93 protein-coding genes and 3 pseudogenes (2 of these 96 cut by a window edge) are annotated in these 115,343 nt (G+C 67.8%); 49 read left to right on the top strand and 47 right to left on the bottom strand.

The genetic code is table 11. The features are described from left to right. Together N803_RS10760 and N803_RS10755 are read left to right on the top strand one after the other, a co-directional pair. On the top strand, nt 1-1,023 hold the 3' portion of the coding sequence (locus N803_RS10760) for an ATP-dependent DNA ligase (RefSeq protein ID WP_035905179.1). It extends 531 nt beyond the left edge of the window; 1,023 of the gene's 1,554 nt are visible here — the last part of the coding sequence; its start codon lies beyond the left edge, outside the window; it ends in the stop codon at nt 1,021-1,023. A gap of 64 nt (nt 1,024-1,087) precedes the next feature. Next, nucleotides 1,088-1,723: an alpha/beta hydrolase gene (locus tag N803_RS10755; protein ID WP_245617174.1), complete on the top strand. Its 636-nt coding sequence runs from the start codon at nt 1,088-1,090 to the stop codon at nt 1,721-1,723. Nucleotides 1,724-1,730: 7 nt separating this feature from the next. Here N803_RS10755 and N803_RS10750 read toward each other — a convergent pair whose 3' ends face one another. Genes N803_RS10750 through N803_RS10740 form a run of 3 tightly spaced genes read right to left on the bottom strand, consistent with a single transcriptional unit; the run spans nt 1,731 to nt 3,948 of the window. After that, the gene (locus N803_RS10750) at nt 1,731-1,991 is read right to left on the bottom strand and encodes a hypothetical protein (protein WP_156969744.1); all 261 of its coding nucleotides are present in this window, start codon (nt 1,989-1,991) and stop codon (nt 1,731-1,733) included. A gap of 26 nt (nt 1,992-2,017) precedes the next feature. After that, complete coding sequence (locus N803_RS10745) at nt 2,018-2,860, bottom strand: ABC transporter permease (RefSeq protein ID WP_035904958.1); 843 nt, start codon at nt 2,858-2,860, stop codon at nt 2,018-2,020. After that, nucleotides 2,857-3,948 carry an ATP-binding cassette domain-containing protein gene (locus N803_RS10740; RefSeq protein WP_084764383.1) on the bottom strand — a complete coding sequence of 364 codons (1,092 nt, stop codon included), beginning with the start codon at nt 3,946-3,948 and terminating at the stop codon, nt 2,857-2,859. The genes N803_RS10745 and N803_RS10740 overlap by 4 nt, the downstream gene beginning before the upstream one ends. A 102-nt stretch (nt 3,949-4,050) precedes the next feature. Between N803_RS10740 and N803_RS10735 the strand changes: the two genes are divergently transcribed. Continuing rightward, on the top strand, nt 4,051-4,791 hold the full coding sequence (locus N803_RS10735; protein WP_035904957.1) for a TetR/AcrR family transcriptional regulator: 741 nt from the start codon (nt 4,051-4,053) through the stop codon (nt 4,789-4,791). A 12-nt stretch (nt 4,792-4,803) separates the two neighbouring features. On the opposite strand, the gene N803_RS10730 is transcribed toward N803_RS10735, so the two are convergent. From N803_RS10730 to ngcE, 4 genes are all read right to left on the bottom strand, one after another. After that, on the bottom strand, nt 4,804-5,730 hold the full coding sequence (locus tag N803_RS10730; protein ID WP_245617172.1) for an N-acetylglucosamine-6-phosphate deacetylase: 927 nt from the start codon (nt 5,728-5,730) through the stop codon (nt 4,804-4,806). A gap of 76 nt (nt 5,731-5,806) precedes the next feature. Beyond that, on the bottom strand, nt 5,807-6,709 hold the full coding sequence (locus N803_RS10725; RefSeq protein WP_035904954.1) for a carbohydrate ABC transporter permease: 903 nt from the start codon (nt 6,707-6,709) through the stop codon (nt 5,807-5,809). Beyond that, the gene (locus N803_RS10720; RefSeq protein WP_035904952.1) at nt 6,706-7,689 is read right to left on the bottom strand and encodes a carbohydrate ABC transporter permease; all 984 of its coding nucleotides are present in this window, start codon (nt 7,687-7,689) and stop codon (nt 6,706-6,708) included. Before N803_RS10720 ends, N803_RS10725 begins: the two co-directional genes overlap by 4 nt. Nucleotides 7,690-7,811: 122 nt before the next feature. After that, nucleotides 7,812-9,233, bottom strand: coding sequence for an N-acetylglucosamine/diacetylchitobiose ABC transporter substrate-binding protein (gene ngcE / locus N803_RS10715; protein ID WP_035904950.1), 1,422 nt, complete (start codon nt 9,231-9,233; stop codon nt 7,812-7,814). Nucleotides 9,234-9,520: 287 nt separating this feature from the next. Between ngcE and N803_RS10710 the strand changes: the two genes are divergently transcribed. Continuing rightward, nucleotides 9,521-11,344, top strand: a complete 1,824-nt coding sequence (locus N803_RS10710) for a DUF5107 domain-containing protein (RefSeq protein ID WP_052112161.1) — start codon at nt 9,521-9,523, stop codon at nt 11,342-11,344. Here N803_RS10710 and N803_RS10705 read toward each other — a convergent pair. Further along, the gene (locus N803_RS10705) at nt 11,335-11,838 is read right to left on the bottom strand and encodes a glutathione peroxidase (protein ID WP_035904948.1); all 504 of its coding nucleotides are present in this window, start codon (nt 11,836-11,838) and stop codon (nt 11,335-11,337) included. The genes N803_RS10710 and N803_RS10705 overlap by 10 nt on opposite strands. Nucleotides 11,839-11,932: 94 nt before the next feature. Further along, complete coding sequence (locus N803_RS10700) at nt 11,933-12,742, bottom strand: DeoR/GlpR family DNA-binding transcription regulator (protein ID WP_035904946.1); 810 nt, start codon at nt 12,740-12,742, stop codon at nt 11,933-11,935. Nucleotides 12,743-12,859: 117 nt separating this feature from the next. Between N803_RS10700 and N803_RS10695 the strand changes: the two genes are divergently transcribed. After that, complete coding sequence (locus N803_RS10695; RefSeq protein ID WP_035904945.1) at nt 12,860-13,759, top strand: SIS domain-containing protein; 900 nt, start codon at nt 12,860-12,862, stop codon at nt 13,757-13,759. Continuing rightward, nucleotides 13,759-14,598, top strand: a complete 840-nt coding sequence (locus tag N803_RS10690; RefSeq protein WP_035904942.1) for a class II fructose-bisphosphate aldolase — start codon at nt 13,759-13,761, stop codon at nt 14,596-14,598. The genes N803_RS10695 and N803_RS10690 overlap by 1 nt, the downstream gene beginning before the upstream one ends. 248 nt (nt 14,599-14,846) lie before the next feature. Here N803_RS10690 and N803_RS10685 read toward each other — a convergent pair whose 3' ends face one another. Both N803_RS10685 and N803_RS10680 read right to left on the bottom strand, forming a co-directional pair. After that, on the bottom strand, nt 14,847-15,776 hold the full coding sequence (locus N803_RS10685; protein WP_052112160.1) for a 1-phosphofructokinase family hexose kinase: 930 nt from the start codon (nt 15,774-15,776) through the stop codon (nt 14,847-14,849). Next, nucleotides 15,773-16,675 (bottom strand): ROK family protein, encoded by a 903-nt coding sequence (locus N803_RS10680; RefSeq protein ID WP_035904940.1) that lies wholly within the window; start codon nt 16,673-16,675, stop codon nt 15,773-15,775. Before N803_RS10680 ends, N803_RS10685 begins: the two co-directional genes overlap by 4 nt. Nucleotides 16,676-16,944: 269 nt before the next feature. Between N803_RS10680 and N803_RS10675 the strand changes: the two genes are divergently transcribed. Together N803_RS10675 and N803_RS10670 are read left to right on the top strand one after the other, a co-directional pair. Next, nucleotides 16,945-18,495 carry a DEAD/DEAH box helicase gene (locus N803_RS10675; protein WP_052112159.1) on the top strand — a complete coding sequence of 517 codons (1,551 nt, stop codon included), beginning with the start codon at nt 16,945-16,947 and terminating at the stop codon, nt 18,493-18,495. Between the two features lie 121 nt (nt 18,496-18,616). Then, complete coding sequence (locus N803_RS10670) at nt 18,617-20,107, top strand: glycosyltransferase family 39 protein (protein ID WP_035904937.1); 1,491 nt, start codon at nt 18,617-18,619, stop codon at nt 20,105-20,107. Between the two features lie 6 nt (nt 20,108-20,113). Here N803_RS10670 and N803_RS10665 read toward each other — a convergent pair whose 3' ends face one another. Next, nucleotides 20,114-20,656, bottom strand: a complete 543-nt coding sequence (locus N803_RS10665) for a TetR family transcriptional regulator (protein WP_035904936.1) — start codon at nt 20,654-20,656, stop codon at nt 20,114-20,116. Nucleotides 20,657-20,724: 68 nt separating this feature from the next. On the opposite strand from N803_RS10665, the gene bioB reads away from it, so the two are divergent. From bioB to N803_RS17525, 7 genes are all read left to right on the top strand, one after another. After that, nucleotides 20,725-21,792 carry a biotin synthase BioB gene (gene bioB, locus N803_RS10660; protein WP_035905164.1) on the top strand — a complete coding sequence of 356 codons (1,068 nt, stop codon included), beginning with the start codon at nt 20,725-20,727 and terminating at the stop codon, nt 21,790-21,792. Then, nucleotides 21,785-23,137: an adenosylmethionine--8-amino-7-oxononanoate transaminase gene (gene bioA / locus N803_RS10655; RefSeq protein ID WP_035904935.1), complete on the top strand. Its 1,353-nt coding sequence runs from the start codon at nt 21,785-21,787 to the stop codon at nt 23,135-23,137. The genes bioB and bioA overlap by 8 nt, the downstream gene beginning before the upstream one ends. Further along, entirely contained in the window at nt 23,137-24,339 is a 1,203-nt protein-coding gene (locus tag N803_RS10650; RefSeq protein ID WP_084764380.1) for an 8-amino-7-oxononanoate synthase, read from the top strand. Before bioA ends, N803_RS10650 begins: the two co-directional genes overlap by 1 nt. Next, nucleotides 24,336-25,457 (top strand): cytochrome P450, encoded by a 1,122-nt coding sequence (locus N803_RS10645; RefSeq protein WP_245617170.1) that lies wholly within the window; start codon nt 24,336-24,338, stop codon nt 25,455-25,457. The genes N803_RS10650 and N803_RS10645 overlap by 4 nt, the downstream gene beginning before the upstream one ends. Next, nucleotides 25,454-26,221, top strand: coding sequence for a dethiobiotin synthase (bioD, locus tag N803_RS10640; RefSeq protein ID WP_052112158.1), 768 nt, complete (start codon nt 25,454-25,456; stop codon nt 26,219-26,221). The genes N803_RS10645 and bioD overlap by 4 nt, the downstream gene beginning before the upstream one ends. Before the next feature lie 40 nt (nt 26,222-26,261). Beyond that, nucleotides 26,262-27,194, top strand: coding sequence for an alpha/beta hydrolase (locus N803_RS10635; RefSeq protein ID WP_035904934.1), 933 nt, complete (start codon nt 26,262-26,264; stop codon nt 27,192-27,194). 146 nt (nt 27,195-27,340) lie between these two features. Next, complete coding sequence (locus N803_RS17525) at nt 27,341-27,841, top strand: hypothetical protein (protein WP_052112157.1); 501 nt, start codon at nt 27,341-27,343, stop codon at nt 27,839-27,841. A gap of 38 nt (nt 27,842-27,879) precedes the next feature. On the opposite strand, the gene N803_RS10625 is transcribed toward N803_RS17525, so the two are convergent. The 4 genes from N803_RS10625 to N803_RS10610 all read right to left on the bottom strand — a co-directional run bounded on the left by N803_RS10625 (nt 27,880) and on the right by N803_RS10610 (nt 31,567). Then, nucleotides 27,880-28,632 (bottom strand): dienelactone hydrolase family protein, encoded by a 753-nt coding sequence (locus N803_RS10625; protein WP_035904933.1) that lies wholly within the window; start codon nt 28,630-28,632, stop codon nt 27,880-27,882. 307 nt (nt 28,633-28,939) lie between these two features. Further along, the gene (locus N803_RS10620; protein WP_156969742.1) at nt 28,940-29,572 is read right to left on the bottom strand and encodes a DUF6318 family protein; all 633 of its coding nucleotides are present in this window, start codon (nt 29,570-29,572) and stop codon (nt 28,940-28,942) included. Nucleotides 29,573-29,673: 101 nt separating this feature from the next. Continuing rightward, nucleotides 29,674-30,906, bottom strand: a complete 1,233-nt coding sequence (locus N803_RS10615; protein ID WP_245617168.1) for an MFS transporter — start codon at nt 30,904-30,906, stop codon at nt 29,674-29,676. 202 nt (nt 30,907-31,108) lie between these two features. After that, nucleotides 31,109-31,567: a MarR family winged helix-turn-helix transcriptional regulator gene (locus N803_RS10610; RefSeq protein ID WP_245617166.1), complete on the bottom strand. Its 459-nt coding sequence runs from the start codon at nt 31,565-31,567 to the stop codon at nt 31,109-31,111. A 25-nt stretch (nt 31,568-31,592) separates the two neighbouring features. Between N803_RS10610 and N803_RS19100 the strand changes: the two are divergent. Further along, nucleotides 31,593-32,204 (top strand): annotated as a pseudogene (locus tag N803_RS19100) (flavin-containing monooxygenase); the annotation flags it as partial. A 518-nt stretch (nt 32,205-32,722) separates the two neighbouring features. Here the strand turns inward: N803_RS19100 and N803_RS18550 are convergent. The 10 genes from N803_RS18550 to N803_RS10555 all read right to left on the bottom strand — a co-directional run bounded on the left by N803_RS18550 (nt 32,723) and on the right by N803_RS10555 (nt 43,195). Further along, nucleotides 32,723-33,469, bottom strand: coding sequence for an MOSC N-terminal beta barrel domain-containing protein (locus N803_RS18550; protein WP_035904931.1), 747 nt, complete (start codon nt 33,467-33,469; stop codon nt 32,723-32,725). Continuing rightward, nucleotides 33,466-33,897, bottom strand: a complete 432-nt coding sequence (locus tag N803_RS10595; RefSeq protein ID WP_035904930.1) for an OsmC family protein — start codon at nt 33,895-33,897, stop codon at nt 33,466-33,468. The genes N803_RS18550 and N803_RS10595 overlap by 4 nt, the downstream gene beginning before the upstream one ends. Before the next feature lie 198 nt (nt 33,898-34,095). Then, nucleotides 34,096-34,674 carry a PIN domain-containing protein gene (locus N803_RS10590; protein ID WP_035904929.1) on the bottom strand — a complete coding sequence of 193 codons (579 nt, stop codon included), beginning with the start codon at nt 34,672-34,674 and terminating at the stop codon, nt 34,096-34,098. A gap of 12 nt (nt 34,675-34,686) precedes the next feature. Next, nucleotides 34,687-35,211: a helix-turn-helix domain-containing protein gene (locus tag N803_RS10585; protein ID WP_035904928.1), complete on the bottom strand. Its 525-nt coding sequence runs from the start codon at nt 35,209-35,211 to the stop codon at nt 34,687-34,689. A 151-nt stretch (nt 35,212-35,362) separates the two neighbouring features. Next, nucleotides 35,363-36,124, bottom strand: coding sequence for a class I SAM-dependent methyltransferase (locus tag N803_RS10580; RefSeq protein ID WP_035904927.1), 762 nt, complete (start codon nt 36,122-36,124; stop codon nt 35,363-35,365). 159 nt (nt 36,125-36,283) lie between these two features. Continuing rightward, nucleotides 36,284-36,925, bottom strand: coding sequence for a DNA-3-methyladenine glycosylase family protein (locus tag N803_RS10575; RefSeq protein ID WP_035904926.1), 642 nt, complete (start codon nt 36,923-36,925; stop codon nt 36,284-36,286). Between the two features lie 5 nt (nt 36,926-36,930). Continuing rightward, nucleotides 36,931-37,887 (bottom strand): SDR family NAD(P)-dependent oxidoreductase, encoded by a 957-nt coding sequence (locus N803_RS10570; RefSeq protein ID WP_035904925.1) that lies wholly within the window; start codon nt 37,885-37,887, stop codon nt 36,931-36,933. Nucleotides 37,888-38,167: 280 nt separating this feature from the next. Further along, nucleotides 38,168-38,656, bottom strand: a complete 489-nt coding sequence (locus N803_RS10565) for a hypothetical protein (RefSeq protein WP_035904924.1) — start codon at nt 38,654-38,656, stop codon at nt 38,168-38,170. 365 nt (nt 38,657-39,021) lie between these two features. Beyond that, entirely contained in the window at nt 39,022-40,533 is a 1,512-nt protein-coding gene (locus N803_RS10560; RefSeq protein WP_035904923.1) for a DEAD/DEAH box helicase family protein, read from the bottom strand. Between the two features lie 4 nt (nt 40,534-40,537). Continuing rightward, nucleotides 40,538-43,195, bottom strand: a complete 2,658-nt coding sequence (locus tag N803_RS10555) for a hypothetical protein (protein ID WP_211253497.1) — start codon at nt 43,193-43,195, stop codon at nt 40,538-40,540. Nucleotides 43,196-43,400: 205 nt separating this feature from the next. On the opposite strand from N803_RS10555, the gene N803_RS10550 reads away from it, so the two are divergent. The 6 genes and pseudogenes from N803_RS10550 to N803_RS10525 all read left to right on the top strand — a co-directional run bounded on the left by N803_RS10550 (nt 43,401) and on the right by N803_RS10525 (nt 57,359). After that, nucleotides 43,401-48,332 (top strand): DEAD/DEAH box helicase, encoded by a 4,932-nt coding sequence (locus N803_RS10550; protein WP_245617165.1) that lies wholly within the window; start codon nt 43,401-43,403, stop codon nt 48,330-48,332. Then, a complete protein-coding gene (locus N803_RS10545; RefSeq protein WP_035904921.1) occupies nt 48,332-49,096 on the top strand; it encodes a hypothetical protein in 765 nt (254 codons plus the stop codon). The genes N803_RS10550 and N803_RS10545 overlap by 1 nt, the downstream gene beginning before the upstream one ends. Nucleotides 49,097-49,104: 8 nt before the next feature. Then, nucleotides 49,105-49,761: pseudogene (locus N803_RS19195) on the top strand (sigma factor-like helix-turn-helix DNA-binding protein); the annotation flags it as partial. A gap of 276 nt (nt 49,762-50,037) precedes the next feature. Then, complete coding sequence (locus N803_RS18905) at nt 50,038-51,114, top strand: hypothetical protein (RefSeq protein WP_245617164.1); 1,077 nt, start codon at nt 50,038-50,040, stop codon at nt 51,112-51,114. A gap of 17 nt (nt 51,115-51,131) precedes the next feature. Beyond that, nucleotides 51,132-52,337, top strand: coding sequence for a DUF6361 family protein (locus N803_RS18900; RefSeq protein WP_035904919.1), 1,206 nt, complete (start codon nt 51,132-51,134; stop codon nt 52,335-52,337). 1,842 nt (nt 52,338-54,179) lie between these two features. Beyond that, nucleotides 54,180-57,359 (top strand): DEAD/DEAH box helicase, encoded by a 3,180-nt coding sequence (locus tag N803_RS10525; protein WP_035904917.1) that lies wholly within the window; start codon nt 54,180-54,182, stop codon nt 57,357-57,359. Between the two features lie 88 nt (nt 57,360-57,447). On the opposite strand, the gene N803_RS10520 is transcribed toward N803_RS10525, so the two are convergent. Further along, entirely contained in the window at nt 57,448-58,749 is a 1,302-nt protein-coding gene (locus N803_RS10520; protein WP_211253496.1) for a DUF6884 domain-containing protein, read from the bottom strand. Nucleotides 58,750-59,014: 265 nt separating this feature from the next. Here N803_RS10520 and N803_RS10515 point away from each other — a divergent pair, with 265 nt between their 5' ends. The 8 genes from N803_RS10515 (at nt 59,015) to N803_RS10480 (ending at nt 70,355) form a co-directional block, all read left to right on the top strand. Next, a complete protein-coding gene (locus tag N803_RS10515) occupies nt 59,015-59,839 on the top strand; it encodes a hypothetical protein (protein ID WP_156969739.1) in 825 nt (274 codons plus the stop codon). Nucleotides 59,840-60,115: 276 nt separating this feature from the next. Then, complete coding sequence (locus tag N803_RS10510; RefSeq protein ID WP_084764377.1) at nt 60,116-65,566, top strand: DUF3320 domain-containing protein; 5,451 nt, start codon at nt 60,116-60,118, stop codon at nt 65,564-65,566. Nucleotides 65,567-65,645: 79 nt separating this feature from the next. Beyond that, entirely contained in the window at nt 65,646-66,437 is a 792-nt protein-coding gene (locus N803_RS10505) for an aminoglycoside phosphotransferase (RefSeq protein ID WP_245617163.1), read from the top strand. Between the two features lie 251 nt (nt 66,438-66,688). After that, nucleotides 66,689-67,153, top strand: a complete 465-nt coding sequence (locus N803_RS17965; protein ID WP_084764375.1) for an MGMT family protein — start codon at nt 66,689-66,691, stop codon at nt 67,151-67,153. Between the two features lie 501 nt (nt 67,154-67,654). Continuing rightward, on the top strand, nt 67,655-68,281 hold the full coding sequence (locus N803_RS10495; protein WP_052112155.1) for a pyridoxamine 5'-phosphate oxidase family protein: 627 nt from the start codon (nt 67,655-67,657) through the stop codon (nt 68,279-68,281). 240 nt (nt 68,282-68,521) lie between these two features. Continuing rightward, on the top strand, nt 68,522-68,842 hold the full coding sequence (locus N803_RS10490) for a hypothetical protein (RefSeq protein WP_245617195.1): 321 nt from the start codon (nt 68,522-68,524) through the stop codon (nt 68,840-68,842). Continuing rightward, nucleotides 68,839-69,600 (top strand): SDR family NAD(P)-dependent oxidoreductase, encoded by a 762-nt coding sequence (locus tag N803_RS10485; RefSeq protein WP_035904913.1) that lies wholly within the window; start codon nt 68,839-68,841, stop codon nt 69,598-69,600. The genes N803_RS10490 and N803_RS10485 overlap by 4 nt, the downstream gene beginning before the upstream one ends. Before the next feature lie 47 nt (nt 69,601-69,647). Further along, nucleotides 69,648-70,355, top strand: a complete 708-nt coding sequence (locus N803_RS10480) for a M50 family metallopeptidase (protein WP_035904912.1) — start codon at nt 69,648-69,650, stop codon at nt 70,353-70,355. A gap of 39 nt (nt 70,356-70,394) precedes the next feature. On the opposite strand, the gene N803_RS10475 is transcribed toward N803_RS10480, so the two are convergent. From N803_RS10475 to N803_RS10460, 5 genes are all read right to left on the bottom strand, one after another. Further along, complete coding sequence (locus N803_RS10475; RefSeq protein WP_245617162.1) at nt 70,395-71,231, bottom strand: DNA topoisomerase IB; 837 nt, start codon at nt 71,229-71,231, stop codon at nt 70,395-70,397. Continuing rightward, nucleotides 71,123-71,389, bottom strand: coding sequence for a hypothetical protein (locus N803_RS18895; RefSeq protein WP_245617197.1), 267 nt, complete (start codon nt 71,387-71,389; stop codon nt 71,123-71,125). Before N803_RS18895 ends, N803_RS10475 begins: the two co-directional genes overlap by 109 nt. 129 nt (nt 71,390-71,518) lie before the next feature. Next, nucleotides 71,519-73,732, bottom strand: a complete 2,214-nt coding sequence (gene katG, locus N803_RS10470) for a catalase/peroxidase HPI (RefSeq protein ID WP_035904910.1) — start codon at nt 73,730-73,732, stop codon at nt 71,519-71,521. An 8-nt stretch (nt 73,733-73,740) separates the two neighbouring features. Beyond that, nucleotides 73,741-74,217, bottom strand: a complete 477-nt coding sequence (locus N803_RS10465; RefSeq protein WP_035904909.1) for a Fur family transcriptional regulator — start codon at nt 74,215-74,217, stop codon at nt 73,741-73,743. A gap of 764 nt (nt 74,218-74,981) precedes the next feature. Further along, the gene (locus N803_RS10460; protein ID WP_052112154.1) at nt 74,982-79,421 is read right to left on the bottom strand and encodes a S8 family serine peptidase; all 4,440 of its coding nucleotides are present in this window, start codon (nt 79,419-79,421) and stop codon (nt 74,982-74,984) included. 348 nt (nt 79,422-79,769) lie between these two features. On the opposite strand from N803_RS10460, the gene N803_RS17520 reads away from it, so the two are divergent. Next, nucleotides 79,770-80,339 (top strand): winged helix-turn-helix domain-containing protein, encoded by a 570-nt coding sequence (locus N803_RS17520; protein ID WP_052112153.1) that lies wholly within the window; start codon nt 79,770-79,772, stop codon nt 80,337-80,339. A 494-nt stretch (nt 80,340-80,833) separates the two neighbouring features. On the opposite strand, the gene N803_RS10450 is transcribed toward N803_RS17520, so the two are convergent. Continuing rightward, the gene (locus N803_RS10450) at nt 80,834-81,376 is read right to left on the bottom strand and encodes a pyridoxamine 5'-phosphate oxidase family protein (protein ID WP_052112152.1); all 543 of its coding nucleotides are present in this window, start codon (nt 81,374-81,376) and stop codon (nt 80,834-80,836) included. Nucleotides 81,377-81,504: 128 nt separating this feature from the next. Between N803_RS10450 and N803_RS10445 the strand changes: the two genes are divergently transcribed. Further along, on the top strand, nt 81,505-81,900 hold the full coding sequence (locus tag N803_RS10445) for a type II toxin-antitoxin system VapC family toxin (protein ID WP_035904906.1): 396 nt from the start codon (nt 81,505-81,507) through the stop codon (nt 81,898-81,900). Between the two features lie 37 nt (nt 81,901-81,937). Here the strand turns inward: N803_RS10445 and N803_RS10440 are convergent, their stop codons facing one another. Continuing rightward, nucleotides 81,938-82,366, bottom strand: coding sequence for a hypothetical protein (locus tag N803_RS10440; RefSeq protein ID WP_035904904.1), 429 nt, complete (start codon nt 82,364-82,366; stop codon nt 81,938-81,940). Nucleotides 82,367-82,529: 163 nt separating this feature from the next. Between N803_RS10440 and N803_RS10435 the strand changes: the two genes are divergently transcribed. Beyond that, entirely contained in the window at nt 82,530-82,997 is a 468-nt protein-coding gene (locus N803_RS10435) for an SRPBCC family protein (RefSeq protein WP_035904903.1), read from the top strand. Nucleotides 82,998-83,000: 3 nt separating this feature from the next. Here the strand turns inward: N803_RS10435 and N803_RS10430 are convergent, their stop codons facing one another. Beyond that, the gene (locus N803_RS10430; protein ID WP_035904901.1) at nt 83,001-83,249 is read right to left on the bottom strand and encodes a WhiB family transcriptional regulator; all 249 of its coding nucleotides are present in this window, start codon (nt 83,247-83,249) and stop codon (nt 83,001-83,003) included. 1,037 nt (nt 83,250-84,286) lie between these two features. Between N803_RS10430 and N803_RS10420 the strand changes: the two genes are divergently transcribed. From N803_RS10420 to N803_RS10410, 4 genes are all read left to right on the top strand, one after another. Beyond that, a complete protein-coding gene (locus tag N803_RS10420) occupies nt 84,287-84,520 on the top strand; it encodes a hypothetical protein (protein WP_035904897.1) in 234 nt (77 codons plus the stop codon). Between the two features lie 236 nt (nt 84,521-84,756). Further along, nucleotides 84,757-84,909: a hypothetical protein gene (locus N803_RS18890; RefSeq protein ID WP_169743076.1), complete on the top strand. Its 153-nt coding sequence runs from the start codon at nt 84,757-84,759 to the stop codon at nt 84,907-84,909. 15 nt (nt 84,910-84,924) lie between these two features. Next, nucleotides 84,925-86,136, top strand: coding sequence for an FAD-dependent oxidoreductase (locus N803_RS10415; protein WP_035904896.1), 1,212 nt, complete (start codon nt 84,925-84,927; stop codon nt 86,134-86,136). 91 nt (nt 86,137-86,227) lie between these two features. Then, nucleotides 86,228-87,205: an AraC-like ligand-binding domain-containing protein gene (locus N803_RS10410; protein ID WP_156969738.1), complete on the top strand. Its 978-nt coding sequence runs from the start codon at nt 86,228-86,230 to the stop codon at nt 87,203-87,205. A gap of 82 nt (nt 87,206-87,287) precedes the next feature. On the opposite strand, the gene N803_RS10405 is transcribed toward N803_RS10410, so the two are convergent. Beyond that, nucleotides 87,288-87,710, bottom strand: coding sequence for a hypothetical protein (locus N803_RS10405; protein ID WP_035904893.1), 423 nt, complete (start codon nt 87,708-87,710; stop codon nt 87,288-87,290). Between the two features lie 341 nt (nt 87,711-88,051). On the opposite strand from N803_RS10405, the gene N803_RS10400 reads away from it, so the two are divergent. Both N803_RS10400 and N803_RS10395 read left to right on the top strand, forming a co-directional pair. Next, nucleotides 88,052-92,161, top strand: a complete 4,110-nt coding sequence (locus tag N803_RS10400) for a hypothetical protein (protein WP_035904892.1) — start codon at nt 88,052-88,054, stop codon at nt 92,159-92,161. A gap of 12 nt (nt 92,162-92,173) precedes the next feature. Then, nucleotides 92,174-96,481: a hypothetical protein gene (locus tag N803_RS10395; RefSeq protein ID WP_035904890.1), complete on the top strand. Its 4,308-nt coding sequence runs from the start codon at nt 92,174-92,176 to the stop codon at nt 96,479-96,481. A 34-nt stretch (nt 96,482-96,515) separates the two neighbouring features. On the opposite strand, the gene N803_RS10390 is transcribed toward N803_RS10395, so the two are convergent. Next, nucleotides 96,516-97,364 carry a siderophore-interacting protein gene (locus N803_RS10390; protein WP_035904888.1) on the bottom strand — a complete coding sequence of 283 codons (849 nt, stop codon included), beginning with the start codon at nt 97,362-97,364 and terminating at the stop codon, nt 96,516-96,518. 95 nt (nt 97,365-97,459) lie between these two features. Further along, nucleotides 97,460-98,440: an NAD(+)--rifampin ADP-ribosyltransferase gene (gene arr / locus N803_RS19095; RefSeq protein WP_035904886.1), complete on the bottom strand. Its 981-nt coding sequence runs from the start codon at nt 98,438-98,440 to the stop codon at nt 97,460-97,462. Nucleotides 98,441-98,514: 74 nt separating this feature from the next. On the opposite strand from arr, the gene N803_RS10380 reads away from it, so the two are divergent. Then, a complete protein-coding gene (locus tag N803_RS10380; RefSeq protein ID WP_035904885.1) occupies nt 98,515-99,138 on the top strand; it encodes a hypothetical protein in 624 nt (207 codons plus the stop codon). Here the strand turns inward: N803_RS10380 and N803_RS10375 are convergent. Continuing rightward, nucleotides 99,068-100,474, bottom strand: a complete 1,407-nt coding sequence (locus N803_RS10375; protein WP_035904883.1) for an nSTAND1 domain-containing NTPase — start codon at nt 100,472-100,474, stop codon at nt 99,068-99,070. The genes N803_RS10380 and N803_RS10375 overlap by 71 nt on opposite strands. A gap of 135 nt (nt 100,475-100,609) precedes the next feature. On the opposite strand from N803_RS10375, the gene N803_RS10370 reads away from it, so the two are divergent. The 3 genes from N803_RS10370 (at nt 100,610) to N803_RS10360 (ending at nt 102,799) form a co-directional block, all read left to right on the top strand. Next, complete coding sequence (locus tag N803_RS10370) at nt 100,610-101,260, top strand: transcriptional regulator (RefSeq protein ID WP_035904882.1); 651 nt, start codon at nt 100,610-100,612, stop codon at nt 101,258-101,260. A 51-nt stretch (nt 101,261-101,311) separates the two neighbouring features. Then, a complete protein-coding gene (locus tag N803_RS10365) occupies nt 101,312-101,668 on the top strand; it encodes an MmcQ/YjbR family DNA-binding protein (RefSeq protein WP_035904881.1) in 357 nt (118 codons plus the stop codon). 87 nt (nt 101,669-101,755) lie between these two features. Continuing rightward, entirely contained in the window at nt 101,756-102,799 is a 1,044-nt protein-coding gene (locus N803_RS10360; protein WP_156969736.1) for a hypothetical protein, read from the top strand. Nucleotides 102,800-103,401: 602 nt separating this feature from the next. On the opposite strand, the gene N803_RS10355 is transcribed toward N803_RS10360, so the two are convergent. Further along, a complete protein-coding gene (locus N803_RS10355) occupies nt 103,402-104,343 on the bottom strand; it encodes a GlxA family transcriptional regulator (RefSeq protein ID WP_035904878.1) in 942 nt (313 codons plus the stop codon). A 108-nt stretch (nt 104,344-104,451) separates the two neighbouring features. On the opposite strand from N803_RS10355, the gene N803_RS10350 reads away from it, so the two are divergent. After that, the gene (locus tag N803_RS10350) at nt 104,452-104,763 is read left to right on the top strand and encodes a putative quinol monooxygenase (protein WP_035904877.1); all 312 of its coding nucleotides are present in this window, start codon (nt 104,452-104,454) and stop codon (nt 104,761-104,763) included. A 1,264-nt stretch (nt 104,764-106,027) separates the two neighbouring features. On the opposite strand, the gene N803_RS10345 is transcribed toward N803_RS10350, so the two are convergent. The 6 genes from N803_RS10345 to N803_RS10320 form a co-directional block, all read right to left on the bottom strand. Next, nucleotides 106,028-106,900 (bottom strand): F510_1955 family glycosylhydrolase, encoded by an 873-nt coding sequence (locus tag N803_RS10345; RefSeq protein WP_342666691.1) that lies wholly within the window; start codon nt 106,898-106,900, stop codon nt 106,028-106,030. A gap of 43 nt (nt 106,901-106,943) precedes the next feature. Then, on the bottom strand, nt 106,944-107,543 hold the full coding sequence (locus N803_RS10340) for a DUF305 domain-containing protein (protein ID WP_052112151.1): 600 nt from the start codon (nt 107,541-107,543) through the stop codon (nt 106,944-106,946). A 170-nt stretch (nt 107,544-107,713) separates the two neighbouring features. Further along, nucleotides 107,714-110,182, bottom strand: coding sequence for a heavy metal translocating P-type ATPase (locus N803_RS10335; RefSeq protein WP_035904875.1), 2,469 nt, complete (start codon nt 110,180-110,182; stop codon nt 107,714-107,716). A 74-nt stretch (nt 110,183-110,256) separates the two neighbouring features. Continuing rightward, on the bottom strand, nt 110,257-110,544 hold the full coding sequence (locus tag N803_RS10330; protein ID WP_035904874.1) for a hypothetical protein: 288 nt from the start codon (nt 110,542-110,544) through the stop codon (nt 110,257-110,259). After that, the gene (locus N803_RS17955; protein ID WP_084764369.1) at nt 110,528-110,788 is read right to left on the bottom strand and encodes a YgaP family membrane protein; all 261 of its coding nucleotides are present in this window, start codon (nt 110,786-110,788) and stop codon (nt 110,528-110,530) included. Before N803_RS17955 ends, N803_RS10330 begins: the two co-directional genes overlap by 17 nt. 485 nt (nt 110,789-111,273) lie before the next feature. Further along, entirely contained in the window at nt 111,274-111,516 is a 243-nt protein-coding gene (locus tag N803_RS10320; RefSeq protein ID WP_035904870.1) for an SHOCT domain-containing protein, read from the bottom strand. Nucleotides 111,517-111,662: 146 nt separating this feature from the next. Here N803_RS10320 and N803_RS10315 point away from each other — a divergent pair, with 146 nt between their 5' ends. The 5 genes and pseudogenes from N803_RS10315 to N803_RS10295 form a co-directional block, all read left to right on the top strand. Beyond that, nucleotides 111,663-112,424 (top strand): response regulator transcription factor, encoded by a 762-nt coding sequence (locus N803_RS10315; RefSeq protein WP_084764367.1) that lies wholly within the window; start codon nt 111,663-111,665, stop codon nt 112,422-112,424. 191 nt (nt 112,425-112,615) lie between these two features. Further along, nucleotides 112,616-113,548 (top strand): sensor histidine kinase, encoded by a 933-nt coding sequence (locus tag N803_RS10310; protein ID WP_245617159.1) that lies wholly within the window; start codon nt 112,616-112,618, stop codon nt 113,546-113,548. 198 nt (nt 113,549-113,746) lie between these two features. Then, the gene (locus N803_RS10305; RefSeq protein ID WP_035904868.1) at nt 113,747-114,055 is read left to right on the top strand and encodes a metal-sensitive transcriptional regulator; all 309 of its coding nucleotides are present in this window, start codon (nt 113,747-113,749) and stop codon (nt 114,053-114,055) included. Between the two features lie 135 nt (nt 114,056-114,190). Further along, the gene (locus N803_RS10300) at nt 114,191-114,412 is read left to right on the top strand and encodes a heavy-metal-associated domain-containing protein (RefSeq protein WP_035904866.1); all 222 of its coding nucleotides are present in this window, start codon (nt 114,191-114,193) and stop codon (nt 114,410-114,412) included. Nucleotides 114,413-114,449: 37 nt separating this feature from the next. After that, nucleotides 114,450-115,211, top strand: a pseudogene (locus tag N803_RS10295) (cation transporter); the annotation flags it as partial. Here the strand turns inward: N803_RS10295 and N803_RS19190 are convergent. Then, a protein-coding gene (locus N803_RS19190) for a helix-turn-helix domain-containing protein (protein ID WP_425402409.1) crosses the window boundary here: on the bottom strand, nt 115,120-115,343 show its 3' portion. It continues 16 nt past the right edge of the window; the window shows 224 of its 240 coding nt (coding positions 17-240); its start codon lies beyond the right edge, outside the window; it ends in the stop codon at nt 115,120-115,122. The pseudogene N803_RS10295 and the gene N803_RS19190 sit on opposite strands and share 92 nt — an antisense overlap.

Below are 115,343 nucleotides of genomic sequence, written 5' to 3'. Positions count from 1 at the left end.
GTGGGCCTGGCAGTCCTCACACCCGTCCAACCGATGCTCGCCTCGACCGCGCCGGACGTGGCTGCGGCCCTCGCCGTCACCGGTGAGGCGTCGGTGGAGCACAAGCTCGATGGCGCGCGAATCCAAGTGCACCGCAACGGTTCCGAGGTTCGAGTCTTCACCCGGTCCCTCGCCGACATCACCTCCCGCGTTCCGGAGATCGTCGAGGTCGCTCTGTCGCTTCCGGTCGAGTCGGTCATTCTCGACGGCGAGACCCTCATGCTCGACGACGACGGGTCGCCGCGTGCCTTCCAGGACACCATGAGCCGATTCGGCAGCACCGAAGGCGCCAACCCTGCCGAAGCAGAGCGGCAACGTGTGCTTGCGCCGCGCTTCTTCGACGTCCTCCACGTCGACGGTGAGGACCTCATTGACCGGCCCCTCCGCGAACGGCTCGCGACCCTCGAACGGATCGCACCGGCATACCGGATCGCAGGTGAGGTGACCACCGATCCCGCTGTCGCGCAGCGGATCTCGACCGAAGCGCTCGCCGCGGGCCACGAGGGCGTCATGATCAAGGCGGTCGACTCGACCTATACCGCCGGGCGACGCGGCAAGAACTGGGTCAAGGTCAAGCCGGTGCACACCTACGACCTCGTCGTGCTCGGCGTCGAGCGTGGTTCGGGCCGGCGCAAGGGCTGGCTCTCGAACCTCCATCTTGGTGCCCGCGACCCCGAGGGTGAGTTCGGTCCGGCCGGCGGGTTCGTCATGGTCGGCAAGACGTTCAAAGGGCTCACCGACGAACTGCTCAAGTGGCAGACCGAGACGTTCCCCGACCTCGCCGTCGACGACAACGGCTGGGCCCTCACCCTCCGCCCAGAGATCGTCGTCGAGATTGCCATCGACGGAGTGCAGCGCAGCTCCCGCTACCCGGGCGGCGTGGCGCTGCGGTTCGCCCGGGTCAAGCGCTACCGCGTCGGCGTGGAAGCCAAGCCCGCCGACGAGGCCGACACGATCCAGGCGCTCCGGTCGTTGCTGAGGTGAGAGTCGGCGTCGCGCACCTCCAGCCGCGACCCATCGCCGCAGCGTCCCACTCCGAAGAGGCATCGTGAACGCCCCCACACCCTCGCTGACCCGACACGACACGTCGAGCGGGCCGTCGGCCGTCATCCTGATGCTGCACGGCGGCAAGCCGCGGTCCCACGACGTCGTCGACGGCCGCAGTGCCTCGTGGCAGCGCAGCGCGTGGATGGCGCGCGCGATCACGGGCCGCGCAGCCGAGGCCGGCGCGGCCGTGTGGCTGTTGCGCTATCGCGAGCGTGGGTGGAACGGCGGCCGTGACCGATTCGCCGACGCGCGATGGGCGCTCGACGAGGTGCGCGCGACCCACGGCGGCGCGCCCGTCATCCTCCTCGGGCACTCGATGGGTGCACGCGTGGCCGTCCACGTCGCCGACGACGCGTCGGTCACGGGCGTCGTGGGCCTGGCCCCGTGGTGGTCGAACGAGGACCCCGTACGCACTTTGCAAGGCCGCGGGCTCATCGCCGCTCATGGACGGCGTGACCGGATCACGTCGTTCGCGCACACCCGTCGGTTCGTCGAGCGGGCACGCGCAGATGGCGCCCGCGCGGAACTGGTCGACATGGGCCTCCTCGGTCACTACATGCTCGGCCGACCCGACCGGTGGAACGACGTCGCGATCGAGTCCTGCCTGCGGATGCTCGCCCTGGCGACCAACGACTAGCGTCCGGTCAGTCGGGTGCCGCCACGTCCCGGCGCTCTCCCGATGACTGGTCGATGACGACGCGCTCGCCCAGCGGTCGCCGGAGCTCGACCCGCGCACTGTCGGCACAGTCGTCCTCACTGCCCATGGGCCCGACCCGGTCGATGGTCGCCGTGAGCCTGACCTCCGTGTCCGACTCCTCGACGCTCACCACCGGAGACGAGCACGACGTGAGGGCAAGGGCGAGCACCGCCCCGGCCACCCACGACGCACGCCGAAGACACCGCATACAGGCATTGTCCCGGCCAACCTGCCTCAGCGGGAGAGCCGCTGGTACTTCCGCACCGCCAGCGGCAGGAACACGAGCGTGATGAGGATCGGCCAGACGAGCGCCATCTCCATCGCGTGCTGCTCGATCCAGCTGTTGCCCGTCGCGACGGGGTTGCCGAACAGCTCGCGGATCGCGTTCGCCGTCGACGACACCGGGTTCCACATCGCGATGAACCCGAGCCAGTCCGGCATGAGCGACGGCGGCGTGAAGACGCTCGACAGCATCCCGAACGGGAACGCCACCGCGAAGAGGTTCCCCGCCTGCTCCTGCCCCTTGACGAACATCGCGAGATAGATCCCGATCCAGATGAGCGCGAACCGCAGCAGGAGCAACAGGACGAACGCATAGGCCGTCTGCAGCCAGCCACCGTCGGACCGCCATCCGACCGCGAGCGCGATGAGGGCCAGGACGCCGAGGTCGATCGCGGCACCGATGAGGTCGCTCACCCCGCGCCCGCTCACGACCGCCGACCGCGCCATCGGCATCGACCGGAACCGGTCCATGACGCCCTTCTCCTTGTCGACGACCATCGCGTAGGCCGTGTTCATAAACCCGAACGCCATCGTCATCGCGAACATCCCGGGCATCGCGAACGCCTTGTAGTCGGCGCCGCCACCGACGTCCATCGCGGACCCGAAGACGTAGACGAAGAGGAGCACCGACACGATCGGGAAGCCGAGCTGCCACGCGATCATCGACGGCTCGCGCTTGTAGTAGAGCAGCCCGCGCCACACCATCGCCGCGCAGTCGGACACCGCCCACCAGAGTGCGGAATGGCGGGCCGGGGTGAGGTCGGCGGCTGGCGCCGCGGTGGTCTCGGTGGTCATCGCAGGGCACCTTCCGCTTCGGTCGATTCGCGTTCGTCGGGTATGCCGTCCGCTCCCGTCCGCGCGTCGGCGCCGGTCTCGTACGTGGCCGGTTGGGCGAGGGGGCCGTCAGATCCGGCCTCCGGTGATGACGCCTCCTCCTCGGCCCGGTGGCCGGTGAGGCGGAGGAACACGTCGTCGAGCGTCGGCCGACGCAGGGTGATGTCCTCGATGGACGCGCCCGATGCCTGGAGTCGACTCGCGACCGTGCTCAGCGCGGCGACGCGGTCAGCGACGGGGGCGCTCACCGTGCGGTGCTCGGTCGACACCGTGGGTTCGCCCGTCGACACACCGTCGAAGGCTGCCGCCACCGCCGCCAGGTCGGCCCCCTCGGCCGCGACGACCTCGATCTGGTCTCCGCCCACTCGGTTCTTGAGCTCGGAAGGCGTGCCGGTGGCGACGTTGCGCCCCCGGTCGATGACCGTGACCTCGTCGGCAAGCTGGTCGGCTTCTTCGAGGTACTGCGTCGTGAGGAGCACCGTCGTTCCCCCGGCGACGAGGTCACGGATGGCCGTCCACACTTCGCCGCGGCCACGTGGGTCGAGGCCCGTGGTCGGCTCGTCGAGGAAGAGCACCTGCGGCGCGAGGATCATGCTCGCGGCGAGGTCGAGTCGGCGGCGCATGCCTCCGCTGTAGGCCTTGACTCCCTTGTCTCCGGCGTCGGCGAGGTCAAAGCGTTCGAGCAGTTCGCTCGCGCGCGCCTTCGCCCGGCGACCGCCGAGGTGGAAGAGCTTCCCGAAGAGCTCGAGATTCTGCCGACCCGTGAGGATCTCGTCGACTGCGGCGTACTGCCCCGTCAGGCCGATGCGTCGCCGCACCTCCTGGGGGTCGCGGGCCACGTCGACTCCGCCGACGAGCGCCGATCCCTCGTCCGAGTCGAGCAGCGTGGCGAGCACCCGGACCGCCGTCGTCTTGCCCGCTCCATTCGGGCCGAGCAGCCCGTGGACCGTGCCGCTCGGGACGGCCAGGTCGAAGCCGTCGAGCGCGGTCACCTCCCCAAACCGCTTGCCCAAGCCTCGGGCCTCAATGGCCCAATCCCGCTCTCCCATCACGCTTCTCCTCCGATTCACCCGGTTCTGTCGCGGCACGTCACCGCACTGAGTACACCGTACTCCATTTGAGCGTACACCCTACGCAGTACACTCGCCAGCATGACTCAGCAACACAGCGGCAGTGGCGACATCAGCCGCAGCCTGGCGATCATGTGGGCGTTCGACCTCGGCCGGAGTACGCGCGGTCCGAAGCCGAAGCTGAGCGTCGACGCGATCGTCGATGTCGCCGTCGACCTCGCTGACACCGAGGGCCTCGACGCCGTCTCGATGCGACGCATCGGTCAGGAGCTCGGGGTCGGCACGATGTCGCTCTATCGCCACGTCCCCGGCAAGGAGGAGTTGCTGGACCTCATGCTCGAGCGGGTCAACGCGCCCTCCAGCGATGAGACCCTCGGGGACGACTGGCGCACCTCGATGCAGACCCTCGGCCGCGGACTCTGGACGCTCTACACGACCCACCCGTGGCTGCCGCTCGTCGACCAGACCCGCCCCCTCCTCGGCCCCAACGCCCTGCGCGGACTGGACATCGCTCTCGAGACACTGAAGAGCACGGGCCTCTCGGGGCAGCAGCAGATCGCCGTCATCGGGGCCATCGACGCGTTCGTCATGAACGCCGCCCGCCAGCACAACGGCGCAGCACTGGCCGAGCAGGCGACGGGAGTCAGCAACGAGGAGTTCTGGACCGCGCAGGAGCCGGTGCTGACCAAGGCGATGGCGTCAGGCGACTACCCGCACGTCGCCGCCCTGGACATGGACGCCTACGCCATGGCAGGTGAGGACTTCATGGAGTTCGGTCTCACCCTGCTCCTCGACGGCATCGCCAACCTCATCCGCCGCTGACCACACTCACGATCAGCCGGAGAGAACCGTCCGCGGAGTCGTCGAGGCGGCGGTGAGAACGTCGGCCTCGGGCAGCCCGACGACGTCGATGCACCACCGCACGCAGTCGCCGAGGGTCGACGTCGAGCCGGCGATCGAACCCCTCCCCGACCCACCATCGGCAAGCCGGGCCACGCCCGACGCGACCTCCACGTCGAGCGTGCCGATCGTGTACGCCCCATCGCCCAGCCCCGTCGCCGCCATGGCATCGGAGACGAGCGCAATGCGTTCTGCCCCAACGGTTTCGAAGACCATCCGCACGACCTCGGGCCCCAGGTGCACCCCATCGGCGATGAGCTCGACAATGCAGTCGCCGCGCCCTGCAGCGGCGAGCGCAGCGGCAGCCGGACCGCCCGCGCGGTGGTGGAAGGCCGGCATCCCGTTGAAGAGGTGCGTCACGAGTGGCGGGCGACCGCACGCGTCGGCGATCGACGCGAGCGTCGCGGTGACGACGTCCGCTGACGCATCCGTGTGACCCACCGCGGGGAGTATGCCGTGGCGCGCCAGCGCCTCCACGAGGGCTTCCGAACCGGCTCGCTCGGGCGCAAAGGTCCACTGCACCAGCGCATTCGGCACGCCGGCCTCAGTGCACGTCTCGACGAGGGTCTCGATGAGTGCGAGGTCAGGGTCCGTGAGGACCGACGGATCGTGGGCACCTCGTCGTTCCTGCGAGAGGAACGGACCTTCGAGATGTATGCCGGCCAGCTCACCTGACGCGACCAGCGGCGCGAGCGTCGCGACCTGGGAGACGAGCGCGTCGGGCGTACCCGACACGAGCGACCCGACGAGCGAGCCGACACCAGCAGCGCGGTGGTGGGCCGCAGCGGCCCGCGACCCCTCACCATCCGAGCCGAACTCGTGCCCGAGGGCGCCATGGCAGTGCAGATCGACGAGATCCATGCTTCCCATCCTGCCTTGTGTGTATGAGCCCACGCCGGAGCGTGGTCTCATACACACACGGCGGGTTGACGTGGGGTTATTTGAGGGTGCCCTGGGAGAGGGAGCCCTGGAGCTGGCGCTGGCTGAATATGTAGACGGCGAGCACCGGCACGATCGTGATGACGACGGCCGCGAAGAGCTGACCGAAGTCGACGGCATAGCCCGCCTGCGAGGCGAAGCGCGCCATGCCCTGCGAGAGGACGTAGTTGTCCTCGTTGGTGTTGAGGGCGACCGGCAGGAGGAACTGGTTCCACAGACCGAGGAAGTTGAAGATCGCGATCGCGACGATGCCGGGGCGCGCCATCGGCAGCATGACCTGAGCGAACGTGCGCCACTCACCCGCACCGTCGAGTTCGGCCGCCTCGGCGATCTCCTGCGGCAGTCCCCGGAAGAACGGGTAGAGGAAGAACACCGTGAACGGGAACGCGAACGCGACATAGGTGGCGATGAGGCCGGGCAGGGTGTTGAGGAGTCCGGTGTTCTTGAGGACGAAGAACAGGGGGACGATCGCGAGGAAGACGGGGAAGGTCAGCCCGGCGAGGATGAGGTAGTAGATGACCCCGCTGCCGCGGAAGGGATAGCGGGCCAGGGAGTAGGCCGCCGCCGAGCCGAGGATCATCACGAGCACGAGCGAGCACGTGACGACGATGACCGAGTTGAGCATGTAGCGCCCGATGTTGGAGTCGCGCCATGCCCCGATGTAGTTGTCGAAGCTCCAGTTCTGCGGCAGTGCCAGGGGCGAGGAGAAGATCTCGCCCGTCGTCTTCCACGACGAGAGGAAGACCCACACGAGCGGCAGGATGACGATGATCGACCACAGGGTCAGCACGATGTGCGAGACGACGGTGACGGTGCGGTCGGACGACGTCTTCTCGGGGGCACGCGCCCCGTCGGCGCGGCGTTCGGCGGAATCGGTTGTGTCGGCGGTGGCGGTGCTCATCGGTTGTCCTTCCCACCGGTGTAGCGATTGACGGCGAAGACGATCGCGGCGAAGAGCAGCGTCAGGAGTGCCAGGACGACACCCATCGCGCTCGCCATGCCGAACTGACCCTTCTTGAATGCCGTGTTGAAGAGGTCCTGCGTCATCGTCAGCGTCGAGTTCTGCGGGCCGCCGCTGGCGTTGAGGGCGGCCATGTAGACGAAGGCGTCGAGGGCGAGGATGCCGAGATAGATGTATGCCGTCTGGATCGTGTCGCGGACCATCGGCAGCGTGACCATGAAGGTCATCCGGACCCGCCCGGCACCGTCGACGCGGGCCGCGTCGTAGAGCTCGGCCGGAATGCCCTTGATCGCCGCGATGAAGAGCACCATGTAGAAGCCGACGAAGCCCCAGATGATGACGAACATCGTCACGGGCATGGCCGTCGAGACCTCACCCAGCCAGGCGAACGACTCGAACTTGTCGAGGCCGAGACCGGTGAGGACTGCATTGACGAGGCCCGCCGACGGGTCGAACATCTGCGACCAGATGAGGCCGATGACGATGGCGGGGATCGTGTAGGGGAAGAACGAGACGATCCGATAGAACGACGACCGCGACAGTCCACGGACCGCGCCCGTGCTCGACCCACCGACGGTGACCATCGTCGCGAGCGCCAGCGCGAGCACGATCGTCACGAAGGGCACGACGAGAGCGAGCAACAGGTTGTTGCGCACCGCCTTGAGGAAGATGTCGTCCTTGAGCAGGGCGGTGTAGTTCGACAGGCCGACGAACTCGAACTGGTCGCTGAACCCGCTCCAGTTCGTCAACGAATAGACGAAGGCCTGGACGAACGGCCACAACACGAACACGGCGTAGAACGCGAACGGGAGACCCAGTGTGATGAGGATGAAGATCACTCGGGACAACGGCATACGTCGTCGTCCGGACTTCGGTGGCGCTCCGGCCTCCGAAGGAGCAGTGGGCACGACTGCACTCATGGATGGAACCTACGTTCGTGTGGGGCAGTGGGGCGGCAGGACAGGAGAAGTCGTCGGACGCGTCGACGGCTGGACAAGACCGTGCCCGGCCCGGCTGTGGCAGCCGGACCGGGCACGAGGGGTCACTTGACTTCGACCTTCTTGACCTGCGGGTCGTTGGCGACCTTGTCGGTGATCTTCTGCAGCTCGGCGGTGAGCTTCGCGGCGTCGATCTGCCCCGAGAGGAACGCGTTCCACGGGACGAGCATGTCCTGGTTCATGCCGTAGTTGTCCACGAAGTTCCAGGTGAAGACACCGTCGCCGGCGTCCTTGAGCATCTTGCCCTGCGACTGGAGCGCCGTGGACCCGAAGCCGTCCTCGGGGACGGTGTCCTTGACGATCGTCGGGGCGAGCTTGGTCTTGGCGAAGTTCGTCGCGGCCTCCTTGGAGAGCATGGTGCGGAGGAGCTCCTTGCCACCGGCGACGTTCTTGGCCTTGCTCGGGACGATGAAGGGCTCACCGGCCGCGGAGTGCAGTGCCTCGTAGGGCATCTTCGGGCTGGCGCTGACCGTCATCTCGGGGACACCGGTCATCTTGAAGTCGGCCTTGGTCTGGTCCTTCATCTCGTTCTCGATCCACGAGCCCGAGGGGTAGAGGAGGGCCTCCTGGCCGTTGCTCCACTGGGCCTGGGCGGCGGTGAACTGCGTGCCACCACCACCGGGCTTCATGTAGCCGTTCTTGATGATCGTCTCGAGGGCCTTGAAGACGCCCTGGACGGCGGCGTGCGACCAGCAGTCCGGCTTGAGGTTCTCGAGGGCGAGACGGACCTCGTCGCCACCCTCCTTGATCGCCGAACCGATGGCGAGCGTCTGGTAGTAGGTCGCGGCTTCCTTGCCCCAGAGCATGAGGAACTTGCCCTTGGCCTTGGCGTCAGCACCGAGCTTGATGGCCTCGTCCCAGGTCTTGGGCGGGGTCCAGCCGTTGGCCTCGAAGAGCGACGCGGAGTACCAGATCGCGTAGATCGTCTGGACGTAGTTGATGGCGACGAGCTTGCCGTTGATCGTGCCCGGGGCCTCGACGCCGGCGTAGAGGGTGTCCTTGATCGTCGTGCCCTCGAGGTTCTTGGCCTCGAACACGTCGCTCAGGTCCTCGAGCTGGTCGGCGATGGTGTTGAGGCCGATTGAGTTGGCGCCCGAGTTGTCGATGAGGTCCGGCGGGTTGCCACCGACGAAGCGCGGCTGGAGCTCCTGCGCAATCTGGGTGGACGGCTTCACGCCGAAGGTGACGCCGGAGTGGTTCTTCTTGGCGACGTCGGCCGCGAAGGTGACGTAGTCGAACCCGTAGCCACCGTTGAAGATGACGGCCTCGACGGCGCCGCTGTCGGCCAGGCCGAAGGGGTTGGTGTCGGACTTGGTGCCGCCCCCGGTGGACGTGCTCGAGTCGTCACTCGAGTCCCCGCCGCCCGTCGCACAGCCCGCGAGGGTCAGTGCCGGAATCGCGACACCGCCCGCCATCGCGATGCGAAGGATCGATCGCCGATCCACCTGATTGCCTCGAACTGTCATGCGCTTCCTGCTTCCAGTCGCGGGCGGCCAACCACCCGTCATTGGGTAACACGGTGATGTGTCGTGGTCGCCACATCGTGCTGCGGCTGATCGAATGTGTCAAGGTTCTTGCCCAAACCGTCACAATCGAGCAGTCTGCGGGTGTGGCTCATCAACGTTCCGCATTCGCGCGGCCCCGGTCGCTGTCCCTTCTCGGCACGCTACCCGCGCAGGGCGGCCCAGTGGCGGCTCTGCGACCTGTTCGTGAAAATATCACGACAAACGTCAGCAGTAGGGCATCTTCTGACATGGTCGAGCGGATCCACCGCGGCCGACTCGATTCGCCCCTCCCCTACGGCGTCGTGAGCGACTACGACCGGGCCGAGCAGCCGCTTTCACTCCCGGCCATCGAACTCGCCAACGACCACGTCAGCGCCACGATCCTGCCGACGCTCGGCGGCCGCGTCTGGTCGCTGACCCTGACCGACGGCGACAAGGACGGGGACAGCGATGGCCAGCGCGACCTGCTCCACCGCAACCCCCGACTGCGCTGGGCGAACTTCGGCCTCACCGACGCGTGGTTCGCCGGCGGCATCGAGTGGAACCTCGGCTCGACCGGCCACACCACGCTGTCCAACCGCCCCATGCACGCCGCGATCCTCGACACCGACCTCGGTCCGGTCGTCCGCCTCTGGGAGTGGGAGCGCACCCGCGACCTCGTCCTCCAGGTCGACCTCTGGCTCGACGGCGCACACCTCATGGCGTCCACACGTGTCACCAACCCCGACCCGGAACCGAAGCCGCTCTACTACTGGACCAACATCGCGGTCCCCGAGACGGCGGGCACGCGAGTCCTCGTGCCCGCCACCGACGCGTGGCGCACCGACTACTCGGGAATGCTCGACCTCGTCTCCGTGCCCCACCCCGACGGACCGATCGATGTCAGCGTGCCGACGAACAGCCGGTATGCCGCGGACTACTTTTTTGACGTCGCTCACCACCGTGGACGGCTGGTGAGCGCAGTCGAGCCCGACGGTCGTGGGTTCGCCCAGACCTCGACCGGAGCGCTGCGCGGGCGCAAGCTCTTCCTCTGGGGCAACGGACCCGGCGGGCAGCGGTGGCAGGACTGGCTTGGCGTGCCGGGCAGTCGCTACCTCGAGATCCAGGCCGGGGTGTGCACGACCCAGCTCGAACACGACGTGCTCGACGGGCACGACTCGCTCTCGTGGACCGAGGCCTTCCTGCCGCTCGACCTCGACCCCGAGAGCGTCGCCGGGGACTACGAGTCCGCATCGGCCGCGGTCGCCGATGCCGTGCACCGCGACGTCCCACCGGACCGACTCGAGGCGCAGCACGCCCAGTGGCTCGCGGAGGTCGCGGACCGGATGCCGGCCGCCGACGAGGTCATGCACGTTGGATCCGGTTGGGGCAGAGCGGAATTGGCGTTGAGGGGCGCTGAGGACCTGCCCGGCACGCCCTTCCCCGAGCTCGACGACGAGAGCCAGCCGCTGCGTCGGTTCGCAGAGTCCGGCGACCCCAACGCCCTCGATGCGATCGAGGCCGACCGCCCCACCTTGCCCGTCATCTCACCCCGGTGGACGGCGCTGCTCGAGCAGCACGAGCCCAACTCCACCGGCTGGTGGTTGCCCTACGCCCTCGGCACCGGACGCCACCTGGCGGGCGATCGCGAAGGTGCGCGGACGGCATACGGGAGAAGTATCGGTGCGACGCCCACGGCCGTCGCGTTGCGCGGTCTCGCACTCCTCGCCGACGACCCGTCCGAGCGCATCGCGCTGCACCGGCAGGCGCTCGACCTCGCCCCGACGGAGCGGCGCCTGACCGTCGAACTCCTCACTGCCCTACGTGATTCCGGGCGCGCGAGCGAGGTCCCCGGCATCGTCGCCGCCCTGCCGCTGAGCGTGCGGGATCACGGGCGCACCCAACTGCTCCTCGCGCAGGCGCTCGCCGACGAGGACCGGCGCGACGAGGCGCTGGTGATCCTCACAGACCTCGAGGTGCCCGACCTCGCCGAAGGCGACCCGTCACTGTCGGACATGTGGCTGCGCCTGTGCCCCGGCGAGGACGTCCCGCCGCGGCTGGACTTCCGGATGAGCTCGGCGACTCAGCCCTGAGCGAGGGCCTTCTCGATGTCGCCGGCGAGCGACTCGGGCTTGGCGGTGGGCGCGTAGCGCTTGATGACCTGGCCGTCGCGACCGACGAGGAACTTGGTGAAGTTCCACTTGATGCTGTCGCCGAGCAGGCCGCCCTTCTCCTTGCGGAGCCACACGAAGAGCGGGTGGGCGTCGTCGCCGTTGACGTCGATCTTGTCGAACATCGGGAACGTCACGCCGTAGTTGCGCTGGCAGAACGCGCCGATCTCCTCGGCGGTGCCGGGCTCCTGACCACCGAACTGGTTGCACGGGAAGCCGAGGACGACGAGGCCCTGATCGCGGTGGTCCTGCCACAGCTTCTCGAGTCCCTCGAACTGCGGGGTGAAGCCGCACTCGGAGGCGGTGTTGACGACGAGGACGACCTGACCGGCATACGCCGAAAGGTCCTGAGGGGCGCCCTCGAGAGTCGTCGCGGAGAAGTCGGACAGGGTCTGCTCGCGGGTCTGTTCGGTCATGGGGCGACCCTAACGGCTCGCCCTGTGTGTATGAGACCACGCTCGGGCGTGGTGCCATGCACACAAGGCAGGAGGGGGGCGGGACCGGCGAGGGTCAGACGCAGTGCACCGTCACACCGAGGTCGCGGATGGCGGCGACCTGGTCGTGCCCCTCGGGGGCGGTCGTCACGAGCTGGGTCACTTCGGCGGCGCCGCAGATCTCGGTGAAGGCCCGGGCGCCGAGCTTGCCCTCGGCCGCGACGACGATGACGTCACGGGCGCGTTCGACCATGAGCCGCGACACGGCCGCCTCGTCCTCGTGGGCACAGGTCGCGCCCTCGACCGCCGAGAGTCCGTTGACGCCGAGGATGACGACGTCGAGCCACAGCTGGCTCAGGCCGGCGATCGCGAGCGGGCCGGTGACCTCGTAGGACTCCGGGCGCGGGATGCCACCGAGGCTGACGCAGCGGACGTGCGGGCGGAGGACCGCCTCGACCGCGATGTTGAGGGCGCTCGTCACGAGGGTGATGCCGCTCTCGACGAGGTCCTCGCGGGCGGTCAGGGCACGGGCGGTCGTGGTCGTCGTCGTGCCGCCGTTCATGCCGACGACGGCGCCCGGCGCGACGAGGGCCGAGGCCGCCTGGGCGATGCGCTCGAGGTCGGAGTCACGTTGGCTCACGCGGTAGCGGTAGGGGAGTTCGTAGGCCACGGACGTCGCGACGACTCCGCCGTGGTTGCGGGTCACGAGCTGCCGCCGGGCGAGCTCGGAGAAGTCGCGCCGGATCGTCGCCTCGGAGACCTCGAGCTTCTCCGCGGCCGCGGCGACGCCGAGGCGGCCCTCGGTGGCGAGCAGGTCGAGGATCGCCGAGAGCCGGGACGCTCGATGGCGGGGAGCGTCGGCGGCGAGGTCGGCGCGTTCAGTCATGCGGGTGACTGTATCGCTCACGTTTGCGCCGTAAACACCTCTTGCCTTGCATGAGCGTGCTCATTTAGGCTTTGTCTCGATCACATTCACGCAGACTTCGCGCAGTCAGGACACTTCATGACGTTCCTTGCCCAAGAGATTGCCACGCAGGCCGACGATTGGGCCGCCGTGGTCGAACGTCTCCCGGATATCGCCGACCTCCTCCCCAGGCCGGGGGAGCGCGTCGCGACGATCGGTTGCGGCACGTCGTGGTTCATGGGTCAGGTGTATGCCGGTCTGCGCGAGTCTCTGGGGCAGGGCGTCACTGACGCGTTCGCCGCGAGCGAGCACCAGCTCGCGCGGGGCTACGACCGTGTCGTCGTCATCACCCGCTCCGGCACCACCACCGAGGTCATCGAGGTCGTCGAGCAACTGCGCGCAGCCGGCACGCCGCACGTTGCCCTCGTCGCGACCGCGGGCACACCCGTCGCCGAGAAGGCCGAATCACTCATCCTGCTGCCCGAAGTCGACGAACAGTCCGTCGTCCAGACCCGTTTCGCCACAACGGTTCTCGCGCTTCTGCGTGCCTCACTCGGGGAGTCGCTCGACGCGGCGATCGCCGACGCACGCGAGGTGCTCGCCGAAGGTGACGACACGGCATACGCCGGCTTGTTGGACGCCGAGCAGATCACGTTCCTCGGGCGCGGCTGGACCATCGGGCTCGCCCACGAAGCCGCTCTCAAGCTGCGTGAGTCGAACCAGTTCTGGGCCGAGAGCTACCCGGCGATGGACTACCGCCACGGACCGATCAGCATCGCCGCACCCGGCCGTGTCACGTGGGCGTTCGGTGAGGTGCCCGAGGGGCTGCGGGAGCAGGTCGAGGCGACGGGTGCGCGCTTCGAGCACCGCGACATCGACCCCATGGCCGACCTCGTGCGGCTCCAGCGCTACTGCCTGGCGCGGGCGGTGGCCGCCGGCATCAACCCCGACGAGCCGCGCAACCTGAGCCGCTCGATCATCCTCGACGACGTCAGCTGATGGGCCTCTCGCCCCTGGCGCCAGTGCTGGCCGAAGCGCGTCGTGACGGACGCGCGGTGGCGGCGTTCAATGTCATCCAGATCGAACATGCCGAGGCGTATGCCGTTGCAGCAGAGCGCTGTTCGCTGCCGGTCGTCATGCAGATCAGTGAGAACTGCGTGCGCTATCACGGGTCGCTGCGACCCCTTGCTCTGGCGACGATGGCGATTGCGCAGGCCTGCACGCAGCCGGTCGTCGTGCATCTCGACCATGCCGAGTCGTTGGACCTCGTGAGCGAGGCGGTGGAGCTGGGGCTGACGTCGGTGATGTTCGACGGGTCGAAGCTGCCGGACGACGAGAACCGTGCTCTGACGCGGCGCGTCGTCGAGCAGTGCCACGCCGCGGGGGTGTCGGTCGAGGCCGAACTCGGCGAGATCGGCGGCAAGGACGGCGTGCACGCACCGGGCGTCCGGACGGATCCGGGCGATGCGGCGCGTTTCGTGGCGGACACGGGAGTGGATGCGCTTGCCGTTGCGGTCGGGTCGTCGCACGCCATGACCGAGCGGAGTGCGGTGCTGGACACGGATCTCATTGCGGCACTTGCGGACTCGGTGCCGGTGCCACTGGTTCTGCACGGGTCGAGTGGAGTGCCGGACGACGGACTGGTCGCTGCGGTGCGGGCCGGGATGACCAAGGTCAACATCGCCACCCACCTGAACCAGGTGTGGACCGACGCGATGATCGGGCGGCTCGAGGAGGGGCGAACCGTGGACACGCGCACGTATCTCGGGGCGGCTCGCGATGCCGTCGCGGACGAGGCCGAGCGGCTGATGCGCCTCCTCGCCTTCACCACCACCTGAGGCGCCCTCTCTCGGGTGGTGGTGCGTACCTCCGGACATGCAGTGCTGCCAGGACAGGCTCGCCGGGACATGCAGTGCGAACACTCGAGCACGTGAAGGCCGTGTGATCTCGGGACATTCCGCGGGCGAACAGGTGCCACTGCATGTCCGCCGGCACGGGCCGCCGGACCACTGCATGTCCGGAGGTACATCCAGCCCGGGCCGGTGAGGTCAGGCGTGCGCTGTGAGGTCGGGCGTGCGCTGTGAGGTCAGGCGTGTTCGGTGATGTCGACGTCGTCGAGGAGGGCTTCGACATCAGCCGTGTCGACGACACCAGCCACGGTCTGACGCACCGCCGCGGCTGACCAGGCGACACCGACGCGCAGCACCTCGGGCCAGTCGACCTCGTCGCGCTTGAGTCCGTCGAGGCCCGCAGAGATCGCAGCCGTCAGGGCATCACCGGCACCGGTCGCGTTGCCGACGCCGGGAGTGCGCGGTTTGGCCTCGATGACGCGTCCGGTGGCCGTGACGAGGACGAGCCCCTCGGCGCCGCGGGAGATCAGCGCGGCCCAGGCGCCCTGGGCCACCAGCGCCCGGGCGGCTTCGAGCGGGTCCTCGATGCCGGTCATCGCGGCGGCCTCGGACTCGTTGGGCTTGACGAATGCGGGCGTGCGCGCAAGCACCTCGGTCACCCAGTGACCCCGGCCGTCGACGACGAGCTCGGCACCGGCTTCGGCAGCCGCGACGCACAGGGTGACGACGTCGGCGTCGGCCGTGTTGGGCGGGAGGCTTCCCGAGATCGTGAAGACGTCACCCGGGCGGCAGCTGCTGCGCACCATGTCGATGAGCTGCTCCCACACCTGCGACGGCTGCGGCGCGCCCTGTTCGTTGAGGACCGTCGCGAGACCGTCCGCACTGAAGACCGCGACCGAGCGGCGGGTCGTGACGGGGGAGTCGATGACGCGCAAGCGGATGCCACGCTGCGCCGAGTCGTCCTCGAAGAAGCCGCGGTGCTGCTCACCGACGGGAGCAATGGCGACATGGTCGAGACCCATGCACGACAGGACGCCGGCGACGTTGAGGCCCTTGCCGCCGGCGTGGGTGCCGGTGACCGAGACGCGATGAGACTCGCCGACGAGAAGTCTCGGGACGGCATACGTGATGTCGACCGCCGGATTGGGGGTGAGGGTGAAGATCACGCGATGGCCTCCATGGCGAGAAGGGTGGCTCCGAGGGCGCCGGCACGGTCGCCGAGAGCCGCCTGAGTGACGGTGATGCGGTCGTGGCCGAGCGCGCGAACAAGCCTGTCGCGCAAGGGATCCAGCAAGGTGGCGCCGGCGAGGGCCAGACCGCCACCGACGAGAACGAGGCGCGTACCGGCAGCAGCACACACGGGAGCCATCACGCGCACGAGGGCGTCGATCGCGCCCTCCCAGAGACGGATGGCTTCGTGGTCACCGTCCTCGACAGCCCGGCTCAGGGTCTCGGCATCGCCGTCGCGACCAAGGGCGTTCCAGGCGCGACCCAGGGCTGCGGCACTGGCGACCGCCTCGAGACAGCCGAGGCGCCCACAGCCACACGGAGGACCGTCGGGTTCGACGACGACGTGGCCGATCTCGCCGGTCCACTCCGAACCGGCGACGACCTGGCCCCCGGCGAGCAGAGCACTGGCGATGCCGGTCCCCAGCGGGACGAAGAGGGCATCGGGGGACCCCTGAGCGGCACCGAGGCGGAACTCCGCGAGCAGCCCGGCACGCACGTCGTGGCCGATGGCGACCGGAACGTCGAACCGCTCCTGGAGCCGGTCACGCAGGGGCAGGTCACGCCAGCCCAGGTTGGCCGACCAAGCGGCCATACCGTTGACCTCGTCGACAAGGCCCGGCACGACGGCGCCCACCGCTGCGAGGGGGGCCGTGATGCCGTCGGCACGCGCTCGCTGGACGAGCGTGGCGACCGTCTCGGCGATGACCTCGACGATGCTGTCGCCGGGCCGCGGCGGCGTGGAAGCGGTGTGGGACAACACCACTGAGCCGTCGAGGTCGGAGAGCATCGACTTGATTCGTGTCCCCCCGACGTCGACTCCCGCCACGAGCATCATTGCCACGGATTCATCCTACGGTTTGTCCGCGAACGTCTCGATTCACGGAATGTGAGGCAGACGCAGTAGTGTTGACCTCAGCGGTCCGCACTGTTCTGCCTCGGACCTGCTTCTCTTCTCACTGTCGATGCCGATGCGCCGCGACCGAGAGACCCCGACGGGACGACACCGATGTCGAGAGCCCCGTCGTGACTCGGAAATTTCGCGCCGGGCAGAACCGACTGCATCAGAACTCTCTGGAGTACTCCTTCGTGTCCACTGACACCCGCATGACCCCTGCCCAGAACGCCTCCGGCGCTACCTCTGGGACCACCACGGGCTTCGCCGACCTCGGCGTCCCCACTTCACTCGTCCGCGTCCTCGCCGACCGCGGCATCACCGAGCCGACGCCGATCCAGGCCGCGACGCTGCCCGACAGCCTCGCCGGTCGCGACGTCCTCGGCCGTGGCCGCACCGGCTCGGGCAAGACCTACGCCTTCCTCCTGCCCGTCCTGGCCCGCCTCGCCGCGGGCGCAGCGAACGGCCGCCGCCGTCAGGCCAAGCGCCCCCGCGCCCTCATCCTCGCGCCGACCCGCGAGCTCGCCACCCAGATCGACGAGGCGCTGACGCCGCTGGCCCAGCCGTTGGGCCTGACCTCGAAGACCGTCTTCGGTGGCGTCGGCCAGAACCCGCAGGTCCAGGCCATCGCCCGTGGCGTCGACGTCGTCGTCGCCTGCCCGGGTCGCCTCGAGGACCTCATCGGCCAGGGCCACGTGAGCCTCGACGCCGTCGAGATCACCGTCCTCGACGAGGCCGACCACATGGCCGACCTCGGCTTCCTCCCGGTCGTGAAGCGCCTGCTCGACCGCACCCCCCGTGACGGCCAGCGCATGCTCTTCTCCGCGACGCTCGACGCCGGGATCAACACGCTCGTCAAGCGCTACCTCAGCTCGCCGGTCACCCACGAGGCCGACTCGGCGCAGTCGCCGGTCGCGACGATGAGCCACCACGTCCTGCACGTCGCGCCCGAGTCGCACCTGCCCGTCCTGCGCGACCTCACCGCCGCGCCGGGCCGCAAGGTCGTCTTCACGCGCACGAAGCACCGCGCCAAGAAGCTCGCCCGCCAGCTCAACGCCGAGGGCATCCCCGCCGTCGAGCTGCACGGCAACCTCAGCCAGAACGCTCGCACCCGCACGATGGACGCGTTCCACTCGGGCACGGCGCACACCCTCGTCGCGACCGACATCGCCGCCCGCGGCATCCACGTCGACGACGTCAGCCTCGTCATCCACGCCGACCCGCCGGTCGAGCACAAGGCCTACCTCCACCGCTCCGGCCGCACCGCTCGCGCCGGCAACTCGGGCACCGTCGTCACGCTGATGATGGACGACCAGATCCGCGACGTCCGCGACCTCACCCGCAAGGCCGGCATCGCGCCGACGACGACCAAGGTCAACGCCTCGCACCCGCTCCTCACCGAGCTCGCGCCGGGCGAGCGCTCCTTCCCGGGACCGTTCGTCATCCCGGGTGCCGCGCCGCAGGGTGGTGGGCAGCGCCCCACCGGTGGTCGCAACGGTGGCGGTCAGCGTTCGGGTGGCCAGCGTTCGGGTGGCCAGGGTGGTCAGCGTTCCGGCGGTCCGCGCGGTCAGCGCAGCGCCGGCGGCCGCACCACCGGCGGTCGCAACGCGCAGGGCGGACAGTCGAGCCAGGGCGGACAGCGCTCCGGCGGACAGCGTTCCGGCAGCAGCCAGCGCTCGGGCGGCCCGCGTCGCTCCGGCGGCAACGGGAGCGGCGGCGGCATCGCGGCCTTCTCGTCGCAGTCGCGCGGCTACCGCGGCTGACGCAACCACACGATCCGGTATGCCGGCCGCGCACCTTGCGCGGCCGGCATACCGTTTTCTGTTAGTCCCGAACGCTTGAATTGGTGAGTTCGGGACGGGTGGGGTCTGCGAGCATGGGCGGGTGAGAGTCCCACGGGGTGCGCTCCTCACGGCCGGGGTCCTCGGACTGGTGCTCGTGCTCGTCGGCAACCGCTACGGCTACCACCGGGACGAGCTGTACTTCATCGAGGCCGGCCACCACCCCGCCCCCGGGCAACCCGACCAGCCGATGCTCGTCCCCCTCCTGGCCGCCGCCTGGCACGCGATCACCGGCGGGCACCTGTGGGCGTTCCGCATCCTGCCCGCCGTCGCCGCCGCACTCACCGCTCTGGTTGCGGCGCTGACCTGCCGCGTCCTCGGCGGCACGACCCGCCACCAGACCGCCGCCGCCATCCTCACCGCCGTCACATCGATCGTCCCCGGCACGGGCCACCTCTTCTCGACGACGGCGTTCGACCTGCTCGGCACGGCCACGACGGTCTGGCTGCTGCTGCGCGCCCTCCAGCACCCGTCCGTCGCCCGCTGGTTGCTCGTCGGAGTCGCCGCCGGCATCACGTCCGAGGTCAAGGTCCTCGTGCTCACGGTGCTCGCCTGCTGCGCGGTCGGACTCGTCGTCGCCGGTCCGCGCCGCCCGCTGCTGACTGCCGGGCCGTGGCTCGCCGCAACGGTCACCGCACTGCTCGCCGCGCCTTTCCTGATCTGGCAGGCGCGCCACGGCTGGCCGATGCGCGAGATCACCGCGAACATCGCCGCCGGCGGGTCGACGTCGTCGGCCGACCGCGCGGCCGTCGTGCCGCTCTCGTTCCTCATGGTCGGCCCGCTGCTGTCCATTCCGTTCGTGGCAGGGCTGATTCACCTCTGGCGGAGGCCGCAGCTTCGGTGGCTGACGATCGCGTATGCCGTGTTCCTCGCGTTCGTCGTCGTCACCGGTGGCAAGGCGTACTACCCGGCGGGGTTCTTCCCTGCGGCCCTCGCTGCCGGCACCATGCCAACGCTGGACTGGCTCGACGCCCGGCACCGAACCCGGCTCGCCGCAGCGGTGCTCGCGATCTCGTCGATCCCGACGGCTGCCTTCTCGCTTCCGCTCGCCCCGCCGGGGTCACCCGTGTTCGAGATGGCGACCGCAGTCAATCCGGACACGGCCGAGACGGTGGGGTGGCCGGCATACGTCGAGACGATCCGCGAGGTGAGTCGAGCGCTCCCGGACCGGGACAACGCCATCGTGCTCACGCGCAACTACGGAGAGGCGGGGATGATCAGCCTCGCGCGACGCGAGAGTGACGCGGACCGCGAACTGTTGCCGCCGGCATACAGCGTCCACAACGGTTACGGGGAGTGGGGTCCGCCCCCGGCCGACTCGACGACCGTGATGCTCATCGGGACGTTCGGGCGGATCTATCCGGATCCGCTGACGACGGAGCTGCAGACGATGTTCGACCGATGCGATCTCGTGGCGCGGCTCGAGACACCCGACGGCGTCGACAACGACGAGGACGGCGCCCCGGTGCACGTGTGCCGTGGGCTCGTGCAGCCGTGGGACGAGGCTTGGCCGGGGATGCGGCGGCTGGGCTGACGGGCGTCAGCGGGTGGCGCCGACGAGGAGCGCATCGAGGCCGAAGAGGAATGCCTCGGGTTCGTCGGCGGCCGGGTCGTTCGTGAGGACGCCGGCACGGGTGAAGTCGGCGCGGCTCTGCAGCTCGCTCGTCGCGCCGAGGACATAGTGCGTCACGGCGCGCGCGGTCCAGGCGGCCCGGGTCGGGTCGAGGGTCTCCTCCAGGCTGCGGCGCATGTCGCGGTGCACGGCGAGGGGTTCGTCGGCGAGAGCCTGCGCGAGGGTGACGATCTCGGCGCCGTTGCGGTGGGCGAGCAGGGCGTCGCGGAAAGCGATCGCAACGTCGCGGACGGCGGTGGGTGACGCGTCGGGCGGCGAGATGGGGACGCTGGCGAGGATGCGGTCAGCGATGGCAGCGAGCAGGTCCTGCTTGCTCTTGACGTGCCAATAGAGCGCCCCCGGCTGGACGTCGAGCGCGGTGGCGAGGCGGCGCATGGAGAGGGACTCCAGGCCGTACTCGTCGAGGATGCCCATCGCCGCGTCGATCACGTCGGCTCGGGTCAGCGCCATGGGGATCCTCGGTCGGTGCGGGTGGGCAGGGCTCGATCGTATTTCTTGAACAGTGTTCAATGCTCCCCATGACCACCTTCTACGACGAGCTCGCCGAGGCCCAGCTGGCCGGCGGCACCCTGAGCCGCGACGACGCCCTCGCCATCCTCCGCAGCCCCGACGAGGACCTGCTCGCCCTCGTCGCCGCCGGAGCCCGCCTGCGCCGTGCCGCGTTCGGCAACGACGTCAAGGTCAACTACCTCGTCAACCTCAAGTCGGGCCTGTGCCCGGAGGACTGCGGCTACTGCTCGCAGCGGCTCGGGTCCAAGAGCGACATCCTCAAGTACTCCTGGCTCAGCGAGCAGGAGACGACCAAGCAGGCCGGCATCGGCATCGCCGCCGGCGCCTCGCGCATCTGCCTCGTCGCGAGCGGCCGCGGCCCGAGCAACCGCGACATCGACCGCGTCACCGGCATGGTCGACCGGCTCAAGACCGACCACCCGCAGGTCGAGGTGTGCGTGTGCCTCGGGCTGCTCAAGGAGGGTCAGGCCGAACGGCTGCGCGACGCCGGCGCGGACGCCTACAACCACAACCTCAACACGAGCGAGTCGCGTTATGACGACATCTGCTCCACCCACGGCTTCGACGACCGCGTGCAGACCGTCGGTATGGCCCAGGAGGCCGGCCTGTCGGCGTGCTCCGGGCTCATCGTCGGCATGGGTGAGAGCGATGAGGAGCTCGTCGACGCGATGTTCGCCCTGCGCGACCTCGGCGGCGACTCGATCCCGGTGAACTTCCTCATGCCCTTCGACGGCACGCCGCTCGAGGACACGTGGCTGCTCACGCCGGCGCACTGCATCCGCATCCTTGCGCTGGCCCGATTCGCCTGTCCCACAACGGAAGTGCGCATGGCCGGTGGTCGTGAGATGCACCTCCGTTCGCTCCAGCCGCTCGGTCTGCACCTCGCGAACTCGCTCTTCCTCGGCGACTACCTCACGAGCGAAGGGCAGGAGGCCAAGGCCGACCTCGACCTGATCCGCGACAACGGGTTCCGCGTCCTCGGGGCGGAGGATGAGGGCGCCGACACCGGCCACGGGGACAAGGCGCTCGCCCTGCGGCAGCGCGGCGCCGGGACGACCATCGCCCCCAATGCCTGACACGCTCCTCGCCACGACCTCCTCGCTCCTCACCCGGGAGCGAGGGCTCGTGTGGCACCCGTACTCGGCGCTGCGCGCGCAGACCCTGTATGCCGTCCGCGCCGCCGAGGGCGTTCGGCTGCGCCTTGCCGACGCCGAGGGTGCAGAGCACGAGGTCATCGACGCGATGAGCTCGTGGTGGAGCACGATCCACGGCTACCGCCACCCAGTGCTGGACGACGCGGTGCGCGAGCAGACCGAGCGGTTCAGCCATGTGATGTTCGGCGGACTGACGCACGAGCCCGCGGTCGAGCTCGCCGAACGCCTCGTCGCCATGACGCCGGAGTCGATGCGCCACGTCTTCTTCGCCGACTCGGGGTCGGTGTCGGTCGAGGTCGCACTCAAGCTCGCGGTGCAGGTCCAGGCGGCCCAAGATCGGCCAGAGCGGCGGCGTTTCATCGCACTTCGCGGCGGATATCACGGCGACACCGCGGGGGCGATGAGCGTGTGCGACCCGGTCGATGGGATGCATGCGGCGTTCGCGGGGCACGTCGCAGAGCAGGTGTTCCTGCCGCGACCGCCCGCGGCTCGACTGGTCGGCGGTGAGCTGCGCGCGCTCGACGAGGTCGCTGTCGCGCAGTGGTGCGTCGAAGCCGAGCGGGCCATTGCCGACCACGCGCACGAGGTCGCCGGGGTCATCGTCGAGCCGATCCTCCAGGGAGCAGGGGGCATGCACATCTGGGCTCCCGACTGCCTTCGTCATCTGCGTGAACTCACCACGGCCCACGGCATCCTCCTCATCCACGACGAGATCGCGACGGGATTCGGGCGGACGGGGCGGATGTGGGCGGGCGAGTGGGCCGGGGTCGAGCCCGACATCCTCTGTGTGGGCAAGGCCCTCACCGGTGGCTACCTCACGCTGGCCGCGATGCTCTGCTCGTCCGCCGTCGCCGATGCGCTCGAGGGCAGCGACACCGCAGCCCTGCTGCACGGGCCCACGTTCATGGCGAACCCGTTGGCGTGCGCCGTCGCCAGCGCCTCGCTCGACCTCGTGCGGACCCACGCGCTCGATCAGGTGCATCAGGTCGGCGCAGCGCTGAGCTCGGCGCTGGCATCGCCGTCGCACGTCACCTCGGGGCTCCCGCGTTCAGTCCGCGACCTCCGCACCCTGGGCGCTGTCGGAGTCATCGAACTCGACCCGCCCGTCGACGTCACCGCCGTGACCCGGGCCGCGGTGCGGCGTGGGGTCTGGGTGCGGCCGTTCCGCAACCTCGTCTACACGATGCCGCCCTACACCAGCACGCCCGAGGACGTCGCCATGATCGGCGCGGCCCTCCTCGACGCCGTCGCCGAGGTGCACGGCTGATGCCCGGGCCGACAGCACCCGTGCCGGTCGCACCCGCCACGACGTCGACCCTCCCGGGATGGCTCGCCGACGCGGCCCGGATCCGGGAGCGGCGGGGGACCACCCGGCATACCCGCGTCGTTGAGACAGGGGTCGTCGACTTCGCCGGGAACGACTACCTCGACCTCTCCCGCCACCCCGACGTCATCGCAGCGGCCGTCGCGGCAACCGAGCGGCACGGCGCGGGTGCGCGGGCGTCGCGCGTCGTCACCGGCACCCTCGACGTCCACGCGAACCTCGAGGCCGCGCTGCGCCAACTCACCGGGCAGGAGTCGGCGCTGGCGTTCTCGAGCGGCTACACGGCGAACCTCGGCGTGCTCTCCGCGCTCAGCGGCCCCGACACCCTCATCGTGCTCGACGCCCACATGCACGCGTCCGCGATCGACGGGGCGCGTGCCTCGCGGTCACCCGTCACGACCTATCCCCACCGCGACCTCGAAGCGCTGAACTCCGTTCTGGCGCAACGCACTCAGCGCCGCGCTGTCGTCGCTGTCGAGTCCGTCTACTCCGTCCTCGGCGACGCGACCGATCTCGTGGCGACCGCGGAAGTGTGCCGCCGTCACGGGGCCGTCCTCGTCGTCGACGAGGCGCACGGCATCGGCGTGCTCGGGGGCGGTCGGGGTGCGGTGCACGCCGCCGGCCTGCACGACGACCCCGACGTCATCGTCACCGCGACGCTGTCCAAGGCGCTCGGAGCGATGGGCGGCGCTGTGCTCGGGACCGCAGCCCTGCGCGACCACCTGCTCAACTCGGCGCGCAGCTTCCTCTTCGACACCGGCCTTGCGCCCGCACCCGCGGCCGCGGCCACCGCGGCGTGCGCAGTCGTCCAGGCCGAGCCGGAGCGGGTCGCCCGCCTCCACGATGTCGCCGCGCGGCTCGCCGCCGAACTCGGGGTGGAGCAGTCCGCCGGAGCGGTGCAGTCGGTGCCGATGCCGAGTGCCGAGATCGCCTATGACATCTCACAACGGTTGCGGCACAGCGGAGTTCACGTCGGCTGCTTCCGACCGCCGAGCGTGCCGGACGGGGTCTCGCGGCTCCGCTTCACGGCGCACAGCGACGCGACCGAGTCCGAGGTCGCCCTTGCGGGGCGGCTCCTGCGCGAGGCGCTCCACGAAACCGCCGCGTATGCCGTCCGCCCAGCGACCGCAGGGACCGTCGCGTGAGTGGGCTGCTCGCCGTCACCGACCCCGCCGACGTGCGTGAGGTACTCCGTCGGGCAGACGACTTCGAGCCGCACAACGCCCTCGTCAGCGTCACGCCGATCGGCCCCGAAGCTTTGCGGATCCTGTCGAGGGCGCGATTCGCCCTGCCCTCGGTGCTTGCGTCGGCGACCGGGGAGCGACACCTGCAGGTGCGCCGGGTCGTGGCGAAGCACTTCACGCCGGCGACCGTGGCGGGGCTCGCGCCCCGGATCCGCGAGCTGACCCTGGAGCGCTGCCGTGAGGTCGATGCGGCCCTGGACGGAGGGGCCAGGAGCGCGCGCGCGTCCGGCCACGGTCCGGGCGAGGGCGCTGTCGTCGACCTCGTCCACGAGCTCAGCCGACACATTCCTCCCGTCGTCATGAGCGAACTCATCGGGAGCAGGTGCCCCGATCTCGACACCCTCAACCGATGGAGTCGGGACTCGCTCGAGCTCTTCTGGGGATGGCCCGACCCCGACCGACAGCTCGTGCTCGCCGCGAGTGCCGCGGAGTTCTATGCCTGGCTGCGCGACGAGGTCGAGGCCCACCGCAACGGCGACAGCCTCTACGCCGCGCTGCACCGGGCCGGACTGACCGTGCCCGAGATCTGCTCGCTCGGCTACTTCCTCGTCATCGCCGGGCAGGAGACGACGACCCAACTCATCAACATCGCCCTCTTCCGGGCGCTCGAGTCCGCCGACGAGCGGGGCACCTGGGGCGACCTGGCCCGCGAAGGTGCGGGGCCGGCATACGTGCGTCGCGTCCTGGCGGCCGAGTCCTCCGTCCCGACGTGGCGGCGGGTTGCGGCCCGTGACACGGTCCTCGGCGAGCGGCACATTCCCGCCGGCGCGGAGATCCTGCTGACCCTCACGGGCGAGCATGGAATGGATGCCGGGCGGACGGCATACACGCTGGCTTTTGGGTATGGACTCCATCGTTGTCTGGGAGCCGGGTTGGCCGAGCTCGAGACTTCCCTCGTGCTCGAAGAGACCGCCCGCTGCCTTCCGAACATCGTTCTGGCAGAAACGAATCCGTCGTGGACGCGCCTGCTGTCGTTCCAGACGCCCGACCGGGTGCTTGTCACGAGGAGGGCGTCGTGAACCGGTTCGTGGTCGTCACGGGTACGGACACGGACGTCGGCAAGACCGTCGCGACCGCTGCCCTCGCCGCATGGCTCCGGTCGCGAGGGCGCACCGTCACCGTCGACAAGCCCACCCAGACCGGCGTGCTGCCCGGCGAACGCGGCGATATCGACGAGGTGCGGCGCTTGGCCGGTGTCGACGGGTCCGAGGGAGTGCGCCTGCCCGACCCGATGGCACCCGTCGAGGCGGCCACCAGGGTCGGCGCGGGCCTGCCCACACTGGCCGACCACGTGGCGCGGTTGCGTGGGGCAGCCCAGTCGCACGACCACGTCGTCGTGGAGGGCGCGGGAGGTCTGCTCGTCCCGCTCACGGTCGAGGGCGAGACGATCGCCGATCTCGCGAGCGCCCTCGCGCAGGACGGAGGCGAGGGTGCCGTCGATGTCGTCGTCGTGGCGCGCGCCGGCCTCGGCACGATGAACCACACGCTGCTCACCCTCGAGGCGCTGGAACGTCGTGGCCTGGGGGCGAGTGGCGTGATCATCGGCTCCTGGCCCGCATCGGCACCGGAGGCCAGCGACCCCGTCCTCCTGGGCAACCTCTCCTTCTTCGAGAACCTGCCCGTGCCGCTCCTCGCGTGTCTGCCCGAGGGGGCCGGGCGGCTCGAACCCAGTGAGTTCCAGGTGCAGGCGCTCGAGTGGTTTGCCGAGGAGTCGTCCGGTAGCGCATCCCGCCATTCGGCGGCCTTGGCGCAACGCCTTCTGGGGCCGGGAACCAACAGGTAACGTCGGGCGCGCTGCACCCACCCCTTCTGAGGAGCCGTCCATGGAGTCGAGCACCGTTGCGATCAGCGCGGCCGATGGCACGCCGTTGCACACCTACCGCTGGCTGCCCGACGGGCCGCCGCGCGGGATCGTGCAGATCGCGCACGGGATGGCCGAGCACGCCGCTCGCTACGAGCGGTTCGCGCACGCACTGACGGGGGCGGGTTATGCCGTCTACGCCAACGACCACCGGGGTCACGGGCAGACAGCGTCGAGCGCCGACCACGGCTACTTCGCCGACCGGGACGGCTTCGCGACCGTCGTCGCCGACATGGGATCGGTCAGCGAGTTCGCGCAGGCAGAGCACCCGGGCGTGCCGCTCGTGCTGTTCGGGCACAGCATGGGGTCCTTCCTCAGCCGCGCGTATGCCGCACAACACGGCGCGCGTCTCGCCGGACTCGTGCTCAGCGGCACCGCCGGCGACCCCGGCCCGCTGGCTGCGGTCGGCAAGCGGGTCGCCGGTCTTCAGGCACGGGTGCGTGGGCGCCATCACCCGTCAGGACTCATGGACAAGCTGACGTTCGGGCAGTTCAACGGCGCGTTCAAGCCCAATCGGACCGCCTTCGACTGGCTGTCGCGGGACGAGGACGAGGTCGACAAGTACATCGCGGATCCGTTGTGCGGCAACGTCTTCACGTCGGCGTTCTTCGTCGACCTGCTCGGCGGTCTGCAGCAGATCAACAGTGCGGGCGCGTTCGCCGCGGTGCCGCGCGACCTGCCAATTCTCGTCATGTCGGGCGAACTCGACCCCGTCGGTGAGGACACCAAGGGGCCGATCGGCGTCGCCGACAAGTTCCGCAAGGCCGGGGTCTCCGACGTCACGACGACGATCTATCCGCAGGCGCGGCACGAGATCCTCAACGAGACGAACCGGGACGAGGTCACTGCGGACGTGCTCGGGTGGCTCGAGGAGCGGATTCCGACGCGCGACTGACGCGCGGCGCGACTGACGCGCGGCGCGGCTGACGCGCGGCACGACTGACCGCGGCACGACTGACCGCGGGCGTATCAGGCGGTCACGCTCCGCCTCCTTGATCAGTGACGGCCACTCCGGCCGGACCCGACCAAGGAGATCGACACATGCCCACTGCATCGGACCTCGTCCACGCCATCGCTCGCGGTCGACTCGTGACGTCCAGCTCGGACCGTCTCGAGTTCCTCGCGAACTTCAACGACAAGATCTGGGAGCTGGTCGGCGGTGGCCCTCAGGGGCTGCGCCACCGTCACGACCACGTCGCCCTCAACCCACAGCCGCTCCCGCCGGTCGAGACCGGGCGCCTGCTGCTGCAGGTCATGGCCCACGGCATCATCGTCGTCGGTGGCCGTGACGAGCACGCGCAGGCCGCGTTCTTCGAGGACATCGACGACTGGTGCGGCACCGGCTGGCCGAAGCGCTGGCCCCGCCCGCCCCAGCCGTGGCCGTGGCAGGTCGTCGACCCGCGTCAGCGCGGCGTCACCCCGTCGACGCTGCTCGGGGGAGCAATGGCGGCGGCGGAATTGGCGGCGAGCTACCCCGAGGGTGAGCTCCAGGATCTCTTCGCCAAGGCGGCCGACCAGTTGACCGAGGCCGCCCTCGCCTGACGCGGCCGAATCTGTTGTTGCGGCTCGCCTGACGTTGGTCAGGCGAGCCGCAGCGTGCGGTTCAGGAGGTCGCGCAGTTCCGCGAAGTGACGCTCCGTCGCGGCCTCGTCGAAGACGGACGTGTCCGACATCGTGTAGCCGTGGGCCGCGCCCGAATAAACCTCGTTGCGCGCCGTGAGCCCCGCCTCGGCGAGGGCCGCGCCGAGTCGTGCGACTGCCTCCGGGTCCATCGAGCGGTCGCCGTCGGCGTGGCCGAGTACGAACTCGGCCCGGGCCTGCCGCAACCCCCGATGCGGGCTGTCGTCGGCCTCACTCGCGAGACCACCACCGTGGAAGCCGCCCACTGCGACGACATCGGGGTCCAGACACGCCGCGCGCACTGCGAGGCGCGCGCCCATGCAGTAGCCCGTCACGCCCACGGCCCTCCCGTCCACACCGGGCACCGCGCGCAGGGCGGCGAGATAGGCCGGGAGGTCGCTCTCGAGGGCCTCGACGGTGAGGGCGCCGAGCCTCGGCCGGACGCCCTTGAAGAACGCCTCCCGCACTCCCGGCTGGGTCAGGTCCTCGGTCGGCGCCAGCTCCGCGACGCTGCCGTTGCGATGGAACGCGTTGGGCGCCATCACGACGTAGCCCCAGTCCGCGATCCGCTGCGCCATCTCGGCGATCCGCGGCCTCAGCCCGAACGCGTCCATGAAGAACAGGACTCCGGGTCGCGGCGCGTCATCATTCGGGCGCGTCACCCACGCTTCGGCGACACCACCCGCTGGCATCGGGATCTCGATCGTGTCCACGTCGCCATTGTGCTCCGCGCGCTTTCACCGATCCCGTATGCCGTCCGGACCACCTCCATGGCCCAGCCGAGACCTGGGTCGGGTCGGGGACCCCGTCCGCCCGCGCTCCAGCTTGCATCGTGCGTTGGGACACCCCGCTCTGTCTCAAACCACGACGCAAGCTGGAGCGCCGGGGCCGGACCGACGCCCGGGCCCCGATCACCGTCGATGGTCCAGTCGAGTGGAGAGAAGGCGCCGCGTGAGCCCGGCCCCGACGGCGCGTTCTCCCCTTTCGACTGCTGGGTTTTGGGTATGCCGTCCGCCCGCCTCAGCGGATGTCGGTCACCTGCCAGCCCAATCCCGTCCAGTCGAGGACGTAGGACACCTTCGTGTCCGAGGCGGCGAGCTGTCCGACGGTCGCGCCGGCGGGGTCGAGGACGGCCGTGGCGTCCTGGACGAGGGTCGCCGGTACGACGTAGGGGTTCGTCGCCGCGTTGGCCGGGGCCGCGATCCCGTCGAGGCGGTAGCGGTTCGCCGCCGTATGCTGCTTCTTGCCGGCCCGGTCGGTGATGTCCTTGGCCTGGGCCTGGCACTTCTCGCAGTCGGGCCCCTCGAACGCGGAGAGGCGGCCGGCGTTCCCGGCCTGGTTCGACCAGTTGAGCAGGGCGACGTAGTGCGCGAGGAAGATCGTCGCGCCCTCCGGCGACTGGGACTGGGCCGACATCGGCTGCGACGGAGGGTTGCTCGGCACTGACGTGGCGTCGGGGGTGGCCGGAGCCTCAGAGGCCACGGGCGCCGCTTGGCCCGGAGAACTCGGGTCCGACGCCTGCGTGGCGTCCTGCGAGGGAGTGGACGCACTCGTGAGCGAACCGGACACGTCCGGCTCGTCCCCGCCGCACGCGGAGAGGGCCAGACAACAGGCGATGGCAGCGGCGGCCGGCATGAGCCGTGCACGAATCACTGTCTGTGCACCTCCATTGGCAACGTGTTCCTTGCGGACAGTAACCACAGAATGGCGACTCCACAACGTCCGGTCCGCCTTTCGATGCCCGGCGTCGGGGGTCAGTCGGTGAGGGAGAGGGCCATGGCCTCGTCGAGCAGCTCTTCGTCGGGGGACTCCGCGGGCTCCTTGTCGTCGAGGTGTGCGAGAGCCGAGCGGCCGGCATACAGGACGGTCATGGCGAGCACGACAGCACCGGCGCCGACCCAGAAAGGGACGTGCACGGAGATCTCCTCGCCGAGCTTGCCGGCGAGCCACGGCGCGACCGCGCCGCCGGCGAACCGGACGAAGCTGTAGGCCGCTGACGCGACGCCGCGCTCGACGGGCGCCGCCTTCATGACGGATTCGGTGATGAGCGTGTTGTTGATGCCGAGGGCGAAGCCGGCGAGGACGACGCCGACGACGAGTACCGGCTTGGTCATCGTGAAGACCGCCATCGCCGCGAGGATCAGGCCGAACAGCGTCATCGCGCCGAAGATCGAGGGCAGCGTGCCGAAGCGGTGCTGCAGCCACGGCGCGACGACGACCGACGAGAACGCGAGCAGCACGCCCCAGCCGAAGAAGATCAGGCCGATCTGGATCGCACCCATCTCGAGGGCGAACGGCGTGAACGCCAGCAGCGTGAAGAACCCGAAGTTGTAGAGCATCGCCGTGATCGCCACGACGAGCAGTCCGCGGTGCTTGAGCGCGCGGAACGGGTCGGCGAGGCTCGTCGGGTGCGCCGCCGCCGGCGTCGCCGGGAGCATGATCGAGGTCAGGACGAGCGCGAGCACCATGAGGACGGCGACGCCGAAGAACGGTCCGCGCCAGGAGAGTTCGCCGAGGAGGCCGCCGATGAGCGGGCCGGTCGCGATCCCGACGCCGAGTGCGGCTTCGTAGAGGATGATCGCCTGCGCCGTCGACCCGCGCGCCGACCGCACGATGGTCGCGAGCGCCGTGGCGACGAAGAGCGCGTTGCCCAGACCCCACACCGCGCGGAACATGACGATGCCGGTCACGCCGTCCTGCAGACCCGCGAGCGCCGAGCCGACGACGATGATCGCGAGGCCGGTGAGGAGGGTGCGCTTCGCGCCGATGCGGCTCGAGACGGCGCCGGTGATGAGCATCGCGACGCCCATGACGGCCATGTAGCTCGTGAAGAGCAGGGACACCTGCGACGGCGTCGCGCCGAGGTCGTCGGCGATGGGCTTGAGGATCGGGTCGACGAGGCCGATGCCCATGAAGGCGATGACGGACGCGAACGCGACGGCCCACACGGGCCGCGGCTGGCGCCACATCGAGGTTTCCGTGGTCATGCTGTGGTGACCTTCTTCCATATTGATTCCCTATATATCTGGGCTGAGTGAACTGCTTTCCGGTATGCCGTGGGGCTGGCTCCCGCTCTGAGCTGCGGCTGGGTGTCGGCCCGGTCTGGTCCGACTTGTTGCGATTTCGGGCCCTGTCGGCGGTCCGGCGGCGGCCCGCGGTCCGGCCCGAAATCGCAAGGTCGCTGGGTGGTCAGTCGGGGCTGGGGTTGGTGAGGAGGCGGTCGACGATGGCGACTGCGCGGTTGAGAGTGGCGGCGTCGCGCGGGCCGAGCTCGGCGAAGAGGGGTGCGATCGCGGCCGTGCGGGCGGCCCGGGCAGCGGCGAGCTGCCGCCCACCCTTGGGCGAGAGGGCGATGAGGCTGGCGCGGGCGTCGTCGGGGTCGGGCGTCCGGGTGAGCCAGCCGTGGGCTTCGGCGCGCTGCACCTGGGTGGTCATCGTGGGCTGGCTGGAGTGGTCGGCCTCGGCGAGGTCGCCGATGCGGGCCGGGCCGAGGTCGCTCACGAGGGCGAGGAGGCGCATCTGGGCGGGAGGCACGTCCAGGTTCGCCGCGTTGCGCGTCGCCAGACGGTGGAGGCGGGCGACGCTGCGCAGGAACGCGTCGGTGTCGACCTGCTCCCGGCCAGCGTCCACCTGCTTCTCATTGCCCACCCGTTCTACATTAGATAGATTCTCTATGTTTTGCAACTGCCAGGGACGGCATACCTCGGGTTGGTTGCGTGTTGAACCAACCATGAAGGTCTGGGACGCGATCGTGATTGGGGCGGGGCAGGGTGGGCTGGCCGCGTCGTACTTCCTGACCCAGCGCGGTGTCGACCACCTCGTCCTCGACGCCAACTCCGCTGCCGGGGGCGCCTGGCAGCACCGCTGGGACTCGCTGACGATGCGCGACGTGCACGGCGTCGCGGACCTGCCGGGTGAGAGCGCGCCCGAGCGCTCGCCTGAGCGGGCAAACGTCGTCGTGCCGGGCTACTTCGCGGACTACGAGTCGCGTCACGACCTGCCGATCGTCCGACCCGTCGAGGTCAGCGAGGTCGTCAACGAGAGCACCGACGAGGGCGACCTGCTCGTCGTCCGTGCCCGCGACGGCCGCACCTGGCGCACCAGCTCGCTCGTCAACGCGACGGGCACGTGGACGGAGCCCAACTGGCCGGACTACCCTGGCGTGGAGGACTTCGCCGGCGAGCAGTTCCACACGGCGACCTACCCGGGACGCGAGCACCTGCGCGGCAAGCGCGTCATCATCGTCGGCGCGGGTGCGTCGGGGGTGCAGTTCATCGGCGAGCTCGCGCCGATCGCCGACACCGTCTGGGTCACTCGCCGCCCGCCGCAGTGGCGCGATTCGGGGACCTTCACCGCAGAGACCGGCCTCGCCGTCGTCACTGAGGTCGAGAAGCGCGTCGTCGCCGGGCTGCCTCCACTGAGTGTCGTCGGCGCAACCGGGCTCGTGCTGCGCGAGCAGGAGCAGGAGGCCAAGGCTTTGGGTGCCTATGACAACCCGCGACCGATGTTCGAGCGGATCGAACCCGATGGCGCCCGCTGGGCCGACGGGACCTTCGAGCCGGCCGACGTCATCCTCTGGAGACCGGATTCCGTTCTGCCACAGACCATCTGGCAGCCCTGGACCTGCGCAGCGCCGAGGGCGGCATCCCGCTCGAACGCGTCCCCGGCAATGTCCAGGGCGCCAACACCGCGGTGCGTGACCCGCGCGTGCACTTCGTCGGGTACGGACCGTCGGCGAGCACGATCGGCGCCAGCCGGGCCGCCCGCCGCGCCGCGATGGAGATCGTCCGGCAGGTTGCTGAGTCAGCCCAGCCGGAGCGTGCCGGCTGACACGACACGGGCTCCGACGCCGAAGGGGAGTCGTCCGTCAGTGGTCCGGATGCGTTGCAGCAGTTGGGTATTCGTGCGCTCACCCGTCTCCGGGTCGAGGTCGATCACGGCACAGCGTTCCAGCGGATCGGTGACCTCGACGACGGCATCACCGAGCTGGAGCCGCGTGCCCGGCTCGGGGTCGTGCTCGAGATCGAGAGTCATCGTCGCGCGGAACCGGGCATCGAGAGGTGAGCGGACGGCATACCCACTGCGCGTCAGCGCCTCCTCAAGGCGACGCAGGGCACCCGTGGTGACGATCGAGATCGGGTCGGCATAGACGACGTCGCCGCGGTCGGCGCGCGCGAGGACGACGTCGCGGGAGAGGTATTCGGAGAAGAAGGCGCTGCAGTCGCTGTCCTGCAGGCGAATTCGCGCGCCGCGCCCCCAATAGTCATAAGCCTGTATGCCGTCCGCGGCGTCCCGCGTTGCCGCGTCGAGTGAGTGCCCCTCCGGTGTCGTAACGACGAAGCCGCCGTCGGTGGGGCGGACGGTGATGCGGAGGAGGCGGGGGTTGTCGACGGTGCGGAGTACGCGTGCCGCGGCCCTGTCGACGAGGCACCAGGTGCGGTCGCCGACAGGGCCGTGGGCGTCGAGCTCGATCTCGTCGCGGTCGAGGTGCCGCGTGCCCTTGAGGAGGGCGAGACCGAGTCGGGTGATGCGTGGAGCGCGGAGAGTCACTCGGCGAGCGAGGCCTCGAGGCTGATCGGGACGGCCTTGAGCGCCTGCGAGACAGGGCAGTTCGCCTTGGCGTCCTCGGCGGCGGCCTGGAAGTCCTCGGCGGTCATGCCGGGGACGGAGCCGACGACCTTGAGGGCGATCTCGGTGATGCCGGTGCCGGGGACGAACGTCACGGCGGCCGTCGTGTCGAGGGTCGTGGGGGGCGTGCCGGCCTTGGCGAGGCCGTTGGAGAAGGCCATGTTGAAGCAGGAGGAGTGCGCGGCGGCGATGAGCTCCTCGGGGCTGGTCTTGCCGTTGGCCTCTTCGGCGCGCGAGGGCCAGTTGACGTCGAACGTGCCGATGCCGGACGACTCGAGCGTGACCTGGCCACTGCCGTTGAAGAGGTCGCCCTCCCAGTGGTTGGTGGCGGTGCGGACGGTTCCTGCCATGAGAACTCCTCGTTCGGGGATGGACGTGCTGTGTCCCACCCTGTCGTGCCCGTGGTCGGTCCACAAGGGCGGGGTCGGTCTGCGGGTTCCACAGGTGGGGCTTCATCGCCTACTGCAACACCTACTGCAACACTGCCGACCGGCCGAATGTTGCAGTGATGTTGCAGTGGACGCAGCAGTTGCCCTGCAGACCCGCGCTCAGGTGTCGCGCAGGGTTCGGCGGAGGAGCTCCGCAGCTCGGGCCATGCCGTAGCGCTTCGCGAGGATCTCGATGATGTCGGATTGACTGAGAGGTGGATTCTCATAGCGCTCGGACATCGACGTGATTGCGCTTGCTGCCAGGACCGGCGCTGCCACCGCCATGTCGTGGGCAAACTCGTCGGGCGCGAGGACGAGTAGCCCAGCGGGGAGTACCTCGACGGGAAAGTCGCGGAGGTTGTGCGTCACGATGGCACCGGCGCCGCCGGCGAACGCTGCGGCAGCGACGTGCTCATCGTCGGGATCCGGGAGACCGAACTCGTCCACGAAGTCCGTCCCCTCCACCAAAGCGTCAGGAAAGGCCCGACGGATGGTCGCAACCAGCCGTCGCGCACTGGCTTCCGCAGCCTCCCTCGGCTCATACCGCGACTCACGCTTGCGCCACTCCCCGATGTACAGCTCCTCGAGGATGTCCTCCGACCAAAGCGGGCGAAACACACCCTCGGCAGCCAGTGTCAGGAGGAAATCACGCTGCAGGTTCGGCCAGAGAACACAGGTGTCGAGAACGGCCGAGAACACGCCGTCAGCCTGTCAGGATCCGACCCGATCCGCGCGCCGAGCCGCGATGCGCTCCCGGCGGCGCTGAGCGACCTCGTGGCGCACGGCCTTGGCATGAGCCAGCCGATCGGTGACGGCGTCGTCATCGACACCCAGTGAGGTCGCCTGGATGGCGTCGAGTTGCTCTTGGCGGCGGCGTTCGCGGTAGGCCAGCACGTCCCGCAGTTGGACCTTGCGACGGGAGCTGACCCGCTCGGCCGGAAGAGACCCCGACTCGATCAACTTCACGACGGTGGGCCGGCTCACCCCCAGGAGATCGGCTGCCTCTTGTGTGGTCAGGATCCGCTCATTTGGAGTCACAGTGATCGCCTTGCCCTCGCTCATGGCTTCGACCACCTGAACGAGGATCGCGTGAACTTCCGCAGGAACCTGGACGCGGCCCGCAGGGCCGACCAACGCGAACTCGCTCGTTGCCGCCTCGTCCAAGTCTCTGTGGAATGCCTCAAGTTCGGCAAGGGCGCTCGGGAGGTAGGTCTTGGCTTCCAGCGTCGCCGGCATGACTCACTCTTTTCGACGGTTTCGAAAAATGGTTTCGTTTTCTTCGTTACAGCATAGACGTCACGTCTGACACGTCAACCCCGTGGCGCGAGTGGGTCGCGAGCTGAGCGCGCAAAGGACCCGACACGAGCCCACCGCCCGGAGAGCATGGTCAGGCGAGGCCGCGGACCGCCCAGGCGACGGCGGTGATCTCGAACGGGCCTTCGGCAGGGAAGCCTCGTCGCGCCTCCTCGCGCAGCGCCTCACGGCCGTCGTCGTCGAGCGACTTCACGTATTCGCCGGCTGGGCCGACGCCGAGGGTGAAGGGTTCCCACCACTCGTCGAAGTTCGGGTGGATGACGGTCACCGCGATCTCACCGGACTCGACGTCGCGCAGGCCGGCGTCTCGGGCGATCGCGGCGAGCTGGCCCTCGCGGGCGCCTGCGAGATGGGACTCATCGGTGATGCGCGGGTCCAGGCGACGCGCCGCGCTCCACAACGGGTTGAGCGGGGATCGGTCTCCGGCGAGGTCCCACGTACAGGCAGCAACGACTCCGCCGGGCCGGGTGACCCGGGCCATCTCGGCGACGCCGGTGACGGGGTCCTGCATGAAGTGGACGACGAGCTGGGCGAGAGTCACGTCAAAGGCGCCGTCGTCGAACGGCAGCTGCTCCGCCGGGGCGCGGTGGACGACGAGCCCGGGGAAGCGCGCCGACACGGCCTCGACGAACGGTGGCGACGGGTCGGCCGCAGAGACATTGGCGACTCCGAGGCGGTCGACGAGGGTCTGGGTGAGGGCACCCGGGCCACAGCCGACGTCGAGGGCACTCTGGCCCGCACGGACCCCGACCCAGTCGGCGAAGACCGTCGACAGGGGTTCGGAGTAGCGCCCCATGAACCGGCCGTACGCGTCGGCCGCGACGTTGAAGGTCACCCTGTCGACGCTACGCCGATCGGGTGGTGGTGGGAATGGGTTCGTGGGTTGGCTGGTCCGAGCGGGAACGGGACCGGGCGGGGTCGATGGGGGTCGGCCAAGGGAGTGTCTTTGCTTCGCATGCTGGAGCACACGCGATATCAGGCGGGTGGGGGCGGGTCAGGCGTCCAGGTCGACGACGGTTTCTTGTCGCCCTCGGCGAGCCAGGTAGCCGTGCCACAAAAGCCTCGCGGCCGTCGACCGGTGGGGGCGCCATCGCTCACCAATCTCCTCCAGCTCCGCCGCGATCGGCACGTCTTCAAGCCCCAGCGTCTCGGCGACCGCCACCTGCAGCGCCCGGTCGCCGACCGGCCACACGTCGGGCCGGTCGAGGCAGGCCAGCAGATACGCCTCCGCCGTCCAGCGACCGATCCCGGGCAGCGCGGTGAGCGCCGCCGCCACCTCCGCGTCCGACTGTTCAGCCAGCCCGACGAGGTCGAGCTCGCCGCTCGCGACGGCCGCCGAGAGCGCCCGCAAATAGCGGTCCTTCTGCCGAGACACCCCGTCCTCGCGCAGCTCCTCAGGTGTCGTCGCGAGCAGGGCGACCGGCGTCATCGCACCCGCCCGCGTCCGCACTCGCGCGTACGCCGCTGCCGCCGACGCGAGCGACACCTGCTGCTCGAGGATGAGCAGCACGAGGCTCGGGAAGCCCGGAGGCCGGGACCAGCGCTCCGGCATCCCGTGGTGGTCAAGTTCGGCCGCGAGCTCGGGATGCAGGGCCACAGCCTCGCGGACGTGCCGCTCCCACGCGTCCTGGTCCACGGTGGTCAGGGCGTGACGCCGGCGGCGTCAGCGACCCACTGCCACATCCGTTGGCGCTCGTCCGAGGTCGCGCCATTGCGCCCGAAGTACGCCGTCGGCCTCTCCGCGCGGTCCATCCACAGTCCACCTCCGCGGGGCCGGGGCTGCGCACCCACCAGCCAGGTCGTCGTGTCCGCGCCCTGGTCGGCGTCGCGCAGGATCGGCCCCATGAGCTTGTCGAAGGTCGGCAGCGACTCGGTCACCCCCGGCGTCGCAGCCCACCCGGGGTGCATGACGTAGACCGCGATGTCGGCCGGCGCCCACCGCTCGCCCAGCACCGGGAGCAGCTCGACCTGGGTGCGCTTGCTGCGCGCATACGCCGTCGGCGGTGCGTACTCGCCGCGCTCGTAGTCCGGGTCCTCGACCGGCAGCGCCTGGGCGTACATCCCGCCCGACGTCACCAGCACGACCCGCGCCTCGCGCCCGGCGAGCTTCGGCAGGAGCAGGTCGGTCAGCAGGACCGGCCCGAGCACGTGGATCGACATGGACAGTTCGTGACCCTGGGGCGACTCGGTCCGCGTCGCCGGCATCGCACCCGCGTTGTGCACGATCGCGTCGAGCGGTGGACCGTCGGCGAGGAGCGCTGCGGCACATTCGCGGACGCTGTCGAGGTCACCGAGATCGCACACCCACGTCGTCGACGGCCCGGGAAGCGTGGCGGCGATGCGGGCCGCCTTCTCGGCGTTCCTCACCACGAGATGGACGTGCGCTCCCAGACGACTGAGCTGGTATGCCGTTGCCTCACCCAGTCCTGACGTCGCACCCGTGACGACCACGTGCTTCCCGTCCAGGACTCCCGGCGCGGGGTCGGCCGGCCACGTCGGAAGGTGACGGCGGACGGCATACCCGATCTTTGAGAAGCCGGGGACGACTGTGCGGTCGAGCGCGGTGTCGAGTGCCTTGGCGAGCAGTCGCGGTGCCATGCGGCAACCCTACGTCTCAGGTCCGTCAGCGGGCTGGGTCGTGCTCGGCGTGCGGCCTCGACCGGGGCCACACGGCGTCAGACGGCGTAGAGGTGCGCGTCCGTCGTCTCCCCACCCCTGATCGACACGACCACATGCATCGAGTCAACAGGATGTCCTCCGCCGCCCCCAGCCCCTCCGACTCCAATTTCTCACGCGCGGACGCCCCAGCAGCAGCCCTGAGCGGAGTTCCGATGGCTCCGCCTGCGGCTTGCCGAACTGAGCTCGAGTTGCCGAATTCCTAGTCCTCCACAGTGAGGTCGCCAACCACTGCTGGGAGTGCGACGTTCGTCATCTTCTGGCGGTCCTGGACCGCGACAATTTGGGCACGCAGCGCGTCATCCAACTCAACAACGTGAAGTTCCACTCCGAAGGTGTCCGCGGCCTGTCTGAGCCAGCCCTTCACCGAGGACCTGGCCTCTTCACTGGCGAACACGATGATCGGACGAACGTCCTTGTGCTCTGGCTCTGCACGTAGAAGCGCAAGCTTCAGGATGTCCTGCGCGATCTTCTTCAGCTGCCCGCCCCTGAGGACGCCTTGTCGGGCGTAGGCCTCCACGGCCACGCTCCCGTCGTCGCTTCGCGCATCCAGCTGAATGCTGGCCCCACCAGCCAACTTCAACGTTCCACCCGGAACGAGGTTCAACTGCAGCTGGGCACCCAGCGCTTCGACGATGGCGCTCTCCGCGCTCGACTGGACACTTGAGTCACTCTGGTGAAGTTCGCCCATGGAAACAACCTAGGACGTGGTGGGCCGATCCCGGGTGCTATTCGGAGCCGCTCAATGTCCCCCATAAACCTTGAACCCTTGTGAGCGGAGGACGGCGGCGACGTACTTCTCCGCCGCTTCGGCCAGTTCGCGGGTTGTCAGTGACGCGAGGGGTGGAACCAGGTCAGGGCGTAGCAGACCGACTTCCCGGTCTCTCCCTTTGAACACACGACCTCGGCGGACCCCGTCAACGTGCTGCTGACGGCGAAGTTCGGGGGTGTGCCATGTCTGACCCACATAGAGCTCACCATCGACGCCGCCAAGAACTTCGATGACGTAGACACTGAACACTTTCGGATCTGCGAAGGCTCTTGTCCTGTACTTCGTCATGACACGCTCGCTTCCAGTGGTGCGGACCAGCGGCCGCGGGAGAAGGCCTTGAGGATCCGTTGATGAGTCTGCCGAGGTAGTTGCCGCGTCCCGGGCTCACCGAGCGGAGTCCCCGGTCGGGCAGGCGCCATCGCCAGCAGGTCGTCCAAGCCGGCGCGAGCCAAGAGCAGGAGACCGTGCGTCGCCCGCGTGCACGTCACAGCGAGCCGCCCGAAGGCCGAGTTGAACTCGTCCAATGTCGTGGCACCCGACAGCGGGTGGATCGCGACGGTCAGCACGTTGGTCTGCCCCTGCCAGGAGTCCACCGTCGATGCGACGATCCACCCCTCGGGCAGGTCGTGTTTCGCGCGCAGCCGATCGACGATTTCTTGGGCATCGTCCACGGCCTGATTGCGAGTCGCGAGAACCGCGATCACTGCCCGGTCCGTGATGTCGCGCGCGGGCACGAGCGTCTCGCCCTCCGGGATACCAAAAGCGTCGTATGCCGTTGTCCTGACTGTGAATCCGACGTCCAGGAGGTCGTCGAGAAGGTTCTCGAGCGCCCCCATGAGAGGGAGGTCGACGTCTGGTGCCTCGGCATCCGGCAAGCCATCAACTTCGACGAGCGTCGCCACGCCGGTGCCGACTTGCTCCCACACCGCGCGCGAGCCATCCGCGGCGCCCGGGTCATCCAGCACCAACTCACGGTCGCCCGGTCCAGCGACGCAGTTGAGGTCATCCCAGTCGCCGTAGAACGACCTCCACACGGGAAGCTGTGCGGCCGTCGGACGCCAGACCGCTGGCATTTCCCTGGACCACGTATGGGCGTCGTCCTCGAAGTTCGTGGGCCACGCGCGGTATGGGTTGTGGCCGGGGTCTCCGCGCCACGGATTCTGTGACGGGTCGAGCGGAGGCAGTTGACCGACGTCACCCACGCCGACGTCGATCGGCGCGAGGCGGTTGATCTGCTGGTACCGGTGGAGTGGCAGCTGCCACGCTTCGTCAATGAAGAGAACGTCGAAGAGTCGTTCGCCGTTGCTGGCCGGCCCGATCGACTTCATGAGCCAGGACGCAATGCCTTGGAACTTGTGGGTTGTTCCAAGCAGAACCGTCGCCTCGGGTGGACAGTCCTTGTAGGACACCACGACCGTCGCGGCCCCGAGGGTGGCGGGTGGCACCGAAGGAAGTCGTTCCTCAGCCACGAGGAGGCACACGCTGTCCTTGCCCAGCATCTTCCCCAGCTCGTGGGCGAGGGGGAAGACCTGCTTGTTGGCGAAAGCCGTCACTCCGACTCGCGTGCAGCCCGGTTGACTCAGGGCGTCGTCGACCATGCGACGCAAGGCGTGGGACTTACCAGCGCCGGCTGCCGCCTTGAGCAGGATGCGTTCGTACTCCTCATCGCCGCACAGGGCGTCGCGGAGCGCCGCGATGGCATGCGTGGTGACGTCGACGTTGCCAACGGCCGCCTCGGCGTGGTGACGACTGTCGAGCAACTCGACTTTGGGATCCGTGAAGTGAATGTCGACCATCGGCTCAGTCCAGATCGTCAGGTGTCAGATCGGCGGCCGCATCCATGGCAACCGTCTCGTCATGATCACCGGTGGGCGTGCCATCTGCCGCGGTGTCGAACTGGTCGAAGTCGAGCAGGGGCGGCCATGCCTGCGGATTGAGTTCGCCCCTCTCTCGGCGTTCCGCGAGTTCGTCGGAGTATTCAGCCTCTGCGTCCTCATGCGAGCGACAGCACCAGCGATGCTCATCCGGGGTAGCGGCATACGAACCGTCGTGGCAGTCGGGCTTCGGTGCGCTCGTCCGGTCGGGACCCGGCCGCGTCACGGCCAGTTCGTGACCGGACTTGAATGAGCCGCCGAACCACGCCATGTCCGCGACGACCAGACGATCGCCGACCGACACGACGGGCGCGATCTTCGGCAACCAGGCAAAGGAGCCGTCGGTGGTGGTCTGGTCGTCAGCTTCCAGAGGTCCCACACTCAACTGACCGAATTTGAAACTTCCTGCTTGGACCTTCAGCGTCGTCGCGTCGGCTTCGACGGCGAGGTCTTCCTCGTGCTGGAGCATGGCGATCGTCGTGCCATCGGTGAATCGCCGTGACTTTGGGGCGAGGCGCAGCGGGGTCGTCGATGTGACCTCGGCGAAGGCGACCTCGCGAGTCCCCGCGTTCAGCGCAAGATCGCGAAGCGTGTGTGCGTTACCGAGGGCTGCCAATTGGACCGCACACTTCGAGTCTGCGTCGATGGCGTCGACCTGGTTGTTGCGCCAGAACCACGCGACACGACCGAACCGCACGAGATCCGACGCATGGAGATCCCGGCGCCGGCGCCAGACCTGCTGGGCGGTCGCCTCCAGAGCCTGATTGACGGGCCGCAATTTCGACTCCGGGAGCCGTTCGAGAACCCCTGCCGCGCAGTCCATCACCTCGGCCTTGTAGGTGAGCTCCTCCGTCACCAATTCCTCGTATGCCGTGTCGCCGCCGCGTCGTGCGGCGCGGTGGATCGCGTCGGACCGATCGTTGGTCAGCCGCGCACCCGGGGTGTGAGGGCTATCCGCGATGCCATCAGAGATCTCCCGGTGCTCGAGAGGAGCCGTGGCGCTCGCCCAGGTCACGAGGTAGTCGAGACGACCGTGGTCGACCAGTGGTCCTCCCACCGCAAAATGCCGCTTCATGACGGCGCGCAGGTCAATGAGCAGCCACCGAAGTGTCATGGCCCGGGATCTGTCCTGGTCCAGAAGGAAGCTCACTGCCAACCGCTGGTGATCTGTCAGGGCCTCGGGCACCGTGGCCGGCTCGCCACCCCACGTGAGCGCCTTGCGTCCCTGCTCAAGGTCCCGTTCCCATCGCAGCCGACTCAGTTCGACCCCGGCCAAGGAGTCTGCGATCGAGACGAGCAGGTCGGCTGTTGCCGCATCAGGCAGGACAATGTGCACGGCGGCAGAGTCCTCGCTGCCGTTGGCGGAACTCTCGAGCAACGCTGCGTCGAGGGCCGTGCCCAACGCCGCCATCACAGCCAGTCGTGTGGCGGGCGCCTGTGGGTTGTCGAAGATCTCGAACTTCCACGGCTCGACACCGTCGGCGGCGACCCGCTGGATCCCGATGCCATGGACACCGAGCGCCGCGGCATCCGACTTGGCCAGGACGACACTGATCGTTCCGGGCAGACCGACAGGATCCGTCCGGAGCTGGCCTGTTGAGGACGGAAGCCCGTCGATCGTTGCCATCACCGTCGCCGCGAGCGATTCGGGATCGTCCTTGACCTCACCCGAGCCGTCGATCAGCCCCAGCAACGACGGGCGAAGCTCGGGACGCACCCCTATCTCGATCAGTCGTGACACCGGCTCGGCGCTGTCCCGCACTTGTGAGCGGCAGTAGTTGAACAGCGCGCACGAGACACACGCCGCAGGGTCGAAGGTCAGCTCGAGGTGCTCGACAAACGACGCCACATCTTCGGACGCGACCGGCCACGTCACCGACGAGTCGGCCAGCAGGGCCTGGCGCTCCGCGGCCCGTTCCATCACTTCAATGCAGTGGTCATCGAGCCTTTCAACCACGGCCACCGGCTGGAGGAAGCTGTTTCGCGGCACGGCCAGCGCTCCTGACCGATGGACTTTCATCCCGTCAGGCAGTGATGCCCAGGCCCTTGCCGCCTCGGCCCCCAACGCCACTTGGAGGAAGCCCTTGAGCATCCGCTGGTCATCGATCCGTGAGCGGACCCGCTCATAGTCCTTGGCATCGCCCATGACGAGCCAACTGCCGATGATCGGAGCGTCGCCATCAGCCTCGGCAACTCCACCGTCCTCGGACCGGCGAGGCGCGACCACTGCGAAGTCGGGCTTGACCGGAGTCGCTCCAACCGACGCATGGATCCCGGGATACGGCACCGCCAGACCAGTGATCATCGTGGCCTCGCCCTGGTGCACCGCCTTGAGATGGGCCTGACTCAAGGCCAGCGCCGTCGCCGCCTCGGTCACCTTGCCGTCGGCGCGACGAACGCCCGGCGGCCGCGTCAGCCCGAGCGTTCCGACAGTCGTCGTGAGCAGCTCGGACACGAACTTCTCGTCGCGCACCAATCGCTCGAACACCATGGCGCGCATGAAACGCGCTTCGGGGATGCCGGCCGAGGTGTCCGGCTTGTCCAGATCGGCAGCAAGTGCTCGCCGACTCTTTCCGGTGAGCATTGGGTCGGTGTGACGAAAGCGCTCACAGCCGGCGTGCGCTGACGCTGCGACGGCACTGCTGCCGCCCCCTGTCGCAAGATTTCCCACGAGCCGAACGATAGGACTGGCACCCGACACGCGTCTCGAGAACTCCGCAGGTCAGCGCAACTTTCCGCAATTCGCTGTTCGGCAGGCGACACCTTTTCCCGCTCGGTATGGTGCGCACGTGAGCAGCAGGCGAGGGGCAATCGACACCGTGGTCGAGACGGACAGGGACTTCCTGTTGGGGAAGCTCGACGAAATCTGGAATGAGTTCGGCGAGGACAAGACCGGCAAGGGAAGCGCCTTCGAGAGGCTCATGGCGAGTTATCTCCGCACGGCCCCCGAGTTCTCGGAGCAGTTCTCCGAGGTCTACCTCTGGCAGGACTGGCCAGAGCGCGGCAACGCCCACGACCACGGCATCGACATTGTCGCCAAGGACGAGATCAATGGCGGCTGGACCGCGGTCCAGTGCAAGTTCTACGACCCGCAGTCCTACGTTTCAAAGAAGGACATCGACTCCTTCCTCGCGGCGACTGCGAAGGACAAGTTCACCGGCCGCATCGTTCTCTCGACGGCCAGGGGTTGGGGCTCCAACATCGAGAAGCAGCTCGACGGTCTCACCGTCCCGGTGACCCGGATCGGCATCAACGACCTCCTCGAGAGCAAGGTCGACTGGAGCCAGATCGACTGGCAGGCGCCGCAGACCTATCTCCCGTTGACGGGCAAGAACCAGCTCCGCCCCCACCAGAAGCAGGCCAAGGACGCCGTCATCAACGGCCTCGCCACCCACGACCGCGGTCAGCTGATCATGGCCTGCGGCACGGGCAAGACCTTCACGAGCCTCAAGATCGCCGAGCAACTCGCAACCGACAGCAAGGCCAAGGCGACCACCGTTCTGTTCCTCGTCCCGAGCATCCAGCTCGTCAATCAGACCTTCCGCGAGTGGGCCCAGGAGACCGAGCTCCCGTTCCGTGCCTTCGCGGTCTGCTCGGACGTCAAGGTCGGCAAGGGCGGTCCGAAGCCCAAGGACGATCCCGAGGACATCGCGGTCCACGACCTCATCATTCCGGCGACGACGGACACCAAGGCGCTCGCCGCGAAGATCAAAGAGGCGCACGAGCACGACAAGTTCACCGTCATCTTCTCGACCTACCAGTCGATCGACGTCGTGGCCCAGGCACAGAAGGACGGCGTTCCGGACTTCGACCTCATCATCGCGGACGAGGCGCACCGCACCACGGGCGTCACCCTCGCCGACACCGTCGAGTCGCAGTTCGTCCGCGTCCACGACAACAGCTACATCAAGGCCGCCAAGCGGCTCTACATGACGGCGACTCCCCGCCTCTTCGACCCGAAGGTCAAGGAGAAGGCGGACAACGCCGCTGCCGTCCTCGTCTCGATGGACGACGAGAGCCTCTACGGTCCCGTCCTCCACCGGCTCGGCTTCGGTGAGGCAGTGGAGCGCGACCTGCTCACCGACTACAAGGTGCTCGTCCTCAAGGTTGACGAGAGCTTCGTCGCCGAGTCCTTCCAGAGCGAACTTGCCCAGTCCGGCGAGATCAAGCTCGAGGACGCGGCGAAGCTCATCGGCTGCTGGAACGGTCTGGCCAAGCGCTTCGGCGACGCCCTCACCTCCGACGACCTCGACGGCGACGACCTCACGCCGATGAAGACCGCCGTCGCCTTCGCCGCGAACATCAAGGCGAGCAAGGCGGCGCGCGAGGCATTCCCGAGCATCGTCGACCGGCTCATCTCGACCTACGCCGAGGACGAGGACACCGACGCGGTCCGCGAGCGCAACCGCATGCAGGTCCAGATCCGCCACGTCGACGGGACGATGAACGCCGTCGACCGCGGCAACGAGCTCGCTTGGCTCAAGTCCGGTGCCGAAGAGACAGACAACGTATGCCGCGTACTCACCAACGTGCGCTGCCTCAGCGAGGGGGTGGACGTGCCTGCGCTCGACGCGGTCATGTTCCTGACGCCGCGCGGCTCGCAGGTCGACATCGTCCAGTCGGTGGGCCGGGTCATGCGCAAGGCCCCCGGCAAGAAGCTCGGCTACATCGTCCTGCCCGTCGTCGTCCCCGCTGGGATGTCTCCCGAGGCAGCGCTCTCCGACAACAAGCGCTTCCAAGCCGTGTGGGAGGTGCTCCAGGCGCTGCGCGCCCATGACGACCGCTTCAACGCGATGGTCAACCAGCTCGACCTCAACACGAAGAAGAACACGAAGATCACGATCATCGACACGAGCGGCGGCTCTCGTGGCGGCGGTTCCGGCGATGACTCCACGCAGCTCACGCTCCCCTTCGGGATCGAGGAGTGGCGCGACGCGATCTACGCGCGCATCGTCAAGAAGGTTGGCGAGCGTCGCTACTGGGAGACCTGGGCCAAGGACGTCGCCAAGATCGCCGAGCAGCACATCGCCCGAATCACCGGTCTCCTCGCGGACCCCGAGTCGAAACCAGCCAAGGAGTTCGAGGCGTTCCTCGCCGGCCTGCGGGGGAACCTCAACGACGGCATCACCCAGACCGACGCGGTCGAGATGCTCGCCCAGCACCTCATCACCCGACCCGTGTTCGAGGCTCTGTTCGCCGGGTACGACTTTGCGGCGAACAACCCAGTGGCACAGACGATGGAGCGCATGCTCGCCGTTCTCGACGAGCACTCCCTCGACGCCGAGAACTCCGAGCTCGAGAAGTTCTACTCCTCGGTGCGTGGTCGAGTTGAGGGTGTCGACAACGCAGAGGGTCGCCAACGGATCATCGTCGAGCTCTATGACAAGTTCTTCGCCACCGCGTTCAAGCGGACCGTGGACAAGCTCGGCATCGTGTACACCCCGGTCGAGATCGTCGACTTCATCCTGAACTCGGCCGACGAGGTCCTCCAGAAGCACTTCGGGCAGGGACTGACCGACGAGGGCGTGCACATCCTCGACGGCTTCAGCGGCACCGGGACGTTCATGGTGCGGCTGCTCCAGTCGGGCCTGATCAAGCCGCACGACCTCGCTCGCAAGTACGCGAACGAGCTGCACGCCAACGAGATCCTGCTCCTCGCTTACTACATCGCCGCCGTCAACATCGAGACGACCTATCAAGACCTCATCCGGGGCTCGCTTGACGAGGAGGCGGCGTACGAGCCGTTCCCCGGGCTGGTGCTCACCGACACCTTCCAGTCGTACGAGCACGGCGACGAGGACGACCTGGGCGTCTTCCCCGAGAACAACGAGCGCATCAATCGCCAACGCAAGCTCCCCATCACCGTCATCGTCGGCAACCCGCCGTATTCCTCTGGTCAGGACAGCGCCAACGACAACAACGCCAACGAGAAGTACGAGACCCTCGACGCCGCCATCCGCGACACCTACGCGGCTCGCTCGACGGCAACCAACAAGAACTCGCTCTACGACTCCTACATCCGAGCCATTAAGTGGGCATCACTGCGGATCAAGGACCGAGGCGTCATCGCCTTCGTGACGAACGGCGGCTGGCTCGACTCCAACACTGCTGACGGCATGCGGATAACTCTTGCCGACGAGTTCTCGGCAATCCACGTCTTCAATCTTCGTGGCAACCAGCGCACCGCCGGCGAGCAGTCCCGGAAGGAGGGCGGCAAGGTCTTTGATGCGGGCTCACGTGCGACGGTGGCCGTCACCGTCCTGGTCAAGGACCAAACAGAGACGGGCGCAGCAACGATCCGCTATGCCGACATTGGGGACTACCTCACCCGCGAGGAGAAGCTCGCCAAGGTCGCGGCCACCTCGTCTGTGGGTGGACTTGAGGCCCACTCGCTGACCCCTAACCGTCAGGGTGACTGGCTCAACCAACGACGTGACGACTTCGATTCCTTCATGCCTCTCGGCAGCAAGGACGACAACGTACCGGCCGTGGTGGGTTCCCACTCAAGGGGAGTGATGACTTGTCGGGACGCTTGGGCGTACTCCTTCGGGTCTTCCAAAGTCACCAGCTCGATGCAGTCGACCATCAGATTTTTTAACGAGTTGGTTGACGTCTATGACGGTTCTGGCTCGGCATTCTTTACACGGAAAGGTAACAGCGACCCGGGTCGAATCAGTTGGGATGCGGGTCGTCGGCGAGAGGTTGAACGGGGACGCTCCTCAAAATTCGACGAGGCCTCTATAACCATCGCCTCTTACCGCCCATTCTGCAAAGAGGTCCTGTACTACAACCGGGAATGGAACGAGAGTGTGTACAGAGTGCCGAGCTATTTCCCGAGCGCTCATCATGCTGAAAATGTTGGATTCAGCGTCATCGGCGCCGGAGCCTCCGCGCCATTCTCCCTGCTCATGACCGCCCATATTCCCGATGTACAGCGCATGGGCGCGGGGCAGAACAGCCAGTTCTTTGCTCGCTGGCGGTACGAGAAGGACGACCAGGATGGGTCGCTCTTCGATGCTGGCGATAGCGACGTCGTTGACGGATACCGACGGGTCGACAACATCACAGATGAGGCGCTGGGACGGTTCCGAGCGGCATACCAGGAAGCGTTCACGAAGGACGACATCTTCTTCTACGTGTATGGGCTGCTGCACTCGCCGGAATACCAGGAGACCTACGCGGCCGACCTCAAGAAGATGCTTCCTCGAATCCCGCTCGTCGAGGACGCCCAGCCGTTCGTCGACGCCGGCCGCAAGCTGTCGAAGCTGCACCTCGGGTACGAGTCCGTCACTCCCTACCCGCTCGACGGACTGGACGTGGACGCACCGGACGACGACACGGCATACGAGATCTTCAGGGTCGAGAAGATGGCGTTCGCGAAGAAGCGCGACCCGGAGACGAAGAAGCTCGTCGCCGACAAGTCGACGGTCATATACAACGACCGGATCACGCTGAGCGGGATCCCCGAGGACACGCACCGCTACATGCTCGGGTCGCGCTCGGCGGTCGAGTGGATTCTCGACCGCTACCAGGTGAAGACCGACAAGGCGTCCGGGATCGTCAACGACCCCAACGACTGGAGCCGTGAGGTGTCGGACCCGAGGTACATCATCGACCTGCTCGCACGGATCGTCACCGTGAGCCTCGAGACGATGAAGATCGTCGACGCCCTCCCACCCCTCGCCATCCGCGAGAACCAGAACCCCATGCAGGAGAAGTGATGGTCGAGCCCGTCGAAGAGACCATCCCCGCCGCGGCTGGAGAGTCGTCGCGCCCCGGTCGGATGCTCGAATCCGCCATCACCAAGGCCGTGTCGGTTCAGCAGCCCGCAGTGGACGCCTATATCAACAGGGTCCGCCGAAGTCGCCCCGGCGCAACCCCCGCTGAGATCGTCAAGGGCCTCAACAAGTACTACCTCGCTACCGTGTCGACAACCGGTGGCGCTGCCGGAGCATCGGCATTCGCGCCCACTGGGTTCTCGGTCGGCGCGGCAGTCCTCGATCTGGCGGCCTTCACCGAGGCCTCTGCCCTCTACTCACTGGCGCTTGCGGAGATCCACGGTGTGCCGGTCCAAGATCTCGAGCGACGGCGAACCTTGGTCATGGGTGTGCTCCTGGGCAACTCGGGCAGCAAACTCGTCGAGAAGGCGGCCGGGAGAACGGGCGCGCACTGGGGGCGGCTGCTCACAGCCAGCATTCCCGCCTCGTCCATCAAGCAGGTCAACAAGGTCCTCGGGCACAACTTCGTGACGAGGTACGGCACCCGGCAGGGAGTCCTCGTGATCGGCAAGCAAGCACCTGTCGGGATCGGCGCTGCGATCGGCGCAGGCGGCAACGCATTATTCGGCTACGGGGTTGTGAAGTCAGCGCGCCGCGCCTTCGGGCCACCGCCGACCGACTGGTCGACTCACCTCCAAAGAGACGCGGCGCTGGTGCCTGTCGTCTCCACCTCCGCACCCCACGCAGAGCAAGGCAACGTGGATTGACCAGCGACATGCCTGGTGACCGGAGTATCGAGACGTTCGGTACACGGCACCCCGTGTTGCACCAAGTGAAGGCCTGGCACCTGCTCGGCCTTGAGCTGAGGCCGGTGAGGGAAGCACAGGACTATCGCTTGGAGCTGCAATGGCTCGAACGGCGCGGGATCAGAACGGTCGCGGACCTGCTGGATCTCAGCCCAGCGGATGCCCTGACCTGGCGAGCATTCGGGGTCGGCAAGGTCGAGCGCATCGCCGTGTTTGCCCATCGCGTCGCTCGGCACGCGGAGTCCCAGATCGCGGCCGGGTATGCACCGCAGGCACCTCCAACTGGAGACGGCCCTCAGAACCTGACGCTGGGTGACGCGGTGCATGACCTCACCCTCTTGGTTGAGTGGGCACGGTTCTCTGGGGGCGCTCTCACCGTGGGGGAGGCACTACGCCACCTCGCGGGTGGCGACGCGCCCGCGGACGTGGCGGCAGCGGTCAGTGCCGTTTCGGAGTCGCCCCTTCCTAAGGTCGACATCGATCCACTCCCAGACATCCTTGAGTGGATCGCCGACCTGAGTGCGCGCGACGCCCGCGTGCTCGAGCGGCGACTGATCAGGTTCGAGGGCGCGACTCTCGATGAACTCGGAACAGAGTTCAGCCTGACGCGAGAGCGAATCCGTCAGATCGAGTCGCAACTCAAGACCCGACTCGCGGAATGGGTGGCCTCAGATGAAGGACGGTCCGTTCGGTGGTCACTCCACCTGTTGGAGCGAGGCCTTGGGGCCTGCGCGCCGGACAGCGAGGTGCCCTTGGTCGGTGACGACGGTGGCCACTCGGACGAGTTCGGACTGCTTCTCTATCTCGCGGGCATGGACTGGGACCGCGACAGCGGACTCATTCGTCGGCGTGGGTTCTCCTGGCCCAAGCCGTCGGAAGTCCCCCTCGTCGACAACGGGCCCATGGTCGACGAGGACGCCTTGCGGCTGGACTTGCTCGCAAGAGGAGTTGTGGACCACCACCTGTCCTGGGCCGTTGACCAGATCAAGGGTCTGGGACGGCTCCAGGACACCCTTGTCCTCTGGCCCGGCAATCTCGTGGAGCAGGCCATCGCCGTCCTGACGGTTTCTGGAGTACCCAAGAGTCACGAACAGATCGCGCGGCACATTGGGCGGGACATCAACATCAAGGGCCTCCGCGACCGGCTCTTCCAGGACTCGCGCGTCATCCGAGTCACCAAGGACGACTTCGCTCTTGCTTCGTGGGGGATGCCGGAGTACGGCGGTGTCGTCGCGTCGATGGTGACGCGCATCGAGGAGGTTGGGCCCTGCGTTCTCAGAGAACTTGCGGACCACCTGGCAGAGCGCCATGCGATCAAGCCGGGAAGTGTGACCGCCTATTCCGCGGCTCCCATCTTCGTGCTCGAAGACGGCGTGCTACGCCTGCGGAGGCCTGACGAGCCGTACGTACCCAGCCTCAGGCCCGCCGCAGTCAGGGGGTTGTTCGCCCTGGACGGGGCTTCACGCATTGCCCTGCATGTCCGCGTCGACAAGGAGATCCTGCGAGGAAGCGGGCGTCCGTTCCCGGTCGAAGTGGCCAGTGCCCTCGGGGTCGCCCCCGGTCAGAGTGCGGTGATGTCGAACACCGTACGAGATCTCCCCATCAATTGGTCGGCCTCGAGCCACATGGGCCCGAACATCGGCAGCCTGCGAGCCCATGCCGAAGCCGTTGGTGCGACTGACGGAGACGAACTGCGCCTCGTCTTCGACCGAACCACGCACAGCCTCGACTGCACGCTCTTCGATCCGTCCGTTGCTACGCATCCGTCGCAGTTGCTCGCCCGGGTGCTGGAACTGCCTGAAGAGCTCGTCACTCTGGATGACATGGGAGCGGCAGTTGGCGTAGACCTTGCCGTGTTGGAGCCCACGCTTCGTCGGCGTGGCGACGACGCCATCGCCAACGCGGTATCGGTATTGACTGACACCACGACCGGGTCGGTCAACCCGACTCCGTCGAGCAATTCAGCCGCCATCGACTAGAACGAGGGAGAACCACGGTGGGGTCGTCTATTGCGTGGCTCGACAACACCGTCGAGGAACAACGCCTTGCCCGGGACCTCATTGCTCTGTTCAGCGAGACAGAGTCGCGAGACGAGTTGGGTCTCGGCCAGATCAGGGATGCGTTCAGCGACGCCCTGTTCCCTGGCTTCTCCGTAGTTCAGACACGTGCCCGCTACTACCTCTTCATTCCGTGGTGTTACACACGCGGTTCGGCCAAAGGCTTGTCGGGAGCGGCGGCCAAGGCGAAGGGGCAACGGCAGGAGCGCGCGCTCATCAGCGCACTCAAGACGGAGAACCTCGACGATGACTCGGGGCTGATCGGCAAGCGAGCAGGCGCAGCTCTGCGGACTCTGCCCTCGACGATCTACTGGTCTGGGATGGTCCGGTACGGCGTCGTAGGCAACGTCGCCGATATCGGCCATCTTGGTTTGACTCGCTCCCGTGACGACGAGCCATCCGAGCTTGCGTCGCGATCCCCTCAGGAGTGGGCAGCCGGGGTACCCGAACCTCCGCAGGGTTTTCCGGGGTCCGTCCCGAGCGGCTTCAAGCTCACCGCTGAAGAGGCTGGCTGGCTGAGCGAGCGCATCGAGATGAGTTGCCCCTCAACGCTCCTGGCACATCTGGTCCGCGAAGGCCAGGTCCTGCCGGACGCTTTTGCGACACCTTGGGACGCAGCCCCAGCCGGTCAATTCTCCGAACTGGACCACGCGAGGCTGTTCGCCGTCTCCATGCACGGTGCCGCCCTGCTCTACAACCTCCTCGTCGCCGAGGAGTACGAAAAGGCCGGCTTCACGACGGTCTCAGATCCAGTCGCCCACTACCGAGAGGCGCTGGCCGCGTGGGCGGACGAGGAGATCGCCCCCCTGTCTGCGGACTTGACGGCTTGGGACACCGCGGAGTTCTGGCAGTTGGTGATCGAGCAGAACCCCAACATCAGCCACCGAACGCGCCTTTTCGTGAACACCTGGATCGGTTGGGTCAGGTCTGGGCGTGCGCAACGCGTCGCAGACGATGCAGGCGCACGAGCGTTCGTCCTCGAGCGAGAGCGACGCAAGGGGAAGCAGTCCCGCTTCGTCAACAGGAAACTCCTCGAAGCTTGGTCAGGGAACTCTGGTGGCGGCCTGTTCACGTATCGCTGGGGGACGGTCCGTCGCATCCTCAACGACATCAACGAGGCTAAGGATCGCGATGCTTCCTCCTGACAGCCGCGCCATCCTTTTGGACCACTTGCGCCCCAATGCTGGCTTCGGTTTGGGGGCAGCGGTCGCCACGACCTTCACCCTGAGCCTCCCCGCAGCCGTCATTCCTCCCTTGGCCTTTTCGGCATTTGGAGGATCCGCCGCAAGCGGCGAGGACCCGATCAGCAAGCTCGAAGCTGTACGTTCGGCCGCCAACCGTATCGACATCTTCTGCCAAGCGGGCAACATCGCCCTGCCGGCAAAGGCCGCCGACCTCTTCGCCTTCGTCGAACCGATGGTCCATGCCGTGCGCCGGCCCCCCGGCGGGCTGTTCCATCCAAAGGTGTGGTTCATCCGCTACGACCCTCTGGAGTCCGACGGCGCGGGATCGCCGTCCTCGGAGTTTCGGCTTCTCGTGCTCACTCGGAACCTGACCCATGACCGTACGTGGGACGTCGTTGTCCGTCTCGACTCTGCGGGCCTTACCGCCCGACCTGACCCAGCGAATGCACCACTGGGTGATCTCTTGGCGAGCCTCCCGGGACGGACCGTGAGTGACATGGCACCGGAGCGCCGCGCGCGGGTCCTGAACTTGGCTGAGGCTGCTCGTCGCGTGATGTGGGAGTATCCCGAGCCTGCGACCTTCATGGGATTTCACTACCTCGCTGAGGGGCGAGGGTTGGACCTCGAGGGGCAGAGGCACCTTGTGGTCTCTCCCTTCCTCAACGACGCCGGTCTTCGCTCTGCCACAGAAGGCAGCACGGACGTCACGGTGCTTTCCAGGCCCGAAGCCCTCGAGGAACTGGAGGTCGGCACGGCCGGCGACATCGCGGCATACGTGCTGGACGAAATGGCGGGAATCGACTCAGGTGACGTGGTCGAGAATCCCGCCGAGGGCGACGTGGGGTCCGGCCCTCCAGCCGGTGGTGGGTCACTGCTGAATGGCCTGCACGCCAAGGTCTACGTCGTGGAACCCGATGGCCGGCAGCGACCCCGGCTCCTCATCGGATCGGCAAACGCCACCGACGCGGCCTTCGGCTCCAACGTCGAGTTCATGGTCGAGTTCCAGGGACCCCGGAAAGCGTTCGGGATCGACACCTTCATCGGGCCTGACGGCTCGTTGGCCGGGCTTGCGCGACCGTATGCCGTCACGGGCGGACGGAGCCCGGACCCGCAGGAGGAGGAGCGGTGGGCGCTGGAGAACGCCTTGCGCTCCATAGCCGAAGTCCAACACGAGGTCACCGTCGCCAAGGATGGGGCCTCCACGGAGGGGACGCCGACGTTCGGTTTAAGGGTGACCACAAATCGCGCGTATTCCACGCCCCAAGAGTGGGCCTGCACCGTGGGCCTACTCACGCGGCCCGGGTCAGGGCGGCAGATCGACGCAGCCAAACCGCTGAAGGAGGAGTACACAGGCGTCCAGAAGGCCGACATCACACCCTTTGTGTGGGTGTCTCTGACCGCCCCGTCAGGTCTGTCGGTCAGCACGGTGGTGGTGGCTGAGCTCCACAACGACCCAGAGGATCGACTCGACGTCGTTCTAGCGCGTCAGATCGACACGCCCGAGAAGTTCCTGCGCTTCCTTCACCTGCTGCTCAGCCTTGGAAACGCGCACTGGCTCGCCTCACTCGAGTCGATTGCGGGTGATGGTGAGAGTGGTCCCGTGGGGCGGGCAGGTCAAGGGCCCGGGATCCTCGAGCTGGTGCTGCGTGCCCTGTCCTCGAACGCGTCGGCTCTCGACGACCTCGATGGGCTTGTCCGCCGGCTCATGGCCACTGACGAGGGCCGGAAACTGCTGCCCGACGGCTTCGAGGACTTGTGGTCCGCGGTCGCGCAGGCGCGAACAGAACTGGGAAAGGCGCGAGCATGACCGGCTTCTCCGCAGATCGAGTCCTGGATGGCCTCACCGACTTCCAACGACGGACCGTCCAGCACGTGTGCACCCAACTTCACCGGCCCGAGGGATCCGGCCGGTTCCTCGTCGCCGACGAGACGGGGCTCGGCAAGAGCATGGTCGCCCGAGGTGTCATTGCCAAGACGGTCGAGATGCTGGAGACGAAGGACGACATCGGTCGCATCGACATCGTCTATGTCTGCGCGAACGCCGACCTTGCCCAGCAGAACATCAAGCGACTCAACGTCACCAGCAATGAGGCCGTGGCCTTCTCCAGCCGCCTGACACTGCTGGCGCGACACACTGGCGCCCTGGCCAAGACACAGCGCTCGGGGAAACCCGTCAACCTGGTCTCGTTCACACCAGGCACGTCGTTCGACATGGGGCAGAGCACGGGGACGGTCGAGGAACGAGCGATGTTGTACGTCGTTCTCTGCGACATCTACGAGTTCGACGGCCATCAGAAACGAGCCCTGAAGAGGATCCTTCAGGGAGGCGTGAGGAAGTTGGAGACCTTCGAGAGCTGGACAAGCTGGCTGGAGAAGATCTTCCGGCAGGAGCCGTTGGATCCCGTCATCGTGGATCGCTTCAATCACGAGCTCGCCCTCGGATCCCCATCAATGGATGCACGGCTCCAGGAGCTCCTCATGGCCGTTGGGCGCAAGTCGTCTGTGCCAGGCGCGTGGCTGGACGAACGCTCGGACCTCGTGCGGTCATTTCGACGAGCGTTGGCCCGGGCGAGTGTGGAGAGCCTCGAGCCCGACTTGGTGATCCTGGACGAGTTCCAACGTTTCAGGCACCTCCTGAATCTGGAGTCGGAGGCAGGGGAACTGGCGCACGATCTTTTCAATTACAAGCATGCGAAGGTGCTGCTGCTCTCGGCCACGCCCTACAAGGCCTTCACCTTTGCCGAGGAATCAGGCGAGGACCACGCGTCAGACTTTCTCAGTACCGTTGCCTTCCTCGGGGAGGGACACGGCGACTTCGGTGCCGACTCCTTGAAAGAGCAGCTTGGCCGGTATCGCTCGGCAGTGACGCACGGACAGGACGTCGCGAAGCTGGCAGGCGACATCGGATCCGAACTGCTCAAGGTGATGAGCAGGGCCGAGCGGCCTCAGGTGGACGAGGTCCTGCACCGCACGGAGGTCCTGCGTCCAGCCAGCGGAGTCACGGCGGCGGATCTGATGGGCTTCGCTGCGCTGGGGGAGGTCGCGAATGCGGTCAAGGAGCCGCGCGACTCGGGCCTCGTCACACCGGAGTACTGGAAGTCAGCGCCCTATTTCGTGAACTTCTGCGACACCTACAAACTCGGCGAACGGATCAAGGCGGCCGCTGCTGAGGGTGGGTCCGTCCCTGCGCTGGGCAGGACCCAACGGCTCCGGCGTTCTGCGCTCGAATCGTTCGACAGCGTTGACGGCGGGAATGCCAAGATGCGCGACCTCATGGCGAATACGGTCGACAAGGGCTGGTGGAAACTGCTCTGGGTACCGCCTTCCTTGCCCTACTTCGAAGCAGGCGGCCCGTTCGTTGACGCGGAGGGCATGACAAAGTTGCTCGTGTTCTCGTCCTGGACGGCGACACCGACGGCTGTGGCGTCAATCCTTAGCTACGAGGCAGAGCGCCGTGCGGTGGAGGGCTCGGGTTATGACGCGTACACCACCGAGAGTCGCAAGCGGCAAGCACGCCCGCTGAGCTACACGGCTCGAGAGGGTGCTCCGGCCTCCATGACCACACTGCTTCTCTCGTGGCCGATGCCCGGGTTGGCCGAGGCGGCTGACCCCCTCAGGCTCGTTTCGGCACAAGGTGGGCGAGTGCTCACGTTGGACGAGGCACTGTCCGCCGCCGCGACCAAAATCTCGACAGTGCTGGACAGCGCCGCCGCGAGATCGGACACCAAGGTGCACGACATTGACGGAAGAGACCGCCTGTGGCAGGTCGCCTTCTCCCACGTCGCCGTGTGGCCTGTGGCGCACCCAGAGGAGGCTCGACTGCGTGGCTATGCCGAGGCCCTGGCGGGACGGTCCACCGAAGGGCAAGAGTCCGATGACGATGAGGCGCAGCATGACACCGGCCTCTGGATCCACATCGAGGCGGCCCGGGCGGAGCTGCAATCGGGCGCCCGGCGCGTCACAACCGAACACGTGGAGTCGCTCGCCCGTCTGGCCCTACACTCACCGGCAAACATTGCCCACCGGGCCTTGGCTCGCGTCCTGACGGACGAAGACGCCGTGGATCACAGAGCACACTTCGAAGCGGCCGCGGTGATCGCGAACGGGCTACGTTCCCTGTTCAACCGTCCCGATGTCACCAAGTTGATTGAGAAGGTGACCGACGACGGGCAGGACTATTGGCAGCGCGTGCTCCAGTACTGCGCGTGGGGCAACTTGCAGGCAACCATGGACGAGTACGTCCACCACCTGCGGAAGGATCAATTCGCCGGGACACTGACCGACGCAATCCTGGGCGATTTGGCTCGCGTCGTCGCAGACTCGATCAGCCTGCGCGCCAGCACGTACCAGGCTCTCAACCCGGACGAGATCGCGTCGCCGCTGACCTTCACGCCCAAGTTCGCGCTGCGCTACGGCGGGCGCAAGAACGAAAGCGAGGACAACCGCCAACCCGAGGTGCGGAGAGCCTTCAACGGACCTTTCTGGCCCTTCGTGCTCGCCTCCACATCGGTGGGTCAGGAAGGCATCGACTTCCACTGGTGGTCACACGCGGTCTTCCACTGGAACGTACCGCCCAACCCGGTCGACTTCGAACAGCGCGAGGGCCGGGTCGACCGGTACCGCGGTCATGCGATTCGCCGGAATGTCGCCCACAAGCACGCGGATGCGGTGCGGAGCGCCCCGGGGCGTGACCCGTGGGAGACCGCCTTCGCGTTGGCCACCGACCTCACTGAGAAGTACGGCGACTTCGCCCCGAACTGGGTCTACCCCGGCCCGGCTCGAATCGAACGCCACGTCGCACCCTTTGCTCTCAGCTCGGACGGACCCCGCTATGAACAGACCAAGCGAGACGTCGCGATGTACCGGCTCACCTTCGGCCAGCCACGGCAAGAGGACATGCTGGCCCTCCTACGTCAGCGCGCGGCATCGGGAGCAGACCTCCACCGCGACTCCTACAGGATCGACCTCACGCCGCCTGACTGACCCTCGATGGGGATCGCAATCAACTCCACTGCGGCAGGGTGCCACCGGCCACCGCCAGAGAAAAGCGTCGGCCAGCGGCCGGCATACCTCATCCGTATTGCTTCCGGAGTTCGGAGAGACGAACTCGAAGGGGAGTCCGTGGCACCTTGGCGAGGTTGAGCGGCGGGTCGAGCTCACTGAGGATTACGGTTTCCAGCTCGTCGAGCGTGTCCGCGTCCGCTGTCGGCACGGTGATCACGCGGAGGTGGTCCAGCATCCAAGCGGTCAGCCGGATCTCGTCGATTGCTGCCACGCCGTCCGCGTGGGCGAGGATCGACCCCAAACTCCGGCGTAGCGTCGAAAACTGTTGCTTCTTGCCGAGGTGCATCGTCGCGATGCGGCCCCAGAGGGTGTTGGACGAAGGTGCACCGCTGCGGCGAGTAGCGCCCGCGAGGCCGGCATAGATGAGGCCCGGCTCGACGTGCTGCCCCAGGCCATGGCTCAGGTCGGTCGCTCCTTCAGCGTCGACGTACCAGGAGTACATTCCGGGCGCACGGATGCCTGCCCCTTTGCCGTCGAGGATCTCCCTGAGGGGCCTCGCCCTCGCCACATCTCGCAGCATGTCGGCATCGGGTTCCGCTTGAATACCGCGTCCGGTTGCTCGTTGGCTGTACCACGACAGCCGTTTGCCGAACTGGAGCCCTTGCAGGGGATCGATGATCACTGCACCTCGGCGAGACAAGGGCGCAGTGATCGACTCGACGTATGCCGCTCCTGCGTGGACTTCGATGACGACGTCGGCAAGCGGCCCCTCAGAAGCCTCGAGATCACGAACAACGTTCTCGGCCCACGCAATTCGGTACTCGCGCGAGGTGTCCGGAAGGTAGCGCTCGTAGGGTTCGACCCACTGATTTGGCGCGAGGAGCCCGTGCTCAGCCGAGAGAATGAACCACGGACGATGGCTGGCTTCGGCGTAGGCCCGCATCTTCAGGAAGTAGTCGGAGATGTATAGATCCTTGGCCGCGGCGCCCTGATCGAGCTTGCTTTTGACGCAGCCGATCAAGACGACGTCGGTGGGCCTGTCTACGTGCGAGGTCGGCACGTCGACGACCTTCTGGGCAACGCGCTCTGCAGATTGCCGGCGCACCAAGGGTCGTGATGCTTCCTGTGAGCCATTCCCGCCGCCGACGGTGAAGCCCAATCTCTGGAGCCAGAGTCGCGCCGACTGGGACTGGAAGCGCTGTCTGTCCGCGACGCCCGTCGCCAACGAGATGACCTGCTTCGGCGGCCACCGTGTCCCTTCAACCTCGACCCAGTACTGCTGGATCGGCTCCGGCGCGTGGCCCTGTAGCCGCAAATGGACCTGTTCACGGGTGAGTTCGAAGGACTCTCCGTCGAGGGTGAACCGCATGCTCCTTGATACCGCGCCACGCGACCGGCCGAGGGCGAATCTCGTATCGACCGGCTGGTTCCGGACCAGATGACCCCCGCCTCGGGTTTCCCGGGTGAATGTCGGTGCGGCGTCCTAGCCTTCGGACATGTGGGAAAGTCCGGAGTCGTGGTGGCGTCGCCTGAAGTTGGGACGTGAGGAGTTCCTCCAGCGCGCCTTGACGACGCTCGTGCTCGGTGGTGAGGCGCCTCCGTGGAACTCGCCCCGCGTGCCGAGCCCCGAAGGGATGCAGTTCCTGAAGTTGCTCGACACTCTGGCCCACGGCGACACCGCCGGAAGTGAACTCGAACCAGACTCGTTTGTCGACGAGTACCTGCTGCCGAAGGTCGAAAGCACAGCGGAGAACGGTTGGCCAGACTGGGCGGTTCTCTGGCCGCAGCGCGTGTGGGTCATCGAACTCAAGACCGAGGCGGGGAGCCATCGCCCGGCCCAGTTGCCGTACTACTCGCGACTCGCTGCGGCGGCGCACCCCCACCGGGCCATCGACCTGACCTACATCACGGGTCCACTGACGAAGCCCGCGCCTGAACTCGTCGCCGGCCAGCGCTACAGCCACCTCGTCTGGTCCGACGTTCTGCCGTTGGTTGAGACCGTATGGGGATCGGAGTCTCGGCCCGAAGTCGGCTCGTACGTGCAGGCCGTGGCGAATGTGGTCTCCAACCTGGCGAGGCTGCGGCCCATGGAGCAACGGCTCGCCCTAGTCGGGGAGGTTCCGGTTGACCCGGCAGGCGAGGCCGACGAAGTCACTCCCGAAACGTCGCGTTCGCAGCAGCAGGAACCCACTGACGACCTCCTTGCCCTGGCGCGAGCTACGGCATCAGACGGTCGTCAGCGAGGCGTGGGCGCCGCAAGTCCCGAGGATCTGACATCGCTGAAAGAAGCCGCACGATCCGCCATTAACGCGGTCGCCGTCGACGACCCGACTCGCTTCGTAATGCCCTGGGTGTGGGACGCGTCGAAGACCGGTGGCCGGGCACTCACAGCGGAAGGCACGGAGTTCGGATACGAGTTGCGCTTCTCCCGGTACAAGACGATCCAGATCAAGCCCTAACGCAAGTTGGCGCACCAAAGAGCGTGAGTCATTGCAAGTACATGGAGTTCAATCGGTGAAGCCAGCGCCGTAGGTCAATGGCCGATCCCGACGTCGTCCTCACCACCGGCACGAAAACCTTGGGACGATGACATCTGTAGACGGTTTCTCCCGGTAAGAGTGCACTCCTGACAACCGCACCCGCAGATCCCCTGCGATCGGTAATCTCGCCGATACGTAACGAGGCATTTGGAGGCGAATATCCAGATGCCAAGCTGTTGATGAGAGTGGTGGACGATGGGCGGGGATCAGGCTCACGCAGCGCGGCCAACGGCGGACGTGACCGAGGCACTTCGAGTGTGGCGAGATGGGCTGGTCAACCTCACCGGTACAAATCGAGCCTTGAACTTCAAGCATTCCAAGACCGGAACCGTGTCACTCACAGCCCCCGGGTTACATGACATCTACGACGGGTTGCGTCGTGGGGTTGAGTGGCAGTTCGAGGGAGAACCCGACCCCGACGACCCGATCAGTTATGAAGACGACGCCACGCAAAGCACGCAGGCGGGCGCACGGGCGCGACTGCACTGCCGAAAGCCCAACAAAGAGCTGGGATCAGCGCTGCGCAACCTCGCCCGTCGTGCCAACCAGGAATTCTTGGACCGCGGCCTCTCGGTGATGTACGTCGCCTTGGGAATGCTGCACTGGAAGGACGTCGACGACACCCAATACATGAGCCCCCTGCTGTTGGTGCCCGTTCAGTTCATCTCCATGGGGCGGAAGAACTCACCGCATCTCAGGGTGAACACCGATGACGACCCCACGATCAACCCCGCGCTTGCGTTGAGGCTGGTGGAGTTGGGCGTGACGCTGCCGACGGTTGACGACCTGACTGACCTGAGCGTCGAAGCAGTCCTGGCTCGCGTCCAGACAGCGGTCGCCGCCAAACGTGGTTGGACCGTGTCGGATGATGCGGTGCTGTCCGCGTTCTCCTTCATGAAGGAGGCTATGTACCGCGACCTCGTCGCCAACGAGGCCACCATCACCGCGCATCCTCTGGTGAACGCACTCGCGAACCAGGATCCGACGAGCCAGGACGGCTCGCTGCTGTTCGACGAGATCCAACCCGAGAACATCGACCGTGACGCGCCCCCGGAGAACACCCCGCTCGTCCTCGATGCGGACTCGTCGCAGCGCGCGTGCGTGGCCGCGGCAGTTGCCGGACGCAGTTTCGTCATGGACGGCCCTCCGGGAACAGGTAAGTCCCAGACGATCGCCAACATGATCGGCGCCCTCCTCCACGCTGGGAAGACGGTGCTCTTCGTGTCGGAAAAGGCTGCCGCCCTGGAGGTCGTCCGCAACCGCCTCGCGCACGTCGGGCTGGAGAACTACCTGCTCGAACTCCACAGTCACAAGGCCAGTCGCAAGGAGGTCGCTGCCCAGTTGGCCACTGCGCTCGACACGATCGCGGTGGCCCCACCCGGGATGGCCGTCATGGATCGCCGGCAGGCTGCAGAAAGGCGTGAGTCCCTCAACGCTTACGCAGCAGCGATGAACCGTGTACGCAGTCCCTTGGAGCAGTCGCTGCACCATGTGCTCGGCATGATCTCCCAGTACGACCACTTGCCAGCCGCACCCACCCCTGCAGCCCCGGGCGCGGAGCTGAGCCAAGAGTCGTTGGCCGAGATCGCCGACGCCGCTTCCCGGCTCCAGCGGGCGTGGCGACCCGCCACACAAGGAACGAGTTACCTATGGCGGCAGGTCATCGACCGCAGCCCGATGGACGCGCGCCTGTACTCGGCCGAGAACGGACTGGCTGAACTTTCAGGCACAACGGCGCATAACGCCAATGTCATGGACGCTTTCGCGCTGACGTCCCTGAACGACCTGCACGTTCTAGTGCGTCTGCTGGCCCTGATCGGGACCCGCCCGCCGGGCGTCCACAACGACTGGCTGACCACAGGCGACTTCTCCTCCGTTCAGCAGACGGCCGACGCAGTGCAGGCACATCTGGACACGATCCGAGCCGCGCATGATCATGTAGCCAAGGTCGCGGGTGTGACGTGGACCGATCTTCCCGACCCGGCCACCCTCCCGGCGCGACCGACGCTGACCGGTTTGAGCCCGGCCCCGCTCTCGCTGGACGACCTGAGCGCTGCGGACGCCCGCGAGATCGCCGACCGCTTCGAGCGGGATGCGACACTCCTGGAACAACGCCTGAACGCCGCCCTTGGTTTGGCCACTGCTCTGCGTCTGCCGGCGGTCAGCACGATCCAGGACATCGACACCCTGCTCGACCTCGCCGACGCCGCGTTCGTGCCGCACCGCCCCGAAAGGGCATGGCTCACTCCCGCTGGACTCGACCAGGCCCGCGGCGCAGCACAGATCCTGCATCGGCGCGTCACCGACCTCGCCAGCGCTGAAACCGCTGCGCGCCGCCTCTACACCGACGCTGCCCTCGCCCAGCCCCTAAGTGACCTGCACGAGCGGTTCACCAACGTCCACAAGGGCCTGCGAAAGCTCTTCGGCGACTACCGACGCGACAAGAAGGCCGTCGCAGCGTTCACCACCGAGATGGTCAGCCTCGAAGAGGCCATCCATGACCTCGGGTTGGCTGTCGCCTGGTCCGAGTCCCAAGCCGCATACGACATCGCGGACACGTCAATGGGTGCCATCCTCGGCCGGTATTGGAACGGCCGCGACACCGATTTCGACGCCATCGACCAAGCCCTCGCCGTCGCCGATGACGTCCTGCGCCGCACCCCCGAAACGCTCCTGCCTTCACTCACCGACCACGTCACGTCCACCCCGGAGCCCGCGCTCAAGGCGCTCATCGACCAGACCCGAGCCGACCTCTTTAGGTGGCGCATATCCCTGGCGCCCGCCCCCGCCAGAACCGCCAGACCGGACCTGCTCTTGGGGTCGCTCGAAGACGCGATCACCTGGCTGCGGACGCACCTGACACCGCTGCGTCAGACCGCCACGATCGCCCAAGCCGTCAGCGAGGCCACCGCCCGCGTGATTACCCTCTCCGAGGCCACCACGCTGCTTGCCGCCAGGCAAGGCGCTGTCGACGCGCACGCCGCACTGGACGGAGACGCGCCACGGTTCGAGGCGGTCCTGGGCCAAGCCCAGTACCGCGGCACCAGCACAGACACGACGGGCCTAGCTACCGCTCTCGCCTGGGCGCAAGGCGTGCGAATCGCCCGCCACGGCGTGGACACACCTTTGAACGCGGAACAGGTGAAAGCCTTGGAACTGGCTAGGCTCACCGACCACCTCCCGACCGCGCTGCAAAACTGGGAGTCGGCCGCCGCAGCCATCACCGCAGCGTTCCACGCGGACCGGCACACCGAACTCGCCCGAGAACTCGACGACCCCGATTCCGCCGCGAGCCTGCTCGCCGACTTCCGCTCGGACAGCACCGGCCAAGAGGAGTGGATCGCTTACACCCGGGCAACCGAGGACCTCGCCAGCCACGGCCTGATCGACGTTGTTCGATTCTGCACGGACACTCATGTCCCGGTCGAGGACGTCGGTCGGGTCATCCAACGAGCGGTGCTGCGTTCCTGGGCCGACGCCATCATGGCCGCCGACACCGACCTGCAGCCAGTGCGCGCAGAAGACCGCAGCGCCCTCATCGAACAATTCCGAGCTCTCGACCGGCAACTCATCCCGGCAGCCACCGGCGACATCATCCGCGCGGTCAACTCCCGCCGACCAGCCTCCACGGACGTCGGCGAACCTGCGCTGATACGCCGTGAAGGCGCCAAGAAGACCCGCCACCTGCCAGTGCGGGACCTCATCAGCAGGACCCGCACCACAACGCTGGCCATCAAGCCGTGCTTCATGATGTCCCCGCTCGCGGTGTCGCAGTATCTGCCTCCGGATATGAAGTTCGACGTGGTGATCTTCGACGAAGCCTCCCAGGTGACCCCGGGCGATGCCGTGAATTGCGTCTATAGGGGACGAGCGTTGATCACTGCGGGCGACGACAAGCAGTTGCCGCCCACTTCGTTTTTCGACCGAATGACCGACGACGAAGCAGAGATAGACACCGACGTCACGGACTTTCAATCCATCCTCGAGCTGTCCAAGGCCTCGGGAGCCTTCCGCAATCTGGGCTTGCGTTGGCACTACCGCTCCCGGCATGAGTCGCTCATCGCCTTCTCGAACCAGAACTTCTACGAGGGCAAACTCGTCACCTTCCCTGGATCGCACAGCGAGGGACCGGACGTCGGTGTCGAACTGTTCCATGTGCACGGCGAGTATCGGCGAGGAACCAGCCGCGACAACCCGATGGAGGCGGAGCACGTCGCGCGCCGGATCCTCCACCACTTCGACACCCGGCCGGACACGTCACTGGGCGTCGTCACCTTCTCCGTCGCGCAGGCCGACGCCATCCAGTCCGCCCTGGACCGGGTTATGGACGAACGCCCCGACCTTGCGGACCACCTCGACGGTGACCGCCTCCACGGCTTCTTCATCAAGAGCCTGGAGTCGGTCCAGGGCGATGAACGTGACGTGATGATCTTCTCCATCGGGTACGGGCCCGACGAACACGGCAAGGTCACCAGCAACTTCGGCGCCCTCAACAAGAGCAAGGGGTGGAAGCGCCTCAACGTCGCCATCACCCGCGCCCGCCAGCGCGTAGAGATCGTCACCTCAATCCGCGCCGGGGACATCCCCGACAGCACCAACGAGAGCGTGCGCCACCTCACCGGCTACCTCGACTTCGCTGAGAGGGGCATGAGCGCCCTCGCCCTCGACCTAGGCCCATCCGGTCTGGACACCGACAGCCCATTCGAGGACTCGGTCCTAGGTGCTATCCGCGCTATGGGCTTCACCGTCGAGCCCCAGGTCGGCGCTGCCGGGTACCGCATCGACATCGGCGTACGCCATCCCGCTCACCCCGGCGTGTACGCCATCGGGATCGAATGCGACGGGTACATGTACCACTCCTCGCCCGCCGCCCGAGATCGCGACCGCCTCCGACAGCAAGTCCTCGAAGGCCTCGGCTGGCGACTGCACCGCATCTGGGGAACCGCCTGGTATCGCGACCGCCCCACCGAGACCATTCGCCTGCAGGCCGCGATCGAGCTGGCGATCAATGCCCCTGTCACCGGGCGCCTCTCCGGCGTCGTGGACCACTTCGAACGCGCGGAAGTCGCCTTCGCCGAGGTCGACCGAACCGCACCCCCGGCATGGGTCACGCCCTACGTCGAAGCTGCAGTCCCGCGGCTGCCGCGATGGGCAGACCCGTCCGATCCCGGTGCACGATTCGACATGGTCGAAGGCATCGAGGTCCTCGCCCGCGAAGAAGGCCCCGTGCACATCGACGTAGTCCACCAGCGACTCAGAGACGCTTGGTACATCGGCCGAATTGGGCAACGCATCCGAGAGAACATCAACGCTGCCATCCGACAGGCCAACGTCACCTTCAACGATGAGTTCCTCGACATCCCGGGACGAAGCGACGCGACTGTGCGTGTACCCACCGACGACGGGGCGGGTCTTCGGACCGCGGGCCAGGTACCCGACATCGAGATACGCATTGCCGTAACGAACCTGCTCAAGGACGCCGGAACCGTCAGTTACGAAGACCTGATGACCGCAACCGCTCGAGTCTTCGGATGGAACCGCCGCGGTCAGGACATCACCAGTCGCTTGGACTGGGTTCTTCGGCGGATGCGCGAGAACGACACGATCAGCCTCGAAGGCGGCGCCGTGCGCCTCGTCGAGGACTGACGCCGTTGACTCAACGCCTGACGACGCGGCGCCTAACCCGTGTAACGCTCGCTCGACTCCCTGAGGAGTTCAATCGTTGATGCCGTCGACCGAGGTCTACGACCTATTCGCGGTGCCGCCTGAGCCGATCGCACTCGACGGCGGTCAGGGCCACAGTTTTCGCGCCGGCGACCTCGTCCTCTCGCCCGGACGGGATCGAGGACTGGCCCACTGGCTCAACCCGATCATCGCCCGACTTTCCGCCGTACTCGACCACGAACGCCCCCGCTCGATACGCCTCGCCATGCCGATCCCGACCCGCGAGCTCGAGTGGGTCGTGCAGGGCTGGGGCGCGACGAGGTACGAACCAGACACGCGCCTCTGCACCGACCTCGACGTCGTCCTCGCCACCGGGCGCCTGCTCCACGCCCGACTGGCAGCCAAGGTCGAGTCCCAGCCCAACGGCATACGCCACAACGAATCACGCTGGGCCACAGCGGAACTCGCCGCTTTCGGTGAGAGCCAGCCCACCGGCATACCCACGCCCATCGCGCCCCTCGTCGCCCAACTCCTGGCCGCACGCACAACCACACACGACCTCGGCCCCGACCAGCTCGTCCACGGCGACCTCGCCGGCAACGTCCTCCTCGACGGGGACGGCATCCCGTTCGTCATCGACGTCGCGCCGTACTGGCGGCCCGCCCTGTGGGCCGAGGCGGTCGCCACCCTCGACGCCGCCGTGAACTGGGGGACCGACCTCGCCGTCATGGACGCGTGGACGACGGGCGCGCCGCGGCAGGCGATGGTGCGCGCCGGCCTGTTCCGGCTCCTGAGCGACGAGGAACCCGACATCGACACCTACCGACGCGCCCTCGCGCCCGTCGTCGGCTGAGTGGGTATTACCCGAAAGTCGCTGACCTGCGGTTACGGCTGCGAGGGGCGGTGGCCCGCCACAGCAGCCAACCCGGTCAGGCACACGCGACGAGGCCACCGAAGTGGTCTCTCCAGGCGCGTCACGGCGCCCAGAAGGACGTGAGCACCCCCGTTCGCATGCCTGTCTCACTCAGGCTGCCCACGTCACCATCGCGGGCCGCCAGCCGCGAAATTGCTGCGGGCGCCACCCCAGACTGAGAGCATCGGTGCGTGACCAGCCTCAACTCCGAAGCCATCTATGCGGCGGTTCGTGACATCCCGGCAGGCACCGTGATCACCTACGGCGATCTTGCCGAGCGGGTGGGCCTCACTCGCAATCACGCGCGTGCGGTCGGCAATGTTCTCGGAAACCGACCCGACAACGATGCGTGGATGACTACCCCCGCCGAGGGCCATGACATTCCGTGGTGGCGGGTCGTGAAGGCCGATGGCACTTTGCTGGCCGATCAGGATGACAACACGCATCGGTGGGTTGATTGGGCCCGGGCCGTGCTGGTCAGCGAGGGCGTTGAGTTCACGGAGGATGGACGCGTGGCCAGCCTGGCATCTGGTAACCGACACCCAAGGGCCATTGGGGCGCGAACGTCCCAGTCGAGGCCGTACCGCGAGCCCGCCCCGTGCTGGAGGCACGAAACGATTCAGCACTCTTGCCGAGACTGCGCACCCGGCCGCTAGACATCGGTCACGTCCTCGAACAGGGCCCGACCCAAGGTTCTTCCGCGAGCGGGTTGGCACCGATCGACGGAGCGATTGCTGCAGGCTTCGCTCACGATCACCACAAGAGGGAGGCGCACATCCGCCAACGTGTCGGAGGTGATCGGCCTGAGCACCTGACGGATGGCCGGCGGCACCGGGGCCAGTTCCGGATCGAGTGGCGGAACGACGGCAGTGGTCGTGGGTTCTGTGGTTGGAGCGGTCATCCTGAGCCTCCTTGCTCAATGGTGGTCGCACCAGTTTCGGAGCGTCAACGATCCCGCAATACCCGTCGGGGGACGGGAGTTCGCCGGGTTTCACCCGCCATCTGGCGGGGCACGAAGGTGCGCCACGGTGCAACGCGCGCACCCGGCATACCGAATCGTTTGTGACCAGCCCGGCGTAGGGATGCGCACCCGGCACGTCCGGCACTTCCGCGCCCTCCACGAGCGGTGCCATGCTCGATCCGGAGAGGCAACGACCATGGACTTCACCAAGTCTCACCGCGTGCTGCAGGACCGGTTCGACACCCGGCGGCTCGCCGATCGCCTCGCGAGTGTCGCGGGCGACGACGTCTCGTCGTACCGCGCCTTCATCGAGGCGCGCGACATGTTCTTCCTGGCCACCGCCGACGCGAACGGGCAGCCGCAGTGCTCCCACAAGGGCGGCGACCCCGGGTTCGTCCGGGTCGTCGACGCGCACACGATCGCGTTCCCGAGCTACGACGGCAACGGCATGTTCCTCAGCACGGGCAACATCACCGAGAACGCCGCCGTCGGACTCCTCTTCATCGACTGGTCCACCGGGTCTCGCCTGCGCCTCACCGGCTCGGCGTCGATCGACGCCGACGACCCACTGATGAGTGTGTATGCCGGTGCCACGCTTGTCGTGCGTATCCGCCTCTCTGCGGTGTTCCCCAACTGCCGTCGATATGTCCACACGCACGGTGAGGACGGGCGGACGCGTCGGTCGGTGTTCGTGCCGGTCGAGGGCGAGACGCCGCCGGTGCCGGACTGGAAGCGTGACGAATGGTTCGACGGCACCCTCGCCGCCGGCGACCCCGCGCTCGACCCGACTCGTCCGAGCGCGCCGTCGATCCCGAGGTTCTGACACGACCGTCGGCGGGACCCTCGGGGACTCACGAATTGACGTGTCTTTGCTGCACCTGGCGCAGCAAAGACACGTCATTTCCAGCAGACAGTGGAGACCTTCCTCTCCCGGGCTGAATGGCCCCGTCAGCTCCATCAGCCGGGACCTTCGACCCTGCCCCTCCGCGCGCGGGAACCCAAGACTGGGTGAAGACCCGGCGGACGAAGCCGGAGAGACGGCCCGAGGCGGGTGGTGATTCCGATGATGGACTCGCGGCCGGGGCGACTGGCCCCGGTGCTGGGGCTCGGGCTCGTAACACTGCTCATGGCCGGCTGTGCAGCGGCGGCGAACGACGCCGTCGGCACCGGTGCCCAGAGCGGGTTCTGGTTCGGCCTGTGGCACGGGGCGATCTCGCCGATCACCTTCATCGTGTCGCTGTTCAACGACGACGTGGCCATCTACGAGGTACACAACTCCGGCCACTGGTACGACTTCGGGTTCCTGCTCGGAGCCTCCGTCGCCTTTTCCGGGGCTGCCCGCACGGGCCGCCCCACCCCACGAGAATCGAGGAAGCGCAGATGAACACCTACGGCTTGGGCGGCAAGGTCGCCGTCATCACCGGTGGAGCGTCTGGGATCGGTCGGGCCTGCGCCCACGTCCTCGCCCGCTCCGGCGCCGACATCTCCATCTGGGACCGGGACCAGGGTGCGATCGACACCGTGCTCACGGAGCTCGAGGACTTCGGCTACCGCACGCACGGCGCGGTCGTGGACGTCACGGACTCGGCGGCGGTCGACCGGGCGATGGACGAGGTCGTCGACGTCCTCGGTCACGTCAGCGTCGTCGTGGCCAACGCCGGTATCGGTGGTGAGGCGTCGAACAGCGGCGACTACACAGACGACGGCTGGCACCAGGTGATCCGGGTCAACCTCGACGGGGTCTTCTACACCCAGCGCGCGGCCATCCGAGCCATGAAGGCCTCGGGTCGCGGTGGGTCGATCATCAACATGGCCTCGATCCTGGGAGCCGTGGGCTTCGCCACCGCCCCGGCCTACACCGCCGCGAAGCACGGTGTCGTGGGCCTGACCCAAGTGGCGGCGTGGGAGCACGCTGCCGATGGCATCCGCGTCAACGCCGTCGGCCCCGGCTTCATCCGCACCCCGCTCATCGATGCCGGCCTGACCGACGAGGCCAGGACGTTCCTCGAGACCCAGCATGCTCTCCAGCGCCTCGGCGAACCCGAGGAAGTGGCCGAGCTCGTTGCCTGGCTCGCCAGCGATGGGTCGTCCTTCGCGACCGGCGCCTACTACCCCATCGACGGCGGCTATCTCGCCCGCTGACGGCCTCCGCCCCAACTCCACAGCGCCACCGGCTACGGTCAGCGCCCATGGACCTCGGCCCCGAACTCACGTCGCGGCTCGCGGCCGCCCCGCCCGGCCTCCACCTCACCGCCCTCACCCTCGCCGTCGTCGGCGGACTCGCCGTGGTCCTCGTGCCGCAGCTCTGGCAGGCCCTGCGCATCGCCGTCACCCTCGTCCACGAACTCGGCCACGCCATCGTCGGCGTCGCGTTCGGTCGCCGCTTCACCGGCTTCGTCGTCCGCGGCGACATGTCCGGCCACGCCGTCACCGTCGGCCCGGCCCGCGGCCTCGGCCGCATCGCCACGACCTGGGCGGGCTATCCGATGCCAGGGATCGTCGGCCTCCTTGCCGTGTGGTCCGCGACGTCTGGGTATGCCGCCCGCCTGCTCTTCGCGTCCGCCCTCACCTTGTGCATCGTGTTCGTTTTCCTACGCTCCGCCGGGACGCTCTTCACGGTGGCGCTGGCCGCGGCCGGCCTCGGCGCGCTCTGGTGGTGGGCGACCCCCGAGACGCAGGCACTCGTGCTCCTCGCCGTCGGTCTCGTCCTGCTCATCGGAGCCTGGCGCCACCTCGGCGCCCTCACCTCGCGCCACGGACGCGCGGACCGCGGAAGTGACGCCAACGTGCTGAGGCAACTCACCGGCATACCGGCGCTTGTGTGGATCGTGTCGTTCGCCGCCGTCCTGGCGGGCTGCACCTGGGAGGCAACCCTCCTCCTCTTCGCCCTCGTCTGACCTCACAACGAGTTATTGCGCTGCTGGGACCGAGCCAGATCAACCAAGAAGTGCCCGGACCGCCCTCTCAAGACCCGCCTGGCGGGCGAGAGGGTCACGTCCCTTGGCCGTGGGGATGCTGATCGTCTCGCCGCTCTCGTAGTGGTCGATGACGCGTGGGTCAACGTATGAGTTCTTCGCGATCGTCGGGGTGTTCCCGAGGTAGTCGGCGACCTGCTCGATCGCGTCCTTGACCGCGCGGCGTCGGGATGCCTGCGTGTCCCCGGGCTCCGGTGAACTCGCGAGCGCGGCAGCGGCGTGCACTGTCGCGTGCCACGTTCGGAAGTCCTTGGCGGTGATCTCGCCGTCGAAGACGTCGGCGAGGTAGGCGTTGACGTCGGAGGCTTCGAGATCGCGCCAGCGCGTGCCGTCGCGGTGGGCAAGCACCCGGTCGGAGGTGGTTCGACGACGGCGCATCACGGCCAGTGCAGCGATGACGTCCTTGTCGTGGATCGTCACCTGCTGGTCGATCCCGCCCTTGCCCTCGAAGTGGAAGCGCAACTCGGAACCGGCCTTGCGCACGTGCTTGCGCTCGAGTGTCGTCAAACCGAAGGAGCCGTTGGCGTCGGTATAGACGTCATTGCCGATCCTGAAATAGCCAAGATCGAGGAGGCGCACGGCCACAGCGGCAGCCCGCTCGATCGGCATGTCGTCTCTGTGAAGGTCGCGGGTCACGCGGCGGCGAACGCGCGGGAATTGCGCGGCTGCCTCGAGTATGCGGTCGAACTTCAGCTCGTCCCGCTTGGCACGCCAGTCGGGGTGATAGAGGTACTGGCGTCGCCCGGCGTCGTCGGTGCCAACGGCCTGGGGTGACCGTTGCCAACAGGGCAGATCCAAACGTCCTCCCACGCCGGCGGGATCGCGAGGGAACGGATCCGCTCCACCTCACGTGTGGGGAGGCGCTTGCCCGCATCGTCGAGATAGGTGAAGCCCTTGCCTGCGCGGCGGCGCGTCCAACCGCGGCTCTTGGGCGAGACCGTGCGTAGTCGGGTCATGTCGACCACTGTCCACCACGCGCAACGCCTCACGACCCCAGAACGACGTATTGCCCTGTTGGGACCGTTTGTGCGGGCGGTACCGCCCGCACATCGGGTCCCAACAGGGCAATAAGTCGAAGCTGACTACTACTTCTTGACGTCGTAGCGGTCGAGGTCCATGACCTTGGCCCACGCGGCGACGAAGTCGTGGACGAACTTCTCGCCCGCGTCATCGGCGCCATAGACCTCGGCGACGGTGCGCAGCTCGGAGTTCGAGCCGAAGACGAGGTCGGCGCGCGTGCCGGTCCACTCCTGGCCCTTGCCGCCGCGACCCGTGTAGGTGTTGTCGCCGGCCGACTCCCACACCGTGTCGAGGTCGAGCAGGTTGACGAAGAAGTCGTTGCTCAGCGTGCCGACGCGGTCGGTGAGGACACCGTCCGTGGAGCCCGCGACGTTGGCACCGAGAACGCGCAGACCACCGACGAGGACGGTGAGCTCCGGCGCCGAGAGGCCGAGGAGGTTGGCCTTGTCGAGCAGGGCGTACTCCGCCGGGAGCTTGGCGTCGGCGCGACCGAAGTTGCGGAAGCCGTCAGCCTTGGGCTCGAGCCAGGCGAACGACTCGACGTCGGTCTGCTCCTGGGTGGCGTCACCGCGACCCGGGGTGAAGGGCACCTCGACCTCGACACCGGCGGCGCGAGCGGCCTGCTCGACACCGACGTTGCCGGCGAGCACGACGACGTCCGCGAAGGACACGTTGTGGTCAGCGGCGATCGCCTCGAGCTTGTCGAGGACGGGAGCGAGCTCGGCCGGCTCGTTGACCTCCCACGAACGCTGCGGCTCGAGGCGGAGGCGGCCACCGTTGGCGCCACCACGCTTGTCCGACGTGCGGTGCGTCGACGCGGCGGCCCACGCCGTCTTGACCAGCTGCGACACCGTGAGACCGGAGTCCGCGAGCGCCGCCTTGGCACCGGCGATGTCCTCGGCCGACGTGCCGAGCTCGTTGGCGGGGATCGGGTCCTGCCAGAGGAGCTCCTCCTGCGGAACCTCCGGGCCGAGGTAGCGGTCGACCGGACCCATGTCGCGGTGCGTCAGCTTGTACCAGGCCCGGGCGAACGCGTCGGCGAACTCCTCCGGGTTGTCGTGGAAGCGCTTGGAGATCGGCCCGTAGATCGGGTCGAAGCGCAGCGCCAGGTCGGACGTGAGCATGCGCGGCTCGCGCTTGCCGTCACCGAACGCCTCGGGCACGAGGCCGTCGCCGGCACCGTTCTTCGGCTTCCACTGCTGCGCGCCGGCGGGGGAATGCGTCAGCTCCCACTCGTAGGCGAAGAGGATGTGGAAGAACTCGTTGTCCCAACGGGTCGGGTGGTAGGTCCACGTCACCTCGAGGCCGGACGTGATGGCGTCCGCGCCCGAGCCGGAGCCGTGCGACGACTTCCAGCCGAGACCCATCTGCTCGAGGGGAGCACCCTCGGGCTCGGGGCCGATGTGCGGCTCGGGGTCGGCAGCACCGTGGGTCTTGCCGAACGTGTGACCACCGGCGATGAGGGCGACGGTCTCCTCGTCGTCCATGGCCATGCGCTTGAACGTCTCGCGGATGTCGATGGCCGACAGCAGCGGGTCGGGGTTGGCGTTCGGGCCCTCCGGGTTGACGTAGATCAGACCCATCTGGACCGCGGCGAGGTTGTTGTCGAGGTCGCGCTCACCGGAGTAGCGCTCGTCGCCGAGCCACTCGGTCTCGGGGCCCCAGTACACGTCGTCGTCCGGCTCCCACGCGTCGACGCGGCCACCGGCGAAGCCGAAGGTTGTGAAGCCCATCGTCTCGAGCGCGACGTTGCCGGCGAGGATCATGAGGTCGCCCCAGGACAGGGACGCGCCGTACTTCTTCTTGACCGGCCACAGCAGACGGCGGGCCTTGTCGAGGCTCGCGTTGTCGGGCCACGAGTTGATCGGGGCGAACCGCTGCTGGCCGGTGCCCGCACCGCCGCGACCGTCCTGGACGCGGTAGGTGCCTGCGCTGTGCCACGCCATGCGGATCATGAACGGGCCGTAGTTGCCGAAGTCGGCCGGCCACCAGTCCTTGGAGTCCGTGAGCAGGGTCGCGATGTCGCTCTTCACGGCCGCGAGGTCGAGGCTGTTGAACGCCTCGGCGTAGTCGAAGTCGCCACCGAGCGGGTTCGTCACCGGCTGGTTCTTGGCGAGGATCTTGAGGTTGAGCCGCTCCGGCCACCAGCGGCGGTTCGCGTCACCACCCGTGGGGTGGGCCGCCGGCCCGTGGACGACAGGGCACTTGCCAGCAGCCTCGGGCTGCTCGTTCATCTCCCGGACCTGGGCCTCATCGGGCTTGTTGTCGCTGACGGTCATCGTCGTCCCTACTCCTTGATCGTTGCGGTATTGGTTGGCTGTGAAGTGGTGAGTTCGGCTGTGGCAGAGGCCTTTTCGCGCTGGCAATCGGCGCAGAGCCCCCAATAGATGACCTCTGCCTCATCGACCGCGAAGTTGTCCGCGCCCGACGCGTGCAGGCAGGGAGCCTCGCCGGTCGCGCAGGCGACATCGACGATCGAGCCGCACGAACGGCATACGGCGTGGTGGTGGTTGTCGCCGCGGCGCAGCTCGTAGCGCGCGACCGAGCCCATCGGCTGGATCCGGCGGACGAGGCCCGCGTCGGTGAGCGCCGCGAGGCAGTCGTAGACCGCCTGATGAGAAACCTGGGTATGCCGTCCGCGCACCTTCTCGATCACCGTTCCGGTGTCGGCGTGCGGGCTGTCATGCAGGGCGTGGAGGACGGCGACGCGAGGGCGGGTGACGCGCAGGTGTGCCCCACGCAGCAGCTCCTCGACGTCGACCATCACGGCATCCAGCCAACTCCCTTTTCTGGAATCTGTCAAGAAAACACCGAGCGACTTTCCCGCCTGAAGTGGGTTTCTCTCACTTCGCTTGACCGCCGCGATCAAGCGAAGTGAGAACTCTGTGCGCCGCGCGCCCACTACCCCCCGCGGCGCCCTCGACTTCTTGCCCCGTTGGGACACGATCACCCGCCCGGACATAGGTGAAGGGCCCTCGGAAGTATGAGTTCCAAGGGCCCTTCGGGGTGATCGGTCGTGGTGACGCTCCCGATCGACTGCTCTTCCGTTCAGGTCCCGAGTGCCACGTCACCTGGCTCTCGCAGTGGGCGAACCCACTGTGTGGACCTTCTCTTCCGAGCTGTCCCGCTCTCCCCGGGGGGAGTGCGTAAGAGATTTCTACGCCCGAATTGCGGTGTGCCACAAGGGGTTTCGCCAAACTTCCTGCAGAAATTTCTCCGTCCACAGGCGGCGGGCGTGTCGTCCACCGCAGGAGTCACGTTGTCCACACGGTTTGCGGCTCCGTCCCCAACTTGTCCCCAATCCCCTGTGGACAAGAACAGGGGCGGGCCACCCGCCCACCTCGAGACGACCACCTTTTCGCGAGACGACCAGCCCAAACTGGTCGTCTCGCGCAGAACTGGTCGTCTGACGGCACCTGGCCCTCGCTCGGCCCCTCGAGACGACACCGCACACGCCGGAACTCCCGGTCCGTGCCTGCGCACGAACCGGGAGTCCGGGGGGAAGGGATCGAGCCGAGGCTCAACCCGTCAGAGGTCGCTCCTCTCCTGGACCTTGAGGGTGTTGATGACCGGCTGTCCCATGGCCTTGCGCGGGACGAACTCGATCGTCAGCGTGCCGCCGGCGTGCTCGACCGTGATCTGGTCGAGGTCGGCGGTGAAGGTGCCGGCGTCCTTGACGATGTCCTTGCCGACGAGGACGTACGCCCCGTTGACCTTGACGTCGAACTGGTGCTTGCCGGCCTTGGTGTTGGCCAACTCGGCGAAGCCGAAGTCGACCGCGTAGGTGCCAGCCGGTGCGTCGTCGAACCGGTAGGACATCGCCCCGACGCGCTGCGTCTGGAACAGCTTCGGGTCATCCGTCTTGGCGATCGCCTTCGACGTGGTGACGACCCGAGTGCCGGATCCGACGTAACCCCAGCTGCCCGCGGCCCACGGCTTGTCGCCCTTCCAGAGGAAGAGGTCCTTGCCCTGGGACGCCGCGCCGCCCGCGTCAACACCGACCGAGTAGGACGAGATGACGACGTGGAACGGAACGGTGGTGGCCTTGACGCGACCAGCGCCGGTCGAGATGCGCAGGGCACCCGACCAGACACCGGGCTCGGCGAGCGAGGCGTCGACGTCCACCGTGAACGTCTTCGTCTCACCGACGGCGATCGTCGCGGTCGTCGGGTCGACCGAGATCCACGGGACGTCCGTGGAGATCGGGTCACCGACGTCGACGAGGTACGCCTTGCCGGACACCTGGTCGGCCGCCCAGAGGTTGCCCTCCGCGTCCGCCTCGAGCCCGGCGCCGGGGAAGTCCTCGGTCGACGGGAAGGCGACCGTGCGCAGCGTCGAGCAGTCCGCGGGCGACAGTTGGTAGAACACCGTCGTCTCGGCACTCGGCACCATCCACACGGTTCCCGACTCGGAGTTGAACGCGAGACCGGCAATGCCGGGCTCCGCCGTCTCACACTGAGCCAGGGTCGCGCCCGGGGTGTCGTGGGTTGGGCCGGCGACGGTGTAGAGGATGCCCTCGTTCCAGCCGCCGATGTAGAAAACGTCCTCGCCCTCGTTGTACGCGAGGCCGCGCTGCGACGTGCTCGTCCACTCCGGTCCGTCGATCCGCGACGACTCCACACCAGTCGAGGAGTCGAAGCAGACGATCGTGTTGTCGCCACCGACGTTGACCTGGCACATCTCACCCGTGCGGGTGTTCAGGGCCATGTCACCGTTCCACGAGCCGCCCCAGTTGCCGGGGAACTCCGCCTGGGCGGCGCCGTCGGTCGTGAAGGCGGTGTTGGTGATGGCTTCCGGGTCGGAGATCCAGACGTGGGTGTTGGAGTTGACGCCAACACCCCAGGCCACGGAGAGTCCCGTGTCCCAGCTCTTGAGCACGTCACCGGTCGCGGTCGGCCCGACGAGGGACTTCTGCGCCGCACGTTGTGCGGTGCTGAAGAGCCCCTTGGCGGACTTCGCGCTGGTGTGACCCTTCGTCGCCGTCTTCACGGCATCACCGCTGAGCACGGCGGGTCGCGAGGCCGACGAGGTGGTCTTGCGACCGGACTCGGCCACCGAGAATTCGAGCGGAGCGGTGCCCGTGTTCTTGACCGTGAACGTCTCGCGCCGGGTGTCACCCGCGGCGAGGACGCCCCAGTCGTAGGACTCCGCGCCGGTGATCGTCGCGATGCCCGTCTTGAGCGCCGGACTGAACTCGGCGGTGTCACCGTCGCTGTCGAAGGTGATCGACGTCGACTCGGTGACGTAGTTCTCCGCCTCGGCCTTCACGGCATACGTTCCGAGGAAGAGGACCTTCGAGTAGGTGCCGTCCTCCGCGGTGGTGACCGACACCGGGTCACCCGTGGCCGGGGTGATCGTCACCTTGGCGCCGGCCACCGGGAGGTGGTCGTTCGCGTCGGTGATGGTCCCGGAGAGGGTGCCCGAGGGCGGCGGCGAGAAGGTCAGCGACATGTTCGGCGAGACCACTCCGGCGTTGTTGAAGGAGTAGAGCCACGCGACGGTGCCCGTCGCGTTCTCGATGCCGATGGTCGCCGAGGTGCCGGTCAGTGCCGGCTTGCCCTCGGTCATCGCGCCGTAGCCCATGACGATCTTTCCGTTGCGCAACAACGCAACCGAGAAGTTCGTGCGGGCGTTGGCGTCGGCGTAGAGACGGACGTTGCGGTACTCGATGACGAACGCCTCGACACCTCCGATCGTCGTCGTCCCGGTCCACACACCGGCGCTGGCGTCGATGTTGAGGTCGTCCCAGTACGGGTAGATCGCCGCGTTGGGAGCAGCCGCGGACGGGAGCGTCCCGTTGGAGTAGAGCGTCGCTCCGGCCAGGAAGTTGATGTGACCGTTCGTCGACACGTACGCCTTGGGGTAGGTGTTGCCATAGAGCGGGAAGCTCCACGGCAGGTCGATCGCGAGCGAGCTCTCGTCACCGGTGAGGGTCGTCTGCGTCGTGCCCTGGGCGGGAGTGCCCGTCGTCACGCTGCAGGTGTAGCCGTAGCCGTCGGCCCGCGCCGCGAGCGCCGCGTTGACCGTCTCGTCGCCATCGACGACGACCTCACGGGAGAACGGAGCCGCGCAACCACCGATGCTGACGCTGAGGGTGTAGGTCCCCTCGGGCACATCAGCGATGGAGTAGCGACCGTCCGATCCCGTTGTGACAGAGGCGATTTGGGACGCGATGGCGACGGTGGCGCCGTTGACCGGCGGTCCACCTTCGCCCATGGTCACCGTGCCCGACACGGTATGCCGGGCAGCAGCTTCCAGCGCGACGCTCACCGTCGCGGTCGCACCCGCTGCAACCGAGGTCGACTGGGTCGAGGCGAGGTAGCCGAAGGCCGTGACCTTGACCGTGTAGTCGCCCGCGGTGACCGCGACGTTGAACGCGCCGTCGGCACCGGTGGTGAGGGTGCGGGTGGTCGGACCGGTCACCTGGACCGTGGCGCCGCTGACCGGGTTGCCACCGGCCGTCACGGTGCCGGCGATGTGCCCGGCGTTGCCGACGGGAGCGGCGGCGATGAGCGCCTGGACGTCGAGCTTGCCCTGACCCCAGACGTTGTTGTTCTCGGCGGTGCCGCCACAGGTGAGGTCACTCGTGTCGACGGCCGTGGAGTTGAGCAGCGCCCGGGTTCCGGCGATGTCACCGACGAGGGACGGTGCGGCGCTCCACAGGAGAGCGACTGCTCCGGCCACGTGCGGTGAGGCCATGGACGTGCCGTTGGCCGTGCCGTAGCTACCGCCCGGGAGGGAGGAGCGGACGTTGACGCCGGGAGCCGAGATGTTCGGCTTGACGACGCCGTCCTGGCCGGCGCCGCGGGCCGAGAAGCTCGCGATGTTGCCGGAGATGTCGAACGCGCCGGAGGAGTAGTTCGCGATGCGCGAGCCGGGCGAACCGCTCGTGTTGCACGCCGGCCCACTGTTGCCGTTGGACCACTGGCCGAAGATGCCGGCGGCCTCCCACGCGAGGGTGATGTCCTCCATGAACGGGTCGTTGCTCGGGTTGCGCGAACCCCACGAGTTGTTGATGACGTGCGGCCGCTTGCTCGGGTCGGCGCCGGTGCCATCGGTGCGCGTCGGGGCGAGCATCCACTGGCCCGACTCCATGAGGTCGGCGTCGGCACAGGTGCTGCACCCGTTGGCCTCGATCCAGTTGGCGTCGGGGGCGACACCGATCTGGTTGGCGCCGTCGGAGCCGAGCATCGTGCCCATCGTGTGGGTGCCGTGACCGTCGGTGTCGCACGGGTCGCCGGCGTCGTTGCACGCACCGGCGGAGTCGAAGAAGTTGTAGTTGTTGTCGAAGGTGCCACCGGGCAGGAGGCCGCGGTACTTCGACTTCAGGGCCGGGTGGTTGACGTCGGTTCCGGAGTCGATGCTCGACACGGTGATGCCCTGGCCGGTGATGCCACTGGCCCAGACGTCGTCGGCGTTGATCGCGGAGATGCCCCACTCGACCGCGTCATGGCCCATGTCGCCGGTCTTCTTCAGATCGATCGGCTCGGGCGCCTCGTAGACGCTGGTCTCCCGGATCTGCGCGACCTTCGCGTTCTTGGCGAGCGACTGGGCGAGCTCTTCGGTGCCGCCACGGACGAGGACCGCGTTGCTGATCCAGTACGAGGTGTGGTCGATGTTCGCCTTCTTGAGCTGGGCGATGACGTCGGCCTGCGATGCCGCGGCCTGCTTGCGCAGCGCGTCGTAGACCGCCACGCCGCGCTTGTTCCAGTCCTTGAGGGAACTGGCGGCCGTGAGGTCCGCGCGGTCAGCAAAACGAACCCAGAAGTCCGCGGACTTCTGGGTCTGGAGTTGCTTGGTCACCGCAGCGGTGAACTTGGCGTCCGGGTCGGATCCAGCAGCTGGTGTGCCCTGGACTCCGGCGGCCTGGGCCGACTGCAGGCCCGCGCCCCATGTGGCCAGGATCAGGGCAATGACCGCCAGGATGGCTGGCCACAGCCGTCCCCGCCCTTCGGAATGAACTCGCATGGAACCTCCGTCATCTGGCCCCGGATGGGTGTCCGGGACGAGGGGACGTCCCCGTGATCGCGGGGACGTCGTCTCACGCTTGCAGCGGCTCCCGGCACGGGGAAGGACGCCTGCGGGTCACTTGTCGGGCAGGTCGAGGGCGCGAGTCGGGCAATGTCCGGGCAATGTCCGGTCACTTTGCTCGGTGGGTTCCCCACCTCGGAGGCTGCGGCGTGGTAACTATCCGGCGCAAGTGATCGGAATTTTGCCAACTACTTACCCGTAGCCGGGCCGCCTTTTACCGACTCGGGCCTAGGTTCCGTTCATTGAGGTTGCTCAGAAGTGCTCCGCAGGGGATGGAGAAGAACCATGAGTCACGGTCCGATCGCCCAGACACTCGTCGTGTGTGTCGGACTGCCCCTCAAGGAGGTCGCCGCCCTCGCCGCATCGGTGGCCCACGGCACGCTCGTCATGGCGGCCAGTGACGTCGAGACCGCCCGGACGGTGCTCGCGGGGCCGGTCGGTCAGCCGATGCCGGCGGTGTCCAGTGCCGCGACGGGCACTGACGCGTCGGCTGCCCCGGCGACGGCGATCACGGCGCGGGGTTCCGTCGCCGCGGTCGAGCCGGAGCCGATTCGGGTCGGTCGGCTCACCATTGACCCGCCCGTCCGCGAAGTCCTTGCCGGTGACCAGCTGCTCCGGATGTCGGCCCGCGAGTTCGACCTGTTGACCCTCCTCGCCTCGGACCTGCACCGGGTCTGGCCCTTCGGTGCGCTCGTCAAGGCGCTGTGGCACACCGACTATCTCGGCGACCACGAACAGTTGGCGTCGACGGTCAAGCGGCTGCGCAAGCGCCTCGGCCCGAACGCCGGCTGCGAGGTCCACTCGGTGCACGGTGTGGGCTATCGCCTCCAGGCCGTCGACGCCGCCGTCGCCTGATCACGCTCCTCCCTCGACTTCTTGCCCCGTTGGGACACGCGGTGCGGCGCTACGCGCTGTCGCCCGTGTCCCAACGGGGCAAGAAGTCGGCAGGTGGCACATCCGAGCGGGCGCGATCCCGGGCCGGACAAGGGTGAAGGGCCCTCGGAAGTATGAGTTCCAAGGGCCCTTCGGGGTGATCGGTCGATGTGACGATCCCGATCGACTGCTCTTCTCTTCTGGTCCCGAGTGCCTACGTCACCTGGCTCTCGCAGGGGGGCGAACCACCTGTGCGGACGTTCGTTTCCGAGCTGTCCCGCTCTCCCCGAGGGGAGTGCGTAAGAGAGTTCTACGCCCCAATTGCGTTGTGCCACAAGGGCTTTCGAGAACTTTCTCGAATTCCATTTCTGTCCACAGCCACGCCACGGTTTGTCCACAACACACGCACCGTTGTCCACCGCGTAGCCCACTTGTCCCCATGTTGTCCCCAACCGTCTGTGGACAAGACCGCGCCATCAGCAGGTGAAGCGCGTGCAGTCCTTCGGGAACGCGAACCACGCCATGGCCCGCTTCGGTGTGATGACCCGCAGGCCGCCGCCGTCCTCACCCGACCACGAGTCCGGCCCGGGGGAGTAGCCGCTGTCCTTGTATTTCCCGAACGCCTCCGACAACCGCGCGCCCAAACCCTCGGCGTCCGCCCGGGTCGCGACCGACTCGCCTTCGATGATGACGACCTCGGTGCCGCTCTCGAGGGTGAGCGTCACGGCCGGGTTCTTTTCGACATTGCGGGTATGCCGGGTGGTCGGCGCCCCGTCGTACCAGAACCTTCCGTCGACCCAGACTCCCCACCGCGGGACGGAATGCGGTGTGCCGTCAGGTCGGACGCTGCTGATCCAGTAGTGCAACGACTGCACCAGCCGCGGCTCGACGTCAGCCCAGGTGAGCTGACCGTCAGTGGTCTCGGGGATGCCGTAGCCGTCGGGAAACACGGGACGGTCGACTGAGGGCGTGGCGGGTGCGTCCGAGGAGGATCCGGGTGCTGCTGCCGTGGTGTCCATGGACCGACGTTATGCCCGACCCCCGACACCGCCGGCCACGAGAACCCGTTCGCGCTACTGCGCGAGCGCGATCGCACGGCCGGAGCGAGCACGACCGACATCCTCGACGCGCTCGAGTCCGGACGCCGTTGATCGTCGTCGACGCGTCGGCGATGGTCGAGGCCCTCGTCGGACTCGACCCGGAGCCTCAACTCCTCGACGCCCTGAGCGGTGAGCTGGCGGCACCCCACCTCCTCGACGTGGAGGTCCTGTCCGTTCTGCGCGGCTTGCTGCTGGGGCGGCGACTCGACGCACACGCAGCCGAGCAGGCCCGTCACGATTTCTTCGAGTTCACCATCCACCGGCAGGAGCTGGCCCCGCTCGCGGATCGGGTCTGGGGCCTCCGGCACCAGTTCACGGCCTATGACGCGTCGTACCTCGCCCTCGCCGAGGCCCTCGATGTGCCTCTCCTGACCTGCGATGCGAAGTTGGCCGCATCAGGTCACCGAGCCGACGTTCACGTCGTCGCTCCCACTCGCCGCTGAACCGAGGTCGGGCGCGGTGGCGACGCTCTCCCTTCCTTCAGCAGTAGGGGAGGTACGCCTTGGCGATGTAGAAGGAACCCATGGCCACCTCCTTGCTGGTGTTCGTGCGCCGAAGATGCACGTAGCGGCGCCCGTCATCGATCTTCTGGGGCCAGTACTGGGTCTTGGAGGCGTAGTAGCCCGGGATGTATTCGACGTAGGTGCCGTTCCCGTAGATGGTGCGCATGCTCACGCGGTAGATCGGCAGTGACGAGTAGTTGTGCACCGTGAACTTCACCGCGGTGGTGGACGTCCGGCAGGCCGAGATGCCGAAGTTGCCGGGCGACGAGAAGAGCAACTTCGTGGCGGCGTCCGCGGGACCGCCCCCGGCGAACTGGACGCCCAGAGCCAGGGTTGCGGCGGCCGCAGTCCTCGCGATCCTGCGAAATCGGGTCGTGCTTCGGCCGGTGTCGGTCGTGCTGGTCACGACACTCCTGGGTTCGTTCTTGGATGGACACGCTGTTCCCGCCCACCCAAGAACGCCCAGACGATGAACGGAACCCACGAAATCGCAGACTTCGACCTCGGCGCCGCTGGTCAATGGACTGTTGAGGCCTTGAGTTCGGAGTCGAATGGGAGGACGCTGAAACATGGGCGTCGTCGAGTTCGAACTGGCGCGCGTGGTCCACGCGCCGGTCGCCGACGTGTTCGCCCGGTTGGCCGACATCGACGGCTATGACGCGTGGATGCCGAAGCGCGGCAGCATCCGCCGCCACTCCGAGCAGACGACGTCCGGCCCACCTCGACTCGGCACGACCTACCTCGACCGCACCCTGGCCGGGCCGACACCCGGTGAGATCTCCGAGTTCGAACCACCCACACGCCTCGTCTTCCACTGGTGGACAACGCAAGGCGGGAAGGTCGTCGCAGAGGGCTGGCCGGCATACCGGCTCGAGGCGAAAGGTGACCACACGACTCTGGTGCACCACCACGCGCGACTCGAGACGCGCGGCATCTATCGGCCGGTGACGCCGCTGCTGCGCTGGATGGCGGTGCGCGAGCGGACGACGACGGTCGAGGCGTTGCAGGCGTCGTTCGGACACCAACCCGACAACTAGCTCTCAGGCCGCGGTGGAGTCCTTGCGTGGCCGACCGACCCGCGGCTTCACGGCGACGATCACGCCGTCGTGGATGATCTCGCCGCCCCACACACCCCAACGCTCCCCGCGATCGAGGGCGTCCTCGAGGCAGGCACGACGGACCGGGCAGCCACGGCACAGGGCCTGGGCGAGCGCGACCTCGTCGGGGGCATCCGCGAACCACAGGTCGTCGGGCCGCTCCTGACACGGGAGCCGCATCGCGGTGTTCATGGCTGGACCTTCCTGACCGGGGCCGGCGCCAGCGGTTGCTGACGAGTCCACGGTCGTCGCCTGAGGTAGCGCGTCACATCGGTCAGGTGCCGTATTTCGTGCGTGAGGGCTACCTCAGGACAGGGGTTCATGCCGGTGCCGGAGGGGCCATCAGTCCCCACCGCGAGACGACCACTTCTGCGGGAGGCGACCACTTCTGCATGGTCGGCTCGAGCAGAACTGGTCGTCTCGTCGGGATCGGTTAGCGTTGCGCGCGTGCCACTCCCAGCCGCAGTGCCGTTCACGGGCAAGGACAAGTGGAGCACCGTGACGATGTATGCCGTGCTCGCCCTTCTGGGGGCGGGGGTCGTCGCGACCGCGTGGGTTATCGACCGGCACAACCCCCTCCTCCAGGTGCTGATTACCTACACGGCAGTGGGAGTCGTCCTCACCGCAGCGCTGGCCGTCGCCGTCGCCGTCGCATTCACGCGCGAGTTGCCGTCACTGCGGAAGGGCACCTTCGGGGGTCAGACCGCGTGGGGCGTCCACGCCTGGCGGGCGGAGTGGTTGCACACCAACGCCTCGACGCTGGCCTGGCCGCGGGAGCCCTCACCCTCTGCGTCATGGGCATCCGAGAGGGATTCAACATGCGGGTTCCGGGCATCGTCGTCGGTCTCGTCGGTCTCGTCGGGCTGTGGTGGGTCTGTCGTGAACCGTTCTTCGTGGGTGTGTGGTCGGGTGAGCCCCCGCGGCGGGCTCGTGGGGTGTTCGGTAGGGACGTGCCTTTGCTTCACGTTGAGCGGCAAAGAGCCAGGAGTCAGCCTGCGGCGGGAGGCAACGTGTTGGAGACTGCGACCATGACCCGAGTCGCGCTGCCGCTGTGCCTCCTCGTAGCCGTTCTGACCGCTTGCTCGCCCGCCGCCGACAAGACGGACACCACGACGCCGACACCCTAGACGGCGAGCACCGCTTCGACCCCGACCGAGGCGCCCTCGTCACCCTCACCGTCCACGTCTCCTTCGCCAACGGGACTCACCGCCGAGGACGTGGGCAAGGCCATGGGAGCCAAGATCGCGTTCTACGCCGTCGCGAAGGCAGCCGGGATGGACGAGAGCGCCCGGATGGACGAACTCGCGGCCGGCACGTGCACCCGGATCGAGTCCGGCAAGCCGGGAGACGTGGGCCCGTGGCTGAAGGACGAGTTCAGGCTCGAGGGCGACACCGCCGCGAAGGTGGCCATCTCGGCGATTGCCTTTCAGTGTCCGGAGTACAGCTCTCAGGTCGGCGGCTGACTCGCGGCTCACTCAGCGACGTGAGGCCGGGCTCGAGCCGGACCGGGGCTTGCGTCATCTGGTGGAGCAAAGGCACGTCATTTGCCGACCCCCACAGAGCTCGCCCCCGTCACGCTGATCACCGTCGCGCCAGCCCGCGAGCTCGCGCCCTCCACGGGACGCCACCCCGCGGTCGTGCCATGCTGCGAGAAGAGTGAACTGACGACCCGCCACCGACCCACGCGAGGAGCGCACCCATGACCGAACCACTGCACGTCGACCTGCTCGTCATCGGCTGGGGCAAGGCGGGCAAGACCCTGGCCAAGCGCTACGCCGCCGCCGGCAAGTCCGTGGTACTGGTCGAGCGCGACCCGATGATGTACGGCGGCACCTGCATCAACGTCGCCTGAGTCCCCACCAAGGACCTGGTCGTCTCGGCCGAGGCCCGCCGCCCGACCGACGAGCCGCAGGCCTACTTCTCCGCATCAGTCGCCGACCGTGACGCCCTCATCAGCAAGCTCAACGCCGCCAACCACTCCATGCTCGAGGGCCAGGCCACCCTCCTCGACGGGCACGCGCGCTTCACCGGCCCCAAGGAAGTCACCGTCGAGACCCGCGACGGAGACGTCGTCGTCACGGCGGAGAACATCATCATCGGCACCGGCACGTCGCCGACCCGCCCGAACCTGCCGGGCATCGACCTGGACGGCGTTCACGACTCCACGACGATCCAGCACATCGACCCCTTCCCCAAGCGCCTCGCCGTCATCGGTGGCGGGTTCATCGGCCTCGAGTTCGCGAACATGTTCCGACTGTTCGGCTCCGACGTCACCGTGCTCGACGCCAGCGAGACCTTCCTCGAGAAGGCCGAGCCGATCGTCGCCCAGACGGCCCACGACCTCCTCGTTCGCGGTGGGGTTGAGATCCGCAACGGCGTCAAGGTGGCGGGCATCGAGAAGTCCGCGGACGGCATACAGGTGCTTGTCGACGGCAGCGACGCAAAGGTGGAGGCGGACGCCGTCCTCGTCGCCGTCGGGCGGACTCCCGCCACGTCAGATCTTGGGCTCGACAAGGCCGGCATCGAGACGAACGAACGAGGCTTCATCACCGTCGACGACCACCTCCGCACCAACGTCGACGGGGTCTTCGCCGTCGGTGACGTCAACGGCGGGCCACAGTTCACCTACATCTCCCTCGACGACAACCGCATCGTCTGGGACCAGCTCATGGGCAAGGGTGAGCGCACCACGAGCGACCGAATTGCGTTGCCGCACAACACATTCATCACTCCGCCGCTCTCGTCCGTGGGTATGTCACCGGCCGAGGCCGTGGCCGCCGGCCACACAGTCCTGTATGCCGCGAAGCCCGTTGCGAAGCTCGCCGCCATGCCGCGACCGAAGATCGTCGGCGACGCCGAGGGCGTCATCACGTTCACCGTCGACGCGGGGACACGCGAGGTGCTCGGCGCGAGCCTGTTCTGCATCGACTCGCAGGAGCTGGTCAACCTCGTCGCCCTCGCGATGCGCGCCGGTGTCACTGCCGACGAGCTGATGAACGGCATCTGGACGCACCCGTCGAGCACGGAGGCATTCAACGAGGTGCTCGCCGAGCTCGCGCACTGGACACCCGAGGACTGAGGGCCAACGAGCTCAGAGGCGCCGGACCGCTCCGCTCCGATCTGCCCGATTCGCCTGCGGCACAGGGTTGGCCAGTCCTACATTGGTGGACATGCTCGGCGTGGCCGAACGTGTCTGGAGCACCCATGACGTCCCGGTCCGTGACCAGTTCGCGGCGTGGGAGCACGTGGCGTGCGAGGCGTTTGCGCCCGTGTCCCTGAGCCGGCCACCAGGAGACCATGTGGTCGATGGGCTGCTCGCGAGTTGCGCCATGCGGAGGGTCGCCGATCTGGGTGTCGCGTGGCTCGCCACGGGCGCCCAAGTGGTGGAGCACTCGGCCCGCCACATCGCGCAGGGTGCGAACGGCGTCTACTTCCTCAACCTGCCGCTCGTCGGGTCCGGTATGGCCATGCAGGACGGACGGATGAGCGTCACGGGTCCTGGCGACCTCGTCCTCGTCAACGGCGATCGCCCCTTCACGCTCGGCTTCGCGTCGCCCTTCGAACAGATCTCGATCGCGATTCCGCGGGCCAGCCTCGACCCTCTGCTCGCCGATCCGTCCCAGGCGAATTGTGTTGTCATCAAGGGTGATTCGGGAGCCGGAGCCATCGCCGCCACCGCGATCCAGACCCTGGCTGAGCAGAAGAACCCCTTGACGGCCCGCGAGGCCCACGGCATCTCAGACGTGCTTCTCGGGCTCGTCTCACTCGCCGTGTCCACGACCATCGAAGGTGCCGTTGCCCCCGTGCGGCTGCAGCGGTTCCAGGCCGCCCTCGACCAGGTCGAACGCCGACTGGCAGACCCGGAGCTCACCCCACACGACGTGGCCAAGGAGTTGTCCATCTCGGTGAGTTACCTGACCAAGCTCTTCGCGGAGCACGGCACGAGCTTCGGCCGCACCGTCCTGACCCGCCGACTCGACCGTGCCCGGGGTCTGCTCGCGGTCGGGGAGGTTCCGGGCGCAGCCACGGTGACCCAGGTCGCCATGGCCTGCGGCTTCCACGACTCGGGATACTTCGCACGCACCTTCCGCGCCCGGTTCGGAGTCACGCCGAGCGAATACCGTTGCGCGGCAGCGCAACTGGACTGACCGGCATACCAAGGGGTTGGTCCCGGAGAGGGAACGCAACGGTGGGGCGGACTCCCTCAGCCCACCCCACCGCACGTCTGGTTCAGCACTCGACCGTGTCGGCCCCCTTGATCCACGTCATGACCATCATGCCGGGGAGTTCGGAGCCGGCGCCGAAGTACTCGAGGCCCTTGCCGTTGGCGCCGTTCGGGTTCATCCGACCGGTCTCCTTCGGGTCACCGATCGTCATGTGCTCGAAGATCTTGATGCCGACGGGCAGACCAGCCTTCTGGAGCGCGGCGTAGCCGGCCGCCACGGCCTCGTCACATCCCGCCGTGTAGCCCGCCTCGAGTGCCGCGCCGTCCTCGGCACTGAAGACGAGCCAGTTGGCGGAAGCCGGAGCGTTGAGGGAGTACATCGGGATGAAGCAGTGGTGCGCCATGGCGGCAGGTGCGGCGACGAAGAGGGCGGCAGTTGCCCCGCCGAGCGCGAGCAGCGGACGCCGCAGTCGCTTCGAGACCTTCATGGGTTCCTCCTGTTCTGGTGCCCGGGCTCGCGGGCGCGTGCCATGGGGCGGGTGCCGGGGTGGTGATGGCAGGATCCGGTGCCCCCAGCAGCACCGGCGTCAGGTCGAGCGTCCTCCGGTGACGTGCCGACCGTCTGGCACGTGAGCGCACTGGTCCTGGGACAGGAGCGGACTCCGCCAAAGCGATGCGAGACGACCCTTGGGCGGTCTACCGTGAAAGGCGAGTGGGTTTGGGATGCGCGCCGAGGGTGGCCGCGCCACACCGGGGAGCCGGCCCCGGCAGCTGTAGGGACGGGGTCGATCCTGCGATCGGCTCCGCAGCGCCGAATCGAGGCAGCGCAATGCCGAACGGCAACGACTTCACCGACGCCACGCGCAAGGTCGGCCCGATCGAGTGGCGACGCAGCCCGCACATCGTGGTCCCTCCGCTCGAACGCCCGGTCGACCGTCCCATCGACATCCCGATCGACGCTCCCGTGGACCGGCCCGTGGACCGTCCCATCGACATCCCCATCGACATCCCCATCGAGCGACCCATCGACATCGACGTCGACTCACCGTTCCTGCTGCCGCGACCGGTCACGGCACTGCGGACCAGCGACCTGCTGCTCCTGCGCTTCAGCTTCGCGAACCTCTCCTGGGCCAGGCCCGACGGCGGTGACGGCGACGCACCCGGGTGGGTGCTGAGACGTCGGAAGGCGAACAAGCCGGCATACCTGATCGTCGACTTCCCACCGCAGCACCTCGTCGAGGAGGCGTTCCCGCAGAAGGCAGCCAGCCCCACCATGGTCCGCCCGCCCGAACTGCCCGGCGGCGCAACGCAACCGGCGCCGGCGAACACGACCGCGGCACCGACTCCACCACCGGTTCGGGCGATCCTCAGCCAGCATTCGCGCCTGTCTTTCGTCGTCAAGGACGAGACGATCGAGTGGTCCCTCGACGGCCTCCTCTCCGCGATGAGCACCCTCCCGCTGAGCGTCGTGCCGCACGCGACCAACCGGGTGCGCATCGACGTCGACATCCCGTTCGAGCTCGTGAAGAAGAGCCGGACCGTGCGCGTGACGGGTCGGCTCACCGCCCGGGGAGGCCTGGCCGTGCCGGGGGCCGTGCGGTCGATCGGGCGTTCCGCCGCGATGACCCGCCGGCTCGACGAACGACTCGGCCGGGGCGTGAGTGCAGCGATCGGCTCGATCTCGCGCGTGGCCGGGGAGTTCGGGGTCAAGCCGGTCGCAGTCGGGCCGGTCGGGGGCGTCACGAAGGACCTCAACCCAGGCATCTCCGCGCTCGCCCGCCCCGCCCCGCGCCCACCCGAGGCCACCGAGACCGCCATCGAACTGCCGTGGCGACTCCAGTTGTCACCCCACGCCGGAGGCGCCTTCACCCACTCCCACACCCCGATCGAGCACGACCAGCGCGTCGAACTCTGGCACTCACGACTCGGGCAGCGCGCCACGACCCCCGACGGCGCGCCGACCGTCGACGAGAACGACGCCAGCACCCGCACCGTCCGCGCGATCTGGGCCCGCGACATGGAGGGCGGACCGCTCGCGCCCGCAGAGGCGAGCGCGACCGGAAGCACCGACGTCCCCAACTGGACGAAGTCGCTCACGACCCGCGACCGTCGGATGCTCGTCGACGAGACGTCGAACTTCACCCTCCGACGAGGCCGCGCCAGGTGGACCCCACCACCGGCGAAGGTCGACCGGCTCATGCTCACCGCCCTGGGCGGGTGGTTGCGCTCCGACCTCGACGTCCCTGAACTCCCCAATGACCTCCCTGCCACGGCCACACGCCCCGCCAAGTCGTTCAGCATCACCGAGTGGAAGCACCGCGCCACGATGGGTCGCGACCACGAGGTCAAGGTCGTCTATGCCGGATTCCTCTTCCCGTTCGGCCACCGTGCCTCGCTCGTCAAACTGACGGAGCGCCAATTCGACTCTGCGCCACCGGGTTCGGGCATGACGGGGAAGATCGCCTATCTGCGCCAGCGCTTCTTCATCGTCGTGCGCGACCAGACGCTCAGGTTCCCCGCAACGGGCGCGACGTGGCAGAACCCCAACCGCCCCGGTTCCGGCCCCACCCGGCTGGACCTCGCGATGCCGCTGGCGTCCCTGTCCGTGCTCACCCGGAGCACCCCGGACCTCGACCCGCCCAAGGACCCGACGGCCCCGCTCACGAACGCGAACTTCTGCTTCATCCCCACCATCGACGACGTGCCGTTCGCGTTCCACGTCCTGGCGACGGACCGGGAGGACAACATCGTCGAGTATGCCGGCCCGCTGCTTTTCGTCGAACGTGGACTCAACGTGTCCGCGGCGTCGCTGAAGAACGTCCGTGACTTCTATGCCGGTCTGTCGCTGGGCGAGCGTCGGCACCCGCTCGGCGGGCAGCGAGTTGCGTTCGCGGCATCGAAGGCGCCGGATGGTTTGGCCCTCGACACGACCCTGGCGACGGACGGGCTCGAGTTCGATGCGGCGATCCAGCTGGACGGGCGCACGCAGGACGACCCGCGGTTCGTGCCCGTGCTCGGTCAGGCCGACGTCGTCGTTCCCGCCATGAACGCCCTCGCCGGCGCGGCGACCCCGGCGCCCATGCAGCTCCCGCAGCGCTACCTCGAGAAGGAGTGGACGGGCAACGTCACGCACGTCTTCCTCGAGGCGACGTCGGCGGCGGCCGCGGCCAAGCTCACCTTCACCGGCAAGGGCGACCGGTCCGGCGGATTCGTCACGCCCAACCTCGACGTCACGGGACTCTCCGGGAGCAAGGGCCCCATCGGCGGAGACATCATCAAGGCGATGGACGGCGTCATGCAGGGCGCCGACTTCTTCGCCGGGCTCGACGCGGCCAAGCTCTTCGGCGCCGTGAAGATCTCCGACCTCGTCGGCCAGATCAGCCCTGACAACATGCCGTCCTTCATCGCGGACTCGATCAACGAGGTCACGGCCCTGCTCGGCGATGTGCAGCGGATCCTGACGTTGGCGCAGCAGGTCGACCAGCGACTGGCGGCCGGGGTGAGCGCCGCGAGTTCGGCTGCCGATGCAGCAGCGAAGGCGGCCGTGGCCCAGCTCAAGGCTGCTGTCGCCACCCTGCGCACCCGACTCACGTCCCTCGAGACGCGGGCGAAGGCAACCCTCACGGCATTCGCCGACATCAGCGACCTCGCCTCGGCACAGGCCGCCCTCACGGCGCTGGCCGCGGACCTCACCGCGCTCAGCGCGGCGATCAGCGAGGTCGTCGACGCCGCCGGCACGGTGGGACTCAAGGGAGAAGCGGCCACCGCAGCGGCCGTCCCCACCGCCCTTCTCAAGGACGCAGCCGAAGTCGTCCGCCGCCTCTCCGAGGTCCTCGCGGACGCGGGCCGGATCACCGAGATCCTCGACCTTGCCGAGCAGTTCCTCGGCGGGTCCGGCCTGCCCGAGACGGTGCACGCCCGGATGAACTGGTCCACCCCGCTCGACCCCTGGCCGAAGGACTTCCCGCTCTTCCAACCTGCCGGCGCGCAAGGTCGGCTCGACCTGTCCGTCGATGTCCGTGCGCCGATCACGGCCGGCGGCGACCCGAGCGCAACGATCGTCTGCTCGATGACGCCCTTCTCACTGCGCCTGCTCGGCAAGAACCCCTTCATCGAACTCAAGGTCGAGACACTCGAATTCACGCTGCTGCCGGGGAAGAAGCCGGACGTCAACCTCGTCCTCGCGAAACCCGGCATGGTGTTCGGTGGGCCGCTGAGCTTCGTCAACGCCCTCCAGGACCTGGTCCCCTTCGACGGGTTCTCCGACCCGCCCTACCTCGACGTCTCCACGCAGGGCATCCGGGCGGGCTTCGACCTCGCCCTGCCCGACATCTCGATCGGCGTCTTCAGCCTGGCCAACCTGTCGATCGGTGCCGAGGCGCACGTCCCGTTCATCGGCGACTCCCTCGACTTCCGGTTCAACTTCTGCACCCGGGAGAACCCGTTCCGGCTCACCGTGTGGGTCTTCGGGGGTGGCGGGTTCTTCGCCATCTCGGTGACGCCCGATCGCTGCCGGATGCTCGAGGCCGCCTTCGAGTTCGGCGCGGCGGTCGCGCTCGACTTCGGCGTCGCGAGCGGCAGCATCGAGTGCATGGCCGGGATCTACTTCCGGCTCGAGACGAACCCCGACGGCAAGGACGACGGCAAGCTCGCGGGCTACTTCCGCCTCCGTGGGGAGGTCGACGTCCTCGGCCTCATTTCCGCCTCGCTCGAGCTCTACCTCGAGCTGTCCTACGAGCCCTCGTCGGGAAAGGCCGTGGGACGCGCGAGCCTCACGATCGAGGTCGAGGTCTGCTTCCTCTCCACATCGGTCCAGATCTCCTGCGAGAAGAAGTTCAAGGGCTCCAACGCCGACCCCACCTTCGAGCAGGTCATGGGGACACAGGTCCACGGGGTGCGCCCGTGGGACGAGTACTGCAACGCGTTCGCGACGGCCTGAGAGGACGGGGCGATGACCACGGAATCCCTCATCTGGACCCTCCTGCCCAACGGTGTCGACCGTGAGACCGGAGACCTCCAGTCGACGATCTTCGTCACTCCGCGCCTGCACACCGGCGGCACGCGCGAGCCTCTCGACTCCTTCCCGACCTTCCGCCACTGGGCCGCGGCCCTGGACCGGCTGAAGTTCCTCGCCGAGATCGACGGCATCGGCACGTGCGAACTCACCCGCGACGAGCGCGGCGGCAGCCCTGACGCCGCGACGTGGGACCGACTTTTCGGCGGTGACGTCTTCGTCGACGAGACGGAGGTGCGTGACCTCTCGGACCGCCGGGTCCACTCCTTCCCGGCCGACCGGATCGCCGACGAGATCCTGTCCCTCTATGGCCAGGTGGCGGCGCAGCACGCGACCGAACACCCGTCGATCCACGACCCTCTGCTCGCGAGCCTCGCGGACGACCTCGGGCGCATTGGTGACTTCCCCGACGAGGAGGAGCGCCGGCTCGACTCGTGGTTCGGGCAGGACGATCGCGGACCACAGGGACGTCGCGGACGGGTCGTGCCCTCCGGTGTGGCGCGCGCGAGCCGGGCCAACGCGTTCATCCTCGCGAACCGCTTCTACGACCGGCGCCTCACGGACGACCGGTTGCGGGACGCGCCCGCCTCGGAGATCGATCCAGAACTCGTCCCTCCGCCGCCCGACCTACCCGGACTGGACTTCCACAACTACGTGGCCGCCTTCGGCGACTATGGGCACCTCCTGCGGATGCTCGGTCTGGCCATCGACGTACGTATGCCGTCAGACCCCGCCTTCGAGGGTCGGCGCCGCTACCGCGTCGTCGTGGAGGGTGACCCCGAGCCGTGGATGAACGACGACACGGCGACTCCTTGGATGAACTACGAGTGGCGCGACCAGCGGTGGTTCGTGCCGGCCACGCGTGACGACGGCCGACACGACGTCCGCGACGGCCAGCTGCTGCTCGAGAGCGAGGACTGGTACCGGGTGCACCAGATCGACATCGACGGCTCCGCCCTCAAGGCGACGAACACCGCCTCCACGGTGGCCCGCCAGATCGTGGTGGACAAGGCGCAGAAGGAGACGATGGCCCCGACGACCGCCTCCCTGCCGGCGCTGCGCGGCGCCGGGCTGACCGTGACTCGACGCAACACCGCCGAGACCGTCGTCGGACAGTTCGACCACACCCGGTCCCACGCGCAGGGTGAGCTGGCCGGCATACGGGCAGATCTGTGGGCGGACGACGTGATCCGCGGGTATCGCTGGGAAGCCGAGAAGGACGGGTCCGGACAGTTCCGGTCGCTGGTGGCGAGGGTCGGGACCTTTGCCTATCGACCCGAAACGGGTGGACGGACGATCCTCAAGGTGCCGGCGGAGGACGAGGGCTTCGTCAAGGGGTCGTCGACGACGTCGGTGCCGGGCGACGAGGACCTCTATCTGCACGAGGCCATCGCGTCCTGGTCCGGCTGGAGCATGGTGACACCTCGACCCGGTGGCGGCGTCACGGAGGACGAGGAGCTCGACGGTGGGCAGACACCGCGAGAACGCTTGGGGCACAGGGCTCTTGACCAGGGCCTGCCGCTGGAGACGACCTTCAGGGCTGCCCCGGGGAGCCTGCCGACGCTGCGCTTCGGGCACGACTATCGGCTGCGGGCCCGGACCGTCGATCTCGCGGCGAACAGCCTCGACTCCGAGGTCCTCGACGACGAGCACGCGAGTCCGTCCACGCGGTTCCTGCGCTGGGAGCCGGTTCCCGCACCGATGCTCGTGCCGCGACGGGCCTTCGGTGAGGGCGAGTCGCAGCTACGGATGGTCATCAGGTCGACGGCGGGGATGACGGTGGACGACTACCTCGCGCTGGCCCGCGTCCAGGGGCTCGCACCAGTGACGGTGACGAAGCTCGGGTATGCCGCGACGGACGAACGGTGGGTCGTGCCGCCGAAGACGTCCCAGCAGTTGGCGGAACTGCACGGGGTGTTCGACGAGGCGATCGGGAGTGGGGACCCGGCGAAGATCCAGGCGGCGTACGACGTGGCCGCGCGCGAGGCAGGGGCGCTGCCGGAGGAGGTGGCGGGGGCGACGCTGGAGACGCCCTACCTGCCGGACGTGCTGAGCCGTGGGGTGCGGTTCAACCGGTTCTGGTTGGAGCCCGAGTACCGGCGGCAGGACTGGCCTGCGACGGGCGAAGCCGGTGGTGGCGGTGCTGGCGGCGCGCAGTGGTGGGACCGACAGCCGTTCCGGATCGTCCTCGTCGAGGGGCCGGGACCTGCACCCGTGACTCCCGCGGCGGCGTGGGAGCTCCCCGTGTGGTCGGCGGCGGACGGGACCCTCACCGTGCCCATCGCGCAGGCCGAGATGAAGACCATCCGGGTGAGCTCGGCCGTCGACGAGGCCGACCTCGAGCTCATGGGGATGTACGACCTGCTCCGCAGGGCCACCGATGACGACGACTGGTGGGCGCGTCGGCACGAGGCGCTGGAGAGCCGCAACTGGCTGCTCACGCCGTGGGTCGAGCTGACGATCGTGCATGCGGTGGAGAAGCCGCTCGCGGACCCGGTCATCGGCGTGACGTCGGCCGGCATGAACCGGGGCTCGGGCGAGACGTTCTGTGCGCTCGGCGGGACGATCGCCGTGCACGCCAAGAGCACCGGTCGCCTCGACATCGAGGCCCGCTGGACCCAGCAGGTCGACGACGTGTTGGCCGACGCGCCGGACGACGGTGTCGACGGTCGACCGGCGCTGACCGAGCGATTGGGCCATGCCGGCGACTTCCTCCTCGAGGCGACCGAGGACGCCTGCCGGGTGGGCCGCGACGACGCAGCCGCTGTGGGAGTGGCGCGCGACCCGGGGGCAGTGGGGCCGACGCACCGGCTACGGCACGAGTTCGGGGACACCAAGCACCGGACGGTGACCTACTCCGCGACGGCGACCACCCGTTTCCGCGAGTACTTCCCGCCCGAGGTGACGGACGGGTTCGAGGACGTGGACGGCATACGGACGTCGTTGATCAAGCGAACCGGACCCGACGCGACCCTGTCGGTTCCGAGCTCGAGGCGACCGGATCCTCCGGACGTTGCCTACGTCATCCCCACCTTCCGTTGGGAGGCCGACCTCCTCGCCGGTGGAGGGGTGCGAGGGGGACTCGGGCGCAAGCGGACCCGGCACTGCGGGCTGCGGGTCTATCTGCGTCGGCCCTGGTACTCCTCGGGCGACGACGAGCGGCTCGGCGTCGTGCTCACGGACCAGCCCTGGCTCACGTGGCCGATCGACGTGAAGCTCGGGATGACGGTCGAGGCAGTGGATCGCCTGCGGGCAGAGGAGTTCGCGACCCGGGTCATCGAGGCCGGCGCCGTGAAGACGGGCCGCCGTGGCACCCCGCTCGAGCGGGTCCTGCGGGCCGGCGGACTCACCGAGACGCAGGTTGCGGGCGATGCCGGCGAAGCCGAGCTGCGCGTGGCGATGAGTGACGCCATGGGGCGCATCGGGGACGTCGTGCTCGACCCTGTGCTGAAGTGGCCACCGGCGCCGCAGAGGGATCCCGACACGCTCATCACGAAGATCGGTGCCGACCCGGCCTTCGCGTCGAGGTCGGCGTCGAACGGGCCCTATGTCGCGTCGTTCCCGCTGCGGACAGGCGTCCGTGGGGGCGTGTCCCTCGAGGAGACGTCCGCGGCGCCGGTGACGGTCGTGGCACACACGCCGCACTTCGATGCCTCTCGTCGCCTCTGGTACTGCGACATCGAGGTCGACGGTGGGGTGGCCTATCAGCCGTTCGTGCGATTGGCGTTGTGCCGTTATCAGGCGAATTCCATTGCGGGACACCACATCTCGAAGGTCGTCATGGCTGACTTCGCGCAGATCCTGCCGCGCCGCGTGGCAACGTTGCGGCCGATGGCGCGCGGGTTGAGAGTGGGACTCTCCGGACCCGTTGGTGTCGGAACCCTGGGTGGGACGAGCGTGACGCCGCAGTCGATCCGGGCCAGTCGCTTGGTGACCTGCGAGATCGAGCGACTCGCCGACGGGGACGATCCGGACCTGGACTGGGTGCGTTCGTCCGACCCCGTGGAGCTCGCTGCGACGGTGGGCGAGGCCGGCCTGGGCGACGTGGCGTGGAGCGCGATGGTGAGTGAACCGGAGCGTCGTGAGGGCTTCTCGTATCGGTTGCTCATCAAGGAGTACGAGATCCACCCCACGGACGTCGGCGACACCGAGGACCCGTTCGACGCGGTGCGAGAAACGGAAATGTTGTTCTTCTCGGCAGCGGTTCGGCAGCGGCTCGTCTACGCCGACAGCTTCCCGCTCTGATCCTGCCTCGGCCGGGAAATCGCTCCGGCGTGGGTCACCCGGCGTCGGTCACCAGGGGCACATCGCTCTCGACGGCAGCGTTCCACTCACGCTTGATCGTGCGCCACGCCTCGTCGGTCATGCTCCGACGCCAGTAGCCCGAGATCGACAGATCCTCACGAGGGAATTGCCTCTCGCCGAGCAGGTGCCGACGCACCTCGCGCACTTCGCCGGCTTCACCGTGCACGAAGCCCTGGCCGCGACCCGCCGGGAAGTCGAGCGCCCGGACGGCGTCAACGAGCAGGTTGGCGTCACCCCGATCGCCGGAGCGGTGCAGCCAACGCACCTCGAGCGAGCCGGAGGACGCGAGCTCGATCTCGTGCTCGGGGCCATCGCAGAGCAGGAGTGCCACGACGCTGCTGCCCTCCGGGAGGGCCTCGACCGACGCGGCGATGGCAGGGAACGCGGACTCGTCGCCGACCATGAGGTGCCAGTCGGCCTCGTGGTCAGGGCGGTAGCCGCCGTGGGCCTGGGTGAGGACCACGGTGTCGCCGACGGCCGCCCCCTGGGCCCACGGACCAGCGATGCCGGAGTCGCCGTGGACGACGAAGTCGACCGTGAGCTCGCCCGCGGTCTGGTCCCACGCACGTGCCGTGTAGTGACGATGCGAAGGCCACAGCTCCTGCGGGTGCTCCTCCTTGACCTGCTCGACCGAGAAGGGCGCGGCATACGGCGCGCCCTGAGGCGGGAACCACAGCACGAAGTAGGCGTCGGTGTGGGCACCGAAGCCCTCACCCCACCCCCGCAGGCCAGGTCCACCGAGGACGAGGCGAACGAGCGTGGGCGAGAGCTGCTCACGGGATACGACGGCGCCGTAGAACGCTTCGTCTGGACGACGGGACACGGACTTCCTCCTCTTGTTAGGCAAACCTAACTCTACGGGGTCCACGCCGCGCGCGTCGCTGGCCCAGGGTTCGACGTGGTCGAGTTCGGGCGTGGTCAGTCCATGGCCTCGATGCCGAGCTCGGCGAGGTCCGCCGCTCGGGCCCGCATGTGCGCCACCGTCTCGTCCGGCGGGAAGGTCACGTCGTGCACCTCACGCACGATGCGGAGTGCCTCGGTCGTGCGATAGGACCGCGTCGGGTTACCGGGGAACCGCTTGTCGGTGACGTTCGGGTCGTCATGGATCGGACCGGTCGGCTCGACCTCATAGACCCGCGGCGGCCCGTCACCCAGAGCGAGGGCCGCGGCCAGCGGAGCGCCGTCGCGGGAGGCCGTGAGATAGATGTGGTTCGAGCGCTTGCCCGACCCGTAATTCGTGCCCCAGCCCGGCGTGAGCCGGTCACCGGGACCCAGGTCGGCGCGCGTCCCGTGGAAGAACGGGCCCTCGTCGTCGACCTCACGCGCCTCCGGCGCCGGGTCCCGCAGGAGACTGTCGAGCCGCGCCATGAGGACGTTGACGCGAGTGCGTCCCGGCGCCACCCGCGGGTAGCGACCCAGCACCTCGCGCACCTCCGACGGCATCCGCTTCGCGGCGGCATCGAGGACGTACTCCGCCACCACCGGGTCGTTCCCTCGCGCCACTTCGGCGGCGTGGGCGGCGTGCGCCGCCGATCCGAGCACGTGTCGCAGTTGGGTCGCCTTCGCCAACGGATGCAGGTATGCCGCACCCGCAGCATCCCCGGCAGCGATGGCTGCGTGCCCCGCGGCTTCACGAACGGGGTCGGTGGTGCCTGCGGTGACTTCCTTGCCGGCACGGTGCGCGGCCGTGGCCGTGGTGCGTTGGAGGTTCGACCGCGGCGCTCCGTCGGCGAAGGCCAGCGCGGCATCCAGCGCGGCACGTGGACGCGGATCGTCCGGGAGGGTGCGCTCGAAGAGCACGAGCACCGGCTCGGCACAGGCCGCGGCGTAGCGCGCCACCGCCCGGAGTTCGTCGATGGTCAGCTCGAAGTCACCCGTGCCCGTCGTTGCGCTCCCCATTCGTCCGAGTCTGGCACTCCTTGTCCCCAAAGAAGGGACACGACGGCGGCGTCCCGCGTTCATACCGTGGGTGAATGGAGGGGTCGAAGCTCGAGTCGATGCGCAGGTGCTACACGTGCCAGGCCTGGGTCACGGGTGGCCAGCATGGCGAACCGGACCACGTCATCATCAAGGAACAGGGAGTCGGTGTGACGGCCCGGGCGAACCCATCCGGTCCGGCCGCAGACCACGCGGTCGATCCCTCGCCGTCTTCCCGCTTCGCGCGAAGGGCCCTCACGGCGCTGGCCTGCTTCCTGCTGCTTGTCTTGGTTGGGTGGTGGGCGACCTCAGGCCGGGACAGCGACGAGGTGCCGGACCCGCCCCTCCGGACGGCGCATCCCAACGGTGGAGACGGGCCAGCGGTGTCACCCACACAGGAGCCCAGTTCGGAACCGACACCCGATCCGACGCCGAGCACGGACGAGGAGGCGATTGCAGCCCTTGAGGCCTGGGTCGAGCGGGACGCCGCCACCGACCCCGCACCGGTCCGAGGTCAGTGGGTGGCGGTCCTGTCGAGCAAGCGAGTGGGCATCTCGGACCCGAGCCAGCAGGACGAACCCTTCACCGCGCTCGACATCCTCCGGCACTTCACCGCACTCCGCGACGATCCGGACTTCGGATCGGTGGTCCGCCTCGCAGCAGGTTCCACCGGTCGATGACGGCCTCGTGGCTGAAGCGGCAGCCGTGCTCGGTGACGGTGAGGATGCGCTGCGCCGCGAAGTGATCGACGACCCGACGCACCTCCGCCTCGTCACCGACCGCCAGCAGCCGCGCCATGGGGACGACCGCACCCGTCGGAGGCGCGTCCGCCTCGACGACGACGAGCCGGAGCAGGACCCGCCGCGCGAGATCGCGCAGCTCCTCGGGCAGAGCGGTGTATGCCGTGTCCGCCGTTCGCGTGACCGCGCCCCGAATGCCTCCCACCCGCGCGTAGTCGTCACCCGTGAGCCGCCGCCGGTCACCGGTGAGCCACATGAGGAGGAGGGCGTGCGACAGGTGCGGCAGGACAGAGACGCCACCCAGGGACCCCTCGGGGTCGGCGTCCTCCAGCATGAGGTCGACGAGCTCCGGGGCGAGGTCGATGCCCACGGCCGCCGCCGGCTCGGTGATGATCCGCCGCAGGTCCTCGCTCGCCATGGGCCCGACGACGACCTGGTGCTGCCGCAGGGCCTCGAGCAACAACGGCGACTCCGTGGCGTTCGCGAAGAAGTCGGCCCGCAGCGCGCACACGACGACCCGCTCGGGGCCACCCCGCGCCCACGCATCGAGGCGCTCGAGGAACGTCTCACGGTCGGCGGCCAGCCCCAGGGTCCACAGTTCCTCGAGCGGGTCGACGACGACCCCCGCCGGTCCCTCGTCGCCGGTGGCCAAGGTGTCGAGGCCCTCCGTCAGGGAGGTGAGCGGATCCGATCCGGGCGAGAGGACGGCATACGCAAAGGTCGTCAACCCGGGAAGCACTCCGGCGCGGATCACCGAGGACTTGCCCGAACCGGACGCGCCGAGGACCACGACGAAGCGGCTCGCTGCCGGGTCGGCCGCCGTGTCGCGGATCGTGGCGCCGATGTGCGCGGCGAGTTCGATCCGCCCGAAGAAGAGGGCACTGTCGCCGACGTCGTAGGACGCGAGGCCGCGATAGCGATTCGGCGCCACCATCCGCGGCAGTCGACCCGCATGCAGGCGCTGAGACGCGCGGTGCCAGGCGTCGTGCTCCGCCTCCGGCACACCGAGGGCTGTGAGGACGCCGGTCAGCACGTCCGGACGCGTGGGCGGGGGCAGGTGGCGGCCGGAGAAGTAGCCACCGAGCGTGCTCGCCGGGATGCCGTCCGTCCGACGCGCGACGTCCCGCACCGACAGTCCCAGCGCGAGGCGCAGCGCGCTGAGCGCAGCACCGAAGTCCTTGACCGTGCGGATCTCGTCCGGAGTCGGGCTCGGCGCCCCCGAAACCGCGTCCGCCGAGGTTGTCGGACCGTCGATGAGGGGAACGTATGCCGTCACTCGCCTTCGCGTGACCCGTTCCGGGAACGCTGGCCCGAACGTCTCACGCGCGGGACCCTGTACGACTTTGAACGGACCTTGCCGCATGGCCTCACATGACCGGACACGAGGCCTCCGCGTTCCCACAATCGGGGCATGGACACGGTCGGGCCGCTCGGCGTGATGGGACTCGATGAGCACCCCATGCTCATGGAGGGCGTCGCAGCGGTCATCGGACGGGAGCTGCCGGGATTCCGGTGGCTCGGGTCGGCCCAGTCACCGGGTCGGCTCGAGGCGCTCATGGCGGCCCTCGGGCCACCGGACATCCTCCTGGTGGATCTGCACAGCGGCGGAGGAGCTGATCTGGAGACTCGCCTGCGCGACTGGACGTCACGGGGCATCGCCTGCGTCATCTACACGGCTGAACTTCGTCCCGTGCCGTTGCGGCGGGCCGTCGAGGCAGGGGCGTGTGGCTTGGCCCTGAAGTCGGACCCGATCGCGAGCCTCCTCGACGTGTTGGAGGTGGTGTCCGCGGGTGAATTCGCGGTCTCGGGGGAGCTGGCACACGCCCTCGTGACCGATCCCGACCTCGTGCCCCGGCTCGCGCCCCGCGAGCTCGAGACGCTGGTACTCCTCGGCGAAGGACTGCCGCGCAAGGCTGTAGGCCGGCGCATGACCCCTCCGGTCGGCACGGCCACGGTCGTCACCTACGTCAACCGGGTCGGGGATCGCTATCGCAGCCTGGGGCGGCCCGTGAACAGCGTCGCCGACGTCATCCGGGCCGCGACGCAGGACGGGTACCTCTGAGATTCGGACATCGACCGTGCCGTTGTCGGCGCTCGGTGCCACGCTGGCGGTGTGCCGGTCACCATCGACGACGTCCGTGCCGTGGCTGGGGGGCTGCCCCGCAGCTACGAGGTGATCGTGCGCGACCGCGTGAAGTTCCGTGTGGGCAGCATCGTCTGGGTCGCGTTCAACCGCGAGGAGACCGAGATGGGCTTCGCCTTCCCCAAGGAGGAGCGTGAGGCGCTGGTCGCGAGCGATCCCGGCGTGTTCTTCATGCCGAGGCCGTCGGACCTGCGGTTCAACTGGGTCGAGTGCCACCTCGACCGGCTCGACGAGGACCTCATGCGCGAACTCGTCCTCGACGCCTGGCGCATGGTGGTGCCGCGCAAACTCTGGGCCCATGCCGGTGGTGGTGACGGGTCCACCTGACAACCCGTGGCACACGGGCCGCGCCGAACCTGCGAGAGTTTGGGGTAGGACGGGAGCCATGAGGGCACCCACGGAAGGGGTCGGACCATGTGGCCTTGGCTGATGATCGCAGCCGGAGTACTGCTGATCGTGGGCGCGCTCGTCGCGCGTCAGCGGATGATGAGCGAATACCGGGCACAGAGCGCCGAGGCGAATGAGCAGGCCGAGACGGACCGGGATGAGCTCGACACCGAGCGCGACGTCCCGGACGACGCCCGGGATGACCGCGAGTTCGACACTGCCGCGTCATCGTCCGACTCGGACCGGTCCAGCGACGGCTACATCTTTGATGGCTCGGACGACGTGGCCAGGGGCGAAGGCCCTGCGACGACCGACAACGTCGCGGACCAAGCGCCGGCCGAACTCGAGTCGCAGCCCCTGGCCCCCACCGAGGCGCCGGCCCGGCAGGCGGATGAGGCCCCCAAGCTGCCCGCACCCAAGCCCGTGGTGACCGCTCCTCCGGTGATCGTGGCCCCGCCCGTGGCTGACGCGGAGCGTCCGACCCTCGTCATCACGCTTCCGCGCAAGAAGCCCGAGGCACCCGAATCCGGTTCGACGGACACCCCGGACAGCCCGGCCACTCCGGCCGCGGCCAACTCGTCCACGCCTGACGCGGGTTCGGAGCCGATGCCGTTCAAGGACCTCCCGGCCAGCCACGTCCTCGCACCGCCGCCCCGACTGCGCACCCGCTCCTCGGACGTGCCGCTCATGGACTGGCTTCGCTACTACTCCGACGGCAACGCGTGGTCCGGCGTCATCCAGAGCATCAGTGACCGCATTTCCGGCGACGTGATGCTGCAGCCGTGGTTCGGCTCGATGGACCGGTCCACCCTCCAGCGGCACGTCATGGCGACGGTGCGCGACCTGACGAGCGAAGGCCTGACCGTGGGAACGGTCCGCGAACTCGCCGCCGCTCAGCTGGCGTTCGTCCAGGCCGGTGGCGAGCCCATCACCGAGCCGGTGTGGGAGAAGCTGCACGCGACGTTCGCGAACGCTCTCCGTGAGCACCTCGTGCCCGAGGCCGGGGTCCAGTCGCTCGACACGACGCTCGCGCCGCTCAAGGCCGTCATCGTCAAGCGCAGCCTGATCTGAGGGTCCATCCGGACGGCTGAGGGCCGAAGATCCCTCACCGGGGTGGGCCGGGCAACGTTGATGTCGGATGGTCCTTCCTGTGCTCCGACGGAAAAACTCCCGGGTTACCGCACCTGCGGCCAATGAGTTAACGCCGACCTGGCTTCACACAATCCGGGCCGAGATGTTCGTACCGCGAGTCGCTTAGCACTGTCCTCACGAGTTTCACGGCTCTTCCCAGATGAGGGTGTAGGTCGACCGGGCGCGTCGGTCCGCAGATAGACGTCGAGGTCTCCCGACGATGGAGGTTCCTACGCCATCCATCCGAAAGACCTCGACGTGACCGACGCTACCCCGCCGGCCGGCTTCGGCCGCCCTGACCTGACCGCCTTCGCGTCTCATCCCAATCGACTCTGATCGAGTCTGCTGACCCCCTTGACGAGAACGCAGCGACATCACAGCCACCCAACCCCGACCGTCCGGGAAGCCGGGACACGTCACATGGCCTGTGCTGCGGGCGTGTCGAGTGGGTCGTCCAGGGGCGACGCAGGAGCGTCGACGCGACGTGCTGAGAGGTGGTTCCAGTCGAGCACTAGGACACCGGTTACAGGCATGGCGATAGGTCAGGAACGGCGTCGCTCCCTACGCAGGAGGGAGCGCAGAGTCTCGGCGTTCGCGTAGCCGACCCGTCGCGCGATCTCGGCGGAGGTGAGGTCCGTGGTTGCTGAGAGGTGCCGAGCTCGTTCGATGCGAAGCCGTTGGACGAAGCCGAGCGGAGTGAGGTTGAGCGCCGCACGGACTCGTCGTTCGAGGGTGCGCCGGCTGGTGCCGAGCGACTGCGCGACGAAGGCGACGTTGAACGGTTCGTCCAGGCGGGCGCGCACGAAGCGTTCGAACTCGACGACGATCGGGTCCTCGTGCCGGAGATGTTCGTAGGCGACGAAGGCCGCCTGCGACGGACGCTCGTCGATGATGAGGAGCTTGGCGACATGTTGGGCCAGGTCGGGGCTGATCGATCGCACGAGTGAGAGCGCGAGGTCGATGTGGGCGAACGCGGCGCCGGCGGTGACGAGGTTCCCGTCGACCACGACCATGGTGTCGAGATCGAGGGCGACTGTCGGATAGCGCTTCAGGAACTCCGGCCCCAGGAACCAGCTGGTCGTCGCCCGCCGATGATGCATCCGTCCGGTCTCGGCGACAGCGAACACGCCGGTGCACGCCGCGGCGATCCGGGTGGTCGCGTCGTCGAGGCGCCCGAGCGAGGCGATAACCGAACGAGCATCTCGGCTCTGGAGGGCGTCGTTGGTAGCGGCGGCCGTGAGGGTTCCAAGCGCAGGGACGACGACCACGTCGAACTCTGCGGACTCCGACAGCGGGTGGTCCACCGACAGGGTCATCGATGCCGTCGTGGTCACTCTCCGTTTCGGTCCGAGGATGGCGAGTTCGATCGGGTCGATCCGCGGGTCGACATCGCCGCGGGCTCCGTCGGCCACCCGCACGATGTCGATGACCGACGCGACAGCCGAACCGAAGCAGCCGTCGATCGCGATCAGTCCGATACGCATGGCGCGAACAATAGCAATACTGCCGTATACGCCACTTCTCATCTGCCCTTGCTCGTCATACGCTGAACTCGCTTCACCAAGAAACCTCGACACCTAGGAGAACCCCTCATGTCCGCACCCGCATCACTTCCGTATGCCTTCGTCGCCAAGATCGTCGCGGCCGATGGACAGCACGACGCGCTCGCCGATCTGCTCGCCGGCGCTGTCGCGCTCGCCAACGAAGAAGTAGGAACGATTGTCTGGTTCGCGGTCAGGACCCACGCCGACACCTTCTGGATCTTCGATGCATTCCCCGACGAGGCCGCTCGCGACGCCCACGCCAACGGCGCCATCGTCGCAGCCCTGATGGCCAACCAGCACCTCCTCGGCGCAGCACCCGAGATCCTGGCGGCCGACGTCCTCGCGTCCAAGCTCCCGTAGTCCGCCAACGCACGAGACGATCGCGCCCCGCCGAGCCGTCGCCAGGTCGCGACGCAACGCCACGCTGCGTTGCCGAGCGGTGCGAGGCCTATCGGCACACGGACAGGATGCCGGCCGCGAGCGCTCAGCCGGCGAGGGGTCCGTCGCAGAGGAGAGCGACGTCGGTGTCGGGCAGAGCCGTGAGGCCAGCGCATCGCGCGACCACCAGAACCGAACCGCCCCTGCCCTGCGTTTCCGCAGGTCAGGGGCTGTTCGCCGGAGCCGCCTGTCGGAATCGAACCGACGACCTAATCACGTCGGCTTTGCGTCTATCGCTTGATGCGCCCACTGGGCGAACGAGCCGCTGACCTGCGCAAACGCCGAGCGTGGGGGACGCCGCCACCCGGTGGTGACCGACGACGACCGACCAGTACCGACCGTTTCACCGGAGCTTGCGGCGGCGTCGAAGCCGAGCAAGCTCCATTCCTTTTGCTTGCCGAGCCCACCCCCGCACCGTCTCCTTCGAGATGCCCAACTTCGCACCGACCGCGACACAGGCCCGGGTCACTGACCCTGACTCCGCCGCATGCTCAGCGACCATCCGCACTGCCCGCTCCCTGACCGCGGGATCGAATTTCTTCGGCATACCTGCATCCTTCCTGACCAGAAACGATGCGGCACAGAACCACGAACGCTTCACTCCTGCGCGAACTCACCCTCGACCCCCACCGCACCTACCAGCCACAGAAACCACAAGAAACCCCCGAACCGGGGGTTCGGGGGTTTCCGATGTCCTGAGACATCACACGGTGGGTTGTACACGAAAGGGCATTGACGCAGGTCAGAGCATCAATTGGTAGAGGCCGAAAGCAGGCCTTCACACCAATATCGCCAAACTTTCACACCTCGAACCCGGTCGGAGCAGTCCCTGCGAACCAACCATGCGGACCGGCGCCCCCCAGTAGAGGGATCTGACCCGCGGTCCTAGTGGCTAACTACACCCTTGTCCGTGCACGCCGGAGCCGCGCACGCTGACCTCACAGATGGCACGAGAACAGGGTCGTCGACGGCGACGTCCCCGCCCCAGTCCGGGCCGCGTTCGCCGAAATCCTTGACTCGCTCGCCGCCGTGTTCGTCGTCGGAGTGTCGATCGAGCCTGCAGCAGGGGGCCCTGTTCAGCCCGCCAGCGTGAGTGGTGAGTCGCCGTGTTGGGCAGCGCAGACCTGTATTGGCATGCGATCTGGACTCCCTATCCCATCCCGGTGTTCGTGGCCCAGGTCCACAACTATCCCCTGACCGGCAAGAACTTCTTGCCATCTCGGGAAGTGAGCACTTCACGCTCGGTCACCACGAGGACCTCCATGCCGTCTGCGGTCTGGCTCGCACTCACCGCCTGTGGTGGCGGCACGGTTGCACCGGTCATCCTCCACGTCCGCGCTGCGTCCGCGCTCATGGCGATCTCGCCGCCGGGCGTTACGCCCGCAACGACACCAGCATCGACCCAGGCCACATGTAGCAGCAGCGGCGCATCGGGTATCGGCTGCCACGTCGCGCCCTTGTCGGTCGAGCCCAGCAGGGCGGCCTCTGTCGTCGCGAGGACTTTGCTGCCGTCCGGGTTGGCGGCGAGGGTTCGCGGGTGCGCTGTAAGCGGTGCCGTCGACCATTGGCGACCATCAGTGGTGCGGCGCAGTTTGCCGTCAAAGGCTAGGACGGTGTCCCCCGCCTGAGTCAGCGTGTGAAAGTCCGATTGGCCGCCTCGCGACAGCACCGCCCAAGTCTTCCCGCCGTCGGTGCTTTCGATGAGGCCCATGGGTTGGGGCAGTTCCGGCGCCATGTTCGGGTGCCCAGAGGCGTAGTAGTGGCCGGGCCCGGCGATCCAAAACCCCATGAGGTCGATGCTTGGTCCGACCCTGACGGGACCGTCGGCGGCATACCGGAACAACCCTTCGTGAGTGGCCAAAAGCAGCGTGCCGTCGCCGGGATCCCGGCCGACACCGTGAACGTGCGCAGACGGCAGTGACGCGCTGTCGACGACGGCCGAGGCTGCGGGCGCCGGGCTCTCTGCGTTGTCGGCGATTGCCGAGCATGCAGACAGCAGTGCCACAAATGCCGGTACCGCGAAGAGTGCACGGAGGCGCTGCCGGGCTGGGTGGTGCATTGAAGCCCTTTCAGGCGAGGTCGTTTGAGTGTGCCAACGCGTGCTACAGAAGGCCCTTCATGGTCGCGATCTCCTCGTTCTGACCCTCGACGATCGCCTTCGCCATCTCCTCAACCTGAGGGTTCGTGGTTGTCTTGAGAACACCCTCGGCCATCTCCACAGCGCCCTCGTGGTGCTCAATCATCATTGTCAGCCACATCTTGTCGAACGCGGCTCCATTGGCGGCCGACAGATCTTCCATGTCGTCGCCCGACATCATGCCGTCGCCACCGCCGTGTCCTCCGTGACCGCCCTCTGCGGTCATGGGTGCGTCCCACTCCTGGAGCCACTTCGTCATCGTCTCGATCTCAGGACCTTGAGCGGCCTTGATCTGGGCTGCCAACCCCTTGACCTCCGTAGAGGCGTCCTTCTTAAGCGCTTCGTCTGCCATTTCGACCGCTTGCCGGTGGTGCGGAATCATCATCTGGGCAAACATGACGTCGCCCTTTCGCCCGTCGTCAACGTTCTGCGACTCGGTCGCTGATGTCGTGCTTCCGCCGCCCGCTGCTCCCGACCCAGCATCATCGGTGCCGCAGGCGCTGACGCTGAGAAGCGCAGCAACACCGACGGCGGCCAGGACGGGGTGGTGCTTCTTGAGGTGCACGGAACTTCGCTCCTTGGTCGTGAGTATGTGGTGGTGCGCACCCGGCGAGGGGGAAGTCGGCTGCGCACCGGTCCTACCCTCCAGCGCTTGGTCGCCCGGGACGACGTGGATTCTCTGAAGGTTTGATGAAGATGACCTCAGCCGCTCGGACGCGTTACCGCCGGATGGGTTCAGCGGCCCGTCGGGGCAGCGACTTCGGACGCCGGATTCGTGTGCGCCTGCGCACTGTCTGCCTGCGGTCCTGACGGAAGGCGGAGCCGCTTGAGCATCAGCGCGTTTACAGCAACGATCACACTCGATCCGGACATCGAGAGCGCCGCGACCTCGGGACGCAGGACGAGTCCCAGGGACGGTTCGAAGACCCCGGCGGCGATGGGCAGTGCGATGACGTTGTAGCCGACGGCCCATCCGAGGTTCTGTCGCATCTTCCGCAGCGTTCCTCGGCCAACGCGCAGGGCGATGGGAACGTCGAGGGGGTCCGAGCGCATGAGCACAAGGTCTGCGGTTTCGATCGCGACGTCAGTGCCCGCGCCGATCGCGATGCCGAGGTCTGCCTGGGCCAGGGCGGGGGCGTCGTTCACGCCGTCGCCGACCATGGCCACCTTTTTTCCTGTGGCCTGCAGTTCAGCGACCTTGGCGGCCTTGTCGCCGGGGAGGACCTCGGCGATCACCGTGTCGATGCCGAGTTGACCGGCGATGCGGTCGGCGGTGGCTTGGTTGTCGCCGCTCAGCATGACGACTTCGGCGCCCAGTTCGTGGAGTTCCCGAATGGCCTGCTCGGAGGTTTCACGGACTGCGTCGGCGAGAGCGATGACTCCGGCGCCTCGCCCGTCCAGGCCGATGAGGACGGCCGTGCGACCGCTGGCAGCGAGTTCGTCGCGCCGAGCCAGCCACGGTCCAACGTCGATTCCTTGCTGGGCCATGAGTTTGCGGTTGCCGACGACGACTCGGTGGCCGTCCACGTCGGCGACGGCGCCGTGACCTGGGACGTTTTGGAAGTCGGATGTGGCTGCGGGAACGACGCCTTGGTCTACGGCATACGCGACGATGGCGCCCGCGAGGGGGTGCTCCGATTCGCGCTCCACTCCGCTGACCAAGCGCAGCAGTTCGGTCTGGGTCAGGGCGTCGCCGACGAGAACGTCGGTGACTTCGGGCTCGCCCTTGGTCAGGGTGCCCGTCTTGTCGAGCACGACGGTGTCGATACGGGCAGCGGACTCCAGAGCGGTGGCGTTCTTGAACAGGACGCCTCGGCGGGCACCAAGACCCGTGCCGACCATGATGGCGGTGGGAGTGGCCAGCCCGAGAGCGTCGGGGCAGGTGATGACCACAACCGTGATGGCGAACAGCAGCGCCACCTGCACGCTGGCGCCGACGCCTAGCCACACGAGGAACGTGCCGACCCCGCCGACGAGTGCGACGAGAACAAGCCAGAAGGCAGCACGGTCAGCAAGGCGCTGCCCCGGCGCCTTGGAGTTCTGGGCTTCCTGGACGAGCCGCACGATCTGTGCGAGCGCAGTGTCGGAGCCGACCTTGGTGGCGCGGACTCGCAGGACTCCTGTCGTGTTGATCGAGGCGCCGATGACCTCGGAGCCGGGGGACTTGCTCACGGGCATGCTTTCGCCGGTCACCATGGATTCGTCGACTTCGGAGATCCCGTCTTCGACGGTCCCGTCGACTGGCACCTTTCCACCGGGGCGGATCAGCACGAGGTCGCCGACGACCACACCTGCCGTGGGGATCTCGACCTCTTCGCCGTCGCGAATGACGGTGGCCTTGGGTGGGGCCAGGTCCATGAGGGCGCGAATCGCGTCGTTCGCTCCGCCGCGGGCACGCATCTCGAACCAGTGCCCGAGCAGCACGAAGGTGGTCAGCATCGCGGCGGCCTCGTAGAAGACTTCGCCGCCGCCAGTCAGGGTGATCCCGACGCTGTAGAGCCATCCGGCGCCAACCGCGACCGCCACCAGCACCATCATGTCCAGCGTTCGGTTGCGCAGCGCCCGCCAGGCTCCGTCGAAGAAGATCCACGCGGAGTAGAACACGACCGGGAGGCTCAACAGGAAGGCGAACACATCGTCGCGCAACCCAAACGGGGTCGGGGCCGTGAAGCCGAGCATGTCCCTGCCCATGGGTGACCAGAGGGTGATCCCGGCGGTGAGGACCAGTGCGACAAGGAATCGATTGCGCATGTCGCGCGCCATGTCTGCCATGGACATGCCTGCGTGCCCGCCGTGGCCCATCATCTCGTGTGGCGAGTGAGCGCTGTGATCCATTGCGTCGTGCTGGGCGTTCACGTCGTGCTGGGCATTCACGTCGTGTTGGGTGTGCGCTTCGTGTTCCGCGTGTCCTTCACCATGCGCGGTGACAGCCACGTGCGCCGCGTCAGCCGCTGGCTCGCTCATCGGTTCGCAGACATGCTGCGGAACTGACTGCCCGGAGCAGTGGTATCCGCAGTCGCGAACCCAGCCGGTCAGTTCCGCCACCGTCGTCGAGTGAGGGTCATAGGTGACGGTGGCGGTCTGGTTCGCCGCGTTGGCTTCGACGGCCTCGACGCCCGGCCGACGCGTCAACGTGGCCTCGATGGCTCTGGCGGAAGTGGCCCAGTGCAGGCCTCCCAGTTGCAGAACGGTCTTTCGGCTCATGGCGCAACATCTCCGTGGGTTGACGTGGGAACTCGCTCCTACAAGTCGACTGTATACCCCCATGGGGTATTTCGTCAGTGCCGGTGACCAGGCATGAAAAGCATCATGGTGGCCATCATCGCGACACACAGGAGCGCGTACGCGATGGCACCAGCGCCGACGGCACCGGTCGCGACGAGTGCAACCACGACGAGCACCATGGGGATGCAGCAGGCCAGCATCATCAGCGCGTGACCGCGTGAGTGGCGGCTCTGATGAGACTGTCCCGCCTCCTCGCCGATCGGCTTCGACGTCTGATCATCGGCAGGCGCGTCATCGTGCCAGTGAACGAGACGGTGGTCGCCGTCACGGGTATCGGTCATTGTTCTTTCCTTTCAGGGAGGCCGGGACGTGCCCGAGCGCCTTGTACAGCGGGCAGTGCCCTGTGGCACCTGTGAAGACCAGATCGAGCCCTGCAAGGCCAAGCAAGACCTTGAGGGCCGCAGCCCCGGCAGGGCCGGGTTCCCGGAACAGCGCTATGGCAATAGCCACGGCGGCCAGTCCGACTGCGATCCGTCCGATTCGTTCGGTGGGGCTTATGTTCACGCAGAACCTTCTGTCGTCCATGTCAACCTTCCTTCCTTCCACTTCCACGGTGATCGCCGGAAGTAGAGGTGGACGCGGGAAGCGGATGAAGGTTCGTTGAAGGCCTTACGAGTGATGCTCGGTGTGCTGCTCTGTCGGTGACGGTGCAGGTCCTCGCTGCTGGGTAGGCGAGCCATCGCTGATGGCGGGTCCCACGACGAGCGCGGACACGAGGAACATCGCCGTGAAGAGGCCCGCCGCAATGGCAGGCGCTAGCCATGTGCGGAACTTCCTATGGATGCGTCTGAACATGGGAACCGAGAGGACCAAGCCGACGACGTAAAGGGCAGCATTGCCGCCCAAACCGGTGAGGAGGGCGGCGCCAGCGAGGATGCCCACGTGGTGCAGGACATGCGGAACCAGACCCAGAACCACCCCGGCCGCCGCTGCTGCCGCGTCGCGCACGGCGCCCAAGCGGGTTCTCTGCCCCTCCGCCGTGGTAGGCATAGGTTTCGTCGCGACGGATCTCAGTGCGGCGAACGCAGCATGACCTGCCGCGCCTGGTACTCGTTGGCGTCGATCTCGCCGCGCGCGAACCGCTGGTCGAGGATGCGCCACGCCTCGTCAGACCCGGCCTGGGCCTGCCTCGACTCGGGGCGGCCGTCCCTGAACAGGGCCACGACCGCCAAGATGACCAGGGCCCAGAACGCCACGGCCGTCAGGGCCATCACAAGCCAACCGGTCCAGCCCATTCCGTCGTTCCACATCATCGCCCTCAACTCCCCTTGTCGGATGTCATCAATGTGGGACGGCCACACGGACGGGACGGCAGTGGTTCTGTGAAGGTTCGCTGAAGATGCGCCGCGTCGACCCCTCTCCAAGTGGTCGTAGCGGGGACGGCTGCGACCATGTGGGAATGGTCCATGAGAAGCCAGGGCGCGAGGACGCTGTCGAAGATGGGTCTCGTCGCCAGGCGTCCTTGCGGGGGGTACGAGCCCTCGTCGTCGAGGACGACGTGCCCATGGCAACGGTGATTGCGAACTATCTGGAACGCGAGGGCTACGAGGTCCACGTGAGCCACGACGGCATGGACGCAGTTCAGGTTGCCCGCAACGTCGATCCTGACGTCGTCATCCTCGACCTGGGACTGCCGGGGCAGGACGGCATCGAGGTCTGTCGGTCCTTGCGCACCTTCTCCGACGCCTACGTCGTCATGCTGACGGCCCGAACGGACGAACTCGACACGCTCGTCGGGCTATCGGTCGGAGCCGACGACTACATGACAAAGCCCTTCAGTCCGCGAGTCCTCATCGCCCGACTGCGTGCGATGCTGCGTCGGCCCCGTCCCATGGGTGGCTCGGAGGACGGCCCCGCGTATCGCCGCTTTGGCCCCCTCGTGATCGATCCAGTCGGCCGAGACGTATGGATCGGTGACGAGCCGGTGTCCCTGACACGGACCGAGTTCGACGTCCTCGATGTGCTGTCCGAACGGCCTCGAATGGCGTTCGGCCGACGTCAACTCATCGATCGGGTGTGGGGGCAGACATGGGTCGGCGACGAGCACCTCGTCGACGTCCATGTCGGACACCTGCGCCGCAAACTCGGCGACGACGCCGGTGCCGCACGGTTCATTCGCACGGTGCGTGGGATTGGCTATCGGATGGGGACCGGCGAATGACCGCGGCTCAGCGTGGGGCTGGAGGCATCGGGCGGGCTGGGCTGGCCCCGCGCCTACTGATCGCTCAGACCCTCGTGCTTGTTGCGGGTGCGGCCACGTCATGGGCGGTAGCGGCCATTGTCGGCCCGAGCATCTTTCATGATCACCTGCGCCAAGCGGGAGTGGGTCACTCGGCGGCCGAGGCCGCCCACGTGGAGGAGGCATTCGGCTCGGCGCTGATCATCGCGTTGGGTGCCGCCCTGACCGCGTCCGTGATCCTGGCATTGGGAGTGACTGCGTTCTTCACGCGGCGAATCCAGCGTTCGACCACGGCTGTTGCGAACTCAGCCGCCAAGATTGCCAATGGCCAGTACCAGACTCAAGTGCCCAGCCCGGGGCTCGGTGCTGAGTTCGACCAGTTGGCAGCGACCATCAACGACCTGGCGCGGAGGCTCGGCGACGTGGAAGCCACCCGTCGTCGACTGCTGGCCGACCTTGCTCACGAGATGCGCACGCCTCTGAGCAGCATTGAGGCGCACCTCGAAGCAGTGGAGGACGGTGTGCGCCGGCTCGATGACGGGACCATGGATGTCCTGCATGGGAACACCGCGCGGTTGCAGCGCCTCGCTGAGGACATCAGCGCCGTGGCCCGTGCTGAGGAGGACGGACGCGATCTGCGGAGGGTGCCGACGCGCGCCGCTGCGCTGGTCGACTCCGCCGTAGCCGCGGCGCGCAATGCCTACGTTTCGAAGCAGGTGACTCTGGTCGTGGACGAACGCGCTGATGGAGTCGTTCTCGCGGACCCGGACCGTATGGTGCAGGTGCTGTCCAACTTGCTCAACAACGCCCTCCAGCACACAGCGGCCGGTGGCAATGTCCTTGTGGCGGTCCGCAAGCCGGACCCTCACTGGATCGAGATCACGGTGATTGACAACGGTGAGGGGATCGAAGCCGAGCATCTGCCTCACATCTTCGAAAGGTTCTACCGGGCAGACCCCGCGCGTAGTCGTGTTCGAGGCGGAAGTGGCATCGGCTTGACGATCAGCAAGGCGCTCGTCGAGTCCCATGGGGGCGGCCTGTCTGTGTCAAGCCCGGGACGGGGTCGTGGATCGAACTTCACCGTCCGGTTGCCGCTGGCCACGTGACGGTCCTCCCAGGGGCGCATCATCAGCACCGACTTCAGCAAGCCTTCATGAAACCTGCACTGAACGGCCGGGCGGGCCGGGCAAGGCTGTGGCAGTCCACCATGTGGGTGAACGCGCGTCTGTGGCGAACGCTTGGCGTCAGGATCGGGAATACCTACCCCATGGGGGTATGTTGGCACTGCTGAGATGGAGGATCCCATGAACGCCAAGACCCCCGCCCGGGCCGTTCCCGGCTACATCGACAGCAAGGACGAACAACTGCGGCGGCTCCGGCGAATCGAGGGGCAGGTACGCGGTCTGCAGAAGATGGTCGAGTCCGACACCTACTGCATCGACATCCTCACCCAGGTATCTGCCGCCACCAAGGCGCTTGAGGCCGTCGCGCTCGGTCTGCTGGACGACCACTTGAAGCACTGCATGTCCGATCTGGCGGACGGCAGCGAGACCGATCGAAGCCAGAAACTCGAAGAAGCGTCGGCCGCCATCGCACGGCTCGTCCGTTCATGACCCACCCGTCACTCGAAGGAGATCACCTTGTCCGAGAACACCGGTAAGAACCTGCCCATGGCTCAGTCCTCAGGCTGCGCGTGCTGCAGCCCTGCCTCATCCGAAACCGCCGCCGCACCCACCGGGGAGAACACCATGAACACCCAGACCTTCGCAGTGACCGGCATGACCTGCGGTCACTGCGTCAACGCAGTCACCAGCGAAGTCAAGGCACTTCCCGGGGTCAGCGACGTCAACGTCCGACTCGTCCCCGACGGGTCATCCACCGTCACGGTGACCAGCACCGAACCCCTCAGCGACGAACAGGTCTCCGCAGCACTTGACGAGGCCGGGGATTACCACCTCGCTCGCTCCTAATCAGAACCGCAACAGCCAGACCCGGAAGGACCGCACGATGGCCACCCAGGTGGACAACGTCCAGCAGCACGACCAAGAGGTCGAACTCGCCATCGGGGGGATGACCTGCGCATCGTGCGCCGCGCGCATCGAGAAGAAACTCAACAAGATGCCCGGTGTCAGCGCCACCGTGAACTACGCCACCGAGAAGGCCAAGGTTCACTACGGGTCGGAGGTCGCCCCCGCTGATCTCATCGCCACCGTCGAGGCCACCGGGTACACAGCGTCGGTTCCTGCCCCCCAACGGGCTCAAGAAGCAATGGAGGACACGGGGCAGTCGGCCAAGGACCAAGAGGCTGACATCTGGCGGCAGCGGCTGACCGTGTCCGCTGTCTTGACGCTCCCCGTGCTGTTGATGTCGATGATTCCAGCCCTCCAGTTCGACAACTGGCAGTGGCTGTCACTGACGCTTGCGTCGCCCGTCGTCGTCTGGGGCGCGTTGCCCTTCCACCGGGCCGCGTGGACCAATCTGCGGCACCGAGCCGCCACGATGGACACCCTGATCTCCGTGGGCGTCGGGGCCGCATGGTTGTGGTCCCTATGGGCGCTGTTCTTCACGCACGCCGGGATGACGGGCATGCGGATGCCGTTCGACCTGCTTCCGAGCCGGTCCGACGCTGCGGCAGAGCCCCACATCTACCTGGAGGTCGCCGCGGCTGTCACCACGTTCATTGTGTCCGGTCGCTACTTCGAGGCTCGCGCCAAGCGCACCTCCGGCGCTGCCCTTCGCGCACTCCTCGATATGGGAGCCAAGGACGTCCCTTCGAGAACAACTCGTTGGCGTCCACCCCGAGGGCCGAAGCGAGAGCCGTCACGTTGCTGACTCCCACGTCCAACAGGCCGTGTTCCATCTTGTTGATGCTGACGCGGTGCATCCCCGTGGCATCGGCCA

The sequence above is a fragment of the Knoellia subterranea KCTC 19937 genome, assembly GCF_000768685.1.
Classification (GTDB): domain Bacteria; phylum Actinomycetota; class Actinomycetes; order Actinomycetales; family Dermatophilaceae; genus Knoellia; species Knoellia subterranea.
This window is presented reverse-complemented; position numbering and strand designations above follow the sequence as displayed.

What these genes read in the sequence shown, in the direction of transcription:
- N803_RS10750 (WP_156969744.1), bottom strand. Translation starts at nt 1,991, where the DNA reads ATGCGGTGTCTTCGGCGTGCGTCGTGGGTGGCCGGGGCGGTGCTCGCC.
- N803_RS10745 (WP_035904958.1), bottom strand. Translation starts at nt 2,860, where the DNA reads ATGACCACCGAGACCACCGCGGCGCCAGCCGCCGACCTCACCCCGGCC.
- N803_RS10740 (WP_084764383.1), bottom strand. Translation starts at nt 3,948, where the DNA reads ATGGGAGAGCGGGATTGGGCCATTGAGGCCCGAGGCTTGGGCAAGCGG.
- N803_RS10735 (WP_035904957.1), top strand. Translation starts at nt 4,051, where the DNA reads ATGACTCAGCAACACAGCGGCAGTGGCGACATCAGCCGCAGCCTGGCG.
- N803_RS10730 (WP_245617172.1), bottom strand. Translation starts at nt 5,730, where the DNA reads ATGGATCTCGTCGATCTGCACTGCCATGGCGCCCTCGGGCACGAGTTC.
- N803_RS10725 (WP_035904954.1), bottom strand. Translation starts at nt 6,709, where the DNA reads ATGAGCACCGCCACCGCCGACACAACCGATTCCGCCGAACGCCGCGCC.
- N803_RS10720 (WP_035904952.1), bottom strand. Translation starts at nt 7,689, where the DNA reads ATGAGTGCAGTCGTGCCCACTGCTCCTTCGGAGGCCGGAGCGCCACCG.
- ngcE (WP_035904950.1), bottom strand. Translation starts at nt 9,233, where the DNA reads ATGACAGTTCGAGGCAATCAGGTGGATCGGCGATCGATCCTTCGCATC.
- N803_RS10710 (WP_052112161.1), top strand. Translation starts at nt 9,521, where the DNA reads ATGGTCGAGCGGATCCACCGCGGCCGACTCGATTCGCCCCTCCCCTAC.
- N803_RS10705 (WP_035904948.1), bottom strand. Translation starts at nt 11,838, where the DNA reads ATGACCGAACAGACCCGCGAGCAGACCCTGTCCGACTTCTCCGCGACG.
- N803_RS10700 (WP_035904946.1), bottom strand. Translation starts at nt 12,742, where the DNA reads ATGACTGAACGCGCCGACCTCGCCGCCGACGCTCCCCGCCATCGAGCG.
- N803_RS10695 (WP_035904945.1), top strand. Translation starts at nt 12,860, where the DNA reads ATGACGTTCCTTGCCCAAGAGATTGCCACGCAGGCCGACGATTGGGCC.
- N803_RS10690 (WP_035904942.1), top strand. Translation starts at nt 13,759, where the DNA reads ATGGGCCTCTCGCCCCTGGCGCCAGTGCTGGCCGAAGCGCGTCGTGAC.
- N803_RS10680 (WP_035904940.1), bottom strand. Translation starts at nt 16,675, where the DNA reads ATGATGCTCGTGGCGGGAGTCGACGTCGGGGGGACACGAATCAAGTCG.
- N803_RS10675 (WP_052112159.1), top strand. Translation starts at nt 16,945, where the DNA reads ATGACCCCTGCCCAGAACGCCTCCGGCGCTACCTCTGGGACCACCACG.
- N803_RS10665 (WP_035904936.1), bottom strand. Translation starts at nt 20,656, where the DNA reads ATGGCGCTGACCCGAGCCGACGTGATCGACGCGGCGATGGGCATCCTC.
- bioB (WP_035905164.1), top strand. Translation starts at nt 20,725, where the DNA reads ATGACCACCTTCTACGACGAGCTCGCCGAGGCCCAGCTGGCCGGCGGC.
- bioA (WP_035904935.1), top strand. Translation starts at nt 21,785, where the DNA reads ATGCCTGACACGCTCCTCGCCACGACCTCCTCGCTCCTCACCCGGGAG.
- N803_RS10650 (WP_084764380.1), top strand. Translation starts at nt 23,137, where the DNA reads ATGCCCGGGCCGACAGCACCCGTGCCGGTCGCACCCGCCACGACGTCG.
- N803_RS10635 (WP_035904934.1), top strand. Translation starts at nt 26,262, where the DNA reads ATGGAGTCGAGCACCGTTGCGATCAGCGCGGCCGATGGCACGCCGTTG.
- N803_RS17525 (WP_052112157.1), top strand. Translation starts at nt 27,341, where the DNA reads ATGCCCACTGCATCGGACCTCGTCCACGCCATCGCTCGCGGTCGACTC.
- N803_RS10615 (WP_245617168.1), bottom strand. Translation starts at nt 30,906, where the DNA reads ATGACCACGGAAACCTCGATGTGGCGCCAGCCGCGGCCCGTGTGGGCC.
- N803_RS10595 (WP_035904930.1), bottom strand. Translation starts at nt 33,897, where the DNA reads ATGGCAGGAACCGTCCGCACCGCCACCAACCACTGGGAGGGCGACCTC.
- N803_RS10585 (WP_035904928.1), bottom strand. Translation starts at nt 35,211, where the DNA reads ATGCCGGCGACGCTGGAAGCCAAGACCTACCTCCCGAGCGCCCTTGCC.
- N803_RS10570 (WP_035904925.1), bottom strand. Translation starts at nt 37,887, where the DNA reads ATGGCACCGCGACTGCTCGCCAAGGCACTCGACACCGCGCTCGACCGC.
- N803_RS10565 (WP_035904924.1), bottom strand. Translation starts at nt 38,656, where the DNA reads ATGGGCGAACTTCACCAGAGTGACTCAAGTGTCCAGTCGAGCGCGGAG.
- N803_RS10560 (WP_035904923.1), bottom strand. Translation starts at nt 40,533, where the DNA reads ATGGTCGACATTCACTTCACGGATCCCAAAGTCGAGTTGCTCGACAGT.
- N803_RS10555 (WP_211253497.1), bottom strand. Translation starts at nt 43,195, where the DNA reads ATGCTCACCGGAAAGAGTCGGCGAGCACTTGCTGCCGATCTGGACAAG.
- N803_RS10545 (WP_035904921.1), top strand. Translation starts at nt 48,332, where the DNA reads ATGGTCGAGCCCGTCGAAGAGACCATCCCCGCCGCGGCTGGAGAGTCG.
- N803_RS18905 (WP_245617164.1), top strand. Translation starts at nt 50,038, where the DNA reads ATGGTCGACGAGGACGCCTTGCGGCTGGACTTGCTCGCAAGAGGAGTT.
- N803_RS10525 (WP_035904917.1), top strand. Translation starts at nt 54,180, where the DNA reads ATGACCGGCTTCTCCGCAGATCGAGTCCTGGATGGCCTCACCGACTTC.
- N803_RS10520 (WP_211253496.1), bottom strand. Translation starts at nt 58,749, where the DNA reads ATGCGGTTCACCCTCGACGGAGAGTCCTTCGAACTCACCCGTGAACAG.
- N803_RS10515 (WP_156969739.1), top strand. Translation starts at nt 59,015, where the DNA reads ATGCAGTTCCTGAAGTTGCTCGACACTCTGGCCCACGGCGACACCGCC.
- N803_RS10510 (WP_084764377.1), top strand. Translation starts at nt 60,116, where the DNA reads ATGGGCGGGGATCAGGCTCACGCAGCGCGGCCAACGGCGGACGTGACC.
- N803_RS10505 (WP_245617163.1), top strand. Translation starts at nt 65,646, where the DNA reads ATGCCGTCGACCGAGGTCTACGACCTATTCGCGGTGCCGCCTGAGCCG.
- N803_RS10495 (WP_052112155.1), top strand. Translation starts at nt 67,655, where the DNA reads ATGGACTTCACCAAGTCTCACCGCGTGCTGCAGGACCGGTTCGACACC.
- N803_RS10490 (WP_245617195.1), top strand. Translation starts at nt 68,522, where the DNA reads ATGATGGACTCGCGGCCGGGGCGACTGGCCCCGGTGCTGGGGCTCGGG.
- N803_RS10485 (WP_035904913.1), top strand. Translation starts at nt 68,839, where the DNA reads ATGAACACCTACGGCTTGGGCGGCAAGGTCGCCGTCATCACCGGTGGA.
- N803_RS10480 (WP_035904912.1), top strand. Translation starts at nt 69,648, where the DNA reads ATGGACCTCGGCCCCGAACTCACGTCGCGGCTCGCGGCCGCCCCGCCC.
- N803_RS18895 (WP_245617197.1), bottom strand. Translation starts at nt 71,389, where the DNA reads ATGACCCGACTACGCACGGTCTCGCCCAAGAGCCGCGGTTGGACGCGC.
- katG (WP_035904910.1), bottom strand. Translation starts at nt 73,732, where the DNA reads ATGACCGTCAGCGACAACAAGCCCGATGAGGCCCAGGTCCGGGAGATG.
- N803_RS10465 (WP_035904909.1), bottom strand. Translation starts at nt 74,217, where the DNA reads ATGGTCGACGTCGAGGAGCTGCTGCGTGGGGCACACCTGCGCGTCACC.
- N803_RS10460 (WP_052112154.1), bottom strand. Translation starts at nt 79,421, where the DNA reads ATGCGAGTTCATTCCGAAGGGCGGGGACGGCTGTGGCCAGCCATCCTG.
- N803_RS17520 (WP_052112153.1), top strand. Translation starts at nt 79,770, where the DNA reads ATGAGTCACGGTCCGATCGCCCAGACACTCGTCGTGTGTGTCGGACTG.
- N803_RS10450 (WP_052112152.1), bottom strand. Translation starts at nt 81,376, where the DNA reads ATGGACACCACGGCAGCAGCACCCGGATCCTCCTCGGACGCACCCGCC.
- N803_RS10435 (WP_035904903.1), top strand. Translation starts at nt 82,530, where the DNA reads ATGGGCGTCGTCGAGTTCGAACTGGCGCGCGTGGTCCACGCGCCGGTC.
- N803_RS10430 (WP_035904901.1), bottom strand. Translation starts at nt 83,249, where the DNA reads ATGAACACCGCGATGCGGCTCCCGTGTCAGGAGCGGCCCGACGACCTG.
- N803_RS10420 (WP_035904897.1), top strand. Translation starts at nt 84,287, where the DNA reads ATGGGAGCCAAGATCGCGTTCTACGCCGTCGCGAAGGCAGCCGGGATG.
- N803_RS18890 (WP_169743076.1), top strand. Translation starts at nt 84,757, where the DNA reads ATGACCGAACCACTGCACGTCGACCTGCTCGTCATCGGCTGGGGCAAG.
- N803_RS10410 (WP_156969738.1), top strand. Translation starts at nt 86,228, where the DNA reads ATGCTCGGCGTGGCCGAACGTGTCTGGAGCACCCATGACGTCCCGGTC.
- N803_RS10405 (WP_035904893.1), bottom strand. Translation starts at nt 87,710, where the DNA reads ATGAAGGTCTCGAAGCGACTGCGGCGTCCGCTGCTCGCGCTCGGCGGG.
- N803_RS10400 (WP_035904892.1), top strand. Translation starts at nt 88,052, where the DNA reads ATGCCGAACGGCAACGACTTCACCGACGCCACGCGCAAGGTCGGCCCG.
- N803_RS10395 (WP_035904890.1), top strand. Translation starts at nt 92,174, where the DNA reads ATGACCACGGAATCCCTCATCTGGACCCTCCTGCCCAACGGTGTCGAC.
- arr (WP_035904886.1), bottom strand. Translation starts at nt 98,440, where the DNA reads ATGGGGAGCGCAACGACGGGCACGGGTGACTTCGAGCTGACCATCGAC.
- N803_RS10380 (WP_035904885.1), top strand. Translation starts at nt 98,515, where the DNA reads ATGGAGGGGTCGAAGCTCGAGTCGATGCGCAGGTGCTACACGTGCCAG.
- N803_RS10370 (WP_035904882.1), top strand. Translation starts at nt 100,610, where the DNA reads ATGGACACGGTCGGGCCGCTCGGCGTGATGGGACTCGATGAGCACCCC.
- N803_RS10360 (WP_156969736.1), top strand. Translation starts at nt 101,756, where the DNA reads ATGTGGCCTTGGCTGATGATCGCAGCCGGAGTACTGCTGATCGTGGGC.
- N803_RS10355 (WP_035904878.1), bottom strand. Translation starts at nt 104,343, where the DNA reads ATGCGTATCGGACTGATCGCGATCGACGGCTGCTTCGGTTCGGCTGTC.
- N803_RS10350 (WP_035904877.1), top strand. Translation starts at nt 104,452, where the DNA reads ATGTCCGCACCCGCATCACTTCCGTATGCCTTCGTCGCCAAGATCGTC.
- N803_RS10345 (WP_342666691.1), bottom strand. Translation starts at nt 106,900, where the DNA reads ATGCACCACCCAGCCCGGCAGCGCCTCCGTGCACTCTTCGCGGTACCG.
- N803_RS10335 (WP_035904875.1), bottom strand. Translation starts at nt 110,182, where the DNA reads ATGAGCCGAAAGACCGTTCTGCAACTGGGAGGCCTGCACTGGGCCACT.
- N803_RS10330 (WP_035904874.1), bottom strand. Translation starts at nt 110,544, where the DNA reads ATGACCGATACCCGTGACGGCGACCACCGTCTCGTTCACTGGCACGAT.
- N803_RS17955 (WP_084764369.1), bottom strand. Translation starts at nt 110,788, where the DNA reads ATGGACGACAGAAGGTTCTGCGTGAACATAAGCCCCACCGAACGAATC.
- N803_RS10320 (WP_035904870.1), bottom strand. Translation starts at nt 111,516, where the DNA reads ATGATGTGGAACGACGGAATGGGCTGGACCGGTTGGCTTGTGATGGCC.
- N803_RS10315 (WP_084764367.1), top strand. Translation starts at nt 111,663, where the DNA reads ATGGTCCATGAGAAGCCAGGGCGCGAGGACGCTGTCGAAGATGGGTCT.
- N803_RS10305 (WP_035904868.1), top strand. Translation starts at nt 113,747, where the DNA reads ATGAACGCCAAGACCCCCGCCCGGGCCGTTCCCGGCTACATCGACAGC.
- N803_RS10300 (WP_035904866.1), top strand. Translation starts at nt 114,191, where the DNA reads ATGAACACCCAGACCTTCGCAGTGACCGGCATGACCTGCGGTCACTGC.